At 35.4% G+C, this 115,343-nt stretch carries 127 protein-coding genes, 1 tRNA gene, 1 pseudogene and 1 other annotated feature (1 of these 130 only partly in view); of the genes and pseudogenes, 23 read left to right on the top strand and 106 right to left on the bottom strand.

Annotation, left to right across the window (positions count from 1 at the left end; genetic code table 11):
• Nucleotides 1-179 precede the first annotated feature (179 nt).
• Nucleotides 180-623, bottom strand: a complete 444-nt coding sequence (locus tag CSE16_RS08525) for an RrF2 family transcriptional regulator (RefSeq protein WP_172954369.1) — start codon at nt 621-623, stop codon at nt 180-182.
• 219 nt (nt 624-842) lie between these two features.
• Between CSE16_RS08525 and hmpA the strand changes: the two genes are divergently transcribed.
• A complete protein-coding gene (gene hmpA / locus CSE16_RS08520) occupies nt 843-2,003 on the top strand; it encodes an NO-inducible flavohemoprotein (protein ID WP_099423508.1) in 1,161 nt (386 codons plus the stop codon).
• 80 nt (nt 2,004-2,083) lie between these two features.
• On the opposite strand, the gene CSE16_RS08515 is transcribed toward hmpA, so the two are convergent.
• The 3 genes from CSE16_RS08515 to CSE16_RS08505 form a co-directional block, all read right to left on the bottom strand.
• A complete protein-coding gene (locus CSE16_RS08515) occupies nt 2,084-2,647 on the bottom strand; it encodes a GNAT family N-acetyltransferase (RefSeq protein ID WP_099423507.1) in 564 nt (187 codons plus the stop codon).
• 249 nt (nt 2,648-2,896) lie between these two features.
• Entirely contained in the window at nt 2,897-3,400 is a 504-nt protein-coding gene (locus CSE16_RS08510; RefSeq protein ID WP_099423506.1) for a hypothetical protein, read from the bottom strand.
• A 156-nt stretch (nt 3,401-3,556) separates the two neighbouring features.
• Nucleotides 3,557-3,877, bottom strand: a complete 321-nt coding sequence (locus CSE16_RS08505; RefSeq protein WP_371514594.1) for a winged helix-turn-helix transcriptional regulator — start codon at nt 3,875-3,877, stop codon at nt 3,557-3,559.
• 476 nt (nt 3,878-4,353) lie between these two features.
• On the opposite strand from CSE16_RS08505, the gene CSE16_RS08500 reads away from it, so the two are divergent.
• Entirely contained in the window at nt 4,354-5,619 is a 1,266-nt protein-coding gene (locus CSE16_RS08500; RefSeq protein WP_099423505.1) for an MFS transporter, read from the top strand.
• Nucleotides 5,620-5,839: 220 nt separating this feature from the next.
• Here the strand turns inward: CSE16_RS08500 and CSE16_RS08495 are convergent, their stop codons facing one another.
• From CSE16_RS08495 to CSE16_RS08465, 8 genes are all read right to left on the bottom strand, one after another.
• On the bottom strand, nt 5,840-6,307 hold the full coding sequence (locus CSE16_RS08495) for a GNAT family N-acetyltransferase (protein WP_099423504.1): 468 nt from the start codon (nt 6,305-6,307) through the stop codon (nt 5,840-5,842).
• A 183-nt stretch (nt 6,308-6,490) separates the two neighbouring features.
• The gene (locus CSE16_RS08490; protein ID WP_099423503.1) at nt 6,491-8,551 is read right to left on the bottom strand and encodes a catalase; all 2,061 of its coding nucleotides are present in this window, start codon (nt 8,549-8,551) and stop codon (nt 6,491-6,493) included.
• 168 nt (nt 8,552-8,719) lie between these two features.
• The gene (locus CSE16_RS21545; protein ID WP_172954368.1) at nt 8,720-8,893 is read right to left on the bottom strand and encodes a hypothetical protein; all 174 of its coding nucleotides are present in this window, start codon (nt 8,891-8,893) and stop codon (nt 8,720-8,722) included.
• On the bottom strand, nt 8,890-10,098 hold the full coding sequence (locus CSE16_RS08485) for an MFS transporter (RefSeq protein WP_099423502.1): 1,209 nt from the start codon (nt 10,096-10,098) through the stop codon (nt 8,890-8,892). Before CSE16_RS08485 ends, CSE16_RS21545 begins: the two co-directional genes overlap by 4 nt.
• A gap of 12 nt (nt 10,099-10,110) precedes the next feature.
• Nucleotides 10,111-11,385, bottom strand: coding sequence for a helix-turn-helix domain-containing protein (locus CSE16_RS08480; protein WP_099423501.1), 1,275 nt, complete (start codon nt 11,383-11,385; stop codon nt 10,111-10,113).
• Between the two features lie 205 nt (nt 11,386-11,590).
• Nucleotides 11,591-13,225, bottom strand: a complete 1,635-nt coding sequence (gene metG / locus CSE16_RS08475; RefSeq protein ID WP_099423500.1) for a methionine--tRNA ligase — start codon at nt 13,223-13,225, stop codon at nt 11,591-11,593.
• A 172-nt stretch (nt 13,226-13,397) separates the two neighbouring features.
• Nucleotides 13,398-13,758 (bottom strand) — a binding site (T-box leader).
• A 144-nt stretch (nt 13,759-13,902) separates the two neighbouring features.
• The gene (locus CSE16_RS08470; protein ID WP_099423499.1) at nt 13,903-14,379 is read right to left on the bottom strand and encodes a putative periplasmic lipoprotein; all 477 of its coding nucleotides are present in this window, start codon (nt 14,377-14,379) and stop codon (nt 13,903-13,905) included.
• 190 nt (nt 14,380-14,569) lie between these two features.
• The gene (locus tag CSE16_RS08465) at nt 14,570-15,511 is read right to left on the bottom strand and encodes an MBL fold metallo-hydrolase (protein ID WP_099423498.1); all 942 of its coding nucleotides are present in this window, start codon (nt 15,509-15,511) and stop codon (nt 14,570-14,572) included.
• A 392-nt stretch (nt 15,512-15,903) separates the two neighbouring features.
• Between CSE16_RS08465 and proC the strand changes: the two genes are divergently transcribed.
• Entirely contained in the window at nt 15,904-16,710 is an 807-nt protein-coding gene (proC, locus tag CSE16_RS08460; protein WP_099423497.1) for a pyrroline-5-carboxylate reductase, read from the top strand.
• Between the two features lie 480 nt (nt 16,711-17,190).
• Here proC and CSE16_RS08450 read toward each other — a convergent pair whose 3' ends face one another.
• On the bottom strand, nt 17,191-18,459 hold the full coding sequence (locus CSE16_RS08450; protein WP_099423495.1) for a M48 family metallopeptidase: 1,269 nt from the start codon (nt 18,457-18,459) through the stop codon (nt 17,191-17,193).
• A gap of 172 nt (nt 18,460-18,631) precedes the next feature.
• Between CSE16_RS08450 and CSE16_RS08445 the strand changes: the two genes are divergently transcribed.
• Nucleotides 18,632-18,850 (top strand): hypothetical protein, encoded by a 219-nt coding sequence (locus tag CSE16_RS08445; RefSeq protein WP_099423494.1) that lies wholly within the window; start codon nt 18,632-18,634, stop codon nt 18,848-18,850.
• A gap of 132 nt (nt 18,851-18,982) precedes the next feature.
• Nucleotides 18,983-19,055 (top strand) — tRNA-Val (locus CSE16_RS08440).
• Nucleotides 19,056-19,179: 124 nt separating this feature from the next.
• Here the strand turns inward: CSE16_RS08440 and CSE16_RS08435 are convergent.
• Nucleotides 19,180-19,722: a site-specific integrase gene (locus CSE16_RS08435; RefSeq protein ID WP_256376319.1), complete on the bottom strand. Its 543-nt coding sequence runs from the start codon at nt 19,720-19,722 to the stop codon at nt 19,180-19,182.
• 81 nt (nt 19,723-19,803) lie between these two features.
• On the opposite strand from CSE16_RS08435, the gene CSE16_RS21635 reads away from it, so the two are divergent.
• Complete coding sequence (locus tag CSE16_RS21635; RefSeq protein ID WP_099423492.1) at nt 19,804-20,040, top strand: hypothetical protein; 237 nt, start codon at nt 19,804-19,806, stop codon at nt 20,038-20,040.
• 4 nt (nt 20,041-20,044) lie between these two features.
• Here the strand turns inward: CSE16_RS21635 and CSE16_RS08425 are convergent, their stop codons facing one another.
• From CSE16_RS08425 to CSE16_RS08415, 3 genes are all read right to left on the bottom strand, one after another.
• Nucleotides 20,045-20,572: a hypothetical protein gene (locus CSE16_RS08425; protein ID WP_099423491.1), complete on the bottom strand. Its 528-nt coding sequence runs from the start codon at nt 20,570-20,572 to the stop codon at nt 20,045-20,047.
• A 131-nt stretch (nt 20,573-20,703) separates the two neighbouring features.
• Nucleotides 20,704-21,201 carry a GrpB family protein gene (locus tag CSE16_RS08420; RefSeq protein WP_099423490.1) on the bottom strand — a complete coding sequence of 166 codons (498 nt, stop codon included), beginning with the start codon at nt 21,199-21,201 and terminating at the stop codon, nt 20,704-20,706.
• 138 nt (nt 21,202-21,339) lie between these two features.
• Nucleotides 21,340-22,059, bottom strand: a complete 720-nt coding sequence (locus tag CSE16_RS08415) for a GNAT family N-acetyltransferase (protein ID WP_099423489.1) — start codon at nt 22,057-22,059, stop codon at nt 21,340-21,342.
• A gap of 319 nt (nt 22,060-22,378) precedes the next feature.
• Between CSE16_RS08415 and CSE16_RS08410 the strand changes: the two genes are divergently transcribed.
• Nucleotides 22,379-22,678, top strand: a complete 300-nt coding sequence (locus CSE16_RS08410) for a DUF3888 domain-containing protein (RefSeq protein WP_099423488.1) — start codon at nt 22,379-22,381, stop codon at nt 22,676-22,678.
• A gap of 210 nt (nt 22,679-22,888) precedes the next feature.
• On the opposite strand, the gene CSE16_RS08405 is transcribed toward CSE16_RS08410, so the two are convergent.
• Nucleotides 22,889-23,551 (bottom strand): hypothetical protein, encoded by a 663-nt coding sequence (locus CSE16_RS08405; protein WP_099423487.1) that lies wholly within the window; start codon nt 23,549-23,551, stop codon nt 22,889-22,891.
• A gap of 276 nt (nt 23,552-23,827) precedes the next feature.
• Between CSE16_RS08405 and CSE16_RS08400 the strand changes: the two genes are divergently transcribed.
• On the top strand, nt 23,828-24,664 hold the full coding sequence (locus tag CSE16_RS08400; RefSeq protein WP_099423486.1) for a sugar nucleotide-binding protein: 837 nt from the start codon (nt 23,828-23,830) through the stop codon (nt 24,662-24,664).
• A 434-nt stretch (nt 24,665-25,098) separates the two neighbouring features.
• Here the strand turns inward: CSE16_RS08400 and CSE16_RS08390 are convergent, their stop codons facing one another.
• The 15 genes from CSE16_RS08390 to CSE16_RS08320 all read right to left on the bottom strand — a co-directional run bounded on the left by CSE16_RS08390 (nt 25,099) and on the right by CSE16_RS08320 (nt 38,987).
• Nucleotides 25,099-26,955 carry an alpha/beta fold hydrolase gene (locus tag CSE16_RS08390; protein ID WP_099423484.1) on the bottom strand — a complete coding sequence of 619 codons (1,857 nt, stop codon included), beginning with the start codon at nt 26,953-26,955 and terminating at the stop codon, nt 25,099-25,101.
• Between the two features lie 57 nt (nt 26,956-27,012).
• Nucleotides 27,013-27,597 carry a TetR/AcrR family transcriptional regulator gene (locus tag CSE16_RS08385; protein WP_099423483.1) on the bottom strand — a complete coding sequence of 195 codons (585 nt, stop codon included), beginning with the start codon at nt 27,595-27,597 and terminating at the stop codon, nt 27,013-27,015.
• A gap of 480 nt (nt 27,598-28,077) precedes the next feature.
• Nucleotides 28,078-28,509, bottom strand: a complete 432-nt coding sequence (locus CSE16_RS08380) for a hypothetical protein (protein ID WP_099423482.1) — start codon at nt 28,507-28,509, stop codon at nt 28,078-28,080.
• Nucleotides 28,510-28,951: 442 nt separating this feature from the next.
• Nucleotides 28,952-29,314 (bottom strand): YrdB family protein, encoded by a 363-nt coding sequence (locus CSE16_RS08375; RefSeq protein ID WP_099423481.1) that lies wholly within the window; start codon nt 29,312-29,314, stop codon nt 28,952-28,954.
• Between the two features lie 282 nt (nt 29,315-29,596).
• The gene (locus CSE16_RS08370) at nt 29,597-30,079 is read right to left on the bottom strand and encodes a hypothetical protein (RefSeq protein WP_099423480.1); all 483 of its coding nucleotides are present in this window, start codon (nt 30,077-30,079) and stop codon (nt 29,597-29,599) included.
• Nucleotides 30,080-30,165: 86 nt separating this feature from the next.
• A complete protein-coding gene (locus tag CSE16_RS08365) occupies nt 30,166-30,597 on the bottom strand; it encodes a DUF3139 domain-containing protein (RefSeq protein WP_253896205.1) in 432 nt (143 codons plus the stop codon).
• A gap of 182 nt (nt 30,598-30,779) precedes the next feature.
• Nucleotides 30,780-31,064: a DUF2651 family protein gene (locus CSE16_RS08360; RefSeq protein ID WP_099423479.1), complete on the bottom strand. Its 285-nt coding sequence runs from the start codon at nt 31,062-31,064 to the stop codon at nt 30,780-30,782.
• A gap of 583 nt (nt 31,065-31,647) precedes the next feature.
• Complete coding sequence (locus CSE16_RS08355) at nt 31,648-32,925, bottom strand: IS110 family RNA-guided transposase (RefSeq protein WP_099423478.1); 1,278 nt, start codon at nt 32,923-32,925, stop codon at nt 31,648-31,650.
• A gap of 394 nt (nt 32,926-33,319) precedes the next feature.
• Nucleotides 33,320-33,760 (bottom strand): hypothetical protein, encoded by a 441-nt coding sequence (locus tag CSE16_RS08350; RefSeq protein ID WP_099423477.1) that lies wholly within the window; start codon nt 33,758-33,760, stop codon nt 33,320-33,322.
• 244 nt (nt 33,761-34,004) lie between these two features.
• Nucleotides 34,005-34,625 (bottom strand): zinc dependent phospholipase C family protein, encoded by a 621-nt coding sequence (locus CSE16_RS08345; RefSeq protein ID WP_099423476.1) that lies wholly within the window; start codon nt 34,623-34,625, stop codon nt 34,005-34,007.
• Between the two features lie 202 nt (nt 34,626-34,827).
• Complete coding sequence (locus tag CSE16_RS08340) at nt 34,828-35,259, bottom strand: DUF4279 domain-containing protein (protein ID WP_099423475.1); 432 nt, start codon at nt 35,257-35,259, stop codon at nt 34,828-34,830.
• Between the two features lie 209 nt (nt 35,260-35,468).
• On the bottom strand, nt 35,469-35,651 hold the full coding sequence (locus CSE16_RS08335) for a hypothetical protein (RefSeq protein WP_099423474.1): 183 nt from the start codon (nt 35,649-35,651) through the stop codon (nt 35,469-35,471).
• A 474-nt stretch (nt 35,652-36,125) separates the two neighbouring features.
• Nucleotides 36,126-36,392 (bottom strand): CPCC family cysteine-rich protein, encoded by a 267-nt coding sequence (locus tag CSE16_RS08330; RefSeq protein WP_099423473.1) that lies wholly within the window; start codon nt 36,390-36,392, stop codon nt 36,126-36,128.
• Between the two features lie 202 nt (nt 36,393-36,594).
• Nucleotides 36,595-36,879, bottom strand: coding sequence for a hypothetical protein (locus CSE16_RS08325; protein WP_099423472.1), 285 nt, complete (start codon nt 36,877-36,879; stop codon nt 36,595-36,597).
• Between the two features lie 440 nt (nt 36,880-37,319).
• Nucleotides 37,320-38,987, bottom strand: coding sequence for an S-layer homology domain-containing protein (locus tag CSE16_RS08320; RefSeq protein ID WP_099423471.1), 1,668 nt, complete (start codon nt 38,985-38,987; stop codon nt 37,320-37,322).
• Nucleotides 38,988-40,144: 1,157 nt separating this feature from the next.
• Between CSE16_RS08320 and CSE16_RS08310 the strand changes: the two genes are divergently transcribed.
• On the top strand, nt 40,145-40,483 hold the full coding sequence (locus CSE16_RS08310) for a hypothetical protein (RefSeq protein WP_099423469.1): 339 nt from the start codon (nt 40,145-40,147) through the stop codon (nt 40,481-40,483).
• Nucleotides 40,484-40,792: 309 nt separating this feature from the next.
• Here CSE16_RS08310 and CSE16_RS08300 read toward each other — a convergent pair whose 3' ends face one another.
• The 6 genes from CSE16_RS08300 to CSE16_RS08270 form a co-directional block, all read right to left on the bottom strand.
• Entirely contained in the window at nt 40,793-41,347 is a 555-nt protein-coding gene (locus CSE16_RS08300; protein ID WP_099423467.1) for a hypothetical protein, read from the bottom strand.
• Between the two features lie 123 nt (nt 41,348-41,470).
• Nucleotides 41,471-41,749, bottom strand: a complete 279-nt coding sequence (locus CSE16_RS08295; RefSeq protein WP_099423466.1) for a hypothetical protein — start codon at nt 41,747-41,749, stop codon at nt 41,471-41,473.
• Between the two features lie 221 nt (nt 41,750-41,970).
• The gene (locus CSE16_RS08290; protein WP_099423465.1) at nt 41,971-42,459 is read right to left on the bottom strand and encodes a hypothetical protein; all 489 of its coding nucleotides are present in this window, start codon (nt 42,457-42,459) and stop codon (nt 41,971-41,973) included.
• Nucleotides 42,460-43,288: 829 nt separating this feature from the next.
• Nucleotides 43,289-43,666 carry an immunity 22 family protein gene (locus tag CSE16_RS08280; RefSeq protein WP_099423463.1) on the bottom strand — a complete coding sequence of 126 codons (378 nt, stop codon included), beginning with the start codon at nt 43,664-43,666 and terminating at the stop codon, nt 43,289-43,291.
• Nucleotides 43,667-43,921: 255 nt separating this feature from the next.
• Nucleotides 43,922-44,308, bottom strand: a complete 387-nt coding sequence (locus CSE16_RS08275) for a UPF0715 family protein (protein ID WP_099423462.1) — start codon at nt 44,306-44,308, stop codon at nt 43,922-43,924.
• Nucleotides 44,309-44,594: 286 nt separating this feature from the next.
• A complete protein-coding gene (locus CSE16_RS08270; RefSeq protein WP_099423461.1) occupies nt 44,595-45,095 on the bottom strand; it encodes a hypothetical protein in 501 nt (166 codons plus the stop codon).
• A gap of 127 nt (nt 45,096-45,222) precedes the next feature.
• On the opposite strand from CSE16_RS08270, the gene xerA reads away from it, so the two are divergent.
• The gene (gene xerA, locus CSE16_RS08265; protein WP_099423460.1) at nt 45,223-46,062 is read left to right on the top strand and encodes a site-specific tyrosine recombinase/integron integrase; all 840 of its coding nucleotides are present in this window, start codon (nt 45,223-45,225) and stop codon (nt 46,060-46,062) included.
• Nucleotides 46,063-46,138: 76 nt separating this feature from the next.
• Here the strand turns inward: xerA and CSE16_RS08260 are convergent, their stop codons facing one another.
• Nucleotides 46,139-46,642 (bottom strand): NUDIX hydrolase, encoded by a 504-nt coding sequence (locus CSE16_RS08260; protein ID WP_099423459.1) that lies wholly within the window; start codon nt 46,640-46,642, stop codon nt 46,139-46,141.
• A gap of 237 nt (nt 46,643-46,879) precedes the next feature.
• Here CSE16_RS08260 and CSE16_RS08255 point away from each other — a divergent pair, with 237 nt between their 5' ends.
• Nucleotides 46,880-47,350, top strand: coding sequence for a hypothetical protein (locus CSE16_RS08255; RefSeq protein WP_099423458.1), 471 nt, complete (start codon nt 46,880-46,882; stop codon nt 47,348-47,350).
• A gap of 246 nt (nt 47,351-47,596) precedes the next feature.
• Here the strand turns inward: CSE16_RS08255 and CSE16_RS08250 are convergent, their stop codons facing one another.
• The gene (locus CSE16_RS08250; RefSeq protein WP_099423457.1) at nt 47,597-48,181 is read right to left on the bottom strand and encodes a hypothetical protein; all 585 of its coding nucleotides are present in this window, start codon (nt 48,179-48,181) and stop codon (nt 47,597-47,599) included.
• Between the two features lie 196 nt (nt 48,182-48,377).
• Between CSE16_RS08250 and CSE16_RS08245 the strand changes: the two genes are divergently transcribed.
• Nucleotides 48,378-48,599: a transcriptional regulator gene (locus CSE16_RS08245; RefSeq protein ID WP_099423456.1), complete on the top strand. Its 222-nt coding sequence runs from the start codon at nt 48,378-48,380 to the stop codon at nt 48,597-48,599.
• Entirely contained in the window at nt 48,599-48,949 is a 351-nt protein-coding gene (locus tag CSE16_RS08240; protein WP_099423455.1) for a YhjD family protein, read from the top strand. The genes CSE16_RS08245 and CSE16_RS08240 overlap by 1 nt, the downstream gene beginning before the upstream one ends.
• Nucleotides 48,950-49,127: 178 nt before the next feature.
• Here CSE16_RS08240 and CSE16_RS08235 read toward each other — a convergent pair whose 3' ends face one another.
• From CSE16_RS08235 to CSE16_RS08210, 6 genes are all read right to left on the bottom strand, one after another.
• Nucleotides 49,128-49,376, bottom strand: coding sequence for a DUF3953 domain-containing protein (locus CSE16_RS08235; protein WP_099423454.1), 249 nt, complete (start codon nt 49,374-49,376; stop codon nt 49,128-49,130).
• A 768-nt stretch (nt 49,377-50,144) separates the two neighbouring features.
• The gene (locus CSE16_RS08225) at nt 50,145-50,603 is read right to left on the bottom strand and encodes an NUDIX hydrolase (protein ID WP_099425789.1); all 459 of its coding nucleotides are present in this window, start codon (nt 50,601-50,603) and stop codon (nt 50,145-50,147) included.
• An 854-nt stretch (nt 50,604-51,457) separates the two neighbouring features.
• The gene (locus CSE16_RS08220) at nt 51,458-51,898 is read right to left on the bottom strand and encodes a DUF6097 family protein (protein WP_099423452.1); all 441 of its coding nucleotides are present in this window, start codon (nt 51,896-51,898) and stop codon (nt 51,458-51,460) included.
• Between the two features lie 569 nt (nt 51,899-52,467).
• Nucleotides 52,468-52,647: a hypothetical protein gene (locus CSE16_RS21295; RefSeq protein WP_157764773.1), complete on the bottom strand. Its 180-nt coding sequence runs from the start codon at nt 52,645-52,647 to the stop codon at nt 52,468-52,470.
• Nucleotides 52,648-52,663: 16 nt separating this feature from the next.
• Nucleotides 52,664-52,840, bottom strand: a complete 177-nt coding sequence (locus tag CSE16_RS08215) for an RNA polymerase sigma factor (protein WP_099423451.1) — start codon at nt 52,838-52,840, stop codon at nt 52,664-52,666.
• Between the two features lie 353 nt (nt 52,841-53,193).
• The gene (locus CSE16_RS08210) at nt 53,194-53,367 is read right to left on the bottom strand and encodes a DUF4083 family protein (RefSeq protein ID WP_371514643.1); all 174 of its coding nucleotides are present in this window, start codon (nt 53,365-53,367) and stop codon (nt 53,194-53,196) included.
• Between the two features lie 260 nt (nt 53,368-53,627).
• Between CSE16_RS08210 and CSE16_RS08205 the strand changes: the two genes are divergently transcribed.
• The 3 genes from CSE16_RS08205 to CSE16_RS21540 are packed head-to-tail and all read left to right on the top strand — an operon-like array spanning nt 53,628 to nt 55,011.
• Nucleotides 53,628-54,419: an alpha/beta fold hydrolase gene (locus tag CSE16_RS08205; RefSeq protein ID WP_099423449.1), complete on the top strand. Its 792-nt coding sequence runs from the start codon at nt 53,628-53,630 to the stop codon at nt 54,417-54,419.
• The gene (locus CSE16_RS22165; protein ID WP_099423448.1) at nt 54,413-54,694 is read left to right on the top strand and encodes a TetR/AcrR family transcriptional regulator; all 282 of its coding nucleotides are present in this window, start codon (nt 54,413-54,415) and stop codon (nt 54,692-54,694) included. Before CSE16_RS08205 ends, CSE16_RS22165 begins: the two co-directional genes overlap by 7 nt.
• Nucleotides 54,604-55,011, top strand: coding sequence for a hypothetical protein (locus tag CSE16_RS21540; protein ID WP_172954367.1), 408 nt, complete (start codon nt 54,604-54,606; stop codon nt 55,009-55,011). Before CSE16_RS22165 ends, CSE16_RS21540 begins: the two co-directional genes overlap by 91 nt.
• Nucleotides 55,012-55,303: 292 nt before the next feature.
• Here the strand turns inward: CSE16_RS21540 and CSE16_RS08190 are convergent, their stop codons facing one another.
• The 8 genes from CSE16_RS08190 to CSE16_RS08155 all read right to left on the bottom strand — a co-directional run bounded on the left by CSE16_RS08190 (nt 55,304) and on the right by CSE16_RS08155 (nt 62,030).
• Nucleotides 55,304-55,747 carry a hypothetical protein gene (locus CSE16_RS08190; protein WP_099423446.1) on the bottom strand — a complete coding sequence of 148 codons (444 nt, stop codon included), beginning with the start codon at nt 55,745-55,747 and terminating at the stop codon, nt 55,304-55,306.
• Nucleotides 55,748-56,029: 282 nt separating this feature from the next.
• The gene (locus CSE16_RS08185; RefSeq protein WP_099423445.1) at nt 56,030-56,359 is read right to left on the bottom strand and encodes a 6-aminohexanoate hydrolase; all 330 of its coding nucleotides are present in this window, start codon (nt 56,357-56,359) and stop codon (nt 56,030-56,032) included.
• A complete protein-coding gene (locus CSE16_RS08180) occupies nt 56,352-56,588 on the bottom strand; it encodes a helix-turn-helix transcriptional regulator (RefSeq protein ID WP_099423444.1) in 237 nt (78 codons plus the stop codon). Before CSE16_RS08180 ends, CSE16_RS08185 begins: the two co-directional genes overlap by 8 nt.
• Nucleotides 56,589-56,869: 281 nt before the next feature.
• Nucleotides 56,870-57,712: a copper amine oxidase N-terminal domain-containing protein gene (locus tag CSE16_RS08175; protein ID WP_099423443.1), complete on the bottom strand. Its 843-nt coding sequence runs from the start codon at nt 57,710-57,712 to the stop codon at nt 56,870-56,872.
• Nucleotides 57,713-58,327: 615 nt separating this feature from the next.
• Entirely contained in the window at nt 58,328-58,828 is a 501-nt protein-coding gene (locus tag CSE16_RS08170) for a copper amine oxidase N-terminal domain-containing protein (RefSeq protein ID WP_099423442.1), read from the bottom strand.
• A gap of 697 nt (nt 58,829-59,525) precedes the next feature.
• On the bottom strand, nt 59,526-60,185 hold the full coding sequence (locus CSE16_RS08165) for a GTP pyrophosphokinase (RefSeq protein ID WP_099423441.1): 660 nt from the start codon (nt 60,183-60,185) through the stop codon (nt 59,526-59,528).
• A gap of 597 nt (nt 60,186-60,782) precedes the next feature.
• Complete coding sequence (locus tag CSE16_RS21290) at nt 60,783-60,929, bottom strand: hypothetical protein (protein ID WP_157764771.1); 147 nt, start codon at nt 60,927-60,929, stop codon at nt 60,783-60,785.
• A gap of 939 nt (nt 60,930-61,868) precedes the next feature.
• A complete protein-coding gene (locus tag CSE16_RS08155; protein ID WP_253896204.1) occupies nt 61,869-62,030 on the bottom strand; it encodes a hypothetical protein in 162 nt (53 codons plus the stop codon).
• A 276-nt stretch (nt 62,031-62,306) separates the two neighbouring features.
• Here CSE16_RS08155 and CSE16_RS21800 point away from each other — a divergent pair, with 276 nt between their 5' ends.
• Entirely contained in the window at nt 62,307-62,672 is a 366-nt protein-coding gene (locus CSE16_RS21800; RefSeq protein WP_371514588.1) for a PfkB family carbohydrate kinase, read from the top strand.
• Between the two features lie 69 nt (nt 62,673-62,741).
• On the opposite strand, the gene CSE16_RS08145 is transcribed toward CSE16_RS21800, so the two are convergent.
• The 10 genes from CSE16_RS08145 to CSE16_RS08100 are packed head-to-tail and all read right to left on the bottom strand — an operon-like array spanning nt 62,742 to nt 73,647.
• A complete protein-coding gene (locus CSE16_RS08145) occupies nt 62,742-63,569 on the bottom strand; it encodes an ABC transporter permease (protein ID WP_099423440.1) in 828 nt (275 codons plus the stop codon).
• Nucleotides 63,570-63,584: 15 nt separating this feature from the next.
• Nucleotides 63,585-64,526, bottom strand: a complete 942-nt coding sequence (locus CSE16_RS08140) for an ABC transporter permease (RefSeq protein WP_099423439.1) — start codon at nt 64,524-64,526, stop codon at nt 63,585-63,587.
• 14 nt (nt 64,527-64,540) lie between these two features.
• Complete coding sequence (locus CSE16_RS08135) at nt 64,541-66,109, bottom strand: ABC transporter substrate-binding protein (RefSeq protein ID WP_099423438.1); 1,569 nt, start codon at nt 66,107-66,109, stop codon at nt 64,541-64,543.
• A 19-nt stretch (nt 66,110-66,128) separates the two neighbouring features.
• Nucleotides 66,129-67,094 carry a P1 family peptidase gene (locus tag CSE16_RS08130; protein WP_099423437.1) on the bottom strand — a complete coding sequence of 322 codons (966 nt, stop codon included), beginning with the start codon at nt 67,092-67,094 and terminating at the stop codon, nt 66,129-66,131.
• Nucleotides 67,095-67,125: 31 nt separating this feature from the next.
• Nucleotides 67,126-68,103, bottom strand: a complete 978-nt coding sequence (locus CSE16_RS08125; protein WP_099423436.1) for an ABC transporter ATP-binding protein — start codon at nt 68,101-68,103, stop codon at nt 67,126-67,128.
• Nucleotides 68,078-69,106, bottom strand: a complete 1,029-nt coding sequence (locus CSE16_RS08120; RefSeq protein WP_099423435.1) for an ABC transporter ATP-binding protein — start codon at nt 69,104-69,106, stop codon at nt 68,078-68,080. The genes CSE16_RS08125 and CSE16_RS08120 overlap by 26 nt, the downstream gene beginning before the upstream one ends.
• Before the next feature lie 21 nt (nt 69,107-69,127).
• Nucleotides 69,128-70,576 carry an aldehyde dehydrogenase family protein gene (locus tag CSE16_RS08115; protein WP_099423434.1) on the bottom strand — a complete coding sequence of 483 codons (1,449 nt, stop codon included), beginning with the start codon at nt 70,574-70,576 and terminating at the stop codon, nt 69,128-69,130.
• Nucleotides 70,576-71,322, bottom strand: coding sequence for an SDR family NAD(P)-dependent oxidoreductase (locus CSE16_RS08110; protein WP_099423433.1), 747 nt, complete (start codon nt 71,320-71,322; stop codon nt 70,576-70,578). The genes CSE16_RS08115 and CSE16_RS08110 overlap by 1 nt, the downstream gene beginning before the upstream one ends.
• A 1-nt stretch (nt 71,323) precedes the next feature.
• On the bottom strand, nt 71,324-72,415 hold the full coding sequence (locus CSE16_RS08105) for a tartrate dehydrogenase (RefSeq protein ID WP_099425788.1): 1,092 nt from the start codon (nt 72,413-72,415) through the stop codon (nt 71,324-71,326).
• Nucleotides 72,415-73,647 (bottom strand): M20 family metallopeptidase, encoded by a 1,233-nt coding sequence (locus CSE16_RS08100; RefSeq protein WP_099423432.1) that lies wholly within the window; start codon nt 73,645-73,647, stop codon nt 72,415-72,417. The genes CSE16_RS08105 and CSE16_RS08100 overlap by 1 nt, the downstream gene beginning before the upstream one ends.
• A gap of 899 nt (nt 73,648-74,546) precedes the next feature.
• Here CSE16_RS08100 and CSE16_RS08095 point away from each other — a divergent pair.
• Together CSE16_RS08095 and CSE16_RS08090 are read left to right on the top strand one after the other, a co-directional pair.
• Nucleotides 74,547-74,651, top strand: a pseudogene (locus tag CSE16_RS08095) (transposase); the annotation flags it as partial.
• Between the two features lie 358 nt (nt 74,652-75,009).
• The gene (locus CSE16_RS08090; RefSeq protein ID WP_099423431.1) at nt 75,010-76,392 is read left to right on the top strand and encodes an SMI1/KNR4 family protein; all 1,383 of its coding nucleotides are present in this window, start codon (nt 75,010-75,012) and stop codon (nt 76,390-76,392) included.
• 205 nt (nt 76,393-76,597) lie between these two features.
• Here CSE16_RS08090 and CSE16_RS22160 read toward each other — a convergent pair whose 3' ends face one another.
• The 16 genes from CSE16_RS22160 to rsgA form a co-directional block, all read right to left on the bottom strand.
• Entirely contained in the window at nt 76,598-76,771 is a 174-nt protein-coding gene (locus tag CSE16_RS22160; RefSeq protein WP_371514586.1) for a DUF4274 domain-containing protein, read from the bottom strand.
• A gap of 109 nt (nt 76,772-76,880) precedes the next feature.
• Entirely contained in the window at nt 76,881-77,204 is a 324-nt protein-coding gene (locus CSE16_RS21790; protein WP_253896203.1) for an ankyrin repeat domain-containing protein, read from the bottom strand.
• A 46-nt stretch (nt 77,205-77,250) separates the two neighbouring features.
• Nucleotides 77,251-78,540: a DUF1963 domain-containing protein gene (locus CSE16_RS08080; RefSeq protein WP_099423430.1), complete on the bottom strand. Its 1,290-nt coding sequence runs from the start codon at nt 78,538-78,540 to the stop codon at nt 77,251-77,253.
• A 108-nt stretch (nt 78,541-78,648) separates the two neighbouring features.
• Entirely contained in the window at nt 78,649-79,662 is a 1,014-nt protein-coding gene (locus CSE16_RS08075) for an ankyrin repeat domain-containing protein (RefSeq protein WP_099423429.1), read from the bottom strand.
• Between the two features lie 21 nt (nt 79,663-79,683).
• Entirely contained in the window at nt 79,684-79,989 is a 306-nt protein-coding gene (locus CSE16_RS08070; protein ID WP_099423428.1) for a DUF3784 domain-containing protein, read from the bottom strand.
• A gap of 346 nt (nt 79,990-80,335) precedes the next feature.
• Nucleotides 80,336-80,785: a hypothetical protein gene (locus CSE16_RS08065; protein WP_099423427.1), complete on the bottom strand. Its 450-nt coding sequence runs from the start codon at nt 80,783-80,785 to the stop codon at nt 80,336-80,338.
• Between the two features lie 168 nt (nt 80,786-80,953).
• Nucleotides 80,954-81,145: a helix-turn-helix transcriptional regulator gene (locus tag CSE16_RS08060; RefSeq protein WP_057990209.1), complete on the bottom strand. Its 192-nt coding sequence runs from the start codon at nt 81,143-81,145 to the stop codon at nt 80,954-80,956.
• Nucleotides 81,146-81,451, bottom strand: coding sequence for a hypothetical protein (locus CSE16_RS08055; protein WP_099423426.1), 306 nt, complete (start codon nt 81,449-81,451; stop codon nt 81,146-81,148).
• 266 nt (nt 81,452-81,717) lie between these two features.
• On the bottom strand, nt 81,718-81,987 hold the full coding sequence (locus CSE16_RS08050; RefSeq protein ID WP_099423425.1) for a hypothetical protein: 270 nt from the start codon (nt 81,985-81,987) through the stop codon (nt 81,718-81,720).
• Nucleotides 81,988-82,365: 378 nt separating this feature from the next.
• On the bottom strand, nt 82,366-82,842 hold the full coding sequence (locus tag CSE16_RS08045) for a hypothetical protein (RefSeq protein ID WP_099423424.1): 477 nt from the start codon (nt 82,840-82,842) through the stop codon (nt 82,366-82,368).
• 329 nt (nt 82,843-83,171) lie between these two features.
• On the bottom strand, nt 83,172-83,567 hold the full coding sequence (locus CSE16_RS08040; protein ID WP_099423423.1) for a hypothetical protein: 396 nt from the start codon (nt 83,565-83,567) through the stop codon (nt 83,172-83,174).
• 1,031 nt (nt 83,568-84,598) lie between these two features.
• A complete protein-coding gene (locus CSE16_RS08030; protein ID WP_099423421.1) occupies nt 84,599-85,039 on the bottom strand; it encodes a hypothetical protein in 441 nt (146 codons plus the stop codon).
• A 252-nt stretch (nt 85,040-85,291) separates the two neighbouring features.
• Complete coding sequence (locus CSE16_RS08025; protein ID WP_099423420.1) at nt 85,292-85,579, bottom strand: hypothetical protein; 288 nt, start codon at nt 85,577-85,579, stop codon at nt 85,292-85,294.
• 156 nt (nt 85,580-85,735) lie between these two features.
• A protein-coding gene (locus CSE16_RS08020; RefSeq protein ID WP_099423419.1) for an IS3 family transposase occupies nt 85,736-87,090 on the bottom strand; the annotation gives its coding sequence in 2 pieces (ribosomal slippage) (nt 85,736-86,637 and nt 86,637-87,090; 1,356 coding nt in all).
• A gap of 146 nt (nt 87,091-87,236) precedes the next feature.
• Entirely contained in the window at nt 87,237-87,542 is a 306-nt protein-coding gene (locus tag CSE16_RS08015; protein ID WP_099423418.1) for a hypothetical protein, read from the bottom strand.
• 613 nt (nt 87,543-88,155) lie between these two features.
• A complete protein-coding gene (rsgA, locus tag CSE16_RS08010; protein ID WP_099423417.1) occupies nt 88,156-89,226 on the bottom strand; it encodes a ribosome small subunit-dependent GTPase A in 1,071 nt (356 codons plus the stop codon).
• A 902-nt stretch (nt 89,227-90,128) separates the two neighbouring features.
• Here rsgA and CSE16_RS08005 point away from each other — a divergent pair.
• Nucleotides 90,129-91,466 carry an amidohydrolase family protein gene (locus tag CSE16_RS08005; protein ID WP_099423416.1) on the top strand — a complete coding sequence of 446 codons (1,338 nt, stop codon included), beginning with the start codon at nt 90,129-90,131 and terminating at the stop codon, nt 91,464-91,466.
• A 327-nt stretch (nt 91,467-91,793) separates the two neighbouring features.
• Nucleotides 91,794-92,573: an alpha/beta fold hydrolase gene (locus CSE16_RS08000; RefSeq protein ID WP_099425787.1), complete on the top strand. Its 780-nt coding sequence runs from the start codon at nt 91,794-91,796 to the stop codon at nt 92,571-92,573.
• A gap of 251 nt (nt 92,574-92,824) precedes the next feature.
• Here the strand turns inward: CSE16_RS08000 and CSE16_RS07995 are convergent, their stop codons facing one another.
• The 10 genes from CSE16_RS07995 to CSE16_RS07950 all read right to left on the bottom strand — a co-directional run bounded on the left by CSE16_RS07995 (nt 92,825) and on the right by CSE16_RS07950 (nt 102,870).
• Complete coding sequence (locus CSE16_RS07995) at nt 92,825-94,165, bottom strand: D-serine ammonia-lyase (RefSeq protein WP_099423415.1); 1,341 nt, start codon at nt 94,163-94,165, stop codon at nt 92,825-92,827.
• Nucleotides 94,166-94,362: 197 nt separating this feature from the next.
• Entirely contained in the window at nt 94,363-95,229 is an 867-nt protein-coding gene (locus CSE16_RS07990) for an HAD family hydrolase (protein ID WP_099423414.1), read from the bottom strand.
• Between the two features lie 27 nt (nt 95,230-95,256).
• Nucleotides 95,257-96,039, bottom strand: a complete 783-nt coding sequence (locus CSE16_RS07985) for a DeoR/GlpR family DNA-binding transcription regulator (RefSeq protein WP_099423413.1) — start codon at nt 96,037-96,039, stop codon at nt 95,257-95,259.
• 27 nt (nt 96,040-96,066) lie between these two features.
• Entirely contained in the window at nt 96,067-97,080 is a 1,014-nt protein-coding gene (locus tag CSE16_RS07980) for an ABC transporter ATP-binding protein (protein ID WP_099423412.1), read from the bottom strand.
• Entirely contained in the window at nt 97,080-97,952 is an 873-nt protein-coding gene (locus CSE16_RS07975; RefSeq protein WP_099423411.1) for an ABC transporter permease, read from the bottom strand. The genes CSE16_RS07980 and CSE16_RS07975 overlap by 1 nt, the downstream gene beginning before the upstream one ends.
• Complete coding sequence (locus CSE16_RS07970; RefSeq protein ID WP_099423410.1) at nt 97,949-98,803, bottom strand: ABC transporter permease; 855 nt, start codon at nt 98,801-98,803, stop codon at nt 97,949-97,951. The genes CSE16_RS07975 and CSE16_RS07970 overlap by 4 nt, the downstream gene beginning before the upstream one ends.
• Nucleotides 98,804-98,889: 86 nt before the next feature.
• A complete protein-coding gene (locus tag CSE16_RS07965) occupies nt 98,890-99,723 on the bottom strand; it encodes an alkaline phosphatase family protein (RefSeq protein ID WP_099423409.1) in 834 nt (277 codons plus the stop codon).
• A complete protein-coding gene (locus CSE16_RS07960; protein ID WP_099423408.1) occupies nt 99,713-100,825 on the bottom strand; it encodes an ABC transporter substrate-binding protein in 1,113 nt (370 codons plus the stop codon). The genes CSE16_RS07965 and CSE16_RS07960 overlap by 11 nt, the downstream gene beginning before the upstream one ends.
• A gap of 649 nt (nt 100,826-101,474) precedes the next feature.
• The gene (locus CSE16_RS07955) at nt 101,475-102,443 is read right to left on the bottom strand and encodes a hypothetical protein (RefSeq protein ID WP_099423407.1); all 969 of its coding nucleotides are present in this window, start codon (nt 102,441-102,443) and stop codon (nt 101,475-101,477) included.
• Nucleotides 102,444-102,588: 145 nt separating this feature from the next.
• Nucleotides 102,589-102,870, bottom strand: a complete 282-nt coding sequence (locus tag CSE16_RS07950) for a hypothetical protein (RefSeq protein WP_099423406.1) — start codon at nt 102,868-102,870, stop codon at nt 102,589-102,591.
• 146 nt (nt 102,871-103,016) lie between these two features.
• Here CSE16_RS07950 and CSE16_RS07945 point away from each other — a divergent pair, with 146 nt between their 5' ends.
• Nucleotides 103,017-103,208, top strand: coding sequence for a helix-turn-helix domain-containing protein (locus tag CSE16_RS07945; protein ID WP_099423405.1), 192 nt, complete (start codon nt 103,017-103,019; stop codon nt 103,206-103,208).
• Here the strand turns inward: CSE16_RS07945 and CSE16_RS07940 are convergent.
• The 5 genes from CSE16_RS07940 to CSE16_RS07920 all read right to left on the bottom strand — a co-directional run bounded on the left by CSE16_RS07940 (nt 103,205) and on the right by CSE16_RS07920 (nt 106,689).
• Entirely contained in the window at nt 103,205-103,888 is a 684-nt protein-coding gene (locus CSE16_RS07940; protein WP_099423404.1) for a VOC family protein, read from the bottom strand. The genes CSE16_RS07945 and CSE16_RS07940 overlap by 4 nt on opposite strands.
• A 179-nt stretch (nt 103,889-104,067) precedes the next feature.
• Complete coding sequence (locus tag CSE16_RS22155) at nt 104,068-104,211, bottom strand: GNAT family N-acetyltransferase (RefSeq protein ID WP_371514583.1); 144 nt, start codon at nt 104,209-104,211, stop codon at nt 104,068-104,070.
• Nucleotides 104,212-104,652: 441 nt separating this feature from the next.
• Nucleotides 104,653-105,114, bottom strand: coding sequence for an NUDIX domain-containing protein (locus CSE16_RS07930; RefSeq protein WP_099423403.1), 462 nt, complete (start codon nt 105,112-105,114; stop codon nt 104,653-104,655).
• A 217-nt stretch (nt 105,115-105,331) separates the two neighbouring features.
• Nucleotides 105,332-105,913, bottom strand: coding sequence for an O-methyltransferase (locus tag CSE16_RS07925; RefSeq protein ID WP_099423402.1), 582 nt, complete (start codon nt 105,911-105,913; stop codon nt 105,332-105,334).
• A gap of 65 nt (nt 105,914-105,978) precedes the next feature.
• Nucleotides 105,979-106,689, bottom strand: a complete 711-nt coding sequence (locus tag CSE16_RS07920; RefSeq protein WP_099423401.1) for a DUF5694 domain-containing protein — start codon at nt 106,687-106,689, stop codon at nt 105,979-105,981.
• 744 nt (nt 106,690-107,433) lie between these two features.
• On the opposite strand from CSE16_RS07920, the gene CSE16_RS07915 reads away from it, so the two are divergent.
• Nucleotides 107,434-107,811, top strand: coding sequence for a pilus assembly protein PilB (locus tag CSE16_RS07915; protein ID WP_099423400.1), 378 nt, complete (start codon nt 107,434-107,436; stop codon nt 107,809-107,811).
• A gap of 157 nt (nt 107,812-107,968) precedes the next feature.
• Here the strand turns inward: CSE16_RS07915 and CSE16_RS07910 are convergent, their stop codons facing one another.
• The 10 genes from CSE16_RS07910 to CSE16_RS07865 form a co-directional block, all read right to left on the bottom strand.
• Nucleotides 107,969-108,199, bottom strand: a complete 231-nt coding sequence (locus CSE16_RS07910; protein ID WP_099423399.1) for an acyl-phosphate glycerol 3-phosphate acyltransferase — start codon at nt 108,197-108,199, stop codon at nt 107,969-107,971.
• 111 nt (nt 108,200-108,310) lie between these two features.
• Complete coding sequence (gene rnz / locus CSE16_RS07905) at nt 108,311-109,252, bottom strand: ribonuclease Z (RefSeq protein WP_099423398.1); 942 nt, start codon at nt 109,250-109,252, stop codon at nt 108,311-108,313.
• 15 nt (nt 109,253-109,267) lie between these two features.
• Nucleotides 109,268-109,945, bottom strand: coding sequence for an FtsZ/tubulin family protein (locus tag CSE16_RS07900; RefSeq protein ID WP_099423397.1), 678 nt, complete (start codon nt 109,943-109,945; stop codon nt 109,268-109,270).
• Between the two features lie 261 nt (nt 109,946-110,206).
• Nucleotides 110,207-110,809 carry an alpha/beta hydrolase gene (locus CSE16_RS07895; protein ID WP_099423396.1) on the bottom strand — a complete coding sequence of 201 codons (603 nt, stop codon included), beginning with the start codon at nt 110,807-110,809 and terminating at the stop codon, nt 110,207-110,209.
• A gap of 84 nt (nt 110,810-110,893) precedes the next feature.
• Complete coding sequence (locus CSE16_RS07890; protein WP_099425786.1) at nt 110,894-111,430, bottom strand: NADPH-dependent FMN reductase; 537 nt, start codon at nt 111,428-111,430, stop codon at nt 110,894-110,896.
• A gap of 88 nt (nt 111,431-111,518) precedes the next feature.
• Complete coding sequence (locus tag CSE16_RS07885; protein ID WP_099423395.1) at nt 111,519-112,502, bottom strand: ring-cleaving dioxygenase; 984 nt, start codon at nt 112,500-112,502, stop codon at nt 111,519-111,521.
• A 53-nt stretch (nt 112,503-112,555) separates the two neighbouring features.
• Nucleotides 112,556-112,990: a MarR family winged helix-turn-helix transcriptional regulator gene (locus CSE16_RS07880; protein ID WP_099423394.1), complete on the bottom strand. Its 435-nt coding sequence runs from the start codon at nt 112,988-112,990 to the stop codon at nt 112,556-112,558.
• Nucleotides 112,991-113,211: 221 nt separating this feature from the next.
• Entirely contained in the window at nt 113,212-114,042 is an 831-nt protein-coding gene (locus CSE16_RS07875) for a TRM11 family SAM-dependent methyltransferase (protein ID WP_253896202.1), read from the bottom strand.
• A gap of 108 nt (nt 114,043-114,150) precedes the next feature.
• The gene (locus tag CSE16_RS07870; RefSeq protein WP_099423392.1) at nt 114,151-114,597 is read right to left on the bottom strand and encodes a protoporphyrinogen oxidase; all 447 of its coding nucleotides are present in this window, start codon (nt 114,595-114,597) and stop codon (nt 114,151-114,153) included.
• Between the two features lie 102 nt (nt 114,598-114,699).
• Nucleotides 114,700-115,343, bottom strand: the 3' portion of a protein-coding gene (locus tag CSE16_RS07865; protein ID WP_099423391.1) for an MFS transporter. Its footprint extends 832 nt past the window's final position; only the last 644 of its 1,476 coding nucleotides appear in the window; its start codon lies beyond the right edge, outside the window; it ends in the stop codon at nt 114,700-114,702.

Below are 115,343 nucleotides of genomic sequence, written 5' to 3'. Positions count from 1 at the left end.
ATCGAACTTCACTTTTACTTAACAGAGTAAATTTCTATTGATATATAGACAATTTCCTAATTTTTAGCAAATATACACAATTTAGGTATAATATTTTTAGCTAATGTACCTATACGCTATTATAATAAGAAGATTATCATTTTATTTATTAAAAAAACTAGTAAACAATTATCCGTTTACTAGTTTCTCGTTATGCCAAATAAATTGGCGAGCGCATCTTTTGTTGTTATGACATCGGCCAATGTGTAAGAATCTAACACCGCAATATAGGCTTTTAACGCTTCATTCAATGCACCTTTAAGCTGACATTCTGCCGAGATTTTACATAAGTTACTTTCTGGATTGAAGCATTCCACGAGATGAAAGTCCTCTTCCGTTTTTCTTACGACCCCGCCAATGTTTATTTCTTCAGGAGCCATTGCTAATCGAATCCCGCCACCGCGTCCGCGAATCGTTTCAATGTAGCCAAGCTGCCCTAAATCATACGTTACCTTCATTAAATGGTTTTTTGAAATTTGATAGGCATCTGCAATTTCTTGAATCGTCGCTAAATGCTCTTGACCTCGCACGCCTAAATACATAAGCGTACGTAAAGAATAATCCGTATAAACTGTTAAGCGCACGTGTTCCACCAACTTTCTATGTATTAGTATAACATTTCCTTCCGAAAGTTCGACTACAATCGCTTAATTTAAAAAAGTATTTTATATATAAGTTTGTGTCTATTTTGTTAAACATGTATTTCCCATACATGTTTGTGTCTGTTTTGTTAAAGATGTATTTTATATATTGCTTTGAATTATAATTAGTCGTATATTGATTGCGAAGGGACGTGTTCAAACATGTTAACAAAACAAACAATTGAAACGATTAAAGCCACTGTTCCGGTATTGGAAGTACACGGAGTAGCCATTACAAAAACTTTTTACTCGAACTTATTTAATGATAATCCTGCGTTACTAAACATTTTTAATCACACGAACCAAAAGAAGGATCGCCAACAAACAGCTTTAGCAAATACTGTTTATGCAGCGGCCGTACACATTGAAAATTTAGAAGCAATCGTGCCTGCTGTCGTTCAAATTGCGCACAAACACCGTAGTTTAGGTATTTTACCTGAGCATTATCCAATTGTCGGAAAATATTTATTAGCTGCCATTAAAGAAGTATTAGGTGACGCAGCGACAGATGAAATTATTGATGCATGGGCACAAGCTTACGGAGTTATTGCGGACGTATTTATTTCTGTTGAAGAAGATTTATACAAAGCAACTGAAAATGTAGGCGGCTGGCGTTTATTTAAAGCGTTTACAATAGCTAAAAAAGTAGATGAAAGCGAATCTGTTACATCATTTTATTTACGGCCTGCTGACGGTGTAATACTTCCTGCTTTCACAGCTGGTCAATATATTAGCATCCGCGTACAAGTACCAGGTGAAGAGTTCTTAATGAACCGCCAATATACAATTACAGAGGGCACAGAAGAGTATTACCGTATTTCTGTAAAACGTGAAGATGATAATAATCCAAATGGTGTTGTATCGAACTTCTTACATGCATCTGAAGTTGGTTTAGGTATAGAAGTGAGTGCTCCAGCGGGTGTGTTCACATTAGTGGAAAATGATAACTCTGTATTATTTATCAGTGGTGGTGTAGGTGTAACCCCATTACAAAGTATGTTAAATACAATGCAAGGTCGCAAAGCTTCGTTCATTCAATGTGCACGTAACGAAAACGTAGCTGCGTTTAAAGAAACAATCGAGGAAAAAATTGCACAGTTAGATGGTATGTATAAAGCAATTTATAGCGATACGGAAGGCTATGTTACAAAAGCAATAATTGAGCCATTCTTAACTTCGGATTCTGAAGTTTATGTATGTGGTCCTTCACCATTCATGGAAGCCGTTATCGAGCAATTAGTTGCACTTGGTGTTGCCTCTGAAAAAATCCATTATGAATTTTTCGGACCAGCAATGGCATTACAAATTCCAACAACAGCTTAATTTAAGTTGTTTAAATTATAAAAACGTATTCATCAAAAGCGAATACGTTTTTATTTTGGAAATTCAGTTATATTCTCTCATTAGAATGAATCGAAAGCTTTTTTTCGCAAATCATCTATTCCTAGAACTTTTGAATAAATATTGACATCATAGGCATTATTATTTTGATACATATAGTTTTTCAGCAGTCCTTCTTTTTCAAACCCTTGTTTCATCAACAACTGATTTGACGCTTCATTTTCTAGAAAAACTACCGCCCCTATACGCGTCAGCCTCATTTCCTGAAAACCGTATTCGACTATTTTCTTTAATGCTTCCGATGTGTAGCCTGTTCTCCAAAAATCAGGATGAACCTCATAGCCAACCTCTGCCCGCCTATGTGCAGGTGACCATAAGTTAAAGCCAATTGTCCCGATAATTCCGGGTGTTCCTTTTCTTTCAATCCCCCAACGGATTCCCTTTTTTTCTTTTAAACCGATTGCAAATGCCTCAATTAACTTTTCAGCTTGTTCCAACTTTTCAAACGTCTTCATTCCGTAGTATTTTGTTACTTCATCGTCTGAAAAAATTTTAAAAAGATACTCTGCATCTTGAAGTTCAATTTCTCTTAAAATCAATCGTTCTGTTTGTAAATTCGGAAACATGATCCCGCCCCCCTTTCGACATGTGAACATTTACTATTTTATACCATTTCGTCTTTGGTAGGTAGTTTGCAATAAAATTTCTTTACTATCAAGCTTGGTTAATTGATCAATACTCACCTGTCCAGATTGAGTATTCCATTTTTGTGAATGAACGAGTAGTTTCAACCAGCCTACTATTTAAATAAGGCGAAAACCTTTCAAATTACAGGTTTTCGCCTTTTTTTATAATGCAACTGGTTCAGAAACGAATTATTTGTTCTTTCTTTTCTTTATAAAAAAAGCAACCAATACAATAGTGAATAGTGCTGCTGAAAAAACAATTAAGCCCCACCTTTTTAATTCATCTTCGTTACTATCGACATTCTGTAGAGTAATAATTTCTCTATCAACCAAAAATTCATCTGCTATTTTCGTGTCGTTTGTTGTAGGAGAACAAAGTGGATTTACCCAATTTTCCCCTTCTTTATTGAGAAAATATAAATACTCGGAGTTTAGCTGACTTTTTCCCCATGTACGATCTTCTTTTACTTTGATGATGTTTTTATCTACACCTTTAAAACTTTTTTGAACTTTTATTGTTAAAACTTTTCCTCCAATTTTTTTTTTGATTTTTTCTACCTCGCCAATTATAACAGCATCATATTCATCGTAAGCAATATTTGGTGGAGAAGGCTCTACACATTTCAATGCAAGGCTTTGTTTTGGCATTATAAATAGAGAGATTAATAACATGGCAATCATTATTTTTTTCATATGAATGTGAACTCTCCTTTTTATCTGTAGCTGTTCATAATTACTAACATGCTACATTATGTATAAATCCATTCATTTGTATACTTCCACATTCATATAAGTCTACGTGTAAAACAGTAAATGGGTATCTAAAGTGATCCTTGCTGATTCAATCAATTACATCCATTGATCCGCCCAGTTCTCCACTGTTCGAAGGGCTAGACCTAAGTCATAGCCTTTTGTAGTTAAAGAATACTCTGTACGTACAGGGCGATCTGCTATGACATTTCGCAGTACAACGTCGCTCTCCTCCAGCTCTTTCATTCTCTCCGTTAGCATCCGCTTACTTAGCTCTGGAATGGTAGCGTTTATTTCACTAAATCTTTTTGGCCCTTTCATTAATGAATGGATGATGAAACACATCCATTTCTTTCCTATCAATTGATAAGCCGCTTCGACTTTATTGCAAACCTTAGTTTCATGATATTGACTAATCAAAACTAACCTCTCCTTTTAAAGTGCACTTATAGTAACCAAGGAATTAATTGTCCATTTAATATTATCATAAAATTCTATTAATTAGGGGCTGAATTAATTGATTAATCAATAAAAATACATATTATTGACACATTTAATTAATCGGTCTATTATAGTTATATATGTAACTCAAACACCGATAGTTTAATATTAAATAGTTTAAAGTTAAACGGTTTAATTGGTGACTACTTTGCCATGGTATCATAGCATTTCTCTAACTTTACGAATGTCATTTTACATGGTCATAAAAACATTGAGTTTACAAGAAATAACTCTAAAATTCTATAAGGATTTTTTAGATATCAATATAAAATGCATACTAAGGAGGGAAAAAAGCAATCTTAACAGCAAAGAAGTGGTATTTAATAATTGCTTTGAATACCATTTTGCACTAGCAATCGGAATTATATATAAATTAGCGAAAAGAGGATTATATTATGAGTAAACAAAAGAAAAAAATCCACTATGCTTGGTGGTTATTAATAGGCTTATCTATCATGGTAGCTGTTGGTAAAAATGGTATTTCAACTGCAGGTGGATTATATCTAACACCCGTTACTCAAGACTTAGGCATCGGAATGGGTAGCCTAACATTGTACTTTAGTATTGCCTCCATTGTCACAATGATTTTCTTACCAATTGCTGGTAAATTAATGGCAAAATATGATATTAGATTAATATTAATCGTTTCTATTATCTTAATGGCTGGTTCATTCGCAATGTTCGGGTTTATGAGTTCAGTTTGGGGCTGGTATTTATTCAGTATTCCAATGGCAATTGGTTCAATTTTCATCACACAAATGGCAGGTCCTGTTTTAATCAATAACTGGTTTAAAAAACATAATGGTTTAGCAATCGGCATCATGGTTGCAATCGGTGGTGTATTTGGTGCAATCATTCAACCAACAGTAGGTAATTTAATTGCTACACAAGGTTGGAGATTTACGTATATTGCTTCAGGTATTGTTGTAGCGGCTATTATCGTTCCAATCGTTTTATTAATAATTCGTATGTCTCCTAAACAAAAAGGTTTACAACCATTAGGTATGGATGAAGTAGTAACAAATGAAAGTGCATCTGCTCAACAAGAAACAGCAAAAGGTGTTTCAGCTGCAGTAGCAAAAAAATCTAGCGCATTCTTTGCTCTATTAGGCTTCTTCTTCATCATCACTTCGATTGCTAGCTTTAGTCAACATCTTGCGCCATTCGCAATGGGCGTTGGCTACGATATCAAATTTGCAGGGACTGCACTAGGTGCAATGCAAATCGGTGTATTAGTTGGTGCATTATCTTTTGGTGTATTAAGCGATAAAATTGGTGCAAAAAACACAGCAATATTTGCAATGTTATTAGGTTTAGTTCCAGTTGGTATTTTTGTAACTGTTCCTGAAAACCAAACACTATTTATGGTAGCTATTGTTATTTTTGGTTTTATCGTTTCATCTCTTGGAACATTAGGTCCACTTTTAACAACAGCGCTATTTGGTAACAAAGATTACAGTCAAATCTATTCTACTGCCGCAATCGGTTTAGCAGTTGCTGGTATCGTAGCGTTACCGGGTTATGGTTATGTTTACGAATTTACTGGTAGCTATACATTTGTACTGTATGCACTTGCTATTATGTTACTTTTAAACGCAGTGTTAGTTCATTTAGCGTTTAAAGGGAAAAAGAAATTAGAAAAAGCTGGTCTGTGGAAATAATACGCTCCCTTTAGTATTAAGCATATAAATCACAAAAAAATACCCGCTCTCCTTCAATTGCGAGAGCGGGCATTTTTTAATTCAGCAACAATTTTCATGAATTAAATATTATTCTTTTTCAATGTGATCTCGCTAGATAAGACGGAAAGACCATGTATATCGTACTCAACTTACATTCCTTTTTAATGAATTTCAAAGTTAATAACAATTTAACCTTAATTTATTTATCCATTATTTTTTTGTAATCAAATAAAATGAGCTTATCCGAAATTTTATGTTCCCCTACTTTTTTAAAGCCTAATTTCTCATAGAAATGATGATTTCTATTATTGAGATGTGGTGTGTCTAAACTCCATTCGACTGCATTGGGAAATTCAGCTTCAATTCGTTGCATTATATGCGTTCCCAATCCTTTATTTTGATAGGTATTTGCCAAAAAGATACGGTTTAAACGATATTTTGCCTCCTTCCCTTCACGTATATCGATCCCCCCAATAATTTGCTCGTCATACCAAATTGTATAATGTAAGAAGTTTTCAACTTTGTATAATAATCGTTCGGATGATTCATTAACTGGACTCGTTTCAAAATCTTGATATTTATTTAAATCATTTGCAAACGCTTCTTGTTGAATAAGTAATAGCTCCTCTACTTCTTCCTTGATTGTTGGTTTGATAGCTAATGCCATGAAATTCCTCCTTAAAATTGCTTGTATATGACACTTTTTCAAATGTTTCAACGGATTCAGGCAGATTCATCACAAATTGATATTCATATGGTAGCTTAGTATCCATTAGGATAAACTGAAGTACAAAAAGGACATTCTCTACATAACTTCTCCGGAATTGATTTTGCTCTAGTTGCAGGGATATTAATAAATATCTCTACTCCAAAAACGTTGTATTGCAATGGCATCGACAAACTTTTCTCCAAAATCATCATTACCAGTAGCCACTACAATACCAGGACCAATTTTTGCACTCGAAGCTTTTAAAAACGGAACGCCCGTTCGAGCAACACCAATTGGTTTATAGTGACGGAATGCTTGGTTGATATTAATTAGTATGTCTTGATTGAATTTGGCTTGATTGTCTGCCCTTACACCAACAACATATAGGGCATCAAACAAAACGGAGTCTGTTGTTAAATAAGTTTCAGTCGCCATTAATTTGACTCCATCCTTACTTTCAATTGCTCCTATTCGCTCAGCGATAATACTATATCTCACACCGTATTTTGAGAGCGTTTTGAACACATTATTTACCTCTATCGCATCGAACCCATTGCCAATAAGTACACCGACTTTAAGTGTTTGTGGCAGTTTTATTGTATTTGCTTGACTCAAGGCAGGAGAAGAAGCCGTAACGTTTGATTGTTCTCCAGTTGGTTTTTTCACTCCTACATTTTTAGCAATAATAGTAGCCATTTCTTTATCTACATGGACAAACATATCCACAACTTGTTGTCGAACAGATTGACTATTCACTTTCCCTACCTCGAAGCTAAAGGCATTGATGATATGCTGCTTTTCTGGTGGTGACATACTGTTCCAAAATAGCCTTGCTTGCGAGAAATGATCATCAAAGGATTTACTTCTTGCACGCGTAATATGACCTTCCACTTTTTCTTCATAATGAACAAACCCACCTTCAGCTGCAGTAGATGTCGATGGTGTATTATTCACAAGTGAGTTTTTATGATAGCTTACTCGCCCTACATTAATCGTCTGACGACTAAAGCCATTGCGCTGATTATTGTGAATTGGGCATACCGGTCGATTAATCGGAATTTCAGCAAAATTGGGTCCCCCTAAACGAAGAAGCTGTGTATCGATATAAGAAAATAAACGACCTTGTAACAGCGGATCATTTGTAAAATCAATGCCCGGTACAACATTACCAGGATGGAAAGCCACTTGTTCCGTTTCTGCAAAAACGTTGTCAACATTACGATTCAATGTCATCTTACCAATAATCTTTACAGGTACTATTTCCTCTGGCCAAATTTTCGTTGCATCTAAAATGTCAAAATCAAATTTAAACTCTTCTTCCTGCTCAAGCATTTGTATACCAAGCTCGTACTCTGGAAAATTACCCATTTCGATTGATTCCCATAAATCTCGTCGTTGAAAATCTGTATCTTTCCCTGCAATAATTTGCGCTTCATCCCACACAAGTGAATGAACGCCTAATACTGGTTTCCAATGAAACTTTACAAATCTAGACTTCCCTTTGTCATTTACAAAACGGAAAGTATGGACTCCGAAGCCTTCCATCATTCGGTAATTTTTGGGGATCGCCCTATCCGACATCAACCACATAACCATATGTGCACTTTCCTGATTATTCGCAACAAAATCCCAAAATGTATCATGTGCGGTAGCTGCTTGTGGCATCTCATTATTAGGCTCTGGCTTCGCGGCATGAATTAAATCTGGAAACTTCATCGCATCTTGTATGAAGAACACCGGGATGTTGTTTCCGACTAAATCATAATTGCCCTCCTCTGTATAAAACTTTACGGCAAATCCACGGACATCTCGTGCTGTATCCATCGAACCAGAACTCCCAACAACATTAGAAAATCGCAAAAATACAGGCGTTTTTGACCCTGCTTTCTGTAAAAATCCTGCTCTTGTATATTCTTTCATGGATTCATACAATACAAATTCACCGTGTGCCGCATAACCTCTTGCATGAACTACACGCTCTGGAATCCGCTCATGGTCAAAATGCGTCATCTTCTCCCGAAAATGAAAATCCTCCATTAATGTTGGACCTCGAACTCCTGCTTTTAAAGAATCCTCATCATTCGAAACTTTCACACCTTGATTTGTCGTCATCTTTTTCCCATCATTATTTACGCGAAACTGCTTAAGTTGCTGTTCCTTTGCATCATCATCTTTCCCTTGATTAGACCAAGATTTGTCCACGAAATCCCCTTTCTATACTTAACAATTTCTAAATCACATTTGTTCCATATACAATATATGTTTTGCGGATTAAAACATACTTGAGGAATTATTCAAAAACTTGATTAAAACTCAGTGCAATGTGACAATCATTCTCCTTTTAGGTACCACAGCCCGCGCGTGAGACCTTTACAAAAGTTTTCCCATCAAACCTTTTCTAGCTTCTAAATACACTTTATGATCACAATTTTCACAAGCAAATTTTCCATTCATATTCTTTTTATACAGTTGATATTTTGGACTTCCTTCCTCTACCAAGAACGCAGTTTTACAGCAAAAGCATATAACTTTATAAGTAATCATAAAACATCCCCCTTTTGTATTTGATCCATATTTCGAATTAAATGCCAGTATAAATAAAGCGCAAGTATCAGTGCGACGAGCGCAAAAAGAACCGCTACATGCTGCAAGGAATACCATTCCGCAAACATTCCTATTAACAATGTGAAGATAATTTGCGCAACACTTTGAAGTAAATTTAGGGAACTACCAAAACGTCCCATCAATGTTGGTGGAATTGTTTTTTGATAAATGGTCGCATAGCCCGAGTTGCTAAATGCCATGAAAAAGCCAAGCGCAATAAAGGTTATGATGGCGAAGATTAAGGTAGGTGATGCATAAAATAGCGTGTAGCTTAAGATCGTTAGGAGAAAACCTAAACCGATATATGTTTTTAACGATAGTTTATTTACGAACGCCGTTGCAGCGATTCCCCCAACAATGGCTCCTACACCTGCAACACTTACAACAATTCCGTACATTGTATCCGATGTTGCAAGTACATCTTTTAGAAAGGTCATTTCCTGTGAATCAAGTGCGAAAGCAATCATTAATGCGCTTGTGTAAACAGCCAAAAATTTAAATAGTGCTGGTCGGGATTTAATAAAAGCCCACACTTGTTGGAAATCGGTGCGTATCATCTGCAATGTAATCATTTGCCGTTTCTTTGCATCGTCTTCCTCAATTGTAGGTAATAAAGATATTGCCCACGCACATGCGAAAAATGTAAATCCGTTAACCCACATCGCAACACTTGTATTACTCACCGCAATAATCGCCCCAGCAAGTGCCGGTCCAATCATAAATGAGCCTGAACCAAGTGTGCTATTTAACGCATTGAATCGTTGTTTATCGTCATCCTTCACAAGCTTTGTAATAACATACGTGCTACTTGGACCAAAGAAGCTACTCGCGATATTCGCTAAAAATATGAGGACATATATAAGCCAAATGGATGTGATTAAGGGCATGATACAAACGATGATACCCCGCACAATATCACTAATTATCATCAATTTCTTTTTATTTTGTCGATCAATAATGGAGCCTGCAAAAAAACTACTTATTATACGAGCAACAGGACCGACGATATAAATTCCAGCAACTGCTGCCGGAGAATTGGTTAAATGCCATACCGATAAATTCAGCGCGATTAAGTAAATCCAATTTCCTAATGTAGAAAATCCAAGTGCCCCTAGCAATACACCGTATTTCTTGAAAAAAGCCATTCTTTTCCCCCCTTACCTACTCATACGTTGCCTTACTTTTTCACTTGCTTCCAAGGCCCGTTTATAGCAAACATTAGCCTGTTTATAAGCATGAAGTTGCTCATAAAAATTGCCCCATACCGGTGCATAATAGAGCACTAATGAATAATATTGTTGCTCGTCAAAGTATGGAAATATCCGTTCTTCTAGCTCTTTTAATGCTGGTATTGTCAATTCACCATGGCTTGCAAATTGCAGCAATTGTCGTTGGTAAATTTGATGTGTTACATGAAATTGATGTTCTGGATACTTTAATAACAGTGCATTGAGCTTTTCTAAATCACCTTGCTGATAGCAGGTACGCATCCAGTTGACGGCTGAAAGTAAATCTTCCTGATGCCTATTTGCTTTTTCATAATGGTGCATTGCTTGTGAAAATAACCCCTGGCACTCATAACAATAGGCAATATTATTATGTAAAGAACTCCACTGCAACGGATTTTGAATGGCTTCCACATTAGAAAGGATATCCAGGGCGGCATCAAATTCAATTTGCGCCTCTTGAAAACGATGCAGATCATTGTAAATAACGCCCTTCATTGAATACAGCTTCAATTGGAAAAGCGGTTTAAATTGATGTGAAAATAGCTTCGTTGCGTTTTCAATATGCACGAACGCTTGCTGAAACATATAGCATCGATGGGAAGCAAACGCTAAATGATAAGCATAATTGGCCTGCTCGAAAAGACTTGCCTTTAGCAAAAATTGCCCGCTATGCTGCGTCTTTTCCCTTTCGACCAGTTCCATAAATTGATGATTTGATAAATGGGCAAAAGCCGTAATAGATACGTACAATTGTGTAATTCGATCATTGCGCCATGTAATGAACGGTGCCATCGTTTGAATAAATTCATTGGCTTCATCGAGTACATTTTCGGCTAGTAAATAGCGTGTATAAATAAGCCCTGCAAAAATTGCAAGCTCCTGTTGGTATTGCTTTGTATGTATGTTCTTTACTTGCACAATTTCTTCATTAGAAAGTGCTTCATTTGATATTAATTTTTCATAAAGTTGTTCAAGAAATGCGATTTTTTTATTTCGTTCATTTTGTTCTTGCTGTAAATCAATACCTAAGCGTCTAAAAAGGAGCTCATACACTTTTGGCTCCGCAATAACAACACCATTTTCAATTCGGCTTAAATAAGATGGGGTACAAATACCGACAGCCACATCATCCTGTTTGAAATTTTGCTGCTGGCGATTATATTTGATTAATTGTCCCCACGCTTTTGCTTCGTCCCCTTGCATTCCGATACACCCCCTTCTTTATTTTACCAAATGTAGAAAGGAAATTATTGTGTATATTGTCTGAAAATTATAAAACTACTTGATTTATTCGCATGGAATTACACAAAATACTAATTGTTAAAAGTTAATGTGTAAAATAAGTTATACAAAAAAGAAAAGTCATCATTACGTTTAAAAATGATGACTTTTCTTCATATACTATTATCTACTTTTCATTCTCCTGCATTCTCAATAATTCTTCATCGATTCGTTTCACATCTATACGCTCATATAGTGGCTGTATATTGTTAATGACTTGTGGTAAAGTCGCATTTACTGCCCATGAATCTAATGAAATATTTAACATTTGTTGAATTTCCGCACAAGCAAATGGTAAAAATGGTTGCAATAATTGTGCTAAATTTTGAATAATGAAAACACATGTTGCAAGTGTTTCTTCGCATTTCTCAGGCTGTTCATTGACCGTGATCCAAGGTTTTTCATCATCAAAATAACGATTTGATGCTCGTATTAAGTCAAAAATGGATTCCAAGGCTGGCTTACTATTTCCTTGTTCAATTAATTCACCTACAAGCTCATATTGTTGTTGAACGAGCTTTTCCATTGTGGCGTTAATGGCCACTTGAGGTACTTGACTTGCGAAAGATTTTTCAATAAATTTCAAATTACGATTCACAAAATTAGCAAATGCACCTAAAAGCTCTCCATTATGACTATAAATAAATTCTCTCCATGAAAAATCAGCATCTCGACTTTCTGGTGCATTGATCGTTAAAAAGTAGCGCAATGAATCAGGATGGTAATTTTCTAACATATATGGTGCCCACACTGCCCAATTTTGACTAGTAGAAATTTTTCGCTTTTCGAGTGTCAAGTATTCGTTGGATACAATATTTGTTGGCAAACCCTTGTTTTCGATTCCCATTAAAATAGCAGGCCAAATCACACTGTGGAACGGAATATTATCCTTGCCATGTACATAATATGCCTTCGTATGTTCATTCCACCATTTCCCGATTTTTTGTTGATGCAGCCTACCCCACTCTATACTCGCGGTGTAATACCCAGCAACCGCTTCAATCCATACGTAAATTTTCTTCCCTTCAAATCCAGTAACAGGTACATCAATTCCATTTGGTAAATCTCTTGTAACAGCGCGGTCAGGTAGGCCTTCCTGTAAATAACGTTGCGTTAAATGAATGGCATTTTCGCGCCATCTTTTTTCATGCTGTGCTTGCTCAACGAAAGCTTCTAATTGTTGTTGGAATTGACTAAATGCAAAATAAAAATGTTCCGTTTCCTTTATTTCTGGTTCATTTCCACATAGTTTGCAACGTTTTTCAAGCAAGTCTAATGGGTCTAATATTTTTGAACAATAATCACATTGATCGCCGCGCGCTTTTGCCCCGCAATTTGGACATATCCCTTCAACAAAACGATCCGGTAAAAACTGCTGATCAATTGGACAAAACGCTTGTTCAATTTTCTTTGTATATAAGTGCCCATTTTTTAATAGTTGTAGGAAAATACTTTTCACCGATTCATGATGATGTTTTGCATCTGTACGCGTATATAAATCATACGTAAAGCCAAGACGTTGAAATGTATCAACGAATTCTTGGTGGTAACGGTCAGCAATCGCCGTTACGGTTGTATTTTCTTGATTTGCTCGAATAGAAATAGGCGTTCCATTACAATCACTGCCCGAAACATATAAAACCTCTTCCCCTTTCATACGGTAATATCTTGCTAAAATATCCCCTGGTAATAACGATGAAATATGTCCTAAATGTAACGATCCATTTGCGTAAGGCCATGCGCCTCCGATTAATACTGCCATGATACAATTCCTCCTATGCGACTTGAAAGTAACAACTTGATAATTCAAAGAAAACGTTAAACCCTGTTGGTGTTTTCCTTCCTAATCAAAGTGGGATGAACAGTTGTTACCATTGCATTGTCGATTAATTTTACCGTTTTTTCCACAAAAAAAGCCCTAATCGTATTTATACGATTAGGACGAATTTACTCGTGGTACCACCTAAGTTTTGATAATAGTTCGCACTATTAACCTCCATCAGTACGTGTTCATACTGCTGCTGTTGTAACGAGTGCCATTCTCGTCGTAGCCTACATCAATTACGCCTCGGCGTAATTGCGTCCAGATTTTTTTCAAGCTCGCTTGAAAATTTCATCTAAAAAATCTGTGACATCCGCTGGGGCTTAACTTGGTTTAGCCAGAGGCTGAATCAAGTTAAAATTTCGGTACGAAGCTCAAAGGTCATATTCAGTAAGTTTTGTTTGCTCCATTCCCACCATCAGAAGCTCTCTAAAAAACGCGGCTTACTTACTCTTCCTTCTCAACGCTAACTATTTCATTACTTCCCATAAATAAGGGCTAAAATACATTTTACCATCATTTTTTAATTTATCAATACTCTAACAAAGAAATTGTACCAGGTGCAGGGATGTTAAAAAGCACCGAACAAAAATTCACTCATTTTTGTTCGGTGCTTGCTAATTTTTTATCTCGGTAGATGATTTAATAATATTACCGTTATAAAATTGCACTTTTTCATAATCTTGCTTTGGTACTTGTAGCACAAATGTATGTGGAATGCCTTCTTTTTCACAGTTTGTTCCTTGCACATCCATTAACTGAACCGCTAATTTTCCAGCATCATTGTAAACACCGTCCACGGCAATACCACAGCTATCAGAATAGGTCACGAGAAATACGGCCATATAGTTGTCCATATCAACTGTAAAGCCTTCTACTTTAAAGCGGGCTTGTAGCTCCTTTAGCTGCCCTTCTGTACTGGCATATGATATATATGGGACAAGTGATTCGTAAACCGGTGCAATCTTTTCTTCGTATTTAACGATTTCAAACGGCACCGCCTGCTTTTCTGTAAATAGCATTGCACCATCGTTGTTACTACTACTGCAACCTGCTAACACTAATAAAAGAAGGAATATCCAGTATTTCTTCATGTTTGATTTCCTCCAGCTTCTCAAAAAAAATCTAGTTAATCCTTATATAATTTTATTAAATATTAATCAGTTTATCAAATTTTTGCTTTAATTGTTTGTGCACCCGGTGCAGGGGGAATAAAAAGCAAAAGCCATCATTTTATAGGAAACAAAATGATGACTTTCTATTGTTTAAAAAACCGTATTAATTCTATATTCTACTATAATAAATAACACCACCCTGCATTTTGGCTTCAACCATTTCATTTTCTACTAAATAGTCGAGTTGACCAAGCGTTTCTGACAGTGTTAATCCTAGCTGCTGTTGATATATTCGTTCAAATAACTGTGTCGTTAACTCAAAATTCGTTTGAGGCTTCACTAAATAATCATATACTTTTATAGCACGCTGTTTTTGGCGTTCAAGTCGCTCGTCAACTAATTTCCCGATTTCGGTAATTTCCCCTCCATGACCTGTATACAATTTTGAAACGTTTAAGGCCTTCAACTTCTGAAGTGACGCGTTATATTGTAATAATGATTTTGGACGTTCCATCGATAAATCAGCAGGTGGCTCTACTAAAGGATTCGATGATGTGCGTTCGAGCAATAAATCACCGCCGATACATTGTCTCGTCCCTTCCTCTAAAAATACGAGATGACTTTGCCCATGTCCTGGCGTTTCATACACCATTAACCCTTTATGACCTGGTATCTCATCCCCTTCTTTTAAATAGCCCGTTAAAGGTAGGGAGCCAAATAGTTCAATTTCACCTTTAACTTTTAAAATTCGTTGTATATATTTTTCTGGCACACCGCCTTCTTTTAATTGCTTGGCGTAAAACGTGTTGTGATAGTGAAGAAATTCAGGTGTTTTTTTCATCCAATGATCGACATAGGCGTGACCTAGTATTTCAGCATGGCTAAAAGCATCTACCCAACCTACATGATCTGGATGGTGATGGGTTAAAACAACTTGCTCCACATCCTTCATGTCATAGCCCGCACTTCGAATCCCCCATTTAAGTGCATCATAAGCTTCCTCTGTTTTTGGACCTGCATCAAACAATGTGAGTGCATCTCCCTTTACTAAAAAAGCATTGACATCCCCAACCGCATACGGTGTTGGTATTTCTATTTTAAAAGTTTCCATTGTCCAATCCCCTTTATGTCTATCTATTTGTGAATGGTTATTCATTTATTCTAACTCTTTATTTTCGTTTCGTCACGTTAAAGGTTGACAGTTTTGCCTTTCACTTATATAATTTTCGATAATTCAAAATTTATAGGCGATGAAAAAGCGAAGTAAATTATTGTGATGGTTAAAGAGAGTGCCGTAACCGCTGGAATCGGCATAGCCCGCTCAAATAATTGAACCTACTTTGGAGCCGTTATGAAAACATAACCGTACCCTTTGCGATAAAAAGGTGAATGAAGTTGCACATATTGATGTGAACATAAGGTGGTACCGCGGAAACAAGCGTTTTCGTCCTTGCAGATGCTAAGGATGAAAACGCTTTTTATATGGAATCGGAGGAGTTAATTATGCAAAAAATTATTTTTATTGGTGCAGGCTCGATGGCCGAGGCACTTATACATGGTTGGGTTGAAAATAAGGTCGTCAATCCGTCATCTATTTATGTATCCAATCGCTCCAATATCGATCGACTTCAACAACTCGTAACAAACTACGGTGTTAAGCAGCTGACCGCATATGAAGAATTGGACGATGCCAATTTAATTATTTTAGCGATGAAACCGAAAGATGCGAAAGAGGCGATGAACAAAATCCAACCTTTTATCAATCCAAATGCGGCGATTCTTTCCATATTAGCGGGGATTAGTATCGAAACGATTGAACAGCATCTCGGACAACGAGCAATTGCACGTGTGATGCCGAACACCTCCGCCACAATTGGGATGTCCGCATCAGGTATTGCATTCAATACGCTTGTTTCGGATGGTCAATGCGCTTATTATCGTCAATTGTTAGAAGCAGTTGGCATTGTTATTGAGGTAGAAGAGGATAAATTGCATGCTGTTACAGCTCTTTCAGGTAGTGGCCCTGCCTATTTATATTATTTATTAGAAGCATTTGAACGGGCAGGTGCCGAGTTTGGGCTTTCCAAAGAAGTTGTCCGTCAATTAATGGTGCAAACGATTGCTGGTTCAGCGGAAATGATTAAAACTGGTAAGGATGAACCTGAAGTTTTGAGACGAAAAGTGACAAGTCCAGGTGGCACAACGGAAGCTGGCATTCGCGCCTTAGAAGCGATGCAGTTTAATGAGGCCATTGCGAGCTGTATACGAAGTGCCGAAACACGATCAAGAGAGCTTGCGCGTGGGGAATAAAATTTTGCACTGAGGTATGTAATGCACCAGGTACACAAACAATTTTTATGCTTATGTAATACAAAAAATGTTTATAATTGTAATAAAATGGATATTAGCCGTTACAGGAACTGTATTTGAGGATTCGCGCATATAAGCAATATAAATGATAGTGAGAGAAAAAGCCGCAAACGTTCATTTAACAATATTCGCTGCTTTTTGGTTCGTGTTCAAACTTTTATTTGGGAACGTTTGAAGTTTAAAAGTTATGAATTTAATTTTTGCTTGTTCTATTTTTTTAACCTTATTAAAAAAAGAATTACGGGCAATCACTTGGCTACTTAACAGTGTTATCTGAATTTCCCCGTAAAACACCATATCCGGCGTGCGGTCTGTATGCATCCAAAATAGTCTTGAGTTCTGACGGTTTCTCAGAAAAAAGGAAAACGCATCAAATCCATGATTTGAAAGGATTTGATGCGCTTTTCAATTGATTCAAACCTAGTTCAATTCCTTTTCAGCTTGATCGGCTACATTATTGATTCTTTCTAACATAGGCGGATGGGAGTAGCGAAACCATTTGACAAGTACTGATGGATTTACTTCGCCAAGCCCAACTTTGGTCAACTGTTGAAACGTCGAGACCGCAGCCTCGGGATTTTCCATTAGTTCCATTGCATATTCATCAGCTCGGGTCTCTTGATAGCGTGAAACTGCATTGGACAGTGGGCTTGAAAAGAATACTAGAAAAGATGAAATCAATAAAAACAATGGCAATGAATGAATATTGCTCATTTGTTTAATTTTTAATATCGATCCATAACGTCTAATCATCCAAGGCATGATTTTTGCAATTGCCCATAGTCCAATGAGCGTCATCAACAAGTATACAGTGATGTTTAGGTAAATATCCTTTTTCACGTAGTGGCCCATCTCATGTGCCATTATAAAGAGTATTTCTTCATCCGTTAATCGGTTTAATGTCGTATCCCACAACACAATCCTCGAATTTTCACCAATCCCTGTTACATACGCATTTAATGCATTCGTCTTCTCTGACATATTCACTTCATACACATGATCTGAAGGAATATCTGCTTGCTCTGCGAGTGACAGAATCTTCGTCTCTAATGCTTCATCTTTTAGTGGAGAAAAATCATTGTATATTGGGTCGATCACGACTGGTTGGATGAACATAAGGAAAATTGAAAATGGAACAGTTAATGCCCATGCTGATAACCACCATCTCTTCGGACTTTTTTTAATGAGCCAATAGAGAACCGTGACCACGATAACGGACATCCCGAAAGCCATCCAAAAATCGATCACATTATCCCTCATCCACGAGGAAAAAGACTGCGTACTAATGCCATAGCTTTTACTCAGTACATACCGGAAATAATCTAGTGGAAATTGGAGAACAAACAATAGAAGCGATAGTAAAAATAAATACATTGCATTTCTCCAAATGGCCCATTTATGTTGTCTTGGGCACCATCTTTCGAACATACGTGAAATACCCGTATTCAAAATAACAAAGTAAAGCAACCATTCAAACGGCGTTGAGATAAAAAATAGGAAATTTCTTATTTTTGATAAATCATCACTTAACACCAATTCCCGCGCTGTTAGAAAAGTATTTGGATCTGCTGCCGTTCCTTTAAGAGCGGCTGGTATCCCACTATTTTGGCTATGAAAAAAATAGAAATACATCGCCACAACGTACAGACCAAATGTTAGTACAGCAAGTAAACCCCATTTTTTCTTAATTTCTTCTCCACCTCAATTCATTCGATTACCCTATCATATTATTGAAAGGTGGAAACTATTTTTCAAATTTTATTCATCTCCTTTTCTGACAGTTCTATACGCCTCAGATTCATCATAAATTGGAAAAAAGTTCACTTAATGTTTTATTTGAGTTTACAAGGAGTGTATCAAAATGTATGCGATTCATTTTTATGAAAAAAACACATCAGTTCTAAGTCAATATTTAAAACGTATACCAGAAGTCGATGAAAGTATCAGAATAAAAGGACGTAATGGAAAAGTTGTAAATGTCATCCAAATCGAAGAAAATAAATATCACGTCCAGGTAGTATTAGAAAAATTAATAAAAAAGGAACTATTACTAAAAGACGATAAAAAGAAAAGACGTTAGTGCATATGAGGAATGCGCGATCATTCCATTTTTAAAATAACATAAAAAGTGAAATTAGTAGTTTTCTATGTACCTCTTCCAGTTAAAATGCTATGATGATAAATAAGAACAAGTTTTTTTGTATCTTATCACGGTCTTGTAGCTCAGTTGGGAGAGCACCACCTCGACAAGGTGGGGGTCGCAAGTTCGAGACTTGTCGAGACCATCATTTAAAGCGCCTGAAAACGTTGTTATATCAACGTTTTCAGGTTTTTTCTTTTTGGATGACTTCCTACCTTATACCTCTATTTTAGGATTTGTCCGCAATTTGTCCGCAAGATTTTTTCCAATTATTTAGTGTTACTTTGGATTGCTTTGTGAAAAATATCTGCAATGTCGTTATCTGCATTCGGTAATAAATGTGCATAAAACTCGAACGTTATTTTTGGGTTAGCATGACCTAATCGTTTCGAAATTTTAACGACATCTACACCTTCTGAAATAAGAATCGATGCATGCGTGTGCCGAATATCGTGAAAACGAATATTTGGTACATTCGCGCTTTTAACAAGGCGCTTCATGACACGAACAACATTGCGTGGATCTTGTAAGGTCCCAGTATTGGTACATATGACTAAGTCGTTGTCTTCATATAGCTCACCTACTAATCGCTTCCACTCTTCTTGGCGTTGCTTATGCGTGCGTAGTTCATGAAGTACAAATTCTGGAATCGGAATTTGTCGTTTCGAGTTTTTCGTTTTTAATGTCGTAAACATATAACCGCTTTTAGGTACATGCGCTAACGATCTACTTACGTGAATCATCTTTTTATCAAAATCAATGTCACTCCACTTTAAGCCTAAAATTTCTCCTCTTCGCATGCCTGTATAGATAGCAAGTAAGAAGTTTGAAAAATACCCTAAATAAAAAACGACTGTTATAATGAATTTGGCATTTTAATTAGGAGGAAAGATATGATAAAAAAAAGCCCAAATTCACTAGTAGTATTATTGATAACTTATACAATCGCTATAATATATTTTATGTTTTTGGGATTTGATAGGCCGCAGATAAGTAACAGCGTTCAAGAGTACAATTTTTCAATAATTCCTACAAGCATACCTTTATGGTATCCAATAACAATATTCCCAAACGGTCGTTTAGGACCATTTGAAATCCTTGCTGCACTAAAGCCCCCGTTAGTTGAATAAGAAATTATTCGTACCCACCGTTAGCTTCAGGAAGTTTTTTATATTCTTCTTTATTTTTAACTAAAGAAAAAACATAATTTCGTAACTCAATTAATTGTTTGGCATCATCAGATATTTCACAGTACTGTTCAGAAACAGTATGAGTAAATACTTCAAGATTAATCGTAATTTCCCATTCATCTTCACTAAAGGGTTTTCGTAAACAATTTGTTTGTGGAATAAAGTTTTTCGTTCCTGTTATATTTATCTCTTTCATTTTCTGATAAATCATATCCATTTCTTCTGTTGTAAATGTCAAATTCGTTGTTACTGTTCCATCAGCTACTAAATCCTTTGTTACTGTGTCTTCATAGGTATTAATTACATTCCTTTTACCAACACCAAATTCCACGATAAAATCGAAATCACTTGGTATTGCTTCTGGCATATTAATAGTTACTTGCTTTTCTTGTGAACAACCAGCTAGGAGAAAACAAGTAAGAAGTAAAACAAATAAACCTGTCTCACTTTCCTTGAATTTATTTCGAAACATTTTCATCCCCCTTTTTTATCTATAATTGTTCAACTAACCTGCTACTTTAGTTCAATAAGAAAAAAGAGTGCCCAACTCAATGATCTTCAAGTAAAGCCCCCGTTAGTTTAAGAAATAACAAAGCACCCTATTTATATATTCTTATATTCTGGTGAAGCCATAACTTCTTCGAAGAACTTATTCTTGGCTTCTCTGTAAGCTTCCATTTCCATTCCTTCGTATTTCCTTTTTAAATTATCATATTCATTTCGATAATTATCATTCATTAGTAAGACATCGCGAAACTTCCAAAAGAAATCAAATTCTGAATTTATAACAGTTAATTGTACACCCATTGGAGGAACATTCGAATCATCCTTAAAGGCTCTGAAGGTTTCAGTTTTTACACTGCCCTCATTTAATTCATATAACTTTGAAAGTTCTTTAACTGCATTAGGAAAAATGTTGGCATTAACTCTCACTTGAATATCTAAATCTCCTTTTGTAATACTGTTTGGAATAGCTGTACTTCCCACATGCTGCACATCAGCTTCGGGTAGTAGCTCTTCAATTAAAGCTTTTTGTATAAAAAAAGTTTCCTCTGCTTTATCGTAAAGTAACTTATTATAAAAGAAATTAACTCTTTCCATCGTTATTCCCCTTTCTGCTTTTTTAACTTAACTGCTCCGTCGTATTTCAATAAGAACCCCTGAATATAAAAAAGAAAACATCGTAATAATAATACACGAATATCCCATACTTATTTTACTAAACGAATAAACTAATTCCTAAATAGAATATTGTAAAGAAATTACTGTGTTTTTATTTTGAATGCATCCGTTTGAAACCATTATATTTCTCATTGGAATATTGTTAACTTGAGTCATTCCTAAATAAGACTTGGCTCTAAATTCATTTTTCAATCTGTATAATCCTATTGAATGTAAGTTCTTTCCCAATCCTGTACCCAGAAAATTAGGATGAATGCCTATCCAAAAAATGCGTCCTTCATTATCTGTATTTGGTTCTATATGGGGTAAAACTACACCAACAGGTTCATTATTAACTATATACACTGTAAACATTTCCTTTACTTGTGACGGGAGTTCGGTCCTCATTCCAGTTAAAAACCTCTCTGTATCAATAAAACTTGTACCCATCACTTCAGATAAAAAAAAGATAGAGTTATTCTCAGAAAATGACCATACTTCATATTCTGGTATTGAAACATTTAATGGTGTCATTAAAGATCTCTTATATATAACCCTTTCACCAATAATATCCATTTTAGTACTAGTACAATTTAAGCTATCTAAAAGAATTTTAGGACACTCAAACCTAACTTTTTTCAGTTTACTACTTTGTAATTTATCTAAAAGTTCATTTATAAGTTCATCTATTTCAGAAGCAAAATGAAGTCTGTTCTCTAAAATTTCTAAAAAAATTATACTATCACTTTTTATGTAATTTACGCCAACTCTTTGTAAATGTTGAAGCAATTTATCCACGAATTTTCACCTCTTTTTATTTATAAAATTCTTCACTTTTCATCAATTTCCTTCTTCCACTATCCTGCTCCTTTAGTTCAATAAGAAAAAAAGAGCTGCCTATGCAACTCAATGATCTTCAAGTAAAGCCCCCGTTAGTTAAAGAAAGGTCTATTTATTTTACTTCTATTGAGAAGGCATAGTTCCCATTTCCCTTTTCCCAATTAGCTATTACATGATAAACGTACATCCCTTTTTCTTTAGGAACCATAATTGAGCTATTTTTCACTTATCATCAGTTGTACCAACTCAGGACTCTGAAGAACTTAGATTACAGGATATGCTTATGAATATGCTGACTCCTTATATTGAAAATGATTTGCGTAACTATTATTATCCAAAGATTGTAAAGGATTTTTCACCTAGTGTCGCCCCTTGGAAAATTGAGGTGTTAGAAACAAGAAGAATTAATGGCTTTCGTGGCTTCCAATTGCAAATTACATTTGACATAGAGCCTACTGATGGCGGGCAATGGATTCCAATAGGGAAAGACAGAATGACCTATGAAATTTCTTCTGGACCTGAAGTTAAATTAGTAAATCACACACACTTAAAAACATATAAATACCCTCCAGAATGAAAAATACAGCCAAAGCGTCGTTTGGGTACTTACTGTTCATAAGCAGCCAAAAAACCCACTCATTCAATTGAATGGGGGGGTGGTTCCCTAACTACCATTTGGGAACGTTTATTAGGTTTGTTTTGTATACTTTATAAATCGTTGTTACACAAAAGTCACTCGTCCCATTATTAAAAAGTGATACGAATTTTGTACAGCTTTATAAGTTGGCTAATTTACTACTTTTCCTTTGGTATTTAATATTTTAATTTCATAAGAGTCAATTTGAGGTAATGAATCTAGTTCTTTAGATTGTAAGGTTTTATTTATTGTTTCTTCAATTTCCATTGCCAACTTTTGTGCATCCTTACCTGTACCTTTTATTGATGTATAAATAGTAATGGATTTTTGGTATTCGATATTTATATCTTCAACTATGTCGTATTCTTCTTTTAGACCTATCCATATAGTGTGTGTTAAAAGTAAAAGTTCTTTATTATTTTTTCGAAGTTCTTCATTCAAAAGAGATAAATCCAATCTCATTACTAAAACTGTATAGTCTTTTAATATAGATGGTTTAATTTCAATTTTTGCAATGGTTTCAATTTCCCTTTTAATTGAATTGAAATATTCCTCATTCTCTGAAACTTGTATCTTCAATTCTTTCGTTGAGGACGAACCTACAGAAAACTTCAAGTCCTTATATTTCTCATGAATTTTTTCAGTTATCGAGTTCAATATAGAATGAGTTAGTTTTTCTTCTTTAGAAAATGAAGGTTTTTGTTCCTCTTTATTTGCAACAGCACTATCACTTTCTAAAAGGTTATTTAACAGGATAAATGAGGCTATACCCACTATGAGTATTCCAACAATAATCAATATCCTTTTTAACATATAATCCCTCCGTTAAAAAGGTACGTCTTGTATACCTGAAAAATTCCATGAAAAATCAAATTGCTGTATTAGCTGTTAAAATTATTCCCAAAACACCCCCTATTCAATTGAATGGGGGTGTTGGTTCCCTAACTTTGATTTGGGAACGTTATTTCAGCATCCATATGAATAACAATACATAATATTATATAACACGATATATAATATTTTCAATATTACGACTAATGTAGCTATAATAGATATATTACATAATTTAGAAGGAGTGTTGATAAAGGATTGAAGAAATTATTGATTGTTGGTGCGAGTGGTTTAGTTGGAAAAGCTTTAGCAAAAAAGTGTGAAAATGATTTTGATGTTTATGGAACATATTTTACATCTGCTACAAACCTTCCTGATAACAAACAGTTTCAAATGAATATTCAAGATGGTGAAGTACTGAAAACAATACTAAATACTGTTGAACCTGATATTATCATTTCGTGCCTACACGGTGATTTTGAACAATTATTGGAGTTTCATAGACTTTTAGCTGTCGAATTAAAAAACAAAAGTAGTTTACTTTACTTTTTGTCTACGACAAATGTATTCGATGGGGACTTATCAAGACATCATAGTGAAACAGATGAACCTAATTCAAAATCTGAATACGGACAATATAAGATTAATTGTGAAATAATGCTTCAAGATTTGTTAAAGGAACGTGCAATAATCATTAGAATCCCAGGTATTTGGGGAAAGAATTCTCCAAGATTTAATACACTTCTAAAAAACTTAGAAACAAATGAACCTATACAAGCTTATTGTAATTTAGAATGCTCATTCTTAACAGATGTCCATTTAGCCCAGCAATTGCACTTCGTCTTAAAAAATGAAGTACGTGGAACTATTCATTTGAGTTCCGAAGACAAAATAATAGAATCTCAATTCTATGAGGAAATAATAAAAAAGCTAACACCTAACGAAATAAAGGTTCAATATAATCATTATCAAGATAAAGAAAAGCTTTATTTATTTGGTTTAGATTCAATACGAAATGAATTTCCGAAAACTTTAAATATAAAAAACAATGAAATCATAGATTACTTAGCAAGAAAGACCGTAGATCAAATTTAATTTATAACGTTAGATAGTAAAGTTTCCAAAGCGTAATTTAAAGGACATTTTAATCATAAGCAGCCCATTCATTAGAATGTTGTAATGTTTAATAAACAAGATACTTATGAAAGAAGGTTTTTTTATTGGAGTCTTTGAACCGCTTTTATGGTCACTAGTTGTATTTTTTGGCTTACAGACAATTATTGTTACATTCAACAATACAGCTCCAAAAGCTAAAAAATATGCAATAATTACTAGTGTATTGGTGTTTCTATTAGTTGCATCAGATGATATTATGAGATCATTAATTTGGTAGAATTAAAAAATCTAAGTTGTTCGTTTAAAATCGAACAACTTAGATTTTAGACAAGCTCGATACTATTTGAATTTGTCTACAGTATATTTCAAAGACACAACGATTTTACTACGCAATTTTTATTTATCCCACACACTCATCTGCTAGTACTACTATTTTTTATTATGAAATTAGCCGTTTCACTCGGATGGCTAAGAGGAAAATGATGACCATATGGAACAAAATCAACCATACCAAGATTCGAAGGAGCAGAATAGCCTCTGTCATAATCCCCCCAAATAATGTGAAGATTATACTTTGTTACTTCATTGAAATCACTTTGATAGTTTTTCAATAGTAAACTGTTAAGCTGAACCGTAGTATTTAAAATTCTAGGAGAAGTAAAACTGTTACTTATTTTTTTAATATAATGTTCAGGGATGCTCTCCGTACTTTCAAACAAACCATTACTTAATACATAACGCTCTATCAAATTAATAGTTGCCAATTTCAATGTCCATTTGTTCATAAATTGAGGAACATTAAGTACTTTAGCATTTCTTTTAGCAACAGGTGGCTGAAGTAAAGTAATTGTATACTTCTTATCTATGTACTTTTGTACTAATGCTTCCAAAAGAATAAACGCACCAAATGAATGGCCAATTAGATGTGCACCATTAGTAGCTTTCTCCAACAACTTTTTCACTACATTCAAATAGATATCTAGAAGATTTTTCTCTCGTTTAAAAGGAGAACGTCCCAAACCTGGAAGATCCAAGATCCATACAGGTTGACCCGTTTTTTCATGAAGCTCTTGTCCTAAAGGAAATAAATCCTCTCCATCACTCAATAAACCATGTAATAAAATAAACGGTTTACCCTCTCCTTGTAATTGGTAAATGGTAGTGTTATCGCATAATGTTCGTTTAAATAAATGATTATGCTGGCCATTTGGATACATCATTCGATAATCCAGATCAGCTACTACGGCAGGGAAAAATTTCATTACACTCGTCTTCTTAAACCAATCTTCTCCCATAATTTTTTTCGCTGAACCATTTGAAAATGTTCGGTTTGTAATAAAATTCAGTCCATCAGAAGGAATTTGTGTTATTTTACTTACTCCACTATTCATAATTGTTTTCATAAGTGGCATTGGGACAGAGATTTTAGGTGCCTTTATATTCATACTTTCCGACATAACACTTAATAATTCAGAAATGTTCTGATCATGCTGTTTGTCTTCAACAAGTGTATATGTTTGAATAGTCGGTTGCCCCAATCTGAAAACCTGGACAATAAACTTCGCAAGCTCATCATTTGAAATAAGTGGTAAACTATATCCCTTACCTCCAGGAATCACTCGCATGAGCCCTCTGCGCATACTCATCACAAGCAAGCCTAAGCCTGCTATCTGCTCTGTACTCCCTGTTTGACTACTACCAACTACTGTTGGTGGATTAATTACAGAAAGTGGATAACCTACAGCAGATGCCTGCTGACGGATATAAAGATCTGCTAAAAATTTTGTTCTCTCATATGGATTTTTTATTTTCAAATAATGGTTTCCTTCTTTATACACATCAATCGCAATCTTGCTATTTTTATCATCAAAGGGACTCATATAACCTACAACATGAATAAATTGTTGCAATCCCTTCAATTGATGAATATTTTTAGCGAATTCACTAATATGTTGGGCACCATTCAAAAATACGGAAGCTGCCTCTTTGCTTGTCGCTTGAATATCCATGGGGCCTCCTGCGTGAATAATCACATCCGTTTTCAATACCCTCTCCTTATCTTCAGCACTTAGACCTAAGTCTATTTTCGTCAAATCACCTTCAATAAAGTGCATAACTGCCTCTTTTAAGATACCTCTTTCTTGATAAATGCGTGTTGCTTTACTTTTCGACCTCACTAAAAGGAGTATTTTAACATCCTCTTTGGCTAATTCTTTCACTAATTGCTTTCCAATAAAGCCTGTTCCACCAGTTAAAAATACTGTTCTCATATAAAATCCCCTTTTAGTACTATTCAGTACTAATTTGATGTGAAAAAAATGCTTCTTTTATCGAAGCAAGTTAAAAAAATGATCTGCAGTTTTCGTGATTACAGTTGCATCCTTCATTGTTTCTGAAATAAATAGCGCTCCTTCAAGATTTGTAATAAAAAGTGATGCAACCTCATCAATATTAATCGCATTTCTGAATTCCCCATTCTCTACCCCTTGTTTAAGTAATAGAGAAACTTTCGTTTGTAATCCTGTAAAAAAAAGACCTATCTTTTCTTTTACTATTGTGGCATTTGCAGGGCTTTGAATATAAAGCGTAATAAATGGACAGCTCCCCTTATATTCTCTCGACTGAACTCCTTGCGATAATTGCTTTAAAAACAGTTGAATACGATCTTCAACTAAAAATTGGTTCTGAGAAAGTACGTCATCAATTGCAGATTGATACATTTCAATCCAATAATCAACGACCCCTTCTAATAATTCTTCCTTATTAGAAAAGTGATAATACACATTAGACTTTGAAACTTTGCTTACACGCACTAATTCATCCATACTTGTATAAGCAAACCCTTTTTCTAAAAATAATGTTGCAGCTACTTCAATCACACGTTTTTGATTCAATAATTTTACCTTTGTCATGAGTAGTACTATATAGTACTAAAGTGGATGTTGCAAGTATTTATATTGGTTTAGAAACAGTTTAATTAAAAAAGTTCCTCTAACATTGATTTTACTACCAAAAATGATCTCATATTGAACGAAGATGATCCGAACCCTGAAACTATTAATACATTCCGTCAAATAGGACTTCTTTACCTTCTTCATTTTTATTCCATTGATAAACAGTTATGTAAGTTGTCTTTTCTTTAGGCAGTTGTCTCAAAGATTGTTGCTACTGGTTTGACTATCTTTTTCAACTAAAGCCTTTAGTAGCAACAGCTCACGCCCTCTATATTACAACATAAAAACCAATACCCTTGTTCAACTAAACTGCTCCGTTAGTTAAAGTACATTTCACAATGGATCACCGAAGCCTACTTGATGTTTTAGACATAAAAATAGACCATCGAAATGATGGTCTTGTTTAACTAAAGCCCCCGTTAGTTTAAGTGAAAAGTATCACAATTCACCTTCATCTATTTTCTTTACTTCTTCTGGAAATAGAAAACTAATTAGATTTTTGAACATACCTTGTCGATACATACATAAGAGGATTTCTTGAATAATTTCTTCATACTCTATATTTATAGTAGATGAAATTATAGTCATTGTTTGATTTAAAGTCGGTAAACCATTTTCAAACAACTCAGATGGGTATTCTGTATCTATCCTAAAAGAATTTGGTTCTTGGTGTAAACGGGCTGTTAGATGGAACATAATATATTCAAGTTTCTTTTTATCTTCTTCAAAAATACCTAGACAAAGAAGTTTATGCCAGTATGGGTATTTTAAATTAGGTTCTACCAATATAGAAAGGCGTTTTAAACTTCGTTCTAAAGAATAAATTTTCCCCTCTAATTCTTCTATTTTGTTTTGCTGTTCATCCTTCATATTAATTCCTCTTTTCCTGAAAAATCTCTATACTGCCTTTTAGTTGAACACCTTTATTTTAACTAATTCGTTATCCATCTTAAAATCCCTCTACTTAAACTAACCTGACCCGTTAGTTTAAGTACATTTCTTCACAATATTTACAATTACATTAACATAAATATCCAATAAAAAATCATCTAACCTCTAAGAAATCTACAGAGAAAAGATGATTTACTTTATTATAAATAATCGTTCTTTATTATAAATAATCAATCTTTATTACAAAGCTACATTTTATATTCCCTACTTCTAACTATGCCTAATTGCAAGTGACCTTTTAAGCACGATACTTACGTGCATTAGGTCAAACTACTGGAGCCCCCGTTAGTTGAGTAAGAACAGAGACGCTTATTCAACAATCGCGCCCGATTATTGAAGTTCGGTTTTAGGCTAATCCACTTCACATATTTACTTTATGAAGCTTCAAGATGAAGACTGCTGCCACGATAAGAAGGGACACCGTCAGAAAAGTAACTGCGAACGCGCTTTGCCCACTTGCGTACAAAGCTGCGGAAGCAACAATGAACACAACCAGCTTAAGCGTAGTTCGTATGGGGAAGGAGAAGATGGGAAGCGACGCCTTCGGGGAGAGAAACATACCCCATAGAGTGGCTATGACTAGTGGCGTGGCAACCGCAAGTATAATTTTGACCGCTGCCCCTGTCTTGATATGATAACCCCAGTAACTGAACGCAACCATTGCACCAAGCTCCAGTAGAAAGAATCCGGTGAGGACACTAACACCTATCCATTTTATTTCCATCCTACTCTTCCTCCCAATAAAAAGAATTAAGAAACTAATGTTAATTTTTTTATATACAATATGTTTCGGTCATATTCTAAAATCCTGCCATTTAACTTACTAATAATTATTTCAAAATTCTGGATTTGAGCAATCGCTTTATTCCAGAAAATGGCCCGATTGTTGTACAAAAGTTAAACAACGCTCTTCAACTAATCTGCCCCTTTAGTTCAATAATAAAAAAAGAACTGCATATGCAACTCAATGAACTTCAAGTAAAGCCCCCGTTAGTTCAACAATCCATTATTTCTCATGAACTTTTACATAAACACTTCCAAATAGTCTATCTCCAATATAAGCATCTAACTTCCACATTCCACTTTTAGGGAGCATCATATTTGTTGGATAGTGAGTATCTGCACCATTATTAGGGCTAAGAAAAGAATTTCCCCCTTTTGGTACAATTATTATTTTCTCATTACTATTTTCATGAGTTCCTAAAACTTCAAAGTCACCAATCAACTCATCTTCATTTCCCCAAAAATGCCACATGTACTTTTGGACTTTATCAGGGTAAAATCTAACAACTTCGGCATCATCGTAGATAAAACCTAAGCGTCCTTCTTCACCAATCATTGTGTAACCGTCCGATTCAAAAAGTGGACTTTCATTCCAATTGTGTTGAATAACTTCTTCTTTTTTCTCAATTGACTCTTCGTCATTACAGCCCGCAATTACTAACGATAAAATTACTGCGAAGATTAAAATTAATCTTCTTTTGAACATCAACGCACCCCCGTCTTTTTATGTTTATTCCCACTAAACTTAAAATATCATCTTCAACTAAACTGCCCCGTTAGTTGAATGAAAATTTAATTTCTATTGTCGTAATATCCCAGACATTCACTTTCACTATGATTGGTTTTCTCGATTGTCATTTCTTCAGAACGAGTGCCATTTCTATCCATCACGTTAATTTTCTCACAGAATTGCACAACGTTTTTCTCCTTTTTTGTTAAACCATATAAATATTTCAATTGTGGTTCATCCTTAAAAATCACCATATAGCGTTGATGATAGACACTGTGATTGGCACTGGACTTTGGCGCTATTATATGTTGCTCTATTATAACTTCATTCGTGTACCCCAAATGCTCCAAATGAGCTGGAATATGCTTATTAACTAGATAATTATGATAAGGATTTCCATTATTAAGAAGATATATAGTAATAAAGGGAAATGAGAAGATCCCTATAATAATACTACCTATAATTATGATTAAAACATTTTTTTTGGTTAACAAACCTATAACACTCCTTCTTTTTTATCACTGCACCATAACAAAACTATTGAAGTATCCTGCTCCTTTAGTTCAAGAAGAAAAAGCTACCCAAAGGCAGCCTTGTTTTGCTAAAGCCCTCGTTTGTTGAATAACATCATTTTGAGGAAACGCCTCATAAAAAGAGACTCCTTTAATTATGTAGTCTAATTTTGTTTGTATTTTTGTTTTAGAAACGGTACTACCATTAAAGCAACTACTAATGAAATTAGAGGGGAAATAATATTCCAAGACGTGAAGTTAATTTCTAATTCAGGATAATAGTATTTCATATACCAAATTTCATATAGTCCATTCAGAAACAATGTTATTAAAGGTGCAATAAATACCTTTTTAACAAGAGCCGATGCTATAACACCTAATCCAATAACTATTAAGGGAACAATGAACAACTGCATCAGAAAAGGGTCTATTGATTCAATATATCTCATAATATCCCTCCGTTTAATTATATATTGCGATAATGTTTCTGAATCAGACTAAGGAATAACGACCGACATATTACCTTTATAGTGTAATATTACACTATTCGGGATTTATTTCAATGTTCTATTGTATTATTATTTGATTAATATTCACTTACTAAAGAGGATTCGAACAAATAGGTGCCGATTATTATTTCTATAATGCTTATTGAACTAACCTCCCTCTATAAACATTGAGATATCAACGGTTTCCATCACTTCGTGATTTAAGAAAAATATTTTTCTCCCCTCTGATAAACAGAGTCTTGAATTTATAGATTATATTACCCAGTAAAGCGTACGCTTCGCTAAAACTAATGGAAATCATTAGCTTTTTTATCCATTATTTTGATGCACAATGGATCTCTGCGATGCTTATGACGACGTACCCTCCCATGTCTCTTAGCGTCAACGCGCTTACATTCCTTCGTTCGGTCTATTCATAAGGCAGAGGCCTGCTAAGCTGCCCCGGGGACTCATAGTCTAAGTTTAGTGATATTGCCGGCTTCTCCGTATCATCCTTTTTGCTATAGCTCTTTGATCGAAATGCTTACGCTGCCTCTCCGAGAGAGTAGAGATCTTTCATCATAAGTTGCTCGTTAAAATACACTTTCTTTTTACAAATACCATGTAATATTTTCAGAAATTTACCACAGAGAACTACCATCGATTGCTTACCCCGTAAGGGATTCTGATTCCTTGTTGTGTAGTATTCGTGAAGTTGTTTGAATGCTAGGTTATGCCGAATCAAAGGAACAATCACTTTGAAAAGGATATGTCTAAGTCTCTTACGTCCACGTTTTGATATATGTTTTTGACCCTTATGTTGACCAGAAGAGTTTTCACGTAATGTTAGTCCCGCTAGTTTAATGAGTTGGCGTGGATTTTCGTAAAGTGAAAAACTCCCTACTTCGGAAAGTAGATCAACAATTGTCGCATCTCCTAAACCTGGTACTGACGCGAGTAGGTCATATTCCATCGTTGTCTTTGCCAATTCAGTTAATTGGTCATTCACTGCTTCGATTTCAGTTTCTAATAAGCGAAACTGACGTAGGAGTGTGGCGATTTCATGTTTGGCCATCTTTTGTCCTTCTGTCAGTCCTATAGAGTTTGAAGCCTTTTCAATGAGTAGCTTAGCTTTTGGTAGTTGTGGAGCTCTCATACCCCCTACCTGACGGTAGAAAAATACAAGTTCTTCCGCGGTTTTCCCTTGAATGTCCTGTGGCATTGGTGTTCTTTCTAATGCAGTAAGTGCCATTTTTCCGAAAGTAGGAAAGACTTGATTGAATTCAGGAAAATATCGATCGAGCCAACGAATGATTCGATTTTTAATACTTGCTAGATCTTCCGTTAACTTTAATCTAAGAGTAGAACCAATCCGTAGTTCAGCTTCTACTTCTTTTAATATTCGTGGATAGCTAAAGCGTCCATCTTTCAATAACCGTGCGATGACTAATGCATCTTTTTTATCATTCTTAGTCGGCAAATTATCATCAAGTTCTTTCGAACGTTTGACGTGCATTGGATTCACCATGACAAGTGGGATTCCGTATTGATCTAAGAAATAGGCTAAGTTCATCCAGTAGTGGCCTGTAGGCTCAATCCCTATTATTACTTCAGTTTTCTTAGCTTCCTTCATCATTTGACGGATCTTTTCATACAAATTTTCGAAGCCTTCTTTCGATTGATGTACCGCAAAAGCTTTTTCTATTACTCGCCCGCGTTCATCGACAAAACATGCGTAATGAATACGCTTAGCAATATCCATGCCGACAACCAGTGTATTTTCAGTAACTTGATTAATTTTGTTATTCCATTTAGAATGCATAAAGGAGTCCTCCTTGTTTGATGATGGGTCAATGGTCGTTGACACTCATGCATCATACTAGAGGGCTCCTTTTCTTTCAAGACCTCGAACATCCTTCAAACAGGAATGCTGCCCCGTTAGTTCAATAATAAAAAAAGAGCTGCATATGCAACTCAATGATCTTCAAGTAAAGCCTCCGTTAGTTTAAGTGTAACATTTCACAAACTTACTTGCTTTTTCATTCTTTAAAAGCTATTTCTAAATCTTTTTTCATTCATTACAAGAATGCTGCTCCGTTAGTTCAATAAGAAAGAGCTGCCTAAGTAACTCAATGATCTTTAATTAACGCCCTCCGTTAGCTCATTAAGCCTCACTCGACCCCATCTTCTTCCAATATAATGAATCAAATTATTGATTAAATATTAAATAATAGCTCCTTTTCAAGAAAATTTGCTACATCATTCCAATCTTCTATTGGTGAACTTACTTCATATTCAAATGCTCCAAAATCCACATTAGCAACTGGTTCATCTTCATAAAGTGAAAATTCTCGTATTAGCGTACCATTTTTTATTACAATAAGCTCTGCATTGAAGTCATCATCGTAGTAAGCATAGATTACAGAACTATCCCTTACAAATTTCATCCAAGATTCATTTGATAAACCAAAGAATGCTTCTCCTTTAACGTCCACAAAATATGTCCATCCATCTTCCATTTCAGCAATTTGTATTGATTTATCTATATATTTCTCATATTCGCCTAATTCAAATTCAATACCTTCATTCATCCAATCACAATAACGGTTTTTAGCTTCTTCTAATGATAAATTTATTTTAAAACAACATACTCTCATTTTGATTTACCTTCCTTATATTTTTTGATTTGATAGCTAATATATAAATCTGACTAAACCTTATTTATTAATACACTTTTTAAATCTTTCTAAATTATCCTGCTCATTTACAGTCTTCAACTTTCTAATAACCATAATTTTAACATAATAGCCAAATAAAGTTATTAAACTATCCTGCTGCGTTAGTTCAATAAGAAAAAATGCTTTACTCCTTCTTGACGTATAGCACCCTTTAGTTGAAGATTTATTTTGTAATAATTGGTTTGATATTCTTTATCCCAAGTTCAACTGATGTCTCTATATAGCCAATTATTTGATTAAAAGTAAAAACATTAAGTTTTTCATTTAGAACTTCCTTGTCGTAATCTATATCCTCTAACACATAAGAAGCAAATTTCTCAACATCTTTGGAAGAAACCTCATCCAAATCTAAAATTGCAGGATAATGACTAAATGTTTTTCTCAATTTATCTGTAAAACCATAGTGTTCTAGTAACTTTCCATTTAGCAATCGGAAATCATTATGGTATAACTTATATAATCCTTCATCAGCATCCATTCTGTTTCTTAACCAAGAAAGATTAAAACCTCTTAACCAAATATCATCAGCAATTAAATGTGCAAAGTACCCCAATATATAAGGATTTTCTACTTGCGAATTGTATTTATGTAAAAACCCTTTATAATCAACGCTTCTTGAATAATCTTGCACTTCACCTATAATGAAATGTGAAAAGTTTTTTTCTTCGTGTGAAAAAACAGCATCTGGAGCAATGCTTCCAAGCAAAAATGATGTTTTGTCTTCCATTGATAAACCCTCCGCAATTTTTTCCCCAATAATCGAGTGCATTATTCTTGAACCCAAAATACTCTCCCCCTTTTTTATAAATCATCTATATTAGTTCAATAAAGACATTAAAAACCCTTTTGTTTCCAAATTCTTCTTCAACTAACCTGCTTCGTTAGTTGAAGAAAAAAGCTACCAAAACGAGATTTTGTTACCTAATTTGCATTTGGGAACGTTATTGAGATTTGAAATTTATATCGTATTCATAAAGTATGAGTTGTTATTCTTCAGGTTCACTAAAAGGATATACATACATATCAATACCAATGGATGCATTGATGGCAGATGCAAATCTACTAAATTCAGGGGAGATTGTCAAACCAGGCGTATAGCCATTTATCATTGTTATCACTAATTCAATTCGTACATTCAAATTCAATTCTTCCTTTATTCGGTTAATTGTATCTGTTTTGTACTGGAAAGCATTTAAAATGGGAAGTAAAACATCATCTACATCAAGTGTTTCTACTGTTTCAGATTCGTATTTCCACGATGTAAATGAACGCGTATGCACATCATTTATTCTTTCACCCATTCGCAAAATTGTTGTTGGCTGTACACCTAACATCTCTGTTACTACTTCTACAGGAAAATCGTCAACATCATCCTTACCAGTAAAACTAATGTATGCATATAAACTTGTTTTCTCCATACAGCCCTCCAATTGTTTTATATTTTATACAAGTGATTATAACGTTAAATTTTACTGGATAAAAGTTCCAAAGCATCGTTTGGTCATATTTCTTAACTTAGCGTTGGAAATCCCCATAATTTTGAAGGTACTCCTTGTTGCACTAAACTGCTGCGTTAGTTCAATAAGAAAAAAGAGCTGCATAAGCAACAGTTGAACCAAACTGTTAATTAAGAAATCTCTTCTTCTCGTTCTTTTATATTCATATAGAGAAGAACACTGCCACAGAAAGCCGCACCAATTGTACTCGTAATAACTCTCAACAACCGTGTTTCATCAAAACCAAATAGCAAATGTCCTAAAGTATACAATGCTGACAGAACAATAAACCATCGAAGTAATATTTTTTTCATTCGGTAGTAACTCCATTCAATCAAATAATTCCGTACTTATGTAAGTTTACCCCGTTCTGCATTCAAAAGGAATATGGATTGATTTAGCACAATCGTTGATCCACAGTTCGACACTACGCTTATTCGACTAACCTGCCCCGTTAGTTCAATAAAGAAAAAGGCTATGTTATAGGGGCAAGTTGATTTATAACGTTAAGGAATCTTCTGTATATGCAAGATTTTATTCAAAATATGATCCAGTGCATTTTCTTTTGAACAGCATTGAAAGCTTTGTTGTATCTAAGTTTAAACGATAATGCATAAAAAGGTGTATATGAATGAAATACAGAAAAACACTTAATACATTGGTATGACAACGTTTTAAGCGTTTTAATTCGTCCCAAAACGTGCGTTTGGGAACGTTATTAGGTTTAGTTATGTATACGTTATAAATCCTTGTTTCATTAAAGCCCCTATTAGCTGAATAACTCTCCTCTATAATAACTGCTTCCAATTAGGATCTTTTATATATTCTTCATTTAATTTTCTTCCATTTTTAACAAAGCGTTCTTCTGATGCTCCAAATTTAATAAAATTCTTTTGTGCTTGCTTTAACGAAACCTTATTTGCTCCACCTTCAAAATCTGGATTATGAAATTGAACTCCATCATCCTCCCAACCACACATCTTACATATATAAAAAGTATCTGATGGCTCTTCAGGTAATGTTTTATATCCACAACAAGGACAAGTATATTTCATATAATCTCTCCGCCCCTTTTCTAACTAAATCTTATCATACTACTTCTTCAACTGCGGCGTTAGTTGAAGAAAAAATGCACCCCAAGCTTTTAGTTGGGAACGTTTATTAGGTTTATTTTGCATACTTTATAAATCTTTAATGAACTAAAGTAATCTTGAATTTAATAAAAATAGAGACGCTACTTAATAGTGCAGGTTCTATTTAATCAAAAATCATTACACCAACTTGCGAGCCAAGACCTGTTTCCCAGAGAAATAGGAAAACAACCATAACGAGGAACCAAGAAATTCGCCAAGCCTTGTTGGGGCGTACAAATTGAAGGAAATAAAAGATACCCCAGATGACATACGAAAGCCCAGTTCCAAACCACATAGAGGAAGGTACTCCACCCTCACTCATTCCGGCCCCAAATAAGGCTATAAGGTTAAATGACAACAATAAAAACAAAAGAATAATATTATAAATATGAAAAGCTTTTTTACTCAATTATATACCTCCTCAACAATATGGCCCTATTGTTGAAGATTATCAAACAAATCATCTCTTTTAAAATAAACTTCAATGAACCTATTACTTTTAATACGCCCGAAATGATTTTAAGTTCCATATATAAATAAATTTACCATTTAAAATTAACAAAAATCCATCTACGCTTATTTAACTAAACTGCATCGTTAGTTGAAGTATAACCTTCCCAAAGCGTCGTTTGGGAAAATTTTTGAAATGCTAGTTGTACTAAACTGCTTCGTTAGTTTAAGTGTAACATTTCACAATGGATCACCGAAGCCTAGTTGATGTTTTAGACATAAAAATAGACCATCGAAATGATGGTCTTGTTTAACTAAAGCCCCCGTTAGTTTAAAAAAATCTTTCAAAATCTCAATAAAAATACAACGACCATGTTATACATGACCGTTTTTGATTTATTAATTTTTTTTCAATATTCGCTGTAAAAAGGCAGAGAATTGTTCTCTTGTGACTGGTTCATTAGGCATAAAATTTCCATTTGCTCCAACAGTAATGCCGTTACTTGCTAGGATTTGAATTTCTTTATAAAAAATATTCGATGACTTCACGTCTTTAAAAGGGATTCCATTTCCATTCATTTTCAAATTAAACGTATTCACTAAAATTTTTGCAAGTTCTCCACGTGTGACATTAGATTTAGGACTCATATAATTACCATATCCACTAATAATACCTGCTTCGTAAAACTTCTTAATTTCTGGATAAAAAGGCTGACTAGTACTTACGTCTGTAAAAGATTTCATGTTACGGATTTTAGGAAAATTCAGTCCTTCAATACGACTGATGAAGGCAAAAACGTGTTGCCTCTGAATGGGCTCTTTAGGATGGAAACTTCCATCAGAATACCCTTTATTGATACCTACTTGTGCAAGAGATTCTATTGCTTCATAATACGGATGCATTGCAGGTACGTCTGTAAACCTTTGAATACGGAGAGTTAAATCGTATTCTTCATAGCCATTAATTCCATACCTTGGTCGAAAAGATACATAATATGTACCTGCTTTTAACTCTTTTGTTTCTACGATTTGACTTGTATTGCTTGTTACATAGCCACCAGAGTAGAGTTGACCTTCTTCATCTTCAAATAAAAGTGCACCAAAACCTTCACGGTCATTGGCAATAAACGTCACTTTTTCAACCTTTTCTAAAGTAAACTTATAATAATCTGTAATTTGGTTGTAGCTATATCCTGCATCATATAAAAAGCCCCTTACAGTTTTATTATTTTGGATAACATCGGCAGTTATTTTATTTGAATTCCAACCGCTTTCCCACTCATTTTCGTCTAATGGAACAAATTGCGTTGATACTAAGTAATTAACATCAGGTGTATTTTCGGCATGAAGACCTATATTAAAATAGTAAGTTCCTGCTTGTAGTAATACGTCAACTTCACTCGTCTCATTAGAATTTTTAACGGTAATCACTTTTCCACTATTTTCATTCGTCACTACTAGCTTAAGGTCACTTTTACGAATGCCTGTATCTTGAATTATTAATTTTACCTTTCCAAAGGATGGAACCTCTACTTTATATATATCAATATCATTAGAACTCGTTGTACCATAAAGTGTCCCCTCTAATGTTGTACCTATCTTATATGAATTCGCATTTGCATATTCATTGTTAGGTTCTACATCTTGCCCTTCAATATGACTCGTTTCATAACTCACTTGATATTCTCCCTTAGATATGAAACCAGCTGAAACACTAATCTGATAAGTACCCTTCTTTAAATTAATGGACTTAACCGTCTTTTCCGTATCTCCATCTTCTAAACTTGTTGTTGCACTTGCGATACGATTCCCATTACTATCCTTCAAAAGGATATGATAAGTATTGGGATACGCGTCTTCAAGATTAAGGTCAACACCATCCTTTAATGTAAACGTCACTTTTGCATCTTCTTTTAGGTCTAAAGTGTATTCATCATCTTCGACAATATTAGAATAATTACCCTTGATGATTTCACCTTCTAGCCAATTGGAGTCATCAGCTTTCCCATTAATCATTGGTATTGAAAAAGAAAGCAATATAAAAACCAAAAAGGTAGTTTTTTTCATAATAACACCTCTTAATTTCAATTATCACTATTTTAATAGTAATGGAGATTGATAAATAGCGGTATATATTGGGTATTTTCAAGGAATTGATCTGAGTAAAATATGTCCGATAAAATAAGTGTAAATCCCTGTTGGATAAACGCCTCCCATAGTTTAAGTACAATCCTCCACGATATGACCCATAAACGTAAAAAAGAGCCTCTCCTTATTCAAGAAAATGGACTGATTGTGGAATAACGAAAATGCACCCAAAGCGTCGTTTGGGAAAATTTTCAAAATGCTTGTTGTACACTAAAGCCCCCGTTAGTTCAATAAGCACCATCTCTTTTATTACACATTATTCACAAAATGCTTAGGAATTTATCTCAACAAAATCTGCCTCTAAATATTCCTGGGACTGGATTTTACACCTTAAGTTACAAAACGTTTTTGTGAAACGTTGAGTTATAATTTCTCTTAAAGGGTGTTAAATAAAAACGAAAAAGAATTTCGTTATTTACCCACGTACAAAAATTGATGTAAAGGGGTAAATCTAATGTATATACCAGAGGTAATAAATTTATTTTTGTATATAGCCAATCTCATGTTCATTTCCCAAAAAAAATTAGATTCCCATAGCATAGTTAAAGGGAAAATTGTATTTGTTTGTTTAAATATGTTATCGCTATGTTGTGGGATAGTTGTAACGCTGATAATATTTTCCTTTAGTGACTTTGGATATATTATGGGTTTTGAGGAATCAAATTTTAAAAGTAAAATAATAAATGTTGTAGCATTCTTATATTTTATAGTATTTAACTTAATACTTACGATATTGGTGATACGAAAGAAAGTGAATAGCGAAACAACATAAAGGATGACTTAACAAGATAAACCAGCAAATTGTTGGCTTTTTTATTAGGCTCTGTTATAGAATAATGTTGAAAATTGGTAACTTTAAAAAAGTGGTTATACTAAGAACGATTATTCGTGTTGGTAGTTTAAATGCCCTCTTTGTACTTCTGAACACATTAATAGATTTGGCAAAGCGTTTGTAATTGTTGTGAACGTAGGTTTATAAGAATTAAAAAGACTAAAACATTTTGTTTTCAGTCTTTTTTTCTTGTATTATTTGAGGTTGATTGAATGCAAGATAGAAAATTAAATTGGGTGAGGAAATGAGTCAAGAATTATTTTATTTTGTTAAATATGGGGCCATAACGTTTTATGCGTATCAATTATTTCTTTTTTTAGGAGCGTTGATTTCGGATAAAATGAAAACAACCAAGAAGTACCACGTTGTAGTAATGGTAGTGAATTCCCTGATTTTCGTATTAACAATACCTTTAGGTTTATTTATAGGCGTTATGGCGACAGATGATGGGAATGCGATGGGATTAATATACGGTTTCTTCTTTGTTACGGGAATTCCGTTAGTTCTATTTCTTTTGAGTGTTTTCTATTATTTCGTTTTAAAGAAAAGAGATAGAATTGTGTACGAAGATGGAAATGATTGAGCATTTATGCAAGAAGACGGGGAACCTCAACAAATGAAGGTTCCCCTAATTAAATTTAAAAATCAACATTTAAATTTAACAGAGCCTTTTATTAAACAACATTTTCAAAATGCCCCTCCTTTACTACACAATATCTTTCAAATGAGACATAAAAAATTCCCTTCTCTAACTGAACTAACCTGCTCTCTTAGTTGAAGTATAACCTTCCCAAAGCGTCGTTTGGGAAAATTTTCAAAATGCTTGTTGTACTAAAGCCCTCGTTAGTTCAATTATATAAATTATGACGAATCTACTATTGCTTAAACTTGTTTAATATTTATCTGATTCAAAAAAAGGTTTAATACCTATTTCTTTTAATAAGTATTTGTGAGGGCTACGCTTTTCTGCTAATTGTTTTTTTGGAATCAAAACTTCTTCTCTTAAACGTTTAAACACATTAGGGTTATGTTCAGGAAACCATTCTTCATAACTTATCCCCTTATTTTGCTCAATTTCAATTAAAAAAAGGATAATCTCTTCAAACATATAAGGAAATTCTTTTTCTATCTGTTCGTGATGGTCTAACAAAGCATGAAGATAATCTTTAAAGCGGTAAAAACGCTTTTGATTTAAAGGATTCGAACTCCATTTTTTATTTTCTTCCCATTCTTTTACGGGCTGAAATATAAAGAGAGCGCCTGTTTCCCAAGCCCCCAACATACAAGTAAATGCAGCAATCGCGTATTTTCTAGTTTCATAATCTGGGTCTCCAAAATATTTAAAATATTCTTCTTGATACTTACCATAATGACAGCTAGTATGATAACCGCCTCTAGTAAAACCTTCCAAACCCCGTTTTGCTTGTTCAATAATATTATTCGCCAACTTACCTTCCTCCTTCCATTATTCAACTATACTGCCCCGTTAGTTCAATAAGAAAAAGAGCTGGTGAACAGCTCAATGATATTCAAGTAAAGCCCCCGTTAGTTCAAAATAAAAATTAATCTTTTATGAAATACCCTCAATGTAAAGCACTATATGTGGTAAGAAATAAAATAAAACAAGTAAGCCTAAAACTGTAATTAAAAACACCCATACTTTTTTAATCTTTAATTGTACAAAAACAGATACTACTACAAGAAAATTGAAAATGGAAATAGCTGTAAACCAAACTTCGTATGTTCTACTTGGGTCTGGTGAAGAAGGGTTGAATACTCCACCTAAACCAATAAGAGTTGCTAATATGAATATCAATCCGTGTACCAAAATCACCGCAAATTTAAACATTAAATTTCCCCCCATATCTTTGCAACTATCTTGCCCGATAAAAAATTCGTTCCTGCTGCTTGTTAAACAAACCTGCCCCGTTAGTTTAATAATTCTTCTAGTAATACCCCCGTTAGTTGAAGTAGCACAGTTCACAACCTTTATACTTTGGTTTCTGTATTCTCGATAGCACTTGCATTTGGTGCAAAAATAGAAGTCGCGTTTAGAGCTAAGCACCTAAGCTAATTTATTGAAATAAAACCGTCTGTAATAGTTAAATCGCCTGCGCTGGCGCCAACTAAACATATGGTGAATTCCCCATCTTTCGGAATTTCGAATGAAGCATCTACTTTATTTGAAATTCGGTCAACGAAAACTTCATAAAATTTATCATTTAAATAGTATCCAAAAACAAAATGAACATTACTGTCTTCGTCTTCGATTACATCAAAATCTAACTTTAAAGAAACAACATCACCTTTTTTTAAGGTTAGGGGATTTTTATTGTATTTCATTAAAAACGCTTCTCCATTTGGAATAGTAAGCTCTTTAAAAGAGTATTTATTTTTTGCTTCTTTTGTTATGAAAGAGTCTTTATGTCTAAACATAGAAATATCTTCTTCTTGATATACTTGATCTTGTTTATCAGTTTTATTAAAAAGAAATACTAAAATAGATATCCCGAGGACTGCAATAACACCTATTAAAAATATCCAATTTTTACGCTTCATTTTTACACCTCTAATTTGAATGAAATGGAATTAATTACTACCAACGATTTCATCTTATACCAATGATTGGCAAAAGAAAACCTCATTAGTATATTTCATAATCTTCTGAAAAATAGAGCTAGATTCACCAATTGTCGAAAAACAGGTTAAAATCGTACCTCACTTATTCCGACGTGCAGAATTGTTGACTTGTTGACTTGGAATAAAAATTGATTAAAACGCAGCTATAAATAATGATTCTTATAAAAAATCATAGCCCCTATTTTGAACAAATATTGATCAAAATAGGGGCTATTTTTCATTTTCTATAGGGCTTTTTGTAATAAAGATTGATCATTTCGGAAATGGAATATTAAACTAAAGCCCCCGTTAGTTAATTAAGAACAAAGAAGCTTATTCAACAATCTCGCCCTTTAGTTGCACTATTATGGTGTATTCCAAAATAAAGACATAACTCCGAAAAACAATAAATAAATAACCGCAAGTATTAGGAAAACGTATAGCGATATCCTTCCTAATTTGTCCTTTTTGCTGAACAAGGATAAAACAAAAGAGAGTACTAAAAAGGTAAACCCGAGTAACATTGTTATGTTGTCATCAATAAACGAATCTCCCGTGAAAATATAGACACAAAGGGAAATAAGTCCAACAATTAGACTAATAAAAGATAGCATCCCCATACTCTGTTTACTTTGCAATGTTGCCACCTCCCATATTTTCAACTTTACCATAACTTATACAACAATCTGGCCCGATTGTTGTACAAAAGTTAAACAACGCTCTTCAACTAATCTGCTCCGTTAGTTGAACAAGGCAGTTTCTAAAAAGGCTATTTATACCTAACATTCCCTAAGTATTTAACGTATTTTAAGTCACTTTGTCCCTTTGTGCTGTATTGAAAATTGTAAAGTAAAATCATACAATTAACGCTATAAGTTAAACTTTCTCCGTTTATATTAATGAAATTCGGAATAACAACATCATCGTATGAGCAGCCATCTAATAATCTTGAAAGATTCTTTACGTTTTCATCAAAAAACTCAACTTCAATAAAATCCTCATCGTAATGCTCAATATGAAAGTCCTTTTCAAAATTCGATGGTATAGCATCACCATCTTCATTGTAGGGAATTAAAAGATAATTTCGAAAGTCTTCATTTGATTCAAATGTCCCCACCCACAATGATAGATAACCTTCTTGCTCCATTAAATAATGCCCCCTATTAAAACTATTATATATTTTTTTAATATTCGATTCCTAATTCAACTAACCTGCCCCGTTAGTTCAATAAGAAAAAAAAGAGCTGCCTATGCAACTCAATGATCTTCAAGTAAAGCCCCCGTTAGTTTAAGTACATTTTTTCACAAACTATTAGTTTAAGTTAACAATCACGTCAATTAAAACTACTTCCTAGCTCATTACTCTGTAAACAGATTGAAGTAAATATTTGATTGAGTTCGATTACTTCCTTCGAAATAAAATTAAATCGTACAACCAAAACACTACACTACTAGAAAGTACTGTGAAATAGTAATTAGAAGTCTTATAAAAATCTACATGGTCAAGTGCATAGAAAATAGTAGTAACGATTGTTCCGGTAATTAGATATATTAAGAATAATTTGCTGGCGCGAATATTGATTTTTTTTTCATCCAAATAAGATTGTATCAGTGCTCCTGGAATTAGATAAACAATACTATATATTAGACCAATAAAAAATATATCTATTGGATTAAAGTTTCTTGGAACTGTTAAGAAACATACTAATAAGCTGAGAGAAAATCCAGATAAAATTGAACAAAGTAATACTTTGAAATAAAACACAAAAATATTTATTTTTCCATGCATCCAAATACCTCCCTCTTTTTCGTTAATTATTAAGTTGAAGAAGAAAATTAGCCTTCAAGTGAAATGCTAAAGCAACCCTAACTCGTTTTATTTCTCCTGATTTATGTATTCACTCCAATTATAACTCAGGTTACTTCTTCAACTAAACTGCTGCGTTAGTTCAAGAAGAAAAAGCTACCCTAAAGGCAGCCTTGTTCTGCTAATACCCCCGTTAGATTAAGAATGCCACTTCACAATCTCATCAATTATGTTTGTGCTGCTACTCAATCCATTACTGCTTTTTTACTTAATCCACTATTGGAATAATTTCAAGGGAACGGTAAGGTGCATTATGGATGGTATAAAATAAGCGGGAGTTTTCAGTTATTATCAGTTCTCTGTCATTTCCTTCACCACGTAATTTTACTTTCTGTATTTTTGTATCAAATACCTTTCCAGCTAAAATGGAAATCTCTGTCCCTTGCTTCGTTTCGATGTCAAAGCCCATCGTCGAATAAGGAATGTCTCCTTCAAAATCACTATAAGGACTATCCCTATACCAACTAAATCCTTTCTTGCTTTCTGTTATACTCGCCACACCTAATGCATTAGCAAATTCAAAAAATACAATGGTTTCATCCATGTATTCCTCAACAGATAATAAAGTTGCTTTTTCTAAACCATTCGAACTTTCCTGTTCCAAACCGTATTTGATTGCGTCTTCCTTTGTATCATACCAACCAGTAGCATCTGGATTACATCCTGTCAAAAAAGAAACAAAAACCAATAATGTAAGTATTTTTCTCAAAAAATTATCTCCTCAAAAAAAATATTAATTCTGTTAAATTGCCCGTTAGTAAAAACATTCCATATGTCTATTATTCTATTAAATTGGTAATAATTCCATTAATATCACTTTATTAGGGGGAATAGAATTGTTACTGTCAAAAGCATGGACTTTGTTTGAAGCTGATAAACGAATTGAGGGTTTTTCTCCGCAAACATTGAAGGCATACCAGTTACAGTCTTTGCTACTAATTAGTTATTTTAAGGATGTAGAGATGGAATTGCTGGATACAAATCAATTGAAGGAATATCTCGCTATATCCGGAAAGCATTTAAAACCTGCCAGTCTTGCACATCGTATTCGCTTTATGAAATCGTTTTTTCGTTGGTCTCATGAAGAAGGCTACCTGAGTAAGAATCCAACTTCTAAAATTAAAGAACCCAAGGTTGGTAAGAGGATACCCAAGTATTTAACCGAACGGGAGATCGAACACCTTCGTGAATCCTGTCATTCTCCAATGGAAAGAGCGATTTTTGAATTTATGTTTTCTACTGGTTGTCGAATTGGAGAAATAGTTACTTTAGAAAAGAACCATATTAATTGGTCCAATCAATCCGCGATTGTTAGAGGAAAAGGTGATAAGGAGAGGGAAGTTTATTTTAATACACGTTGCGACATATGGCTTAAACGGTATATTGAAAGTCGGAATGACAATAACCCTTTCATCTTTGTAACAGCAAGGCAGCCACATAAAATGAGTGTTGCCCAAATGCGATACATCATCAAGCGGATCTCCAATCGTGCTGAAATTAATAAAGAGATTCATCCACACCAACTTAGACACAGCTATGCAACTCACTTGTTGAATAATGGCGCTCCTATTGAAGTCATTCAAAGTCTTATGGGACATGAGAAAAGTGAAACCACAAGGATATACGCTCAATTAAGCGGAAAACTACGAAAAGAGTATTATCAAAAGTACTTTTAAATGTAAAATGAGCAACGTCTTAAATGACGATGCTCTACTTTACTAAAGCCCCCGTTAGTTCAACAAGAACGTGTTATTATTGAGAAAGATTTTTTAACCACTTTTCATTCCATTGAAAATATAATTCACTATTTTCATTTTGTAAAAATAAACCTTCAGGGTAAGGTAAGGCAAGTTTAGGCATATTACTTGGACTAAAATATTGAAGTTCAACCGTTTCGTTATCTATTGGGCTTAGTTCATCACTTTGAATAACGCAATCAAACATAAATACATTGTACTCCACTTGATGACCATTAGGATATTGGTAACGAAAGTCTTTCCCACCAAATACACCTAATAACTTTTTGGGTACAACATATAATCCTGTTTCTTCCCATACTTCACGAACAACTGCTTCGGCAGGTGCTTCTCCAAGTTCAATAGCACCAGCAGGAAGACTCCACTTCTCGCCATTCCCTTTATTCTGTAATAATATTTCTCCAAAATCGTTTCGAATAATCCCTGCTACACTGGGCATAAAAATTAGTTCATTACCGACTTTTTCTCGGAGCTTTTTATAATAATCCGACATTCCCATTTTCTAACCACCTTCAGTTAATTACTTCATTATAAATTCTCTCCGATATAAAAATTACCTGTTTTTTTATTCCACTAAACTGCTTCGTTAGTTTAAGTACATTACTTCACAATCCTAATTACAGTAATGTTAACATAAATATCCAATTGAAGGTTAACGATCTTTTAGTGATAAGTGCCTTGTCATTTTTAAATCTAGGTTTATTATATATAATAACTACAATAACAGGAGGATATGATGAAAAAAGAGAGAATCGATATTGACTTAACAATAGGTAAAAGACAATTTGATATAAGCAAGCAAGATGAATGGACAAAAGAAGAATGGGCTGCCTTCCTTGATACATCGGATGATACAGGCTTTTACTTCAATTTATTAGACGATGAAACATTATTTTTACAATTTAAAGAAATGTATTTGATGGAACCTGAAAAAAAATTATATGTTTTGTTTGATATAATAAATAAGTTTGATTACAACATCTTAATTAAATTCGGAAGTGAAATCGAGGATGATAAGATTTTAGGTTCGTTGAGAATTCCGTCTATTATAATAGAAAAGGATGAATTGAAAGAGAATGTCTTAGGTTATGTCCAATTAGGGAAACTTAAGTATTCACTTTTTATGGAAGTAAAAATATTTAATGAAGCTGGAACAAAAATTGTAAGAGACCTAGGTTTTAACGTGAAATTCTTCCACGAGTTTTGATGAAAGATAAAGCCTTCCACATCATCAACTGTGGAGGACAAAGCGCGTAATCTAATCCGTAAAGCAGTTGCAGATGAAGTATTTACATCGCCACATGCAGACGTTAATAAATACTCAACGGAGAAACTATTAGAATACGCATTGATTTATATTGACCGTAAAGTAAAATAAAATTCAAAGCCCGTCACACTGTTTAATGGCAGTTGTGGCGGGCTTTTTTGTCATTTACATACTTAATTACTGAAGTTAGCTTAAAGGTTCATCATAAAAAGTATCAAAAATACCTTTATAATTCATTTTTAGGTTTTTAATATTCATAGGATCTGTAGAAAGTATATTGATAACGTCCCCACTCGCTCCGAAATGAATTAAATACTTACTCGTGACAATAAAAAATACAGCATTACTGGCACGCTTATTTTTGTTGAGAAGCACATCTATTGTATATAAAATGGTGTCATTTACTGCTACATCTTTTATTAATGCAATCTTACCAAAGCCTTCATAAAGATCAAACTCTTCACTTGTAAGTTTATATTCCTTCCAATTAACTATGCGTATACGCTTGGATAAGTTAAGAGAGATGTATTTCTTATTATTGTCGTATTCTAAAGAAATGAATAGATCAACAGTGGTATCATCCAGCGTGAGGTCATTAATAAACTTTTGAATACCTTCTACTCGAACTTCTCTAAAATAATCCGTTGAGAATCGAACACGGTTTTCCGTTGGCGTATTAAAATACATTGAAGAACTCCACGGTTCAGTAATGGGAAACCCAGACTTAGTATGAATAGATTTAGTCGCCAATCCTATTGAGATTTTTATCATATGTACCACGCTCCTTCTTTTCTATTTTATTGGCAAGGTTTTGAGAAGTACATAATAAAAAGCAGACAACTGTATTAGTTACCTAATAAAAAGTAAGGGCTTATAGTAAAACCTCTGGATATTACCTCCTTTAAAACAGAACGTTTGTGCGTATAATATAAATACAAACAAACGTTCTTATTGAGGGGTGCATATAATGCAAGAACAACTAAAAAAAGCAATGCAACGTAATCAATTAATCGACTTAATGTATATAGGAAAAGATGGTGTCATTAGTAAACGACGGATTAAAATCATCAAAATGATTGGTAGTAAGTTTCAGGTATTTTGTTTTACCAAACAAGCTAAACGTACTTTTATTATTGAAAATGTTCTTGCTGCTGTTCCTGTGATTCGTAAAGAAGGGTTGGTAATCTAATGTTAAGTATTGACCATCGTCAATTAGTGCATGAATTTTTGGTATTAGATTTAGCAGTCCAATCACTTCAAACTGATTTCAGTAAGATGGAACAAACCGAACAAATGAAGATGAAAAGGATTTATTTACCACTCATAGATAACTTATTAAAAAGTGTGCGTAATGATTATTTAAACCAAAAACGTTTGCTGGCTAAAGATAAAATTCGCGTTGTGAAATGGACGAAAATTGACGAGAATTTCAGTGATGTACTCATAGCTACGGCTGGTGAAGATATAACCCTCCGTTACGCTAATAGAGCAATAAAAACGCATGTTGAAAATATGTTATTAAGCCGTTTGAATAAATAAAAAGCTGCCGTTTTCAATAATCAAAATGACAGCTTTTTTGTATCTATTATTTAAACGTTTTGTTCAACTAAAGCCCCCCGTTAGCCATCCATGAAGCACAAAATCAGCGCTTCACCACAGAGAATGAAAGATGATTACGTTCTTTCATGGTAGTTGAATATTACTTCTATTTAATTAATTAGAATACTTCAATCGCAACGAATAAAATGAATACTGCACTACATAAATAAAAGATACCTCCAATTAAACTATGAGTTCTTTTATATTCTCGTAATCCCAATATAAGGGTAATTAAACCCATGAAAATTAATAAAAAAGGTATTAATTGGGTACTCTCTGTGATCTTACAGTAAACGCCAATTGCCATAACAAGAATTACAAAAATCATTTGAAATAACATTAAAGTATCAAACTTTTTTTCTTCCATTTTTTTATACCTCCCACTGATAATCTGTCACCTTCAAAAGATACCATTATTAATCTAAACTGCTGCGTTAGTTGAAGATAAAACCGCTACCAATACGAGGTTTGGGGACATACTGTTCATATGCAGCCAAAATCACCCCGATTCAAGAGAATAGAGGGTGATTCCCTAACTTTGATTTGGGAACGTTATTTTGTATGGATTTGTATAAAAATATTACGGAGTTCTAAATTAAATAAAAGCTTATTGATTTTTAGTGTACACGTCTTTATACATAATCGAAATAAGGCTAAAAGTAAATACAGGAATAAGATAATCTCTATTGTTTATTGCACTATTTAGTGAAGAATTATCAAAAATGATACTAATAATTACTGTAATTAAACTAATGACACTAAAAATAATAAATGTAGTTTTATTTCTCGAAATGTATTCCTTCTTAATTTCAAATAACAAGTAAATTAGTGAAAAGATTATTAGAGTAATTCTAGTCACAAATAATTGTTCATATTGCCAATAGAATGTTGCTAGTAAAAAGATAAGCACTATTATATTTAAAATGATTGAAAAGTTAATTTTTTTCATTATGAAATACACCTCTTTTATTAGCAATTATACAGAAATAAAATAGCAAAACGCTAACAAAGAGTGGTTTGGGGACCATTTGAAATCCTTGTTGCACTAAAGCCCCCGTTAGTTCAATAAGAACAGAGAAGCTTATTCAACAATCGCGCCCTATAATTGAATAACACTTAACCTCTTTTAGCTGTTTTAGCTTAAGAAGCTCTTCTGTAAAAATTCTTTAATTATTGGTAAATCAGGTGGACTAATGTTGGATGGAATTTCAGTTAATTTAAAGTACTTTAATTCTTCAACTTCATTTTCATCTGTTCTTAATACCCCTTCATAATCCCTACATATGTAAGCTGTCACTACATTATATACTTCATCACCATGCGGATATTTATAGTAAAAATCTTCTCCAGAGTAGACATTGAATAATGATAAAATATTTGCAGTCAAACCCGTCTCTTCATGTAATTCTCTTTTAGCTACTTGTTCTAATGATTCCCCAATTTCCAAAGAACCACCAGCTAAGCCCCAACAATTATTGTCTTTTCTAAGTTGTAACAATAACTCATTATTACTATTTACAAGAATTACACACGCCCCTGCCATAATTAGTGGACGACTGCCAACTATTTTTCTTAAATCCATAATGTATCCCATAACAACCTCCATTTATGTTTATTCCTTAATTTTCCTCCTCTAGTTTATCTGTAATCTTTAACAAGTTCAATTGCATTATATAATGACTTCTTTACTCAACAATATGGCCCGATTGTTGAACACAAGTTAAACAACACTATTCAACTAAACTGCTCTGTTAGTTTAAGTACATTTCTTCACAATCCTTACAATTACATTAACATAAATATCCAATTAAAAATCATCTAACCTCTAAGGAATATACAGAGGAGAGATGATTTTAATCAATCTTTATTACAAAGCTACACTTAGTTGAATAAGGTATAATTTAACATCTCAATTGTACTACACTTTAATTTCGCAAATATCTCTAAATTTACTTTTAATCACAAATAAAAGCTGAACTAATAAAAAATTAGTTCAGCTTGAAAATAACTATTTATAATGTTGCACATTTCATAAAGAATACTGATGTAAAAAGTGTATTACTTTAACTCTTGACTTTTAATAAAATACTTATGATAAGGTTCTCCGTAACCTATCTAAATGAGGTTTTTAATTAACAAAACCGCTAGTTTCTACTAGCCGTCTTATCTTTATCAAAGCATATCTTTTACACCAAAAGCATCTTTAAATACGTCGTTTGTACCTTTCAATACTTCAGCTGCTTTTTGATCAATAACTTTTATCTTATTTCAGTAGAAATTGGCTCAAGGAAGAAAAGACCAGAAGAAAATGCAAAACGTCGATTCTCCAATAACCGGAGAATCGACGTTTTGGTATCCCATCGATACGAGGTCAACCGATAGCGGCTGATCTCAAAATCCATTACAACCGTGTCCAAACTCTAGGAAAGCAGTTTGCCCGAGGGTCAATCAGATGACATTCATCTGCAATTTATATTTCAGTTCGGGGTAAATACGGCCATACAGCTTCCGCCTCAACAAAGAATGAAACGCGGCCAGCACCAGGGTCACTACGATCAGCACCGCGGGCACAATATACAAGACAGGATGCTCAACGAAAAAACCGAAAATATCATAGTCCCGATCGATCCAGCGCCCATAAACAAAAGCGGCGGCCACAATCAGCAGTACAGGCAGGGCGAATAAACCAGACAGGATATTAACTCTTTTCATTTTTTTGTATGTAGATTGAAAAGTATCTTCGCCGAGATATTGTTCGAGCAGGATGCACTGATTATCAAAGGAATCGCTTTTTCGTACCGGCAGCTGGCTATGAGTAATATGCTTATGCAGCAAATCCAACTCATGGCTGAACTCCAATGATCTTAGAACAGCTCTTCCTACATTCATGATCATCACCTCCCTTCACTTACAAACTCCGGAGTCATCGACAAAGTGCCGAACCAGGATTTTCCAAACATAATATTGAATTATAACGTACATTCCTGGTTTCGACAATAAATGAGAGTGAATATCAAGATTGGCCAACTGCGCCTACTGGATGCGGCTGTCCCCTAACCGGTTACAAATACCCCGAAGCATCTACAAATCTCCGCATGTAGGTTAGATTACTTGGAAAAAGCGGAATCTAGTGTATCACACCACAGAGATTCCACTTTTGGAGTTGTATGGAGGTTCTCCATAATCGGTAGCTGCCCTCTCCGGATCTCGCTATAGATCCGGCCGCACTACTATTTTTGCAGTAATATCGCTTGCCGCCAATAAGATCTGCTCATCCCAGACTTCTATCCGAAGGTTATAGGATGTGTTAGCACTCAGTTCCCTCCAGGTATAATGAGGCTCTTCAAGAGAGTCGATAATGCTTGGATCAACCTCTTCATATTCAGATAACGCTTGATTTATTTTTCTTCATAAGAATCCCAGACTACGGTAATCGATTTGTAATTAACTTCCATATCCTAAGAATATATTGGAAGTGTCGTTGTAGAATAATCGTCGAACGCCATAATCTCCTCTTCACGAATAACAAACGTTACACGCATCTTATAAAGTGTATCAGGCTTAAGGCCTGTAAGTGATACATGATTGGTATCGGTGGAGTCGATTAGATCATCATTCATATAGATATGGTATTTCAAACCCTCTTCCCCATAATCATCCCAATAGCCAGGCCCGAATATCCTTTTTCCCATCAAATCGATGAATGGACTTTAATGCTTTAAAAAACGTTTCTTGCGTTATTTCTTCCGCAATATTTTCATCTATCGATAATGATTTCATATATATATACACATCATGAAAATACGCTTGATAGATTTCCTCAAAGTCCATAGCTTTCACTCCCTTCACTTATATAACTATTGAACTTGTATTCCGTTACAAAAAATTTTTATTACATAAAAAATAGACATATTCATTTTATCTGAATATGCCTGTCAAATTTCTGTAAGTATATAATAAATTTTATGTGCTTCTAACTGATTGAAAAAGGAAAGTACTATGTGAGTTACCAACTCTAGCTACTACCTTTTTATACTTACACTTTATCTACAGTAGAGACAAGATCTTTCCCAATTCTAAAAACCTCACTTACTTATGGTACGGTTCACCGAAACTAATATTAAATTCATTATAAAAATGGAATTCCTTATTGGACTAAACTGCTTCGTTAGTTGAATAAGAAACTATTTTCTCTCTTTTAATAATGAAATTATCTTTTCATTTTGTTCTATTAGCATATCGAGTTTTTGTTCCAACTTATTAGACTTATTACTTCTCGCTGAAGAATTGATAAGCAACATTCTTATAAAGAGAGTAAAAGAAAAACCAAATAATAAAATCAGTCCAAATACAATAATTATTGGAATAAACTGTAGAATTGCGTCTATGATAATCCCTCCTCATTATTCATGCTAACCTGCCCCGTTAGTAAAAACATTCTATATGTCTATTATTCTATTAAATTGGTAATAATTCCATTAATATCACTTTATTAGGGGGAATAGAATTGTTACTGTCAAAAGCATGGACTTTGTTTGAAGCTGATAAACGAATAGAGGGTTTTTCACCGCAAATACCGACACCGCGTCAGTAATATTTTAAGAAAAGGAGGATCAATATGCCAATCGCTTCTATAAACAATACACAAATATTCTATGTTGATGAGGGTGAGGGAACTCCAATAGTTTTCATTCACGGCCTTGGTGCATCACATACAATGTTTGAACCTCAAATTGAAACTTTCAGTAAAACACACAGAGTTATATGTCCAGATACTCGTGGAAACGGAAAATCTGGGAAACTTACCGGACCTGTAAAGTCTATTCTTGATAGGCAGAATGATGACATAGCAACGCTTCTGAAGTCCCTTGGTATAGAGAAAGCTGTATTTTGTGGCGTGTCTTATGGAGGGGTATTTACATATCATTTTGTACTTAGGTATCCTGAACTTGTAGAGGCAATGGTTATCGTTGATTCCTTCGGGGACACAAAAATTGTGGGTCCTAAAGAATTCTTTCTAATGGCCTCTCAGTATGCAACCATTTGGGCGTATTACTTACCCTCTTCATGGATGGTATCTCCTATAAAGGCACAATATAAGAAATGGCCCTTGGCTCAAAAACACCTAGTTAATATAGTTAGAAATATGAGGAAGCATGAAGTTATGCTACAACGGTTGGCGATAAATAATGCGAATCATACAGATTATTTAATGGGTGTAAATTGTCCAACACTCGGAATTGTAGGAAATGGAACAAAGGTGGGCGTCAAATATATGGAGCGCTCGATAGGAGTCGTACCAGATTCCGAGCTTAAGATAGTTGAAAATTCGTTCGATCCTACAAATCTCTGCCAAAGAGAGAAATTTGATGAACTTTTATATGATTTCCTTGTTCAGATTGGATGGTGAAAATATTGGTAAGAGAAAGAAAATCTGCTGACGAGCGAAAAAAGCAAATATTGGATGTAGCACTTGAACTGTTTTCCAATTATAGCTATAGTTCGATTTTAATGGATGATATAGCTAAGGCATGTAACATAGCCCGTACAACACTTTATGAATATTATTCCAATAAGGAAGAGATGTTAATTGCATGGTTGAAAGGGTGGCCTTTGAGGCACGAGAGATTAGGATACAGGGAGACACATGTAAGGAACGGCTTGAGTTTCTTGCAGAGGATTTAATATACAAAATACAAAAAAACAAGGCTTCATATAGAATACTCTTTCAAGCCACACCAGTATTATCTGAAAAATTAGCTGAAAAGCTCGTTGATTGGAAGACTCAAAATTTCCAGCAGGTTTATGAAGTAGCAAATATGGGGAAAAGTTCAGGTGAGATTAGAAAATGCATTAGCGCTAACGATGTAACTTTTGCATATCAAGCATTTATAGGTCAACGAACTGGGGAACTAATCATGAATAATGAACACGTTGATCCAAAGACCGAGTCACAGCGTCTTGTTAACATGCTTTGGTATGGAATAGGAGAAAATATTTAATTAAAGCTATCAAGCACAGTATGTTTATTACCGTAGTGCAATTCACGGGGCTATCTTTGTAACTTTTAGAGATAAATTGCACCTATTTTAAGTGCTTTTTTGCATCCAATCGTTCAAATAGATGTTTTAACTTTGTTATAAATACAAATATAAAGAGCGTATTTTGAAAAAACTTTGTTCAAAATACGCTCTTATTTAATCGACTATTTTTTATAAAAGTGTGGTTAATTTTATGCAACTAAAGCCCCCGTTAGTTTAATAAGAACTTCTTTCTAGTTTATCTATAGTTTTTTTATTCTGTCATTGCTTCTTCTAAAATACTGAAAAATTCATCATCTTCAAATAAATATCTGTCGAATGAACCTCTATTGTCTTCAACCGCTATCCCTTTATTGGTAACATCCATAAACATTCCATAACCTGTATTCAGAGTGATTCTCATCCAGTATTCATTATCGAGATTTACTGAACCGCCTCTTTTAAATTTCTTAAATTTAGATTTTTCAAAAGCCTTTATCAATTCTTTCTGAGTTTTACCTGTTAATTCAATCGGAGCAAGTAATTCTTCTGCTTTCTTACCATACTGAAACTTTAACAACTCCACGGATTGTTCTTCTACACTAAAATCGGCACGCTTTAAAACATCCGTCGCAGAATAAGTTGACTCCGAGTAATATAGATAAATCCCAATTCCTAAAATTCCAACTATAATTATTCCAACTATAATTTTTTTCATTTATTCAATCCCTTCACCCTCAATGAATTAGATTCAATTAAAACCTTCTAAATCCTTTTTTAAATAAAAACATCCCCAAAGCACTTTTGGTCATATTTCTTAACTTAGCGTTGTAAATCCCCATAATTCTGAAGGTACTCCTTGTTGCACTAAACTGCTTCGTTAGTTCAATAAGAAAAAAGAGCTGCATATGCAACTCAATGATCTTCAAGTAAAGTACCCCGTTACACCTGTTACTTTAATAAAAAAAGCTACCAAAAAGGCAGCTCATTGTCTAAATTTTTAATTGAAATCTTTTTTGTATAGTCTGAAAGCACTTATTGCACCTACAAGGAATACAATCGCTTGGAATAATAATAAGAACTGGCGAAAATTTTGGATATCATTGTCAACTAATGAAATAAACACACCCGTCATTATCAATTGGGTAGAAAACATACTAGACATGATTTTTAAATATATAGCATTTGTTCTTTCGTCTGGTTTACCAAACTTCTTTCCCACATAAAATAGAACCAGCAAAGAACCAATATAAATAACTGTCATAATCCCTACGAAAATATTAAAATTTACTACGCTTTCAAGCATCCATCTGTCTAATACATCAATCATTGTTATCTTCCTCTCCTATATATGAAAATATTTCATTAATATCTACTTCAAAAAAATTTGCAATTCTATAGGCTAATACTAAAGATGGTGAGTAATTATTCTTTTCCATAACAAAAATAGTTTGTTTGGAGACACCAACTGCATCTGCCAGATCCTTTTGAGACAACCGCTTTAACACTCTAAACTCATATACCTTGTTTACGATTGAATCACCAAAGCTCTCTTTCACATGACCACCTCCCTATATTTAACATAATAAATCATAACTAGAAAAAAGTAAAGTTTAATTATACATTTTATAAAAATAATTTTATAAAATTATGATTTGTATTTATATTTTAAAACTAACGCTTACTTTATTATCAAAAAAAAGCCCCCCATACAATTGAATGGGGGGGTTATTCCCTAACTTTCATTTGGGAACGTTATTTAGGTTTATTTTGTATACGCTATAAATCCTTATTGCTCTAAAGCACCTGTTAACACAATAAGAAAACACCTTTGTCTACTTTATGGAACTGTATTACTAATAACCGTTATAAAGCCGTTCTCCGCAGCTTTATCAACTAATTGATAAATGGCTCGTCTCGCGGGGTCACTAAACAAATACCATTGATCTTCAGTGGGCACATGAATCAAAGTTTGGGGTGGAATGGGCAACTTTTCATCATAACCTCGAACTAAATTATAAATATCAAAACGTACTACGCTGTTCCCTTCTTCATCTAGAAAATCATATTGACCACCTTTATAATATTCGCCAGTTAAAGGATGGCTCATCCACGTATAATTAGCAGGAGCTTCCACTTTACTTCCTTTATTTTCTACAAAAACATTATAAATAGCTTCGTTATAACCATTTCCATTAATTTGCTGTACTACTCCACCCATTGTTGCATGATATTCCTCTTGCAATGCTTTTACTATTACACCATCTATAACGAATGGTTTTGTATCAATCGTCACTGTGCCATTTTTGTAATCAACGTTACTGCCAAATGTTTCAGCAATAAAACGCATCGGAACAAAAGTACGATTCTTCTTCATGTATGGTTTTACATCAAGAATTTCCGTTTTGCCGTTTTTCACCACTTTATTACTATTAAGTTTCAAGATCACTTTCATATCACCTTTAGTAAGCGTGACTTGCGAATCTGACCATTTGACGTTGGCTCCTAAATTTTCACTAACGACACGTAATGGAACCATTGTACGGTTACTCCTACTTTCGGGATTTACATCGGATACAATCGTAACACCGTCAATTTTTATTTGAGTGGTCGCCGCATAAGTAGGTGATGATGTAATGATTAGAATCATCACAAGTAAAATTCCTGAAAACACTTTTTTCATTCTTTGATAACTCCTTTTTTAAAAGTAAATATCGCACAAGAGGCTTATTGTTGAAATCTTAAGCCTTTAAAAATTACAAAAACCTTTATTACTAATACACTAATTCAATAAAGGTTTATAAAGTTCCTTCATTCTTAGAAATTTGCTAAGTTAGTTGAGGTACAAACATTCCCAAAGCGTCGTTTGGAAAAATTTCCGAAATGCTTGTTGCACTAAAGCCCCCGTTAGTTCAAGAAGAAAAGGCTACCCTAAAGGCATCCTTTTTCTGCTAAAGCGCTATTTAACTTAATAACCATTTATTGCTAATTTATATATATATTAAAGACATACCTAAAAAAAGATGATGTTTTGGAATAAAGTTTGATTAAAAAGTGCTATTCAATCCTTATTTAACAGCAAATGCAAAAACTCCATTTTGAAAAAAGATTGATCAAAATGGAGTTTTCTTTAAATCGCAAGAGACAGGTTCGCTTGTTTGAGTTACATCTATAATATTAGCTGTCGTACCGCCAATTTTAATATCAAAATCGACTCTAGATCTTCCATCTCGTGTTTTAAGTGCATTTGCTCAAACCTTAGAAAGTTGCTCTATTTTTTATATACCTCATCCGACTGCTATTCTCCTGCTGTTGTCCCCAATCCTATAAATTCTCTGAACCTACTAGTTGCAGATTCTATTTGAATAGTTTTATTTTTAGCATTCCAACTAACAGTTGCACCTAATTGTTCAAAAAGTTTAACAGGAACCATTATAATTCCATCAATTCTCTGAGGATAAGCAGAATAATATCTTTGAATTCTATGACCATTATCTTGATCAGTTACCATATTTCCATTTCCTAGTTGGGCCCAAATATAAGTATCTCCTTTTTTAGCAGTTAGCGTCTTATCTTTTCCATTCCAAGTAACCTTCGCACCTAATAATTCAAACGCTTCTCGGAACGGTATGAGTGTCTCTCCCTCTTTGATGACAAGAGAATGAGGATATTCTTGGAGGTCTCCATCGATTACAACTGATATATTTTTTGCCGCTGAAACTTGATTTTCTGCTGAAAGACCAAAGACAAGTGGCACAAGCAATATTAGTCCCATTAAATAATTCATTTTGTTCTTCATAATAATCCCACCTCTACTAATTTTAAAAAATATACCATGGATATATAATAATATAAATAATTTTCAGAAAATAAAAAGATATTGAATAATTTATTTGATAAATCTTCAAATCACAAATTGAGTGTTATTCAAGAAAATGGCCCTTTAATGGTATAACTTTATTATTATTTAATAGGTTCTTATTCCACAAGAAAAACCGAAACCCCTTCTTTATTGAGATGGTAAATTCTGGTTCATCTTTTTTATTAACATCATGACTTTTTTATAAACAGTTCAACTTTATAACCACTATTATTTTGTGAAATCCATTCAAGGCGCTGCCTCCTTAACTACATTAAATATCTCATTCTGAAATCCTTTTTTCCAATTGATTCTTCATACACTAAACTGCTGCGTTAGTTGAACAAGAAAAGGGTGCTTAACCCCTAATTGAAGTAAAGCCCCCGTTAGTTGAAGAAGCACCTTCTCTTTTATTACACATTATGGTCGTACTGTGTATTAGATTTCATCTAACATAGATTGAATCTTATGATAGTCCTTATTCATAAGATTGTTATTTCCCAGTGTCAATAATGTTAATAACTGTGTCTAAGTTTAAGGGGTCACTTCAATGTAAAATGTCCGTTTTTAAGAACTATTATAGAAATAACAAAAAACAGAGAAAACCTATCAAGTAGATTTTCTCTGTTTTCATTATTTATCCATTTGAATCTGTTTCACTAGATAGTAGTTGAATTCTTAATTTAGACATTTCTTTGTCCAGTAACGAGGAAGCATTGGATAGCTCAATTAATTGTTTTTGAGCTTCTTCCGGTATCGATTCACCTTGATATTTATAGTTGAGTTTATGTTCTGTTGATGCCCAAAAATCCATAGCGGATGTTCGGATTTGGATTTCCGCGGGAACCCATATCACTTCATTAGATAAGATGACTTGCGTTTCTACAACAAGATGAAGGCTTTTGTAGCCACTCTTTTTAGGTTCTTTAATATAGTCTTTTACTCTAATCATGCGAATATCTTCACGCTGCTCGATATGTTCCTTCAGCAAATATACATCATCAATAAAGCTAGTGATAATTCGTACTCCAACAATATCTCGTATTTCTTGTTTAATAGATTCTTGAGTCAGCGGTATTTCTTTATTTTCAATCTTCTCAACCAATGACATAATAGTTTTCATGCGTGTTTTCATATGCTCAATGGGAGAGTATCCGTGTTTCGATTTCCATTCAAGATCAATAATATTGAAATCACTCTTCAACTCATTTAACGCCATCTCATATGGGATGAAAAAGCCTTTCCAGTTTTTTAAAACCTTTTGAACTAAATCAATCTTATTTGTCTCTTGATACATATTAAACACCCCTTGATTAAAATCACACTTTATTATTCTGTCATCATATCACAGGTGGTTTGAATCGGATATATAAGAGTGACTAGCCAGGGGATGAAATGGAAGTGTAATCGTGTTGTAGAAACAAGCTAAATTGAAGAACGTTTGAGCTCCCCCAAACTGCGAGAAATCCATTATCTTAAATTTTCACGTCCCTGGGAACAATCAATTATGACTATTCCAATACCGGAATTATGGCGTTCGTCCAGATTTAATTAAATCATTGAGAAATGAAAATCTACAAACAAAAGTGTACGTCACATATGGAACGGAATGGTACTTGTATCTTGCACACCGCATTGCAGAGCATCCACCAAATCTGTATACGTTTGTATCTGATATGATTGAGTCAAAAAACTTACAGACCTCCCTTTATTAATAAAAAGGAGTATGAATATTTTAAAGGCAGAATGCTTTGCGCTGCCTTTTTTTGTTTCGCAGTTTGTGTCAAATGCGACATGAAAACTTCCATTGTCTTATTCAACTAACCTGCCCCGTTAGTTCAATAAGAACCGAGACGCTAATTTAACAATCGCGCCTTATTTCGGAAATCTTTATTTAATTTGAAAGTTTAAATGCAAGATCAAAAGATCCATCTCCTCCGTTTTTAGTGGTAATGGCGAATGCATATTCCTCCTTGGCTAGATGGCGATATTTTTCTAAATTTGCTGTAACAATATGCCCTGGCTCTAAAATACCTTTCACCCAAATCGAACCGTCTTGGTCATAAATCGTCCAATCAAATGTATCCCGACCTTCATTCTGTAATAACTCAAGTAACTCCCTACCGTGATAATCTGTTACTTTATTTTTAATCTTATTACTCTCATATCAACTTTTTGGTCAATTGAAATTTTCCTATTACAGGTTTTACTTTACTAATAAATTTTACAGAGTTGCTTGTGTTCGAACCGTGATGTCCAGCTTTTCATACTTTTCCTTATACACAAAATGATAAATTAAATTTAAGCAGCTACCTGTTTTCAAATTAGCAATAGCTGATACAGAGACCCCTACCTATCCAGACAAAAGATTTTTAATACAGATAATACAGAAAAACGAAAAAAGAGTAATACAAACCACTTGTTTACTCTTTTGTCCGCAATTTGTCCGCAGAATTATTTTATTGTGTTGATTTTAATTAACTGTATTGTTTTTACCTGTCTCAAAAACCTTATTAAATCAGGCTTTTTTAACTTAATTGAATTTAAAATAACTCGGTTTATTTAGCCAGATAAATTCGACAAGGTGGGGGTCGCAAGTTCGAGACTTGTCGAGACCATCACGCTGAAAGCCTTTATTAACACGGGTTTTCAGCTTTTTTTATTCTGTAAATCATGCTTAAAAATGAATAGTTGTTGTTGTTGCGTGACGGATGTGTGACGAATTTTTTAAAAACTCGGATTTTCATTAAAAATAAAGTGTAGGAAAACTTTTTACATACCATTAACTTTTCAATATAGAAAGCCTTCCACGGTCATTTTCATTTAATCTTCATATTGTAGAAATCTATTTAAAAAAACCTTTTCTTTTTCAACAACGCCATGCAAATTTTCATATGTTATTTCTAGATACATTTTACTGAGCACTTCCTGCAAATCAGCTTCAGTTATATTTTTTGCATTGAATACGACACGAAATTCATCATCCAAAAAGTCTAAGGAATAATACTAGAATTTTCACTAAAAAATATTTGAATTCTTGCTTTTCACCGCCAACGATAAACTTTAAAAACTCCACCATTTCAATAATGAGCATGACGCATAAAGCTAACGCAAGTACCGTTAAACCAACATTTAAAATCATTTGCAACACCTTTGTTTTCGAACAAGGTAGAATTAATAATGCAAAGGAAATTTTATTCAAATGGCTCAGTAAAGGTTTATGTTGAAAATTAATACCCTTCAAAGAAATGGATTTAATAATAACAAACATTCTTATTTGGAAGGTTCAGAAATGAGTAAAGCGTTTAGCAATTTATTAAAAGATATTGTTCACTTTTGCTCCGTTAATTTAGTCGAAAGTCTGATGTAGCATGCACATGAGGTTCTGATTGAAAAACCACATAATACAGATCGCCTTGTGTCCTTTGATCCGAATGTGCGCCTCCCCCTTTGGCATGATACTGAAGCTTGTCGTTGCACAATTTTAGCATTTATCCCAACGGCGCATATGGTGAAGCTGTCTGATGAAGAACTAGTTTTCTTAACACATATAAAAGATGAACAACAAGCCGTCCATGCATTATTGCAAGAAAAGGTACAAGTACTTTTCGTCACACTTGGAGCAGACGGCGCTACCCTTTATACAAGACAGCATTGTGTTAAAGTTAGCGCTTCTCTTGTGAAAGCCATGCTGCGCCCTTACTTTCCTTCGCCAATCAGTACGCAGGAGCATCGACAAAAAGACACGGTGCCATTGCTTCTTATCTGGCAAAGGATGCGCTAAGTTTCACATTCTAACAAAAAAAGCAATTCCTTTAGCGTATGAACGCTTGGAATTGCTTTTTGTGATGTACTACGATTTTGAACGTGGATCCATAAAATCACGAAATGCGTTACTGAGCATATAAAGCCCCAGAACTAGTAAGGTAATGGCTCCCCCCGGTGCGTATATGTACCAAGGTGCACTCATTAAATACGCCTGTGAATCTTTTAACATACGCCCCCAACTTGGATTTGGCGGTTGTACACCAAGCCCTAAATAACTAAGCGCCGCTTCCGCTAACATGGCCGCCGCAAAAGTCACCGTAGCTGCTACAATAATTTGTGATGAAATATTCGGTAAAATATGACGGAACATTATTTTAAAAGGGTTTACACCAATTAGTTTAGCGGCGAGTACATATTCTGCATCTCGGTGCTGTACAAAGCCACTTCGTGCAATTCGTGCAATGCCCGGTATCGCGATAATGCCTAGTGCGATTGCTGTATTGACAATCCCTGGTCCAAAAATCGCCACTAACATTAACGCTAAAATGATGCCTGGAAATGCCATTAGAGCATCCATAAAACGCATACAAATTTCGTCAATCCAACCTCCGACATAACCCGCAATAGCACCAATTAAAATACCCAATGTCACGCCTATTACTACTGTTAATATGCCCACTGCAAAGGCTGTTTGTGTGCCCTTCATAATACGGCTAAAAATATCACGACCAAATTCATCGGTTCCAAAGAGATTCACGCTACTTGGTCCTCGCAATTTTTCCGGAATATTCATAACATTCACATCAAATGGCGTGTAAAAAAAGCTAACAATCATGACCATAAAAAATCCGACGACGATTAGTAGACCAATGATTAAGTTAATATTTCCAGCATATCTTTGTACATTTTTCATCGTATCCACCTTCTCTCATCGTAATCGGATTCTCGGATCTAATACGGAATACAAAATATCCACGATAAAATTAATCGCGACAACCGCAACAGTAATATACATGACAATCCCTTGCACTAAAGGAAAGTCACGATTACTTATGGCTGTAATGAGCAGCTGGCCAACACCTGGCAGTGAGAATACTTGTTCAACAATAATCGTCCCCGCTACCACCTCAGCCATTATTAGCCCAAACACCGTTAGAATAGGAATCATCGAATTTTTTAACACATGCTTATACATCACATTTTGCTCGGACATTCCCTTACTGCGAATCGTACGTACATAATCAAGTTGCATTTGCTCTAAAACAGCGGTCCGTACATAGCGGAAATTGACAGCAATTTGCGGGATCGCGATCGTTAACGCCGGTAACACTAATGTACTAAGCGCACCTGTCACACTTTGTGTCCACGGAATATAGCCACTAATTTTAAAGAAATCAAACTTCATTCCAACATATAAAATTAGCATCATTCCTAACCAAAATGATGGAACGGCCATTCCTATTTGTGTCACCGTTGATAATGTCACATCGCTCAACTTATTTTGTCTACGTGCAGCGAACATCCCTAGTGGTATGGAAACTAGTAATACCATGCACAGGGTGAGTCCCCCGAGCGACATTGTTACGGGAAGCCTATCAAATAATAAGTCCTTTACTGGCATGGAAAAGCGAATTGAATTGCCTAAATCTCCTGTCAATAATCCCTTCATCCAAGCAGCATATTGTTCATAAAGGGGTCGGTCCAAACCAAGTTCGGACCGCAAATTTTCAATTTGTGTGGCGTCTGCTTCGGTACCTAACATCGTACGAATAGGATCACCAGGTAAAATTTGAAAAACACCAAATGTAATTATCGACACTAGAAGGATGGTTATTATTAACAGGATAAATCGACGTATTAGATACATCATAGCTTCATCCTTTCCTAGTTAGCGAATTTCACCTCAGACATGTCGTGGAACCAGAACGGATAGCTCTTCAACCCCGTTACTTGTTTGTCTGAACCCCAAACAATTTGATAATCCGCAATATAAACAGCTGCTGCTTGCTCTGCTAAAATTTCTTGCGCACGTTGGTAGTACTCAATTTGTTTCGCTTGGTCTGTTTCTTTCAGTACATCTGCCATGATTTTGTCGTATTCAGCATCTTTAAATAAGAAGAAGTTTTCACCATCATTTGTTGAGATGTAATCATTTAAAATTTCGAAAGCAGAAGCTCGACCCGTTAAGTCAATTGTTGTCATTTGATAATCACGACCGAAGTAAACACGGTCCAGCCAAATACCCCACTCCACGACTTCAATTTCTACATCCACACCAATTTCCTTTAAGTTGGCAACAACGATTTGTGCGATATTTGAATACATACCATTGTGCGATGATACTGTAATTTTTGTTTTAAAGCCGTCAGGATAGCCAGCCTCTGCTAGTAATGCTTTAGCTTTTTCCACATCAGGAGCATACATTTTTTCCAATCCTGTTTTTTGGAAGTCACCCATAGCTGGACTCATATTCGAACCAAGTTCTACCGCATAACCTGCAAAAACGGATTCCATAATATCTGATTTACTAATAGCATAGTTCATGGCTTGTCGAACTTTCACATTATCAAACGGTGCTTTTGTTTCGTTAAAAGTCACGATTAACGATGAGTTATTATTTTGATGTGATAAAGCATGACTACCTTCCACTTCACTTACGCGTTGCCAAGGTACACTCGTTAAGTCGACCTCATTGGCCATCAAACTCATAATTGCTGCTTGATCGTCTGATTGGAATGTAAACGTGACTTTATCTAAATATGGTAAGCCTTCTTTCCAGTAGTTTTCGTTCTTTGTTAACTCCAGATTTGTACCTGGAGAATATTTTACATACGCGAATGGTCCTGTACCGATTGGGTTTTCATTATGCTTACCGTCATTACTTTTCGGGATAATTGCGGATTGACGCGCTGTTAGTGAATATAAGAAATTTGAGTTTGCTTCTTTTAAAGTAATGACAAACGTGTTGGCATCTGGTGCTGTTGTTGAAGCGACATTATCGAAGTTATTCGACATTTTCTCACCACCACTTTTACCCATTAAACGGTCAAAAGAATATTGAATATCTTCAACTGTTAAATCATCACCATTATGGAATTTAACACCCTGGCGGATTTTAAATGTGTATGTTAAACCGTCCTCTGCGATTTCATAGCTCTCTGCAATGCCTTCTTTTAATGAACCGTCTGTTTCTGGCGCCATCAGTCCTTCAAAAATATTGAGAATCATTTGGTAAGAGATCGATGCTGTTGCTTTATGTGGATCTAAAAAGTCAGGGTCATCATTGACACGCACGACGATTTCTTGTGGTACGTCACTTACTGGCTTAACATCCCCCTCTTTGTCACCTTCAGTCGCTGTATCTTTTCCATCATCACCTGAAGAACATGCACTAATCACAAGACTAATCACTACTGTCAATAATAGTAATAACCAACTTCTTTTTATCTTCATATAATTTCTCCCCCTCGCATTATGCATTTTGAATGCTTGAATAGCTTTCTACATTTGCTAGTTTGTCCGCTGATTTGACGCCTGCAAGTATCGCCTCTTCCATAACCTGTGTCGCTAATTGACCAATATAGTCAACAGGATAAGATTTGTCTCCTGTACCTAACACAAAAATCGTATCGCCATCTAGCATCGTATGGACGGGATAAATCGTACGTGCAAGTGCATTTTGTGTTAGCTGCGCAATTTTTTTCGCCTCAGCTTTCGTTAATTGCGCATTCACAGCAATGACCCCAATGGTAGTATTCGTTCCTGCGAGTGCTTGTGATTGAGCATATTCAGCTAAATAAGCACAGCTATCAATCCAGCTGGCTGTTTCTGGGTTGCGCGCACCTGCCAGTATCTCCCTTGTGTCAGGGTCTTTCACATCTCCCACTGCATTCACTGCAACAATCGCTCCGACAACAAGATCGTCTTTTCCTGCAGTAGAGGCACTCCCCATTCCTCCTTTCATGCAAAATTGTGGACCTGCTATTTTACCAACCGTTGCGCCATATCCCGCACCGATATTACCGTTAGCAAATGCGCCGACTTGCGCGTTTTTCGCCGCTTCATAGCCCATTTCTGCTGTAGGTCTTACGTGTGCATCTCCGATAAATAAATCGAACAACACGGCACTGGGGACAATCGGAATTTTTGTAACACCTGCGTCAACACCGACACCTTTTTCCTCTAAATAGTGCATAACTCCTGTAGCGGCATCTAAGCCAAACGCACTGCCACCAGCTAAACAAATGCCGTGCACACGATCTATGGCATTAATAGGATCAAGCGCATCTGTTTCACGTGTGCCAGGTGCAGAGCCTCGCACATCAACGCCACACACTGCACCGTTTTCGACAAGTAGGACTGTGCATCCGGTAATCGCTTCTTTATTTTCTGCATGTCCTACTTTCACACCAGGAACATCGGTAATATTGCCAATCATCTATCTCACTCCTTTAGATTGAAATTTCACACTATTTATCATACAAAAAACAGGCGACACGTTGATGTTCGTTCATTTCTTGCATGGTTGGCCGCACTTGGTGACACTTCCCCATCACAAACGGACAACGCGTATGAAACACACAACCTACAGGTGGATTCATCGGACTCGGTAGCTCCCCTTGCAAAGGAATAGCCTGCTTTGGTTCATCAAAATTAACAACCGGAATCGCTGATAATAATGCCTGTGTATATGGATGAAGTGGATTGGTATACAATTCTTTTTTCGTGCCTATTTCTACAATGCGACCAAGATAGAGCACCGCTACACGATCGCTAATATGTTTAACGACACTTAAATCATGCGAAATGAATAAATACGTCAATTGAAATTCATCTTGTAAATCCATCAGTAAATTCAGTACTTGCGATTGTACCGAAACATCCAGTGCTGAAACCGGTTCATCTGCAATGATGAATTCTGGATTGATGGCCAGCGCACGCGCAATACCTATACGCTGACGCTGACCACCAGAAAATTCATGTGGATATTTATGCATCGCATCTTCTGCTAAGCCCACTTTTTGCAAAAGCTCCTTGACCCGTTTTTTACGTTGCTCTTTTGTAAGCGTCAATTGTAATGCCATCGGTTCTTCGATTATGGCACCAATACGCATACGAGGATTAAGAGACGCAAATGGATCTTGAAATATCATTTGCATTTGATTGCGATACTTTTGCAAATTACTACCTTTCAAATGCTGAATTTGCTGCCCTTTATATAAAATCTCGCCTTCTGTTGGTTCGACGAGTTTTAAAATCGTGCGTCCAAACGTTGATTTCCCTGAACCAGACTCACCCACAATCCCAAGTGTCTCCCCGCGATATATTTCCAAGGAAATATCATCGACTGCTTTGACGACTTTTTTCTCTTCTTTCATCGACTTCCGCTTCACTGGAAAATAGGCTTTTAAATGATTGATTTCAAGTAAGACTTCCTTCTTCGGCATAGGCACGCTCCTCCTTACCCGAGAATAAATGGCAACGTACTTTATGTGCTTCATTGACAGTCAACACTTCTGGTTGTAGCGATTGACACTGTTCCATCGCAAATTGGCAACGCGGTGCAAAGCGACAACCATCAGGTAACGCGTACGCAGGTGGTACAATGCCCGGGATAGACGGCAATCTTTCCACATCCGTATCAAGACTTGGCATCGTTTTTAACAAGGCTGTCGTATATGGATGTTGCGGATTTAAAAATAGCTCCCTCACTGGTGCTTCTTCAACAATTTGCCCTGCATACATGACCATGACACGATCAGCCGTCTCCGCAACGACACTCATATCATGCGTGATAAATAAGATGGCGGAACGATGCTCCTTCTTCATCTTCATCATCAAGTTTAAAATTTGCGCTTGCACAGTTACATCTAGTGCTGTTGTTGGCTCATCTGCAATAAGGAGCTGCGGATTATTCGCCATGGCAATGGCAATCATGACACGTTGACGCATCCCACCTGATAATTGATGCGGATATTCAGCTATCATTTTGTCTGCATTGGCAATTCCTACCTCTTGTAAAAGATGAATGGCTTTTTCGCGCGCTTCTTTTTTGGACACTTTTCGATGTCTCCGAATAGATTCCATTAGTTGATTGCCAATCGTAAAAACTGGATCAAGTGAAGTCATCGGCTCTTGAAAAACCATACTAATGTCATTGCCGCGTATATGACTCATCTCTTTATTTTTGTAGTCTAATAGATTATTGCCGTTAAAGTGGATTGTGCCAGCTGTGATTTCCCCCGGTGGTATTGGAAGTAGGCGCATAATGGCAAGCGACGTAATACTTTTACCACTTCCTGATTCGCCTACGAGTGCGACCGTTTCGCCTTTATGAATGGAAAAACTCACGTCATCCACTACTTTGGCTTGCTTGCCATTTTTCAGCTGGAATTGAATTTTCAAATTGCTTACTTCTAATAGCACCTGTTGTGTGTTTATTGGTTCCATATGCTTCCCTCCTTCTCACGTTCAATTGGGTAGAGCATAACGAATAGCAATATTTTTCATTTGTGTATAATTTCGAAGTGCAACAAAGCCTTTTTCACGCCCAATGCCGCTTTTCTTATATCCTCCAAATGGCATTTGAATACCACCTGCTGCTCCGTAATTATTGATAAACACTTGCCCTGCCTGCACACGGCTTGCGACATAATGCGCTGTATCTAAATCCTTTGACCAAACACCTGCTACTAATCCGTATTGTGTACTATTGGCCAGTGCAATTGCTTTTTCGACTGTGTCAAATGTAAAGACAGTAAGGACTGGTCCGAATATTTCTTCCTGCGCTAGAACGTGGGTATCTTCCAAGCCATCAAGAATTGTCGGTTGAATGTAATACCCTTTCTCATAGCCCTCAATCGTCAATGTTTCGCCACCAACTACAACATAGCCGTCTTCCCTCGCTTGCTGTAATCGCACTAAAATATTCATAAATTGACGTTCATTTAATAATGGTCCCATATCTAGATCTGCTTCACCAGGACCCACTTTGAGCACTTTAAATCGCTCCACTAGCTGAGTTAAAAACACCTCTTTTGCACTTTCTTCAATCAGTAAACGTGCGCCTGCTGAGCATGTTTGTCCTGCATTTTGAATGATGGCACGTAGTACACCGTCCAATGCCTGTTCCATCGGCGCATCTGCAAATACGATGTTCGGTGATTTCCCACCAAGCTCTAACGTCACTGGCACAATATTTTTAGCCGCTGCCTGCATCACGGCAATGCCTGTTGGGACAGAACCAGTAAAAGTAATGTGATTAATGTCTGGATGCGATGTTAATAGTGGTCCAACATCACTCCCTAAGCCTGTAACATGCTGAAAAATTCCTGCCGGCACTTTAGCCGCAAACCACTTCGTTATTGCATGCGTCGTTAGTGGCGTATCTTCCGCACTTTTCACAATCACCGCATTACCTGTGGCAATGGCAGCTGCGACACTTCTTGCTGTAATTTGAATCGGATAGTTCCACGGTACGATATGTACGGTAATTCCAACTGGCTCCAGTACTACCGCATTTAAAATACCATCTTCAATCGGAATGGTATCCCCCATAACTTTATCCGCCGCTCCACCATAAAACTCAAAATAACGAGCTGCCGCTTCAATATCTGCACGCGCTTGTGATAACGGCTTCCCGACATCTCGGCACTCTAGTAAACTCCATTCTTCCGCATGCTCACGTATATATTGTGCTAACTCGGTTAGTAGCTGACCACGCTCAAATGCCTTCACCTTACGCCATTCTTCACTGTCAAATGCCACACGTGCCGCACGTATCGCTTCATTGACTTGCGCTTCATTTGCATTACTAATTTGCGCCAGCACTTCACCAGTAGACGGATTCGTTACATCTACTAATCGTTCTTCATCCGCGTAAACCCAATCGCCATTTATCAACATTGGAATTTTTTGCATTACAATCCACGACCCCCATCAACATGTAACGTCGTACCCGTTACCATACTCGCTGCATCCGAAAGTAAATAACAAACGGCTCCTGCAATATCTGCAGGAGCGACTAGGCGACCAAGTGGGACAGATTGGACAAATACTTCTTGCTTTGTTTGTTCAACGTCTGCATTTGGTGCCGCAAATTGGGACAACATTTGTGTATCCGCTGGCCCAGGATGAATAGTATTCACTCGAATTTGATGCGGCGCAAGTTCAATGGCCAACCCACGAGAAAAACTTTCCGCTGCTCCTTTTGATGCGATATAAGCTTGCAACCCTGGACGCGGACGTACAGCTGAAATTGAGGCAATCGTGACAATCGCTCCTTTTTTACGTGCCTTCATATATGGCACAGCCGCTTTTGTCGTAATAAATAAACTTTTCACATTCACGTCCATTAAACGATTCCACTCATTTATCGATACATCTTCAATCGGTGTCGCCGCCTGTGCAATGCCAATCGCATTGACAAGCCCATCGATTCGTCCATATTTGTCATAAATATTTTGAAAAACTTCATTTACTTTATCCTCATGAAGCACATTCACGTCATGGAGTTGCAGCACATCACTTTCCCTATCAGCTAGTGATGCTACTGATAAATCAAGCCCAACAACAATTTTCCCTTGCTCTAGCAAATGCTTTAAAATAGCTTGTCCCATACCACCACCCGCACCTGTCACAATCACTACTTGCTGATCAACTGCCATATTAATCACTCCTTGTTGCTATTGATTTCATCGCTACAATGACTTCACAAATCGCGTTACCCATTTCTTGTGTATTTGCCTGACCGCCAATATCTGCAGTTTTGACACTACCTTCTCTTAGCACCTTCTCAATCGCTGACACAATAAGCTCCTCTACCTCTGGACGACCGATATGTCCAAACAGTAAAGCAAGTGACCAAATTTGGGCGATTGGATTTGCAATGCCCTTTCCTGCAATATTAGGTGCCGAACCGTGCACAGGCTCAAACATAGACGGAAACGCTTTTTCAGGATTGAGATTTGCAGAGGGTGAAAGACCAAGACCCCCAACAAGCGCAGATCCTAAATCCGATAAAATATCACCAAATAAATTCGAGGCCACAACGACTTCAAAATCTTGTGGTCGCTCCACAAAATACGCTACTAACGCATCAATATAAATAGATTCCAACTGAAGTGTTGGCGACGTATTCCCGAGCACCCTTTTCGTGTGCTCGTCCCAAAACTTCATCGAATGTATGATGGCATTTGACTTTGTGGCACTCGTAATTTTCGTTTTATGATGTTTATGCGCATAATTGCAAGCAGCACGCACAATTTTTTCAATACCTATACGTGTCATAATCGTATTTTGAATGGTCATTTCCTGCGGTTGATCGTTGTATATACGTCCCCCACTATTAGAATATTCCCCTTCTGCGTTTTCTCGGAAAATGACAAAATCAATATTCTTACCATTTGCTAACGGTGAGGCAATACCTGGCAGTGATTTAATCGGTCGGAAGTTTACATACTGCTGAAATTGTTTGCGTATCGGCATGATTAACTCCCACACCGTGACATCATCAGGTACGCGGTCATCACCAATTGCGCCAAATAATATCGCATCATATTGCGCCAATGTTTCGAGCGCATTATTTGGCATCATTCGCCCATGTTCTAGATAATAATCTGAACTCCACGGAAATATTGTTGCTTCTATTTGTAGTGTATGATCATGCTCCTGTAAAACCTCCAGCACTTTGATGGCCTCTTCCATTACTTCCTTGCCAATGCCATCTCCTGGGATAATCGCTATTCGAGTCGCTGTTATCATATTTTATCGTCCTTAAGAAACTTTAGTGCTGCCAAACGATAAATCGCTGTCGTTTCGGCTAGTTCTTCAATATCCACATACTCATTAATTTGATGCGGAATTTCGCGATCACCAGCACCTACTGTCACAATTGGCACACCATGCACATGGAGGAATGTGCCATCTGTTGCACCGGGTACACCGTTATAAATCGGTTTTTGTTCTGTTACTTCTGCAACCGCCTCATAGATAGCCTGTACGACAGGATCTTCCTTCGGTGTTGCTGTCGCTGGTCGATTATCTAATACCGTCAACTCCACCTTGAAGTCGGGATCATCCGCTTGTAAGCGTTTAATAATTGCATCAATTTTGCCAAGGAGCTCATCATGATCTTGCGCTGGCACCGTCCGAATATCGAGCGTCGTCATACAGTGATCTGGAATCACATTAATTTGCGCATCCCCTTTTACTGGAGCACGTAAAATTGTTGGCGTAATCGATGGCCAGTTCAACATAGCGTCTCTCCCTAAACGTGCCTGCTCTTCTTTTTCTAATTTTTCAAGCTCTACAATAAAGCGCGCCATACGCCAATTCGGGTTAATGCCACTCCAAGATATCGCACCGTGTGCCATTTTACCGAAAATATCTACCTGTAAGCGAATCGCACCACGCTGTGCAATACACACATTATTTTCTTGTGGCTCACAAATAATTGCACCATCTACTCCGTCAGCCCAGCCGTTTTTAATGAAATGCTTAATACCAAGCATCAGTCCCTCTTCATCACAAGGAATACATAAAATAATTTTGCCTGTAAACTCCTCCTGATCTAGCAGCAAGGACTGACAAGCTGTAATCATACATGCAAGATTTCCTTTTGTATCATTTGTGCCGCGTCCATACATACGACCGTCCACAATTTCTGCGCCGAATGGATCATACACCCATGCCTCACGATTTCCTTCTGTTACAACATCCGTATGGCCTTCAAACAGCAGCGTTTTCCCTGGATTGCCAGAATCAATAATGCCAATAACGTTTGGTCTACCAGGCACCACTTCCTCTACATGTGTTTCAATGCCCATATCTCGTAAATACTGAGCTATATAATTGGCTACTTCTTCTTCATTGCCATTTGGATCATTTTCACGATACACACTTTCTATTCGTACTAATTTTTGTGTCAATTCAATAACTGTCTTTCGATCACGTACGTACGATGCCGTTTTTTTTAAGCTTGCAAATGTCATCTATCTCTCCCCCATATCAAAAATAGTATAAAATTTCAGACTAATATCTATTACATATGAGAGAAGAAGCTAATAAAGTACCAATTATTGTATAGTTTTTGTTTAGCGAAAAGATATTTCAATTCTTTTCGTCATTATAAGTTGAGAAATTTCTTACAATAAGCGGCAGACAGCGGTATTCTTGTTGATTTCTTAAGATTATTTACTTTTAACTTATTAGTATATTAATTGAAATAATTCCCATTGATATCCATATAATCTAGTAGAGAACAAGGTGGCAAACTACGTATAATCTATAACAAGAAACGTACGAAAGTGTTTCTAATAGACGTGAGAAGCTCAAGCGTGGCACTGCTGGGGTTGAATATTTCTTGTGGAAAAAAGTAAAAAATGAAGCGTTTCGTACCGTTGTCACACCATGGCAGTCATATGCGCTTGGTTCACAAGCTTTGATTTGGGATCGTTATTGATTTTTTTTGATGTATGTTTGTGTAAGAAGACTTAAATTGAATAATAAATAATTAAAGATTCCCACGTACTTATTATCCAAATTAATCTAGTTTTTACTTTATAAAGTTCCCAATGAAATTCGAGTATTTCTTTGAGAACAATGCGCCATTCGATTGGCTGGATAGCACAAAGAAGCTGGTGAGTAAAACTAGCGAAAGATAAAGGTTTACAGTTCTTTTTCTTCTGTCCTTCCGTATGCAAAAAGCTGACTGAATACCGCATTTTTGTTCGTGCCGACAAATTGCGGACAAATCCAAAAATAAAGGTGTAAGGTAGGAAGTTATCCAAAAATAAAAAACCTGAAAACGTTGATACACCGACGTTATCAGGCACTTTAATTGATGGTCTCGACAAGTCTCGAACTTGCGCCCCCCACCATTGTACGCGTTGTGACCAATCTTCGTGACGTGACAGCCGAAGAAATCGCCGGCATGTACAAAGAACGCTGGGCAATTGAATCCTTTTTTCGCTGGATTAAACAAAACTTAAATGTCCCGGTGTTATTCGTAAGATTTTTTCCAATTATTTAGTGTTACTTTGGATGGCCTTGTGAAAAATGTCTGCACTGTCATTATCTGCATTCGGCAATAAATGTGCATAATACTCTAAAGTGATTTTAGGATTGGCGTGACCTAATCGTCGAATATTTATTCTACATTTATTCATGCTCCGGAACAGAAACACAAACTCTATAAATGCCACTTTACGATAGCAATGTCAAATATAAATTCAGCATAATTGTAACATATAGGAAAATTCTAGAATCCTTCATTTATAAATGTTACTATTTTAAAGGTAGAGGCTACCAGATACATATGTAGTTATTTTCTAAATAATCATTTGGAGGTAGAAATGGAACAAAAGCTTATTGATCAATTGAACGAGTGGCATGAAGTAGACGAACATCAGCGAATTATCGATTCGCTTTCACAAATTCCTGATGAAGAACGAGACTATGAATCAATCAGCCTTTTGGCCCGAGCCTATAACAATTTGGGGCTTTACAAAGAAGCGCTCTATCAATTTGATAAAATTTCTGAGGCTGGCAAACAGGATTCTCTATGGCATTATCGGGTAGGCTTTGCTCTTTATCATTTAAAGAGATATGAGGAAGCAGCTCAAGCTTTCAACAGGTCTGATCAATTAGAGCCTGGTGTTAAAAGTACCGAGTACTTTTTAAGAACGAGTACTCATAAAGCGAAGAAGCAGAAAAAGGAAGAACTCCGGCTTGCCAAGAAGCAAGCTTACTTCGAGCGTGGCGGTTCCGCAGCAAAGAAGAGTCCTTTTTCAGATATGTTTCTAACTGATTTCTGGGATGACAGCGGGTATGCTAGAACATCCTATCAATCTGAGCCACCGACGGATGAACTAATCGCTTCTATAGAAAAAGAGCTTTGTTATAAGCTCCCCTCCTCTTATATTCATCTGATGAGGCATCAGAATGGCGGGGTGCCGAAGAACACCTACTTTCCAACTCAGGAACCGACTTCCTGGGCAGAGGATCATATTGCTATTTCAGGGATTATGGGAATTGGTCGCGAGAAAAGCTATTCGCTGTGCGGAGATCTGGGCAGTCCATTTATGATCGAGGAATGGGGATATCCTGACATTGGCGTGGTGATCTGTGATTGTCCTTCAGCCGGTCATGATGTCGTCATGTTAGACTACCGAGCATGCGGTAAAGCTGGAGAACCTGAAGTCGTTCATGTCGATCAAGAAGAGGATTATGAGATTACCTTCCTTGCCGATAATTTTGAAGAGTTTATTAAAGGCTTAGTGAGCGAAGAACAATATGATACTTCTGAAGAAGACAAAGAAGAAGCCTTGGATAAAGTTGCGCACGGTAAATTTTCTCCCCTGCTGGAGGAGCTGTGCTCACAAGTAACCGAAGTGGAACAGGTTGAACAGAAAATCCGCAGTATATGTACACGGATTGTTGAAGAAAAAGGACATTTTTCTTTTCATGCAGATGAATTATCGTATGTCATGTATGATGTGCAGTTTTGGTTATATACGAAGTCGTATCCGGACACCAGTCGTGATCAATATGTGGCAGCATATCAAAACATAATCGCTTTTGGCGGAGAATTCGGTCAAGGCGGATATGGCCCTTCTTTTATTACAGATTGGCTTGATCATCGCATCGAGGAAGGACGTATCGTACAGAATCACGGGATTATTCGCTTTACCAATGCGTTTGCAGAGGAAGTAATTAATAAGTTAAATGAAGGCTAATCACAGATTAAGTTGCAGATTAGGTTCATCTCTAATAATGAAAAGAGCTCGCTTTCAAAGCGGGCTCTTCTTCTTGTCATCTTCTTTGGGTCTTCAGCATTCATTATTTTAGTGGCGGTTCCGCTCGAATCTTTCATTCAGTGCAACAACAAGTTCCTTAAAGCGTTTCTCCTCTTTCGTGTTTAGCAGATTATCCGAATCCCCCCTACCGCCAGTAATATCCATCTAATAATTCATACATGTCGAGAAGAGTAATTTCTGGAGTGACTGGATTATGAAAAACGGACAGCATCGGTTCAGGGCCATCATCCAAGTTATTTTCGTTCACGATGGCATGTAATATTTCCGGCGAATTTATTCCTTCTATCTTATCGCACATTTTGTTCTGTGACTCCTCATACAAAACCTCATCAACAAACCTTTGCTCTCCTCGTGTCAGAGAAAGACGAACCGCTCCTTTTGTTTCAAGCAGAAGGTCTGCAACCTTCTTATCTGTACGGGCCGCATTCCAAGCTGTAGCTAATATGCCCAGTGGCGAGTCCAGTTTTGCCCCAGCTTCGATGAGCTAAAAGGGCTTCAATTTGCTTGAACTTTACAGCTTTTTTAAGTGGTGTATCACCAAGTTTATCCTGTGCATCAAGTTCTACTCCATGCTCTATCAATACCTCTATCGCCTGAACAGGCATTCGATTTGTCAAAAAAAGCATCAGCGGTGTTCTCCCCCGTTCGTCCCGTTCATTCACATCCAGTTCTGCTGCTGCCTTCAGTACACGAGACAGATCATCTGTCTTGCTAACTTCTTTCCAATCCAAGTGTACTCCCCCTTTGACACGGTGCTACCATAAACATGAACGTTATTCAGCTTTGCTGATATACTGTTGCTGTAATCCTGTCTTTTTGACATATAAACATATAAAAAATGCCTTCAGCATATTCATCGAAATCTGCATAATCGATCTGCCCTATATACTGCATTCTTCGTTCACAACAAGGACAAACTGGATACTCCGGATCCTGGACCCAGCTTGGATGACCGCCGATCTGCGAATCTAATTGTGACATGGTCCAAACTGCAGCATAATACGGTGATTGCGGCTCATGTGAAAGGACTAAACTAGGTGGGATTTCAGTTCTGCTGTTTACGTCATCAATATCCGGAAGATAATCAGGTTCCTGATTATAGCAGCTCCAGACAGGCACGCCATGATCGTCCAGCTCCATGTATATCGTGCTAAAGCCCCCACATAAGTCACAGGTTATCACCTGCAGGTTCTCCATCTGCAGGTCGAGATATTGCAAGGACGGATGAGAGGTAGCTGCATCTATCAACTTCGTTAACTTCCTATTGCACCATGGGCATGTTGAATGGCTTATCCCAAGAAAACGAACATGATGTTGTTCATTTAAATCATCATACTGTTGGTCTGCTTGCCTAATCGCATAACATAAATGGTTTATTAGGTCACGCCTCTCTCCGTCTGAGGTAAGCTCCCATCCTCCATCAAGAGCGTAAGTTTCAGGAGTTACATACAACTGCTCCGCCCATTTTGGCGGCTGCATTTGCCATTCCCGAAATTGCTCTGTGACCGCGTCATTACCAATCCATCCGAGTACAAGAAGGAGATGATTTCGGTTGTCCTCATCCCAAATCACCCTCTCCAAAAGCAGATTTTGAATGTCTTGTGGCGCATCTTTAAAAAGAATCGGGTTATGAAACAAGCCGCGCTCTATAAGCTCAGGCAAAGCATTCGAGATATTATCATTCCGATAACTTACTAGTGATAATAAAATGTCTTCTGCTTCACTTTCATTGTTAATAGCGAGTAATTCCATCGCATATTCTAATATACCGCCCGCTTCATGATTTGATAACGATATGTACACCTGCTCCATGCTTAAAGGATAAGGAGTGTATTGGATAAGCGGACCTTGCTTTCTTGGTGAATGCATCACCTTGAGAATGTCTAAATGATCTGTTAGTCCTTCATAGAGATTCACCGTTTTGCGGTGCTGCTCAATATAAGTTTGTTGCTTTTTTCGTTCTTGCTCTTGATGGCAAGGCATGCAGATGCCGCCTGTTTTGGCTGCTGTACTCAGCAGAATTGTTGCGCTGCAGCCTTCCGTCTTGCATGGTATGCGTTCTGCCATGTTTGATTATCCCCCTTTATTTCTCCCTCTTCTTTGCTGGTGTGTGCTTAGATAAAGGGAATGTATAGTGCATAGCTTATTGTATATGCTGATTAATTCGTAAATAAGTTATCGCTTATAGTCGGGCTGTTCCAAAGTAATAGAATTAGGATTGCTGAGTACCCAATGCACTGCAAGTTCGCATAGTCTCGCAGGTTCATTACTACCATTGCCGTTGTTAAGTTCTTTCACTAATGTTTCAGCCTCCTGAAGTGCAGCGGGATGTAATGGCGTACCCAAGCTAAAGTAATGGTCTAAACTGTTAAGCATTTTACGATATTGATTATCCCAGTTGATACTGCCGTTATCTAAAATTTCGTATGATACTTTACCAGTTATACGGATAACTTCACCCTGTACGTTTTTCGCATGTCCTTGTGAAGAAATTAATAAATTCCAGAGTTCATTATGTTGCGCCTGCCATCCCTTTGTTGACACTGCTATTGGAGAGGTGCCATCGTGAGTCTTTCGTTTCCCTACTGGAGGAACATCAAATAGCTCATATAGACGTAAAAGTGCCTCATCTGTTAGATTCAAATTTTCTTTATTAAAGCCTTCTTTGTGAAACTCAAAGTCATTTCCAATTCGCTTAATATAGTCTTTCATTTCCTGCGTTTCAGTTGCTCCAGCGTTAAGCAAAATATCGGCAACTTTCGCCATATTGACGATATCTATGTTTCTACACATTGCCAACGCTTTTTCTAAGGGCGTATGTTTCATCTTATTTTCTGCGCTGAGATTTGCGCCTTTGGCAACTAATGTGTAAACTGCATTTGGATTAAATGAACCTGCTGCGTCAAATAAAGGTGTCTCGTTTTGATAATCAATGGCTTCTATATCTGCACCCAACTCAAGCAGCAATTCAGTATTACCGCACCAACTTATTGCATGTTTATGTAGAGCCACTCTTCCGTAACTGTCACTAGCATTTATATCAGCACCCTGATCCACGAGCCAGCGGACCAATTCATTCGGTATATTGAAAAGGTTTGATAATCCATTAAAGTTATGGAGTATGGAATTATAGCGAATACTCCTATCGTATTTAAGATTGTTAGTAAAAAGACTAGCTTTATTCTCCATTTCTCCATGTATACACCTCTTTTAATGTCCTATTTGATCTAATCCAATAACTATAATAATTAAACTCACGTTAATAATAGCTAGCACGCCAGAAATTTTCCCAGCTGTGGCGCCGAACCATATTGTAAAAACCGATGTAAAAATTGCGATAATGCCGAGAGTCATTACCAGTAGACCGACTCTGTTCCCTAGCCTTTCTTTATTAACTGGTTCCCATGTTTCCCTGAAACCTGCCAAAAATACAAATGTCTTTTTTGTCCGAACAATGTAGCCAGCCCAGATGAAAAGCATTCCGACAGCTAAACCAATTATCATTTCAATTCCCATTTCCTTTTGTCCCCCTTTTATTAACAGTTATTTTGTAAATCTTAATTTACGCGAAATACGTGTATTTGAAAGAGTTCGTAAAAATTGAAGTTATTAGATTTAAAACAAAATAATCCCAATTCCCCCCTCTTTGGATGTTATACGGAAATGAGCTTATAAAAGTTTCATTAAAAAAGCTCCCAAAGCACGTTTGGTAACCTAATTGAATAAAAAGAGCAGCCAAGACAATAGCGTAGTCTTAGCTGCGAGATCGAACGTTCCCCAAGTAGTGTTTGGGAAGGTTATTGAAATGCTTGTTACACGAAGAATAAGTTAGTCGAACAACCTAAATAGTAGTCTTATAATATTAACGGTTTATAAGTGATGAAAAATCATAAAAAGCGGTTAAAACATCATCACCTAATGGATGAGCATATTCTTGGGCTTTTAAAGGCAGTATTTCTTCCTTTTCAAGTTGTTGCAAATATTTTTCAAAACCTGTACAAATAGCTTTGATATACTCTTTCAATTTAAATTGATATTTAAATACACCCTCTGGATAATGGCTTATATGTTCAATATTAAGGTTTGAACCATCACTGGAAAATATATAGTAATCAGAGTTCCCATCACAATATAATTTTGCTTCACTGATTTCTCCTTTGTATAGAGAAGAAAGTGTTGAGAAAAAATGTGGGATGGCTATAAAACCTATACCTGATTTAAAACTAAACAACTGTGTGTCACTGGAAACTTCAATTTGAACATCTCCACCAGTCAAACGTATATCAATAAAACATTTATAATTAGAACCCATCAAATCTACCTCCATTACATTTTATTACACTGACCTGCTTTAGTTAAAGTATAATCTTCCCAAACCGTCGTTTGGGGACCATTTGAAATCCTTGTTGCACTAAAGCCCCCGTTAGTTGAAGAAGAAAATTGAAGCTTATTAAACAATTGCACCCGATTGTTGCTCTTTTCATTTATTTATAAATAGCCTATCTACCGTAGTTTCTAATATGCTCGCTATGTTAAATGCTAATTGTAAAGTAGGATCATATTTATCATTTTCAATCGCATTTATTGTTTGTCTGGAAACCTTACAGAGTTTAGCAAGTTCTTCTTGGGATAATTTAGCTAATTTTCTCAATTCCTTTATATGATTATTCATTTAACCACCATATTTCTTTTTGAAAAAGAATAATGAAATTAGATATACACCTGAAATTGTTACGAGAAAGCTAAATGGACCTATTTGTGTATAAGAGCCGTTACCCCAAATAGTTTTGTATATATTTTCCCCAATTTCTATTATTAGATAACCGATTACAACTATAAATGTGTAAGACTGGGCTTTCATTTTAATGAATTTTTTTCTCTCATCACCCAACCTTGTTAATGATACGAGCGTAATTATAATCAAAATCAAACAGATAGCTAGAAATCCCAAAAACGCAATTAAAATCATCCAATCCATACTTTAACTCAGTCCTTTCATCCCCAAATGTAAAGAACATTTGACACTTATTATTATATAACCGAACGAACAAATGTCAAATACCCTTTACATATTTCCGTAAAAATGAACACTCTTAAAAGGATTCATTTTCGTTTTATTTCAACAATCTGGCCCGCTAGTTGAAGGGGAAAATGCACCCAAAGCGTCATTTGGGAAAATTTTCTAAATACTTGTTGCACTAAAGCCCCCGTTAATTGAATAAGAGAAACAATGATTTAACTATTCTATTCAAATAAATTAGTCGAAAAAATACCAACAACAATTAACAAAGATATGCTCCAAAATACTAAACCAACAAAACGGTTATTGAGTGCATAAATCGTCAGTCCAAAAGAAGGTAAGTATAAAGCGATAGCTATAAGCATCATAGGATTGAGTAAAGTCCCTTGAAGCCAATGTTCATTTAACTCATAATTCACTTTAATAAGTAAAGCAGCTACTACACTTAGAATTATAGCAATGATTCCACTTAAAGAACGTTTTGCTACTCTCATCATTCTTCACCTCAATTACTTCTTAAACTATCCTGCCCCGTTAGTTCAATAAAGAAAAAGGCGATGGTATAAGAAAAAGTTGATTTATAACGTTAAGGAATCTGCTGTATATGTAAGATTTTATTCAAAATATGTTCCAGTGCAATTTTTTTTGAACAGCATTGAAAGCCTTGTTGAACCTTAGTTCAAACGATAGTACATAAAAAGGTGTATATGAATGAAATACAGAAAAACACTTAATACATTGGTATGACAACGTTATAAGTGTTTTATTTCTTCCCAAAACTTGCATTTGGGAACGTTATTGAGATTTGAAATTTATATCGTATTCATAAAGTTTGAGGTGTTATTCTTCAGGTTCACTAAAAGGACATAAATTTAATCTCTTTGAGTAATACGATAGTCTATACTAATTTTACCACCATTAGGGGTTGGTACAGCTTTAAATTTATAGTCTTTAGCAAGTAAAGCAACTGGAGCAGTAATGTAGTCACCCTCACCTGGTGCGAAAGTTTCTTCAAATTCTCCATTAATTGAGATTTTTACATCTACATTCCCAGTATTAACGATATGGAAGTCTACATTTTTTCCGTTTGAACTTGATAATTTGTATGTAGGCGAAAATTCTGTTCCTGAAAGACTGCCTTCTGAAATATCCATGTCATAAGATACTACTCCACTATCAGTTTCATAATTCTCCGACGAAATTTCAGTCGATTGCGCAACATCCTTGTCTAAATCCACTTTCTCTATTAAAATTTCTTTAACCTCTTCTGGACCTTCGCTTACTTCACTTTCACTACATCCAGTCAAAATTAAAATAAAACCCATTGAAAAAAATAATTGCCTTTTCACTTGTTACACACCTCACTTTTATTTAATAACTATATTATAGCGTTATAATTAACCCTTTAATACAAAAAATGGAAGGTATCCCTAATATTTCATTACATGTTTTGAAAAAAGATGAGCCGAAATGGTTTACCACTTTTTTATTTTGTGATTGTTCGTAATATTGTCGATATTTTAAGCGAAAAGTCCCCAAAGCGTCATTTGGATACTTACTGTTCATAAGCAGCCAAAACACCCCCTATTCAATTGAATGGGGGGTGTTGATTCCCTAACTTCCATTTGGGAACGTTATTTGAATACAACTTGTATAAATTTTTTATGAAATGTAACTGTTATTCGTTAGACGATTCGACTTTGGAGATTATCCCTCTATACATAGCTTTCCAGGCAGCGATATCTTTTTCGGTTTGATATAGTTCTAGAGTACCTTTATACAAATGTCCTTCAACATCTTTTGTAAATTCGATAAACTCGGGTGCTTCAAGGTGATCGGCATAAAATAATTTAGTTTTATAAATAGGTAATCCAGAAGGTGTGTGTAAATATTCTTTCGTAGTTAAGTAGGAAATACCTTGAAAATCTAAAATTGTTTCAGTTTGAAACTCCGTAGAATTAAAGCCGTCTATTAATTCTTTCTCCTGTATCACTGCATAAGAATTATTTGAAAATGAAAAAATACCACAAGCCAATATTGTTAATAGTAAAAATACACTTAATTTCTTTTTCATCTATATCCCCCTTTCCAATAATTGTATATATATTATACTTAAGATCACTGAATATTCAATGAATAATAAGTCTTAAAGTAAGACTTATATAGATTTAAAAACCTTCCCAAAGCGTGGTTTGGTAACTTACTGATCATAAACAGCCAAAAACAAACACCCCAATTCAATTGAATGGGGTGTTTGTTTCCCTAACTTTCATTTGGGAACGTTATTTGTATCTAAATGTATAAACACTTGGATATTAAATATTATAAAAATTTAAAGTTAAATCCAATCTTTTACATACGCTAATAATCCAAAAAAAGCACCAATACAACTCCCAATAAAAGCATACAAGACGAGAGATGTATCATTAGTTTTCTGTTTTGTATTCATTATGTCCTCCTTTATTTCTTAATTAAAGAAACTTAAACTTAACCACGTTAATATTCCGGTAATTAAACCAGATGATATAACCATTATAGGCTTTATATATTTAATTTTTTTGCGTTCTTCTCCTTTTTCGTCGTCTGTTAGCTGGCGTCCTTCTTGGAACGCTAAAATCTCTTTATACGTTTTCAAATCATGTTTTTTTGTGAGGTTCTCTACTTTATAAGCTGAATAAATTGAGTAGGATATTAAGACGAATGAAGCCAAAAGTCCTTTTGTTCCAAACCAATTCATCATTGGTCCAATCGAAGTAACTCCTAATCAAATTCCTTTATCATTACATATTTTGCCTATGTAAAAGTATTTTGTCATCTGTATTTCCTAAAGAAATCTTCCTATTATCCATAATTAAATCGTATATGGGGACTAATTGAATAAAAAAAGCAGCCAAGACAATTTATTAGTCTTAACTGCTAAATGAAATGTTACCGCCATTCAGAACAAGTGGATCGAACAGTCTTCTTGAAAATTATTTTTCGCAGCGTCTCAGAGTGTTATTTTCTATAAAAAAGAGCGACAAACACCAATTTAACAGTTTTATTTATGTATACGTTATAAGTCCTTGTTGCACTAAATATTCGGTACTTTAATTTACTATAAGCTTACTTCACATTAACATCAAATAAAAATGTTATTTTTCCTTTATCCCATTTCGCATTAAGTTCATAAATATAATACCCTTCTTTAGACGGCAAGATTATCTCATTATCTTTCATTTCAACACTTTCAATTGTGTCATCTTCATTCACCTTAATCATCTCAACGGAAGAAGGTTTTTTATCAATCTCAAATTTCAAAGTATCTCCTTTTTCGGCTTCTAATGTTTCAAAATTATCCGCTGATTTAACTCTATTGTGAGGACGTAAATGTCTTATTTCCGTGTTATTTTCTTTCCATTCGTAATTACTCGGCATCATTATATACTGTTCGCCATTCGCAGTAATTTTGCCTTCTGGTTGTTCTATCGTACCATTATCATCCGACTTCCCGTTGCACCCAACCAAAACAAGGCTAATCAAAAAAGGTAGAACGATTTTTTTCATTTGAACACACTCCTTATTTAGAAAGTTATGGGATTTCTTCTCTCAATTGAATGGTGGGGATATTTCCCACTTCAATTTATAAAACCTTAAAAGTAACAATTTTAACTAATTATACCATTTGAAATATACTTCTGCTTATTAAAGTAAACTGCGACGTTTGGTTTAAACGGAAAAATCCCCAAAGCGTCACTTGGGGACATACTGATTCCCTTACTTCCATTTGGGAACGTTTTCGCCTGATTGCAGAATACTCTAAACCAGTTTGTTTTCCTTTTTTCTTACAAAAATTTCCACAATGAATAAAATAATTGCATTAGCAATCAAAAGTCCACCAAAAGTAAGCCCCGCCACAGCAGCTGCAAATCCATCTCCAACATTACGACTAACGTTATTCATTGTCAGAACTAGAACTATTGGAGAAGAAATAATAAAAATAACACCCGCCATCATCCATACCAACCAATTCAATAATCTTGATAAAAAGATAACAAATACATTAAGGGTAAAGAGAACTAAAAGGAATATAACCAAAGAATTCATAAAACCCCTCCTTAGCAATGCCACATAATGACCCATTTGCGGAACAACTTAATACATTGTAATTTTACTTTATTATTACGAAACACTCTTAAGTATAACATTAGTTCCCAAAGCGTCGTTGAAGTGACCCCTAAAAGTTAGACACGCTTATTTCGCTTAGGCAGCTTGGGTAAATTGAGTTCGGTATTGCACCGGACTCAGTTTTAATTTTGCCTTGATACGTTTCGTGTTGTAATAATTCATATATTTTTCTAGTTCTTCTTTAAAGTGCTCGATACTTTCAAATTCTTTTAAGTAAAGAAATTCAGATTTCATGATGCCAAAGTAATTCTCCATTACAGAGTTATCGTGACAATTTCCTTTGCGTGACATACTTTGCACAATGCCTCTTGCTTTTAGGGAATGGTGATATTGCTTCATTTGATAATGCCAGCCTTGATCCGAATGCATTAATAGCTGATGGTCTTCTGGTAAGCGTTTTAACGCCTTTTCTAACATCTCTGAAACCAGTGAATAGGTAGGTCTAGAGCCAATTGTATAGGTGATAATTTCTCCGTTAAACAGGTCTAAAACAGGCGATAAATAAAGCTTCTCGCCAAATAATTTGAACTCTGTAATATCCGTTACCCATTTCTCATTCGGTGCTTCGGCCTTGAAATTGCGATCCAAAATATTATCCGCAATTTCGCCAACCGTGCCTTTAAAAGATTTATATTTTTTCATGCGGACAATACACTTTAAGCCAAGTTCTTTCATGATGCGTTGAACCTTCTTATGATTCACTTTTTGCCCACGATTCGCGAGCTCATCACGAATGCGACGGTAGCCGTAACGACCCTCATGTTCATCGTAAATCGCTTGGATTTCAGCCTTTAAATCGACGTCTGGATCGGGTAAATCGAACTTTTTCGCCATATCGTAAAACGTACTACGTTGAATATCCGCATATGCCACAAGCGCTTTCACCGAATATTTATGCCTTAATTCACAAATAACTTTTACTTTGTCTTTCGTGGCGATTTTTCCTTGGCTTGAACTAAGGCATTCAACTTTTTTAAATACTCGTTTTCCATTTCAAGCTGCTTAATACGCGCCTGAAGTGCTTCAGTAGAGCCTTCTGCTAGTACATTTTTAGGTTGTTTAGTCGATTCTTTTTTCATGGATAGACGCCCCTTTTTCTTTGGCTGAAGGGCATCTTCTCCTTGAGTGTCGAGTTGTTTTTTCCAATTCTGTACCGATGAAGCACCCGCAATGTTAAAGAACGCAGCTGTTTCATTAAAGGACGTACCATATTCAGCCATATAGTTAAGTACATCTAGTTTAAATGCTTTCGTATAATTTGTATATCGTCTAATGAAAGCTTCTACGCCGTTATGTTCATATTGTTTCACTAAGCTTAATAAATAACGATGTGAAATACCAAAATCTGCAGCGACCGTTCTTGAGCTTTCCTTGCCATTTACATATCGTTGAACCGCTGCTAATTTATCTTCTGGGCTCATTTTTGCCATAGAAAAACTGCACCTCCTTGTTAGATGTGTGTAACAAATGGGGTGCAGTTCACATTTGGGAACATTTATTAAGTTTATTTTGCATACTTTATAAACCTTTAATGAACTAAAATCATTGCCCATTAAAAGACAGTGAAACAGTATTTCTATTGTTTAGAAAAATGTTCTAATACTTTTTTAGGCAAAATCATAGTCCAGATTGTCCCAATAAACCAAAGTCCTATAGCGAAAACAATAAGGAAAACAAATGTTTCAATTAATACATTTAATTCAAATGCTCTAATTACTTTCAGAAGCTTTGAACCACCCAAAAATATTAAAAATAAAGACAATAAATAAATAAGGGATGTATAAATTCTCTGACCCCAAGAAATTTCGGAAAATAGTATCCTTTCTCGTTTAAGATGCCAAAAAGCAAGTCCTATTATCAATATGACAAGAAGTACTTTCATAATCGTATCGCCACCACCCTTTAATAGTAATTCTTATATAAATAACCCAAATATGTATAATACAAACATTCCCAAACCGTTGTTGGCAACATTTCATTGAGATTCTATTTATATGTTACCGCCATTCAGAACAAGTGGATCGAATAGTCCTCTTTAAAATAATTTCTCACAGCGTCTCAGAGCGTTATTTTCTATAAAAAACAGCGACAAACACTGTTAAATTAGTGTTTGTCGCTGTTTGAAATGCTCCAAATAAAAGTGAACATAAGCAGCCAAAAACTCCCGTTCAATAGAACGAGGGTTTTTGTTCCCTTAACCGACAAAAAAGGGGGACAAAATGGAGATTCGTCTATAATAAAGAGTAGTTTATTTGTGTATATCTAAACAAAGAGACATTAACTTAATCCGGTACAAGTTGAAAAGTTTACAGAGAATATAAATCCAATGCTAAACAGCACACTAAATATCTGCTTTTAGATCATTGTACAAAATCAAAATAGCAACTCGATATGATTGATTTTGATAAAGATAATAAAGAAAAGTTGAAGTGAAGTTTTGCAGACTCCAAATAGCTGTATAAGAAGCGACCCTAAACCATAGTCGCTCCCACATGTTATCTTCCTCTATTTTTTGCCTTAACAGCTTTCCTACTTCGCTTTATTTCTCTTAAATTATCCACCCTATTTTTCAGTCTTTCTTTTTCCCGACTCTCCATTTTCATCTCTGCATGTTTTGCTTCTCTTTCAAGCTTTCTATAACTTTGTAATCTCTTATTTGAAAGCTCTCCATCTGTAATGGCCTGCTGCACGATACATCCCGGCTCACTCTTATGCTGGCAATCATTAAATTTACATTGCTTTATTAACTCCTCAATATCTGAGAATGATTTTGATAAATCAACACTTTGTACCCCCAACTCTGACATACCAGGGGTATCAATGACAACACCAAGTCCCGAAATCAGATAAAGTTCGCGTCTTGTTGTCGTATGCTTTCCTTTATCATCATTTCTAATATCGCGTGTTTCAATAAGTTTCTGACCAAGTAAAGCATTTATTAATGTTGATTTACCAACACCTGATGATCCAATAAAGGCTACCGTCTGTCCACTAGATAAGTAGTTTTTGACTGGTTCATAGCCCACCTTATCGACACTTGAAGTCACGATAACATCAACGCCTATAGAAATCTTGGATACTTCCTCTAACATTACTTCAATATTTAGGCACAAATCTGCCTTAGTTAATACGATAACTGGTGTCGCTCCACTATCCCATGCAATCGATAGATAGCGTTCCATTCGTCTTATGTTAAAATCATTATTTAATGACATACATATAAATATTTTATCAATGTTAGCGGCAATAAGCTGGGTTTCTTGAGTCATTCCGGCTTCCTTACGTACAAGTAAACTTTTTCGAGATAGCATATGGTGAATTATATTATTCCCATCTGTTCGTTTAATCATAACAAAGTCTCCTACAGTTGGATAATCTCTGGTTCCAGTAGCTTTGAAACGAAACTTTCCAGATACCTCCGCTTTCAGTTCACCTTGATTAGTAATTAACTTATATATCCCTTTTGATAATGACGACACTCTTGCAACATGAAGACCTTCAAAATGTTTTACCTCTTTTAAAAAAAAGTCACTTAATCCCAAATCTTCCATTTCAGTATTGTACATAATATCCTCCTAAAGTTAAAGCACAAATTTTGGAGGTCCTAATGTATGGTGTTAATTAACACCTACCTCCCTTAAAATTACAATTCCATACTCAGATCCATTAGACATAAAACACCATCTCCTCTCATGTTTCAATACGGTAAATATATCATAAAAACCATATTATACCATTAAATTATTTGAGTTAGTATAATTATTAACAATCTGGACTTAAGACTACAACAGATAAAACAGAAAATTTAAAAGAGAGTAATACAGACCACCTGTTTACTCTTTTGTCCGCAATTTGTCCGCAGAATTATTTTTTTGTGTTTATTTTATTTAACTGAGATGTTTTTGCCTTTCCCAAAAACCTTATTAAATCAGGCTTTTTTAATTCAATTGAATTTAATTGAACTCGGTTTATTTAGCCAGATAAATTCGACAAGGTGGGGGTCGCTGGTTCGAGACCAGTCGGGACCATCATTTAAAGCGCCTGTAAACGTTGGTATATCAACGTTTACAGGTTTTTCTTTTTAGATGAATCTCTATCTTACACCTCTATTATTAAGACAATTAGTTTTTCATTTAAATAAATATCATCATTATCAGGCAATTACTAGGTCATGATAGCCTAATTACAACAAAGGAATATATCCACCCCCATTATGTGAGAAATAGACATTTTAAACTTCCTAATAATGAATTAATTTTTAAATACCTAAAAGATAAAATATAAACTTAAATCTATTACTTTGTACTAAAAGCAGTCCGGCTACATTATTTTTCTATTGAACCCTTGAATGATATTACATTTAATAGCAAAATAAACACAAAGAGTTATGCCAGTAAATACCAACACGTAACATATGATGCCCCTAACTCTTCATAATACTTAAATTGAATAAATTTAGGAGGTAAAAATGAGAAATTTTATTATTAATAATGGAACAATCATTGATGTGGAAAATGGAGGTTCTTATGTAGGTTCAATCGAAGTAGAGAGAAATACGGTGAAAAGAATATATAAAAGTGATGACGTGTTACCAGAAGGGATCGATACAGTTGATGCTGAAGGTAAATATATTATCCCAGGTTTAATCGATATGCATTGTCATATTAATGAGCGATTTGCTCCCCATTTCGTTGCATCAGGGGTAACGACAGTGCGAAATACTGCAGGGAATGTTAAGTTACTTTCAAAATTAATTGAACAACCTGATGATGCACCAATACCACGAATTTATGCATCAGACAGAATGATTGATGGAACACCGGGTCAATGGGGTCCTACTAGCTATGGTGCTCTCGTAACAGACGATCCAGAAGACGCGAGGAAAGAAGTTCGTAGACAAGTTGAAGTTGGCGCAAAGTTTGTTAAATTGTATGGATGGGTCAAAAGAGACGTGATGGCAGCGGCTGTAGATGAGGCGAAGAAGTATAACTTGGAAGTTGCCATTGATTTGGTGAATTCAAAAGATTTAACTGCTTTAGATGCAGCTGAGTGTGGAGTTACTTGGATTGAACATGCATCTGGTTTTGCACATGAGATGTATAAAGGGTGGAATTTATTTGTAGACCAAGAGGAATGGCGTCACATCGATTGGGAAAACCCAGATCAAGAAAAAGTAAAGGAACTTTGTGAGAAAATGTTGGCATACAATGTAAAATTATGCCCAACAATGGTTATTTACGATCAATCTATCAAATATCCTGAATTTTGGTCTCCTAAAAATATTGTCATAGAATCCGCTTCAAAGATAAATTACATCATGCAATATTGGAATCAACAAGCGGAACATGTAGAGTCGATAAAAAAATATTATGCCAAAACATATAACTTACAGAAAGCCATTGCTAAAGTTTACTATGATATGGGTGGAACAGTAGTTGCTGGAACGGATACGCCCGGCTTATTATATACATACCCTGGTATGGTTTTACACCGTGAACTCGAAATATTTGTGGAAATTGGCTTTACTGAATTAGAAGCTTTACAAGCAGCGACAATAAATGCGGCAAAATCTATCAATCTGGATGGTATTGGTGTAATTAAAGAAGGATCTATTGCTGATTTAGTTATTTTAAACGACAATCCATTAGAGGACATTAAACATACAAAGCATATCGATACAATAGTGAAGGGTGGCAAAGTATATACACAAGATGAAATACTGAGCCATATTCCGATTGAAGAAGAAGTAGAGAAATCAACGGCTAAATTCACGGAACAATGGGAATTATTAGAAAATAAAAAATAGCTTTTCAATTAATTGGAATTAAGCCTTTTTCTTAATATTCTAGCAAAATACCCATTAACTCAATTCCTTCAATAATAAATCCTATAAAATTTATAAAAAACAAAAAAGAACGATTTCCCCCTCGGAAACCCGTTCTTTGTCGTTATACTAATTCCAACCAAGCGACAGCTTCGGAATGAGTGAAGTGTATGAACACACAACAAGGTAATATTCATCAGAACCTCTTCGTACTATCTCAACAAAGTTTAATACCGAAATTAGGCATACACTCTGCCTTGGGTGAATATCATTATGGGAATTTACTTTTTAATAATTGGGGTGATACACTTGGGATACTTTGTAACTGTCGAACCAGGCGTCAACGTATTTATAGAGGACATCAATCCGACGGGAAATAAAACGATACTTTTTATTCATGGATGGCCGCTAAACCATAACCAGTTCGAATATCAATTCAACTTCCTTCCAACGCTTGGATATCGTTGTATCGGAATGGACTGGAGGGGATATGGCAATTCGGATAGACCTTTTAGCGGCTACAGTTTCGATAGATTAGCAGATGATGTCCGCATTGTCATCGAGGCGTTACAGTTAAAGAACATAACACTGGCAGGACACTCTACAGGAGGCGCGATCTCGATTCGTTATATGGCTCGTTACAAAGGGTATGGGGTATCTAAGCTCGTCCTAATCGACGCTGCCTCTCCATCTAGCGTTCCGAAAGAATTTACAAATAAAATCATCGAAGATACTAATCATGACCGACCGCAAATGCTGCAAGACCAAACGAGAAATTTTTTCTTTCAGTATATTTCTGAACCGAAATCCGATTGGTTCGTTTTAATGGGATTACAAGCGGCGAATTGGGCGACTTCCGCCATTATGGTCACACTTAGAGATGAAAATGTATACAACGATCTCGGTCAAATCGATGTACCCACATTAATTATTCACGGAATTCATGATAAAGTCGTTCCGTTTACCCAAGCTGAGGAAACAAATAAGCTGATCAAAAATTCTAAGCTAGTTCCGTTCCAATACAGTGGGCATTGCGCTTTTTTAGAGGAGCGAGATAGATTCAACCAAATATTATCTTCTTTTGCATAACAATGTTCCTTGAGTATTACAAACTCCCCCACAAAATATTTAGTTGAAAATAATTACGAGTATTCAACTATTCTTATACTTGTTTATAGGAATCTCCGTAATCCCATTTCAATTGTACTCATTTTCACATAGTATGGATAACTTATTCTTCCACATAGAAAAAACATCTACAAATTGAATTTTAGGTATCTAAACCCGAAATCTATCGTAGATGCTTTTTTATTTGTTTATACTTTTAGGGGATGTCCCATTTAAAATGATAACGTTACTCCTGTTTTATAATACTCATGCATTATTTCTTTAGGAACCATACTTCCACCGGTAGCCCAAATGAGATGTACACCATTTTTCATTTTATCCTTTAAGTTATGAATTTTTATATACTCCATACCTTGTTTCTCGCTCCATAATTTTACTGGCCCTATTACTCCAGCTAATGCAGAAGGCTCTAGATGGATATTTTCTTTATCAGCCAATGTGCTCAATAATTTAAATAACCCATTGTCACTTACCGTATAACTTCCGCTTAATAAAGGTTCAATAATTGGGCCAACGAACCCTGATGGTCTTCCGACCGCTAGACCATCTGCTGAAGTCAAGTTGTCAATTCCAAAATCTTGTACAGTCACCTTATCATGTAGCCCTGTCATCAGTCCTAGTAACATACTCGGTGAATGTGTAGGTTCTGCAAAGAAGCAATGTACACAATCTTGATAAATTAGTTTCAAACCATACGCTACTCCCCCGGGTCCACCACCCACTCCACATGGAAGGTAAACAAATAGCGGATGATTTTCATCTACTATTACATTTAAATCCTCTAATTGTTTTTGTAATCTGCTTGCTGCCACTGCATAGCCTAAAAATAGATCCTGAGAATTTTCGTCATCAATGAAGTAACAATTCGGGTTACTCAGCGCCTGCTTTCTCCCTCCTTTAACGGCTTCACCATAATCTCCCGTATATTCTATAACCGTTGCTCCTTTACTTTTTAAAAGATCTTTTTTCCATTTCTTTGCATCAGCAGACATATGGACCGTTACTTTAAAACCTAATTTGGTACTCATGATACCTATACTTAACCCTAGGTTGCCTGTAGATCCTACTGCAATTGAGTATTGCGAAAAGAAGTTTCTGAATTTTTCACTATCAAGGATGGAATAATCATCATTTACTGTCAATAAACCATGTTTAAGAGCCAACGTTTCTGCGTGTTTCAACACTTCATAAATGCCGCCGCGTGCTTTAATGGAACCTGAAATGGGAAGATGGCTGTCACATTTCAACAAAAATTCTCCCTCTAACGGTTGCTCACACATGCTTGATAATTGTTGATGCATTGCTGGGATGGGTACAAGAGGAGATTCAATGATTCCGTTTAGTTTTCTTGTTTCAGGAAAAACTTTAGCAATGTATGGAGCAAAACGCTTTAATCTTTCCCCGGCATCTTTTACATCGTTTTCATTAAACGGAAGATTATTATCATTTTTGTTAAATGGGGCATATTTAGGATTTGACCAAAACACTTCCTTTGTAGCAACTAACTCGTTTATTAAAGGATATTCTTTTATCCAATCTTGTATAGTTTTCATCTTTCATCTCCTCCATAGGGATGGTATCTTTTTCTGTATCTACTAACCGCCATTAAAAACACTATTCTTAATGTCCAGAAGTTATTTTAATACCTACAGCTCCTGCAATACACCCATATAAGTTTCAAAAGTCCTACCATTAAAGATATATATCCATGCCATTTTATCGCTATCTCCTTCTGCATTAACACTTATTCTTAATCCACGAATTCCTCCACATACTGGTAAATTGCATAAGCTACCCCATTTTCATTACTTTTAAGAGTTGTCGTTGTACAAACAGCTTTTATGGTAGCTTTCGCATTTCCCATTGCTACACTGTAACCCACTTTTTCGAACATTGATAAATCATTGTTGCTGTCCCCGATGGCCATAGCCTGATCTAAAGAACCATTTATCAAGAAAGCCAATTTTTCAAGTGCCATTCCTTTTGAAGCCCTTTTACTGGTAATTTCAATGTTATGATCGGCAGACGAAACAACCATTAACTCATCAAAGTTTTCAAAATGGTTCCATGCTTCCTCTAATTTCTTTTTATCAAACGAACACGCTACTATATTGTGAAATTCTTCCTCATTTTTTAAGATTTCATGAAAGTTTTCAACTAAAACATATCCAAACTGATCAAACTGTCTTTCCGCTATTTCAACTAATTCTTTTAAATTTGAATCCAAATCTGCGTTTAGCAACCTTCGAATCTCATTATGAAATTGTTCTCTACCCTTTTTTAGAGTATAAATGGCTTTATTAGTAAACACTTCGTAATAATAATTCCGTTCATCTAACCATTGGAGAATAGATTCGACACGCTCTTTAGTTATCGTAATAGAAGAAATGCACTCTCCATTTTTTGAATGAATGGTTGCTCCATTTGTCCCGATTACGAATGGAGCAATCCCGGCTTTTTTGCAAATTTCTTGAACATCAAAATAAGCACGCCCTGTTGAAATAACCACTTCAAAGCCTCTATCTTGGGCATATTGAATCGCCTTTATATTTTCATCACTAATTTCATTCTGGTCATTTAATAATGTTCCGTCTAAATCTGTTGCAATGAAACTCATATTCTATTGCTCCTTTTAAAAAATTGATTATGCTTGAATCAAATTGATTTCCTCTAATCTCGAATGATTTCTCCATTCCTCTGGAAATGGTTGCTCGGAGACAATTACATCGACTTTTTCTAGAGGACAAACTTTACAAAATGTGTCGACACCAATTTTAGAATAATCCGTTAGCAATATAACTTGCTTTGATACCTCAACCATTCTGCGTGAAACTAATGATTCATGTAGATGATAATTACTAACCCCACTTTGAATAGAAACGCCACCAGCTGAAATGAACGCTTTATCAATGTTAAATTGATTTAACATTTGTTCAGTGAGACTGCCGCTTATAGATTGCTGCTTTGGATCAATTTGTCCACCTAATAATAGAATTTGACCAGTAAACTTATTTTGATTGAGCGATTCGGTCAACACAGACGACACAGGAAGAGAATTAGTTATTATCGTAATGTCTTTTTTATTTTCAATACACTGCGCAAATTCAAGCATGGTTGTCCCTACATCAATGATAATCACATCTCCGTTAGAAATGAGTTCTACTGCTTTTTTCCCAACCTTTACCTTCGCTTCTTGATTCACCGTTGCACGCTGTATAAATGGAGGTTCCTCAAATTCAAAGACTATTTTTATCGCTCCACCGTAAACCTTCTTTAAAAGTCCCTTTTCCTCTAATATCATCAAATCGCGTCGAATCGTTTCCTCTGAAACATTAAATTGATCAACTAATTCCATGACTTTTACTTTGCCTGTTTTATTCAGTTCTTTTAATATTTCATTCTTTCTTTCTTCAGGTAATACAGACATATTTCTCGCCCCGTTATCATTTATAATTTATAAAATAATGCACTCTTTCTTCGGTAAAAACATTTGAACACGTGTTCCTTGTTCAAACATTGTTCCTTGGTGATGAAGATAGTCGACATAGAAAGAGGATTCTTCTGTCTCCACCTCATATCTTAAAACATTCCCTGTCATAGAAACATCTTTAATAACACCTTTAATGCCCCAGTTCTCTTGTAAATCCAAGCTATCTTCACCAACACGAACTAATTGTAAAACTTCAGGACGAATGGCCACTTCATTTCCTTTTAATTCTGTGCAACGAACGAGTTTACGAAACACTTCCATAGTACAAACGTTGTAGTTTCCAATAAACTTGGCAACAAATGTATTGACTGGCGAAATATATATTTCCGATGGAGAACCGGATTGTACAACTTGTCCTTTATTCATGATAAAAATTCGATCAGACATCGTCATGGCTTCTTCCTGATCATGCGTAACAAAAATTGTTGTAATATCTAATTCTTTCTGTATTCTCTTTAATTCTTTTTGCAAACTTTTTCTAATTTTAGCATCTAATGCGCTTAAGGGCTCGTCCAAAAGAAGTACTTTCGGTTCCATGACAAGCGCACGGGCAAGTGCAACCCTCTGCTGTTGTCCACCAGATAATTGATGAGGATAAGATTCTTCTTTTCCTAATAAATCTACCATCTCAATCATCTTTTTTACTCTTGATTTAATGTTTTTTACTTTCTTCATTTTAAGGCCGTACGCGATATTATCAAAAACGTTCATATTCGGGAAAAGCGCATAAGACTGAAACACCATACCAACTTCACGCTGACGCGGTGATAAATTAGTAATATCTTTTCCATCAATTAAGATACTACCTGCATCAACGTCCTCAAGCCCTGCAATGGAACGTAATAATGTACTTTTTCCACATCCACTTTGCCCAAGAAGTGTAACAAATTCACCTTTTTTCAAAGTTATAGAAATATTATTTAAAACGACTTGATTTTCATATCCCTTAGTCACTTGTTCAATAGTTACATAGCTCATTATTTTTCACCTTCTACAGCAGAATTTTTATGACGGAACTGTTTTTTAAAAAAAGAAAGAAGTCGCTTCTTATTTGACACGACACCATTTTTTTCGTTTTTTAACGTGAGTTTTAATACTGTCCCCGTTAACAGTAAAATCATTGAGTAATAAGTAATAACAATTGCACTTGTTAAGTGGCCGCTGCTATTCATTTTGTCTGCAAGATAAATTTGAATGGTTTCAAATCGGCCTCCGACAAGCAAATTGGCCATAGCGAACTCACTAAATAAAAGAGCGACTGATAATAAGGTAGACACTAAAATTCCAGATATAATATTTGGGAACACCACTGTACGAAACGCCTGGAATTTTGTAGCACCTAACAATTCAGCTGCATCTACCAACTGTACAGCATTAAGCGTACGAAGACTGTTACGAATACCTTGATACATAAATGGTAAAATGGTTATGAAATAAGCACCAATTAAAATCCAAGGCGTTCCGGCAATTTGAATCGGTCCATCTGAATATACCTTGATTAATCCAACAGCTCCAACAATAGGAGGAATACCATAAGGAAGCATAGCTACTGCTTGTAGCAATCTTTCCCACTTACTGAAATATACTGTGATGATAAAGATAGTTGGTAGCATAATAACAACACTAAGACCTACAGACATGACAATTAAAAACAGTGTTCTTCGAAAAGCATCATAAAACCGTTCATCTTGAAATAATTCTATATACCATTTCATTGTATAACTCTCAGGTAAAATAGTATGATCCCATTTACCAGCAATTGAGAATAAAAATGTTCCTACAAGTGGAATTAATAAATATATAACTAGTAATCCAACAATCACTTTATGGAAAGCTAATGATACTTTCATCGTAAGTCCCTCCTAATGCGGCGCATCATTCGTTCATTGAACCACATCGCCCCTATCATGGTTGTTGCTAGAAGCACTCCCAACGCACTGCCTAGCTGCGGCTTTAATGCAACGTCACTAGCAACTAACGATGCAATCTGTAACGACAATAAGTTATAGTTGCTGCCGACCAATGCATAGGCTGTAGCGTAAGCTCCCATCGCATTAGCAAATAAAATACTGAATGTACCTACAATACTAGGTAAGAGTACTGGAATCCCGATGTGAAGCCAAAACGAGAATGATGACCCTCCTAATAAAGAAGAGGCTTCTTTCCATTGTTTCTTAATTCCTTGATAAGATGGATAGATAAGCATAACGGCAAGTGGAATTTGGAAATAAATATAAACGAGAATGAGACCTGTCCACGAATACAAATTAAAATCCGCAAACACTTCCCAACCAAGCTTGGCAAAAAGCAATGTAAACAATCCATTATTTCCAAGTAAAATAATATATGAAAATGAAAGTGGAATCCCCTCAAAATTCGATGTCATATTAGCAATCATCAATAGTCGGTTTTGTATTTTTTGTGAGAACTTTGTAATTGAATAGGCAGCAATGACAGCAATAATGACAGAAACTACGGCAGAAAATAAGGAAATGACAAGGCTATTTTGAATGGCTTGTAAGTAAAATTCACTTTGAAATATGGTGATATATTGATCAATCGTAACTTGTATTCCATCGTCTGCATAAAAACTATTTTTAATCATTGCCAGTAAGGGGCCTATTTCGAACCCAATCACAAACAAAATAAATGGCAGTAAAAGAGCTAATAAGTAAATTTTTTGTTTTTTTATTTTTCTCAAGACTACTCGCTCCTCTTTGTTCTCTAACAATGGGGAATTGGTTTAACGAACGTACTGTTAAACCAATTCCAGCCAGGCTTCATTCTTTAAATGGTAAATTTACGCTTAAAACCTGGCAATTGATATGAAATCATTTTATCGGAAGGCTTAATATTCAAAAATTCACAAACGAGTGGTGCAAAAGCTAATTGCGGAACTACTTCATCGTAAATACCAGGTTCAACTTTTGGACTAATAATGAAGAGCGGTACATCACGCTCACCATCCGTTATGCCGCCATGGTTCCCAGTTTCACTCATGCCATGATCAGATGTAATTAAAATGTGATAGCCTTCTTTAATCCAGATTGGCAAAAGTTGTGCCAACAAGCTCCCCATTTTTAAGATCTGCTCACGATATTCTTTCGATTCTGAACCAAAAATTTCTCCTTTTACATCTACACCAAGCGGATGGACATATAAAAAATGTGGGTCATACTTTCTGCGCAAAGCTTCTGCATCCATTAACACATGACTGTCTGGATAGTCATCATCCCAATAAAATTTTCCATATTGAATCGGCTTGGACCCATCCTCTTGCTCCCGATCTTCAATAAAATGGAATGGCGCGCGATTATACAGTTCGCTTACCCAGTAATACGATGCCGTCCCATTTTTTAAACCATTTTCTTTCGTAAGGTGAAAGAGACTTTTCTCGGTAGAAAGACGAACAGCTTGATTAGACGTAATTCCGTTTACTGATGCCGGTGTACCTGTTAGTAACACCTCATATAATGGGCGGGAAAGACTCGGAAGTTCCGACTTTACTTTATAAAGTGCCGCCTGATTCGTTTCAACTAAATGTTGAATAAATCCAAGAGCTTCACATGCTTTATCATATCTCATACCATCAACAACAATTGCTATCACTTTATTTGACATGTACTAACACCTCTTCTTGCCAAATCTGTGGTAGCGTTTTAGCCGTTTCTTCCCACGATTTGTAATCTTCAACTGGTTTTGCGTTTTTGTACTGTTCTTCTGGAACCATTTTTTCAGCTACTTCTTTCGGAAGTTCTACATCACGAATTGGACGGGCAAATCCTCTAGCTAAGTTAATTTGTCCTTCATCGCTTAAAATATATTCTCTCGTTGCCATCGCTGCATGAGGATGTTTTGCGTATTTGTTAATAATTGTTGCGTAACCACTTACTACTGAACCCTCACTTGGAATGCTCACTTCAAATTGATCGCGGTTGATTTGTTCAGCGTAACCAAGAGCATTGAAGTCCCATACTAAGGCAACTTCCACCTCCCCTTTTTCGATATTAGCTGGTTTAGCATCTGTTAAGCTTAGACGCCCCTGCTCAGCAAGCTTCGCAAAAAAGTCAATTCCTGGTTGAATATTTGTTTCATCACCGCCGTAAGCCATCGCAGCAGCAAGAACGGCCATTTGGTTTTGTGCACCACGCTGAACATCACCAACAGTTACTTTATAATCCCCTTTTAATATGTCATCCCAAGATTTTGGCGGATTATCTACTAATTCTTTATTAGTTAAGAAAGCAATCGTACCTTGGTAGCCAACAACCCAATCCCCGTTATCATCTTTTGCCCATTCAGGAATATCATCCCAATAAGAAGTTTTATAGGCGAGCGTTAATTCTTTTTGTTCCGCAATTGGTCCAAAGGAAACCCCTACATCACCGATATCAGCGGTTGCATTTTCTCCTTCAGATTCCATTTTGGCAATCTCTTCAGCACTGGATAAATCTGTATCAGTGTGTTCTAATGTATATTTTCTCATTACTTCATTCCACGTTTCTCCCCAGTTAGCCCATGAATCAGGCATGCCGACACTATTAATTGTTCCCTCTTCCGTTGCCTTTGTTTCAATTTCTTTCAGGGTTAACGAACTAGTTTCCTTAACAACTGGTACAGCTTCATCTTTAGTAGCTCCACAAGCAGCTAATCCTAGTACACTCATCCCTAACACTGCGGCTTGAATAGACTTGTAACAATTCTTCTTGAATCTAAAATTCATAAAAAATGCCTCCCTTAAACGTGGTTTTTTTAACGTTTATTACTGTTTGTTACGGTTTAATAATAATCTGATAGTTTTAACACTTCGTTAATCCCATATTAAGACTTTGTAAATCAAGTTTAATTTTCTCCAATTCATCAGTTTTTATTTTCATAATTGCGTCCCAGTTGCAAAATATGAACGATTGCTTTAGGTGTATCAAAAACAAACTGTTTTGTTGTTGTTAGTATTAATCAGCTTATTCGTAGTAATGGTTTGCTTCAAAGTCACGAGGATTTGAGTGTAACTAAATTGTAGACTCCTTAAATTCTCCCTCAGTTCACCTTTCCCCCAAGCTACTAAGAAGCCAAAATAAAAAGAGCAGCAAAAAAGCTACTCTTTTTTTATATTAAATGTTGAAATACGCTTGGTATGGGCAATGAGCATTTTTTCACATCTTTAAATTTTCAGCATATTAAAGAAACGTGGTATCATTTTATGGAAAAGGTCTCCTAAAGGTGAATTTGCTATGGTCCTTGTATATTGTTTAAATCTTATAGTTTGTTGTACGCCGTCAATCTACATTTCAACTGGCCCCGCATTAGTTGTAATGAATTAAATATTTTTTCTCTAGTACATCAATCTATTTTTTCTTTTGAGGAATTCCACTTTACTGAGAATATAACTTCGAAAAAAATAATTGGAACTTCCGAATATTACTTTTTATACTAGCTCGAGAATAAAAGTGATAAATATAGTTATCCTTCTCCCAATGTATCATCCAGCTTTTATATTTGGTATTTTGTCGACATAAAATAATTTCATTAACAGGGATTTGTAAAATAGATCCACTCACTTTTTTGACATTCCAACTTTGTCTGGTTCCGATTTTGTGACCTGTAAATGGAGGAAGAGGATCTGATAATTCTTTAGGGGCGGTCCATAACCAAAATCCGTTTGTAAAATCTTCTTGAGAACGATATAAAAAATGATATTCTGTGCCAGAATCATATTCTTTATAACCTATTGAATCTAAAAAAAATTCAAGATGATCATGAGGTAACTTAATTCCGAGGTTTACTTCAATTTGAATTCTTTTGTTAGACTCGTACCAAGTGACACGAGAAACTTCGTCATAGGAATCCCATTTACCTTTGTTAAAACGAGCAGTGTAACTACAGGTAGTAAAGGACTGTTCACCTAGTGTGTGGATAGAACAGTTATCGACTGCTTTTAAACTTTTTAATATCATTAAAATTTCTTTTTCACCAAAAGCTCCCTCTATAACTGACAGTTCAATATTAGTGAACCATCTACAAAAGCATGCGGCCTGATTACCTTTGTAATCTATACCAATAAATCCAACTATCCCGTCTATTTCAAAGGACTTTTCTTGACGTATTAAATTCGTGTCTGCTGTTACTACAGGTATCGCCCAATCATAAAAAAATTGCTTAATGCGAAGAGCTCTTCCTTCACTATGTATTTCAAAACGAATTGAAGAACGTTGCTCATTTGTTTCTTTTTTTAACGTAATATTTTTAAGAATATATGATTTAGGCAATGTAGGCATTAATAGGACAAAATTTGTATATTTTTGAGCTTCTTGTATGTCATGAATTAAAATTTCATTAATCACTTAAATTCCCCCTCAGCTAATTTTCACATAAGGAATCACATAATAAATCATTCATAAGTCCAATATTGACTGTGCCATCCTAATAAACGTCCCCAAATCACTTTTCGGGACAATTTTAAATTAATATATAAACCCTAATAAGTAATTATTTTTTATTTTTAAGTTCTAAAAGTATAGGTGCTATATTTAGTAAGATAGAAACAATTGTCAGAAACCAAAACGCCTTATTCATATTAGGTACTTCCCTTAAAGCCGACCAATCTTCACCTGTTATCCAATTAGATACAAGGCTATGTTCTGCACAGAGTGTCAATGCTGTAAATGATAACCCCATTGCCATTGCCAATTTATAATCTTTGCCTGTTCCATACATATAAAGATTTATTAAAGTTGCTACTATTGCAATAAGACCTAATATTAACCACATAATAATGTCCCCTCCCTTTTCAATATAGACATAAATTGTAATTATATGGTTCCCAAACCGTCGTTGAACTGCACCCCATTTGTTGATATTCTCCCCAATAGGTAGACAGATAAAAAATAACTGTTTATCAATTGGGGAGTTTTTTCATGAGTAAATACAGCTTTTCAAAAGAAGAGAAATTAGAAATTATTACGTTTTATCATGAAAGCCAGTTTTCTCTTAATGAGGTGGCTGAATTATACAAAGTACATCGTAATACAATTAAGGATTGGCAAAATAATTATTGGCATTTTGGTGAAGAAGGTCTTAAAACATTAGCTAAACATATTCACTTCTAAATTAAATTACTGAGATAAAATTCATTTTCATTGTCTATACCTAATACAGTACCTGAATCTAAAGAAATCTCTATTGGAAAAACTTTAGATTCCTTTTCAGAAAACAACCACTTTCTATTAGAACTAGCTAATAACAAATATACTTTTGTTTTTTTGTCACTCATAAAAGACAGAGAAGTGCTAGTAATCTCTGAATCACTGCGTTCTACAATATGATTGTTCATCAAATAATTCACAACATCCATTTTATCTGGCACTATTAAACTCATTTCTGAAAGTTTTTGAATGCTACCTAAAGAAAACGGTTTATCACTTGACGGATTATCTTCTAATCTAGCTATAAATTCAATAATATTACCTGAAGGGTCCTCAAAATAAAATGATTTTGCAACAGAGTATGTAAAATTAATTTCGTCTGCTCCATTTTCAGTTAAAAGATTCGTTTTATTTTTAATCCAAATTTTTGCTTCTCCAAATTGATTAGATGGAATGTCGCATGCAAAATGGTAATAAGGCTTTCCAAGAACATCTTTATCATTAAATTCAATTGAACTTTTACCTAATGTTATTTGGAAACTATTTAGAGTTTCGTTCTCTATGGTGAAACCTAAAATCTGTTCATAAAATTCCTTCATCTCTTTAAGTTTGTGTGTTTTCAATTTTGCGTTTGTTATATCCATAATTCTTATCCCCTTAATTATTCTTTTAATAAAATGTTATATTAATACTTAAGAAGAAAATATTAGACTTAAGGATGAAGAACTTTTACAACTGGAATTTTTCCAAATGACTCAACTATTGGAATAGATCAATTTTAGTTATTGCAATAAACTAAATGGTCGGCCCATTCATCATTTTCTTATATAAAACCTTTACGAATAAATTCAAATTTTATCCCTACACTTTCTATCAATTTAATGGAAGGAGTATTATCAATATTAATATGAGCTTCAATTCGATGAAATTTCAATTGGTCAATTGCTAGCGTAAGAGCAGCACTCACCGCTTCTTTGCCTTAACCATTTCTCCAATGCTGATTATGAATTGTATATCCTATCCTCCCGCATTGAAAATCATCTCTTGCTAATGTTGAAAAATCAATCATACCTAGATGTGTTCCCTCTACTTTACTAAACACACCGAATACGTAAGTAATATCTGTAAGTGCTAATTTTTTGTGTTTGTCTACTAAATGATGAAACCACTCTAGTGTACATTCACTTATATCTATTTCCCTTATCGTTTGCAATTTTGAGATGGATAACGATTTTCAAATTCCTTCAACCATTTTTCATAGACACTTTCTTTAATGGTCTTTTAATACATTAAATCCATCGTTTTTGCGATAGCGACACACAAATAGATTGGTATTTCCAAGGTTAGCTATTAGTGCTCTTTATGTGATGACTTCTTGGTTTTCATAGTTTTATGGAATATCCGATATTTATTTTCTTAATAAATTTGTTTTACCATTTCTCATATCCTCAAATAGTGGTCTTTGAACAATATTTATTTGTTCAATATCAATATTTTCCTCTTCGAAAAACTGTAAAGTAAGTGATTCATTATGTTCATCTTGGTAATCTAATGTTTTTCCATCGTCTAATAGTAATCCTTGTGCATCTATATTTACTTCAAATAAAAACATAACGAAAACTACTTCGTTACCATCAGGATATACATACATCATTCTTTTTCCAGTATAAACTGAAAGAAAATTATATTCTTTAACATTTATTCCTGTCTCTTCTTTTACCTCACGTATCATTGTTTCTTCAATTGATTCTCCTGGTTCCATTGCTCCTCCAGGTAAGCCCCAATCTCCATAATCTGATCTTTTCTGTAACAAAATTCTCCCAGTTCCATCTTTGATTAATGCTCCACCAGTAACAATAATTTTATTCATATGTACTCCCCCAATTTAATATTTTCTCGATACTGTTTCTTGTTCATTAAAATATCCGTTAAAGGATGAAACTAATTAGGAGTATATCCCCAATTCTATACAAGTTAGGTGAGTTTTTTCCCTGCAATCCAAACTTCAATAGCTTTCTCATATAGTCATTAAAGTATGAATTGGGAATGTAGGATAGATGCACCGGTTGCACAAATAATCAGATCAATTATTTTATCTTTGTTGCTAGTATTGCAGATGAAGTTGATGTTAAGTAAATTTCTGTTGCGATCAATCCGCTATGATTTAACCAATATTCCCTAACTTTATCAGGTTTCCCTATCCATTCTTCTGGAAAATTCTCTTCAGGAGTAAAATCGTCCATAAATAACATTCCACCGATATCTAATGTATTGAATAATAGTTCTCCTTCAATCGTTTTTGCAGCCGCTGCATCGGCAAAAATAAATTGAAATGGACCTTTTGCAATAACGTCTTTCCAGTCACCATAAATAAATTCCGCTTGCTTATGTGTAATATGGTTCGCAGTAGCCTCAATTTTTTCTTTTGAATGATCCACCGTAATAAATTTTATTGTTGGAGCAATAGATGATAGAATCCAAGAACTCCCTACGCCAAAACCAGTTCCAACTTCAAGTATTTTCCCATGTGTTACTTGCCCCGCGAGTATTGATAATAGTCTTCCCGCTTCATCTGAACAGGAATTTCCAAAACCCTTACTTTTGGCGAAAATCTTGCTAGCTCGAACTAATTCTGGAACATATGTATTTGAACGATATAAAGTAGACATTTGATTAACCACCTTAAATATTTTATGTTTTATGAATAATGCACCTGGCACACAAAAAATTATCCTTAATTATCACCAAAACATCGTACAGTAATTCCTTCTATCTCTCCTAAAAACTGCGATAATAAATAATTATGACCTGCTCCATAAATAATTAATCCTTTTTTTAGTCCATCTTTTTTAACCGCCATTATATTTTTTACAATTTTTAAATTGCGATAATACCAATAATTAACTACCCAATCAAAAGCTATCTCATCACTCATTTGTAATAAATCAACATAGATTTGATGGTTAACTCTTGATTGTTCCTTTGAATTTATAAATTTAAATAGTTCGATTATACTTGAGCCTTTTAGCTTCTCAGAAATTTGCTCCATTTGTATATTTGCTCCATTTAAAATATTTTGAATTTGCTTTACAGATTGTTCCTCTGTAATATCTTCTAAACCTTTTAAATTTGCTATTTCTTCGTTCCAGTCAACTGTATAAATGCTTGAATGATTTAATTTTTTGGCTAAACGAAAACCAATTTGATAAACTTCATTACTATTTAATTGGCCATTTTCGTTGATGTATTCTTTGTACTGTCGATCAAGTTCTGGTTGATAATCCATAGGGAACTCTACAAAAATCTGTTCAGGTTCAAATTCTTGTAGTACATTTACTAATTCCTCGAACTGTTTATTTCCTAACTTTTTTCTATCTACCTCGCCCATTTGAACAGCATCTGTTGTTGATTCTAAATGGATTGTCCCTAATAAAAGTAGCTCCATTGTTTTCTTCTCCTCGCACTTTAAATTTTAACAATTAATTTTATCTATCACTGCGATGTACATATTGGCAAAGATGCGCTGTTCATCTATGAATTGAAATGTACCGGATGCACGAACAATTAACTCGCAGTATCGATATAAAATTTCTGCTATGTACGGTGAGTACGGTCGTCTAGCATTTCAATTCCACCATTGACCCTTTAAATTTGATATTCATTGAATCTTAATTAATTCATCTGTTGTATAAGGTCCAAATAGTCTTACCTGAGTCCATTTGAAATCAGTTCCCCCGGTTAAATCAATTTGTGTTTCTCCCTGTTCTAAAAGTGTGTCAATTTCTTTAGCTAAAACATGTCTTGACTCGCTCGATTTCCTACTAAAGCAACCGCTAAACCTAAAAAGACAATAATAAAGGTGACAAACTATTTTTTCATAAGTCCCCCTATCACTTTAATCAAATTAAATAATTTACAGGAACAAAAGGTAAGTTTAATGCACTGGGTGTACAAACTATATGAGTTGGAAATCGAAACATCTGCAGCATTGAACGTAAGTCATTTATAATCAAAAATTGTAATAAAATAGAATATTAAGGGAATTATAACTTATTAGGGAATTAAGGTGAAGCACAAGATTATTATTTTGGACGGTGAGTTGATAACTTAACCTATCTTTTCTATAATAGTAAATACAATCCATCCCGAATTAAGGACTGGATTGTATTTACTAAGCGAGGTAATTCAAATGGAAAAAAATCTTCAAGTGAGAATTGTTTTGTTCCCAGTAATAGTAACGTTAATAACGATGTTTAGTATTTGTTTCGTCGAAGGGCATTGGGAATTAGAGGGCATAGAAACGGGTATAAACCTAGCGCTTCTTGTGCTTATTTTTTTTGCAATCTATTTTTTCACTATTACTCTAGTAGTGCCTATTAATATTTATTTCTCTAATAAAATTAGAAACAAGTTGGTTTCGTTTATTGTGTTTAATATTGTAGGGTTGATTTTGGTAGTTTCTATTGATATTTGGTTTTTATCTGTTTTTGAATTTAAATCTTTATATTTAACTTTTCCATTATTCTCAATTTTTTCATTAGTACTTAAATCCGAAAAAAACAACTGAAAAACATCGAAAAGGATTGCTAAAATAAATACATCGGGCGCACAAACAATTCGCTACAATTCATAAAAATTAGTTACATCATAAAGAAAGGAGTCCTATGTATGAAAAAATCTTACACGGGACTCCTTTTATGCATTTCGTTCCAAACGAATATGTATTATAATACTCTAGCTTTAATTCGTTTGACGATACTGAATGTTGTAAAAATCGAAATTGGTCCTAGTATAGCGGCAATAATAAGCCACATAGTCAACGAATCCGTTGCTTTTAACTCCTCTAAATTTGTTCGAATGAATACGACAACGCCAAATAATAACAAATAGCTCATCACATTTGGAAAGATTACGAGTAAACGAAGTAGCTTTGGTGTAATTGTTGGTTGTTGCATAAACCCATCCCCCTTTTCTCCATTATAACGGAATTATTCTATCATTTACTATGTTTTTCTAAAAATTCATGCAACACAGAAAATTACTCCAATCTTAAAATACTACTATTTTTACTTTTTCTCAATAACCTCATTTTGTTTCCATTCGAATTGCTGCTGGTCATGCGCGATGAATGTATTGGCAAAAACCTGCTGTGCTTCTGCTAAAAAACGAACTAAATCCTTCTCTAAAAAGCGTGCACTTATATGATTTAAAATGAGCGTTTGGGCATTGGCTTCTTTCGCAATTTGGGCAGCCTCGGTATTTGTTGAATGCCCATATTGTGCGGCTAGATGAATCGTTGCATGATCGAATGTCGCCTCATGAACGACTATATTCGCTTGATAAGCAAGGACTTTTGCATTTTCACAATATTTTGTATCCCCTAAAATCGCAACGATAAAGCCATTTTGAGCTGGTGAAGTAACATCCGCACTAAGCACAATAGATCCGTTTTCTAACACAACATTATTTCCCGCTTTTAGTTGTCCAAGTAACGGACCTTTTGGCACACCTAATGCTAATGCTTTATCGATTAATAATTCGCCTGCTAATGGCTTTTGCTCTATTCGATAGCCGAAGCATTCAATAACATGCTCCAGTGGCATCGCTTTTACAATAAATTGCGCATCTTCAAAAACAATGCCTTCTTCTACCTCTTCAATTTGTAAGTCATAGGTCAAATGTGTTTTTGTAAGCTTTAACGTTTGCTCTAGCCATTGTTTCAAGCCTTTAGGTCCATAAATCGTAAGCGTCTCTTCTCCACCTAAAAATGAACGGGAGCTAATAAAACCTGGTAAGCCAAAAATATGATCCCCGTGTAAATGGGTAATAAATAATTTATCCACTTTTCGAGGTTTAATCGTCGTATGGAGTATTTGATGCTGCGTAGCCTCCCCGCAATCAAACAACCAAATTGAGCCCCGTTCCTCTAATAATTTTAGCGCCAACGCACTCGTATTTCGATCCTTTGAGGGCATACCTGCGCCTGTTCCTAAAAAATGCAGTTGCATTCCATTCACTCCAAACTATTCTTCGTTTCGCAATAATTTCTCAATCGCATGTACAATCGCTTCATCTTTCATCTTAAAATAACGAATTAACCCCTCACTTTCAGGATCGATTTTCACCTGAGTTATTACACTCTTTTTATTAAATAAGTCTAGCCCTCTTTGTGCTTGTGCTAAACGCTTCTTTCCTTCAAAGTTTGCTGGCATTGTCACCAAAATTGTTGTGTCAATATGAAGCTTATTTGCAAGTTTTGCAACATAAGGCCCAACTGCTGAACTAACAGCACCACCTAGGCAAGCAATGATGACAATTGATTTATAATTTTTTAATATTTGCTTGATTTCCAGCTCATACAGTTCCGCACGTAACAATGTTTTTTCAAAATTACTATTGCCAAATTGTTCTTCCGCCGTTGTAAAGAACAGCATTTCCCCGTTCTTACCTTGCATATAATCCGGGATGCCCTGAAAATAACTCGCTGTTAAATCTGCCGCACTTTCGATTAGGTGCGTGCTCTTTTGTTCATTTTTCCATTGTATCGTTGCGTTAATAATTTTTGCTCCGCGTTCAGCTTGATAATCCGTTTTATGAGTTTCAAAAAGAACGATTGGAATCGGTCGCGCAAATTGCTGCCGATAATATTCCGCAATGTTAATACCCGCTGAGCCAAATAGGATAAGTGCCTGATTTTCCATACATTCGCCTCCCTTTCTTTTATTATAAATGTTTTTTTCAGAAAGACACAACTCGAAAATCGAGGATTTATGTGCATATATTATTTTGGCTATCTGTCTGATTGACCATTCTACCCATCACTTTTTGGTGTTTTATCCATCATTTTCAACTTTCTATCCGTCTGCAGCATAAATAATGTCTAGATTCCTTTTCAATAAAAGTAATGCCCAATAAAAAAACTATTTTGAGTGTTTCTTCAAAATAGTTTTTAATACATCCTATTAATAATTCGCTTCATACCAGACTTTTGCTTTTTGCACTTCATTCATTGTTAGTTGATGACCGTTTGTTTCCCATTGGACCGTCACGTCGGCACCCGCATCTAATAGCAATTTTTCTAAATCGGTCGCATCCTCTTTTGTACAGAGTGGATCATTCACACCGGCTGCAATAAATACCTTTGTGCCTGTTTGATTTGGCAATTTCGCCTGACGATCTGGAACCATTGGATGATGTAAAATCGCACCTTTTAACGTATTTTCGTAGTGAAATAGTAAATTCGCTGCAATATTCGCCCCATTAGAATAACCAATCGCTAGTACATTTTGACGGTCAAAACCATATTGTGTGGCTGCGTCATTAAGAAATTCATGTAGTTCTTTCGTACGGAAAGCTAAATCCTCCATATCAAAGACCCCTTCAGCTAAACGGCGGAAAAATCGCGGCATCCCGTTTTCTAAAACATTTCCTCGCACACTTAACACAGCCGCCTCTGAATCGATAATCTCTGCTAAAGCTAGCAAACTATTTTCATCTCCACCTGTACCGTGAAGTAATAAAAAAACTGGTTTTTCTTTTTTTCCTTCTTTAAAAATATGTTTCATCGTCTATTTCCCCCATCTTTATTAATGAATAAAAAGTCATTTGATCAGTTGAAAACCGAATGATCAAATGACTTTCAATTTTTTCTAGCGAATTGTTTTTAAAGCTGTTGACCAAGGAATAACTTGATCTAACATTTGATTTACTGAATCTGCTTGAACCTCTTTTGGTTTGAAGTCTGTTCCGTTTTCAAAGTCCGTAAATAATGATAATGCTGGGTGTACACGAACGTCTGCCACTAATAATTCCCCTAAAATACCGCGTAAATGTTCGGCTGCACGAGCACCACCAACTGAACCGTAAGAAACGATACCTGCTGCTTTATTATTCCATTCAATACGTAAATAGTCTAACGCATTTTTTAGCGCACCTGTAATCGAGTGATTGTATTCTTGTACGATAAATACAAAACCATCTTGCGCCGCAATTGCTTTTGACCAATCTGCTGCGCCTGGTGCATCTGCCGTACCTAAGAATGGTAGGTTATAATCTGCAATATCAATAATTGTATAGTTTGCATCCCCGCGCTTATCTGCAACTTCTTTTACCCAGTTTGCTACTTGTGGTGAAACACGCCCTTGTCGAGTTGATCCAATAATAATACCGATGTTTAATTTTGTCATTTGTTTTTCCTCCTGAATTTTCGTAGTTTTTTTATTTAATAAATTTTTAATAAATCCCACTGTTTATACTACCTTACTTTCTTTATTTTTATTCATATTCTTTTTCGAAGACTTTTGTCGAGCGGACCGTGTCAATATGTCGAACGACGCTTTCAATATAGTCACGTTTAGGCTCTAAAAATGGAGGCAATGATAAAATTTCGCCTACTGTTTCATAAGGTTCATCCCCCATGAAACCGGGTCCATCTGTTGCCCATTCAAATAAAATTCCTTGTGCGACACGTGCATATAATGACTCAAAAAAGAATCGATCCACATAACCTGATGTGCCAAAACCAAAACTTTCTAAACGGTCAATCCATTCATGTAAAACGGCTGTGTCTTCTAGACGGAATGCCGCGTGATGGACCGTACCGAATCCTTGACGACCTTGTGGTAATACTGTGTTATGTTCAACGATTACTGATGCACCATTCCCGCCTTCCCCTACTTCAAATAAATGAAGTGCATCTTCTTGAGCCGTTTCACGCATTACCATTACTTTTTCAAGTACTTCTTTGAAATGATCAAATTGTGCAATGCGGATGTGTACTGGTCCTAATCCTGTAATGGCGAATTCAAGTGGAATTGGCCCTTTTTCCCAAGGTGTACCGGATTCAATCCCTATATTTATTTCATCCGAAATGAACATATATTGTTGATCATCAAAGTCCACAAAAGATAGCGTTTGTTTGCCAAATTGAGTTTGAATGCCTGTATGCTGCACCGCTAAACGATCAAAGCGTTTTACCCAGTAGTCAAGCGCTTCATCTGTTGGTACTCGGAATGCTGTTTTGTAAATTTCATTCGTTCCATGTACGCCTTTAGAAATACCCGGAAAATCGAAAAATGTCATATCTGTACCAGCTGATCCTTTATCGTCAGCGAAAAATAAATGATACGTTTGTATGTCATCTTGATTCACCGTTTTTTTCACTAGACGCATTCCTAGAACATTTGTGAAAAACGCATAATTCTTTTCGGCGTTGCTTGTAATGGCTGTTACATGGTGAAGCCCTTTAATGTGGTTCATCCTAATCCCTCCGATTATCTCGATTTCGAGATATTATAGTAAAAAAATTTTAATTAAAGATTTGTATTTTGAAGACCTATCCGTTTTGTTAATTTTATAAATGTATCAAGTTCTTCTTCCGTCAGTATGTTAAATATCTGTGCGACCTTTTGCTCGTGCTTCGGAAAAATACTTTCGATAAATACTAACCCCGCATTTGTAAGTGACGCAAATGTTACGCGTCGATCATCGGGACAGGCAAGTCTTTGGACAAACCCTCTATTTTCGAGCTTATCTACGACGTAAGTAATGCTACTACTGGCAATGAGTACTCTCTTGCCAATTATTTGAATTGGTTGATCACCTTTATGATAAAGTAACTCCAATACAGCAAACTCAGTTAAATTCAATCCATTTTCTGTAATGTCTTGTCGGGACACTTCTTGCACGGCATTCGCAGCACGAAGTAATACAGTAAAAGCCTTTAACTGCTTATTATAGTCACTCATCGGCAACCCACCTTATTGTTTCGGATTCATTTATCTTTAATTCGAGATAAATATATCATGAATAATAATGACTGTCAACATGTTAAGAGGAAATTATTTTGAATTCGAGACATTTATTTTTCTTACTATAAATTTTCCCCATTTCCAATCAAATTAAACAAAAAAAAGCAACTCGCGAAAATAATTACGCAAGTTGTCAATTTTTTTTACTTTCTATTAGGTTATTCACAAACAACCATTTCACGCTTAAAATTACCCTTTTGCACAATCGCACGGTCTACTATTGATAATCCGGCAATGGCTATTTTGTCGTCCATTGGTTCAATCGTTACGATGACCACTCTTTTAGCTATTCTTCTCGCATGCATAATGATGCTCTGTTGCAAGTCACTCGAAGCATGTGTAAATAAATTATACGGCATATCAATTATTGCAACATCATAGCCAGCAGATGCTTCTTCAATCGGGCCAATTTGTACATTCGGTTCATACCCGAAATGGCGTAAATTAATTTGAGAACCCCAAACAACCCGCTTATTTATATCTCGTCCTTCAATCGGAATTCCCATACTCATTGCCTCAACTAAAACCGTTCCAATACCGCAGCATGGATCAATAATACGTAGACCATCCGGGAATGGCGCAGCGATATTGACAAGAGCCCTTGCATCACGCGTGCTCAGTGCAGTAGAATACATTTCCGGCTTTTGCATATGCTTCAGCCATATAGATTCCCCATGCACTAATTCACCGAAATAAAATTTATCCTCATATACAACAAGCCCAAATTCCACATCCGGCTCGTCTAAGTTTGGTTCTGCCGGAATAGCTAAACCAATTTCTTTCATATATTCGTTGCGGATTGGTCGTGCTATTTTCGGTTCAATGCCCGCATCTGAAGTATTCAAGCAACTAATTTTAAACGTCTTTTCTTTCAACTCAATTGTCGAAGCAAACGCGACTAGTTCTTGAAGTGTTGTAGCCTCATACCAAATATCCAAGCGTAAACGCATAAACGGACTGCGACTTGGCTCTATTTTTCGCTCACTCAAAAGGACATTACCTTCTACATGGAAATTAAAAAATGTGCGCATTTCCAGTCGTGAAAGCTCGTACTCATCCTTTCGCCAAGCAAAACTATATATAAATTTCATGTTTACTTACAATTCAATCGTTTCTAATAATTGCGCAACAAAATGATAAAGCAGTTCATATACTTGTTGGATTGTTAACTGGTCATTAAATCCTTCTAAACAGTCCACAGCAACATTCAGCTCCCATAAACCCTCTTGCGCCGAAAATGAGGCACTGCTGCTACCTAATGCCGATTTCACATGTTCTTTTAAATAGCTACGAATGGCATCACCATGCTTTTTTTGTATCTTCAGCCCAAAAAGTGCCGTATATAAACGAAAGGCATCATCATATTCGATTGCCATTACGTCTACGCGAATATCTTGAAATTGTGTACACTCTGCAAAAATAAATTCACCTTGATTTTCCTTTAAATAACCAATTGGTGTATTTGTAAATGCTACATCTGCCACTGCAATAGTCTCTTCTGTCTCTTTACTACAACGCTCTACTACTTCTAAATTTAAAATCATCGTTATCTTCCTCTCTTAGTACCCTGTGGACACGATCAAAATGTTCAATTTGATGTCCCTTTTTTATATTAAAATAGATTATTTTTTTGAAAAGATTACTCGTCATTCATTTACTTTTTTTCGCCAAGAAAATAAATCTTGTTTGGAGCGAATGGTAGAAGTAATTATGACTGCGCTAAATGAAAATAAGACAAGCCCTGTAAACCAAAAGCCTGATGTTCCGATTAAATTAAGCGTTCCAAGTATGAAGGAACCTGCCACAACGCCCATCGAGAAAAAGGCATAAAAGTAGCCATATGCTTTCCCCCTCGTTTCTTTTGTCGTGGATTCGATTAAAATCGTATTAATTGCAGGGAAGAAAAAAGCAAATCCCATGCCGTACAATGCAAGCGCGGCGTACAATGTTAGCGTTGTTGTTGACTGACCTATAATAATTTGACTAATTCCTAATACCGTAACACCGATGAGTAATGTATAGCTTGAATTAATATAATCAAAAATTCGATTGGTTGGTAATAGGAAAATGAGTACGGCAACAATACCAAATACACTCATTAACGTACCAGACATCCGCGAGCTATACCCTAACTCTTCCACATACATTGGTAATAAATAGGCTAAAACACCTTGCGAAAACATGAGAAAAAAAGCGCCCCCATATGCTTTCATTAATCCATTATTCCATTGTAGCTTGTCCTTTATCTGTGAACTTGATTTTTTAGTTAATGGCGTGTTACGTAAAAATA

The organism is Solibacillus sp. R5-41, assembly GCF_002736105.1.
Classification (GTDB): Bacteria; Bacillota; Bacilli; order Bacillales_A; family Planococcaceae; genus Solibacillus.
The sequence above is the reverse complement of the archived record's forward strand: the minus strand, read 5'-3'. Positions and strand labels throughout refer to the sequence as shown.

Excerpts from the sequence above, each read along its gene's own strand:
- CSE16_RS08240 (WP_099423455.1), top strand. The coding sequence starts at position 48,599 with ATGTTAAGTATTGACCATCGTCAATTAGTGCATGAATTTTTGGTATTA.
- CSE16_RS08410 (WP_099423488.1), top strand. The coding sequence starts at position 22,379 with ATGCTTATGAATATGCTGACTCCTTATATTGAAAATGATTTGCGTAAC.
- CSE16_RS08120 (WP_099423435.1), bottom strand. The coding sequence starts at position 69,106 with ATGGAACCAATAAACACACAACAGGTGCTATTAGAAGTAAGCAATTTG.
- CSE16_RS08090 (WP_099423431.1), top strand. The coding sequence starts at position 75,010 with ATGGAACAAAAGCTTATTGATCAATTGAACGAGTGGCATGAAGTAGAC.
- CSE16_RS08060 (WP_057990209.1), bottom strand. The coding sequence starts at position 81,145 with ATGAATAATCATATAAAGGAATTGAGAAAATTAGCTAAATTATCCCAA.
- CSE16_RS08050 (WP_099423425.1), bottom strand. The coding sequence starts at position 81,987 with ATGAGAGTAGCAAAACGTTCTTTAAGTGGAATCATTGCTATAATTCTA.
- CSE16_RS08355 (WP_099423478.1), bottom strand. The coding sequence starts at position 32,925 with ATGCATTCTAAATGGAATAACAAAATTAATCAAGTTACTGAAAATACA.
- CSE16_RS08145 (WP_099423440.1), bottom strand. The coding sequence starts at position 63,569 with ATGAAAAATGTACAAAGATATGCTGGAAATATTAACTTAATCATTGGT.
- CSE16_RS08405 (WP_099423487.1), bottom strand. The coding sequence starts at position 23,551 with ATGTTAAAAAGGATATTGATTATTGTTGGAATACTCATAGTGGGTATA.
- CSE16_RS08470 (WP_099423499.1), bottom strand. The coding sequence starts at position 14,379 with ATGAAGAAATACTGGATATTCCTTCTTTTATTAGTGTTAGCAGGTTGC.
- CSE16_RS07960 (WP_099423408.1), bottom strand. The coding sequence starts at position 100,825 with ATGAATTTTAGATTCAAGAAGAATTGTTACAAGTCTATTCAAGCCGCA.
- CSE16_RS08255 (WP_099423458.1), top strand. The coding sequence starts at position 46,880 with ATGAAAAAAGAGAGAATCGATATTGACTTAACAATAGGTAAAAGACAA.
- CSE16_RS08380 (WP_099423482.1), bottom strand. The coding sequence starts at position 28,509 with ATGAAGGATGAACAGCAAAACAAAATAGAAGAATTAGAGGGGAAAATT.
- CSE16_RS07890 (WP_099425786.1), bottom strand. The coding sequence starts at position 111,430 with ATGACAAAATTAAACATCGGTATTATTATTGGATCAACTCGACAAGGG.
- CSE16_RS21545 (WP_172954368.1), bottom strand. The coding sequence starts at position 8,893 with ATGATTACTTATAAAGTTATATGCTTTTGCTGTAAAACTGCGTTCTTG.
- CSE16_RS08335 (WP_099423474.1), bottom strand. The coding sequence starts at position 35,651 with ATGAAAAAAATATTACTTCGATGGTTTATTGTTCTGTCAGCATTGTAT.
- CSE16_RS08140 (WP_099423439.1), bottom strand. The coding sequence starts at position 64,526 with ATGATGTATCTAATACGTCGATTTATCCTGTTAATAATAACCATCCTT.
- CSE16_RS21635 (WP_099423492.1), top strand. The coding sequence starts at position 19,804 with ATGATAAAAAAAAGCCCAAATTCACTAGTAGTATTATTGATAACTTAT.
- CSE16_RS08155 (WP_253896204.1), bottom strand. The coding sequence starts at position 62,030 with ATGATTTTAAATGTTGGTTTAACGGTACTTGCGTTAGCTTTATGCGTC.
- CSE16_RS08135 (WP_099423438.1), bottom strand. The coding sequence starts at position 66,109 with ATGAAGATAAAAAGAAGTTGGTTATTACTATTATTGACAGTAGTGATT.
- CSE16_RS07900 (WP_099423397.1), bottom strand. The coding sequence starts at position 109,945 with ATGGAAAATCAGGCACTTATCCTATTTGGCTCAGCGGGTATTAACATT.
- CSE16_RS08480 (WP_099423501.1), bottom strand. The coding sequence starts at position 11,385 with ATGCAAGGGGACGAAGCAAAAGCGTGGGGACAATTAATCAAATATAAT.
- CSE16_RS08350 (WP_099423477.1), bottom strand. The coding sequence starts at position 33,760 with ATGAGAGTATGTTGTTTTAAAATAAATTTATCATTAGAAGAAGCTAAA.
- CSE16_RS07885 (WP_099423395.1), bottom strand. The coding sequence starts at position 112,502 with ATGAACCACATTAAAGGGCTTCACCATGTAACAGCCATTACAAGCAAC.
- CSE16_RS08100 (WP_099423432.1), bottom strand. The coding sequence starts at position 73,647 with ATGACATTTGCAAGCTTAAAAAAAACGGCATCGTACGTACGTGATCGA.
- rsgA (WP_099423417.1), bottom strand. The coding sequence starts at position 89,226 with ATGTACAATACTGAAATGGAAGATTTGGGATTAAGTGACTTTTTTTTA.
- CSE16_RS08310 (WP_099423469.1), top strand. The coding sequence starts at position 40,145 with ATGAGTCAAGAATTATTTTATTTTGTTAAATATGGGGCCATAACGTTT.
- CSE16_RS07910 (WP_099423399.1), bottom strand. The coding sequence starts at position 108,199 with ATGCAACAACCAACAATTACACCAAAGCTACTTCGTTTACTCGTAATC.
- CSE16_RS08510 (WP_099423506.1), bottom strand. The coding sequence starts at position 3,400 with ATGAAAAAAATAATGATTGCCATGTTATTAATCTCTCTATTTATAATG.
- CSE16_RS07995 (WP_099423415.1), bottom strand. The coding sequence starts at position 94,165 with ATGAAAACTATACAAGATTGGATAAAAGAATATCCTTTAATAAACGAG.
- CSE16_RS08280 (WP_099423463.1), bottom strand. The coding sequence starts at position 43,666 with ATGGAGCAAGAAGGTTATCTATCATTGTGGGTGGGGACATTTGAATCA.
- CSE16_RS08385 (WP_099423483.1), bottom strand. The coding sequence starts at position 27,597 with ATGACAAAGGTAAAATTATTGAATCAAAAACGTGTGATTGAAGTAGCT.
- CSE16_RS08215 (WP_099423451.1), bottom strand. The coding sequence starts at position 52,840 with ATGGACTTTGAGGAAATCTATCAAGCGTATTTTCATGATGTGTATATA.
- CSE16_RS08295 (WP_099423466.1), bottom strand. The coding sequence starts at position 41,749 with ATGTTTAAATTTGCGGTGATTTTGGTACACGGATTGATATTCATATTA.
- CSE16_RS08515 (WP_099423507.1), bottom strand. The coding sequence starts at position 2,647 with ATGTTTCCGAATTTACAAACAGAACGATTGATTTTAAGAGAAATTGAA.
- CSE16_RS08115 (WP_099423434.1), bottom strand. The coding sequence starts at position 70,576 with ATGCAAAAAATTCCAATGTTGATAAATGGCGATTGGGTTTACGCGGAT.
- rnz (WP_099423398.1), bottom strand. The coding sequence starts at position 109,252 with ATGCAACTGCATTTTTTAGGAACAGGCGCAGGTATGCCCTCAAAGGAT.
- CSE16_RS07880 (WP_099423394.1), bottom strand. The coding sequence starts at position 112,990 with ATGAGTGACTATAATAAGCAGTTAAAGGCTTTTACTGTATTACTTCGT.
- CSE16_RS08425 (WP_099423491.1), bottom strand. The coding sequence starts at position 20,572 with ATGTTTCGAAATAAATTCAAGGAAAGTGAGACAGGTTTATTTGTTTTA.
- CSE16_RS08005 (WP_099423416.1), top strand. The coding sequence starts at position 90,129 with ATGAGAAATTTTATTATTAATAATGGAACAATCATTGATGTGGAAAAT.
- CSE16_RS08445 (WP_099423494.1), top strand. The coding sequence starts at position 18,632 with ATGTATGCGATTCATTTTTATGAAAAAAACACATCAGTTCTAAGTCAA.
- CSE16_RS07925 (WP_099423402.1), bottom strand. The coding sequence starts at position 105,913 with ATGTCTACTTTATATCGTTCAAATACATATGTTCCAGAATTAGTTCGA.
- CSE16_RS08390 (WP_099423484.1), bottom strand. The coding sequence starts at position 26,955 with ATGAGAACAGTATTTTTAACTGGTGGAACAGGCTTTATTGGAAAGCAA.
- metG (WP_099423500.1), bottom strand. The coding sequence starts at position 13,225 with ATGGCAGTATTAATCGGAGGCGCATGGCCTTACGCAAATGGATCGTTA.
- CSE16_RS08260 (WP_099423459.1), bottom strand. The coding sequence starts at position 46,642 with ATGGGAATGTCGGATTATTATAAAAAGCTCCGAGAAAAAGTCGGTAAT.
- CSE16_RS07975 (WP_099423411.1), bottom strand. The coding sequence starts at position 97,952 with ATGAAAGTATCATTAGCTTTCCATAAAGTGATTGTTGGATTACTAGTT.
- CSE16_RS07990 (WP_099423414.1), bottom strand. The coding sequence starts at position 95,229 with ATGAGTTTCATTGCAACAGATTTAGACGGAACATTATTAAATGACCAG.
- CSE16_RS08245 (WP_099423456.1), top strand. The coding sequence starts at position 48,378 with ATGCAAGAACAACTAAAAAAAGCAATGCAACGTAATCAATTAATCGAC.
- CSE16_RS08500 (WP_099423505.1), top strand. The coding sequence starts at position 4,354 with ATGAGTAAACAAAAGAAAAAAATCCACTATGCTTGGTGGTTATTAATA.
- CSE16_RS08110 (WP_099423433.1), bottom strand. The coding sequence starts at position 71,322 with ATGGCAGTTGATCAGCAAGTAGTGATTGTGACAGGTGCGGGTGGTGGT.
- CSE16_RS07985 (WP_099423413.1), bottom strand. The coding sequence starts at position 96,039 with ATGTCTGTATTACCTGAAGAAAGAAAGAATGAAATATTAAAAGAACTG.
- CSE16_RS08175 (WP_099423443.1), bottom strand. The coding sequence starts at position 57,712 with ATGAAAAAAGTGTTTTCAGGAATTTTACTTGTGATGATTCTAATCATT.
- CSE16_RS07915 (WP_099423400.1), top strand. The coding sequence starts at position 107,434 with ATGGAAAAAAATCTTCAAGTGAGAATTGTTTTGTTCCCAGTAATAGTA.
- CSE16_RS08225 (WP_099425789.1), bottom strand. The coding sequence starts at position 50,603 with ATGGGATACATTATGGATTTAAGAAAAATAGTTGGCAGTCGTCCACTA.
- CSE16_RS08030 (WP_099423421.1), bottom strand. The coding sequence starts at position 85,039 with ATGAAAAAAATCGTTCTACCTTTTTTGATTAGCCTTGTTTTGGTTGGG.
- CSE16_RS08275 (WP_099423462.1), bottom strand. The coding sequence starts at position 44,308 with ATGCATGGAAAAATAAATATTTTTGTGTTTTATTTCAAAGTATTACTT.
- CSE16_RS08055 (WP_099423426.1), bottom strand. The coding sequence starts at position 81,451 with ATGGATTGGATGATTTTAATTGCGTTTTTGGGATTTCTAGCTATCTGT.
- CSE16_RS08495 (WP_099423504.1), bottom strand. The coding sequence starts at position 6,307 with ATGGCATTAGCTATCAAACCAACAATCAAGGAAGAAGTAGAGGAGCTA.
- CSE16_RS08320 (WP_099423471.1), bottom strand. The coding sequence starts at position 38,987 with ATGAAAAAAACTACCTTTTTGGTTTTTATATTGCTTTCTTTTTCAATA.
- CSE16_RS08235 (WP_099423454.1), bottom strand. The coding sequence starts at position 49,376 with ATGGAAGAAAAAAAGTTTGATACTTTAATGTTATTTCAAATGATTTTT.
- CSE16_RS07945 (WP_099423405.1), top strand. The coding sequence starts at position 103,017 with ATGAGTAAATACAGCTTTTCAAAAGAAGAGAAATTAGAAATTATTACG.
- CSE16_RS22165 (WP_099423448.1), top strand. The coding sequence starts at position 54,413 with ATGGTGAAAATATTGGTAAGAGAAAGAAAATCTGCTGACGAGCGAAAA.
- CSE16_RS08290 (WP_099423465.1), bottom strand. The coding sequence starts at position 42,459 with ATGAAGCGTAAAAATTGGATATTTTTAATAGGTGTTATTGCAGTCCTC.
- proC (WP_099423497.1), top strand. The coding sequence starts at position 15,904 with ATGCAAAAAATTATTTTTATTGGTGCAGGCTCGATGGCCGAGGCACTT.
- CSE16_RS21540 (WP_172954367.1), top strand. The coding sequence starts at position 54,604 with ATGGTTGAAAGGGTGGCCTTTGAGGCACGAGAGATTAGGATACAGGGA.
- CSE16_RS22160 (WP_371514586.1), bottom strand. The coding sequence starts at position 76,771 with ATGTGCGATAAGATAGAAGGAATAAATTCGCCGGAAATATTACATGCC.
- CSE16_RS08190 (WP_099423446.1), bottom strand. The coding sequence starts at position 55,747 with ATGAAAAAAATTATAGTTGGAATAATTATAGTTGGAATTTTAGGAATT.
- CSE16_RS08375 (WP_099423481.1), bottom strand. The coding sequence starts at position 29,314 with ATGGAAATAAAATGGATAGGTGTTAGTGTCCTCACCGGATTCTTTCTA.
- CSE16_RS08170 (WP_099423442.1), bottom strand. The coding sequence starts at position 58,828 with ATGAAGAACAAAATGAATTATTTAATGGGACTAATATTGCTTGTGCCA.
- CSE16_RS07980 (WP_099423412.1), bottom strand. The coding sequence starts at position 97,080 with ATGAGCTATGTAACTATTGAACAAGTGACTAAGGGATATGAAAATCAA.
- CSE16_RS08360 (WP_099423479.1), bottom strand. The coding sequence starts at position 31,064 with ATGAGATATATTGAATCAATAGACCCTTTTCTGATGCAGTTGTTCATT.
- CSE16_RS08130 (WP_099423437.1), bottom strand. The coding sequence starts at position 67,094 with ATGATTGGCAATATTACCGATGTTCCTGGTGTGAAAGTAGGACATGCA.
- CSE16_RS07930 (WP_099423403.1), bottom strand. The coding sequence starts at position 105,114 with ATGAATAAAATTATTGTTACTGGTGGAGCATTAATCAAAGATGGAACT.
- CSE16_RS07895 (WP_099423396.1), bottom strand. The coding sequence starts at position 110,809 with ATGAAACATATTTTTAAAGAAGGAAAAAAAGAAAAACCAGTTTTTTTA.
- CSE16_RS08185 (WP_099423445.1), bottom strand. The coding sequence starts at position 56,359 with ATGATTGATGTATTAGACAGATGGATGCTTGAAAGCGTAGTAAATTTT.
- CSE16_RS07940 (WP_099423404.1), bottom strand. The coding sequence starts at position 103,888 with ATGGATATAACAAACGCAAAATTGAAAACACACAAACTTAAAGAGATG.
- CSE16_RS08220 (WP_099423452.1), bottom strand. The coding sequence starts at position 51,898 with ATGAATGTAGGAAGAGCTGTTCTAAGATCATTGGAGTTCAGCCATGAG.
- CSE16_RS08070 (WP_099423428.1), bottom strand. The coding sequence starts at position 79,989 with ATGGGAATTGAAATGATAATTGGTTTAGCTGTCGGAATGCTTTTCATC.
- CSE16_RS08165 (WP_099423441.1), bottom strand. The coding sequence starts at position 60,185 with ATGTATCAAGAGACAAATAAGATTGATTTAGTTCAAAAGGTTTTAAAA.
- CSE16_RS08125 (WP_099423436.1), bottom strand. The coding sequence starts at position 68,103 with ATGCCGAAGAAGGAAGTCTTACTTGAAATCAATCATTTAAAAGCCTAT.
- CSE16_RS08065 (WP_099423427.1), bottom strand. The coding sequence starts at position 80,785 with ATGGGTTCTAATTATAAATGTTTTATTGATATACGTTTGACTGGTGGA.
- CSE16_RS08340 (WP_099423475.1), bottom strand. The coding sequence starts at position 35,259 with ATGGAGAAAACAAGTTTATATGCATACATTAGTTTTACTGGTAAGGAT.
- CSE16_RS08370 (WP_099423480.1), bottom strand. The coding sequence starts at position 30,079 with ATGTTCAAAAGAAGATTAATTTTAATCTTCGCAGTAATTTTATCGTTA.
- CSE16_RS08465 (WP_099423498.1), bottom strand. The coding sequence starts at position 15,511 with ATGGAAACTTTTAAAATAGAAATACCAACACCGTATGCGGTTGGGGAT.
- CSE16_RS08040 (WP_099423423.1), bottom strand. The coding sequence starts at position 83,567 with ATGAAAAAGAAATTAAGTGTATTTTTACTATTAACAATATTGGCTTGT.
- CSE16_RS08330 (WP_099423473.1), bottom strand. The coding sequence starts at position 36,392 with ATGAAATATACTTGTCCTTGTTGTGGATATAAAACATTACCTGAAGAG.
- CSE16_RS08485 (WP_099423502.1), bottom strand. The coding sequence starts at position 10,098 with ATGGCTTTTTTCAAGAAATACGGTGTATTGCTAGGGGCACTTGGATTT.
- CSE16_RS07965 (WP_099423409.1), bottom strand. The coding sequence starts at position 99,723 with ATGTCAAATAAAGTGATAGCAATTGTTGTTGATGGTATGAGATATGAT.
- hmpA (WP_099423508.1), top strand. The coding sequence starts at position 843 with ATGTTAACAAAACAAACAATTGAAACGATTAAAGCCACTGTTCCGGTA.
- CSE16_RS07920 (WP_099423401.1), bottom strand. The coding sequence starts at position 106,689 with ATGGAGCTACTTTTATTAGGGACAATCCATTTAGAATCAACAACAGAT.
- CSE16_RS08025 (WP_099423420.1), bottom strand. The coding sequence starts at position 85,579 with ATGAATTCTTTGGTTATATTCCTTTTAGTTCTCTTTACCCTTAATGTA.
- CSE16_RS08205 (WP_099423449.1), top strand. The coding sequence starts at position 53,628 with ATGCCAATCGCTTCTATAAACAATACACAAATATTCTATGTTGATGAG.
- CSE16_RS08080 (WP_099423430.1), bottom strand. The coding sequence starts at position 78,540 with ATGGCAGAACGCATACCATGCAAGACGGAAGGCTGCAGCGCAACAATT.
- CSE16_RS08250 (WP_099423457.1), bottom strand. The coding sequence starts at position 48,181 with ATGATAAAAATCTCAATAGGATTGGCGACTAAATCTATTCATACTAAG.
- CSE16_RS08420 (WP_099423490.1), bottom strand. The coding sequence starts at position 21,201 with ATGGAAAGAGTTAATTTCTTTTATAATAAGTTACTTTACGATAAAGCA.
- CSE16_RS08075 (WP_099423429.1), bottom strand. The coding sequence starts at position 79,662 with ATGGAGAATAAAGCTAGTCTTTTTACTAACAATCTTAAATACGATAGG.
- CSE16_RS07870 (WP_099423392.1), bottom strand. The coding sequence starts at position 114,597 with ATGATTTTAAATTTAGAAGTAGTAGAGCGTTGTAGTAAAGAGACAGAA.
- CSE16_RS07950 (WP_099423406.1), bottom strand. The coding sequence starts at position 102,870 with ATGTGGTTAATATTAGGTCTTATTGCAATAGTAGCAACTTTAATAAAT.
- CSE16_RS08015 (WP_099423418.1), bottom strand. The coding sequence starts at position 87,542 with ATGAAAGTACTTCTTGTCATATTGATAATAGGACTTGCTTTTTGGCAT.